The sequence below is a fragment of the Pontibacillus salipaludis genome (assembly GCF_014642405.1).
GTDB lineage: Bacteria > Bacillota > Bacilli > Bacillales > BH030062 > Pontibacillus > Pontibacillus salipaludis.
The window spans coordinates 1-105206 of record NZ_BMIN01000015.1; the positions used below are offsets into that span (position 1 = coordinate 1).

At 40.3% G+C, this 105206-nt stretch carries 100 protein-coding genes; 22 read left to right on the top strand and 78 right to left on the bottom strand.

The window, feature by feature from the left end; all coding sequences use genetic code 11:
- Nucleotides 1-253 precede the first annotated feature (253 nt).
- Entirely contained in the window at nucleotides 254-643 is a 390-nt protein-coding gene (locus IEW76_RS14930; RefSeq protein ID WP_188655204.1) for a hypothetical protein, read from the bottom strand.
- 234 nt (nucleotides 644-877) lie between these two features.
- Between IEW76_RS14930 and IEW76_RS14935 the strand changes: the two genes are divergently transcribed.
- Nucleotides 878-1111, top strand: a complete 234-nt coding sequence (locus IEW76_RS14935) for a hypothetical protein (RefSeq protein ID WP_188655206.1) — start codon at nucleotides 878-880, stop codon at nucleotides 1109-1111.
- A gap of 6 nt (nucleotides 1112-1117) precedes the next feature.
- On the opposite strand, the gene IEW76_RS14940 is transcribed toward IEW76_RS14935, so the two are convergent.
- A complete protein-coding gene (locus tag IEW76_RS14940; RefSeq protein ID WP_188655208.1) occupies nucleotides 1118-2083 on the bottom strand; it encodes a quinone oxidoreductase family protein in 966 nt (321 codons plus the stop codon).
- Nucleotides 2084-2193: 110 nt separating this feature from the next.
- Nucleotides 2194-2601: a VOC family protein gene (locus IEW76_RS14945; protein ID WP_188655317.1), complete on the bottom strand. Its 408-nt coding sequence runs from the start codon at nucleotides 2599-2601 to the stop codon at nucleotides 2194-2196.
- A gap of 178 nt (nucleotides 2602-2779) precedes the next feature.
- On the opposite strand from IEW76_RS14945, the gene IEW76_RS14950 reads away from it, so the two are divergent.
- Complete coding sequence (locus IEW76_RS14950; protein WP_188655210.1) at nucleotides 2780-2974, top strand: hypothetical protein; 195 nt, start codon at nucleotides 2780-2782, stop codon at nucleotides 2972-2974.
- 545 nt (nucleotides 2975-3519) lie between these two features.
- Entirely contained in the window at nucleotides 3520-6252 is a 2733-nt protein-coding gene (locus IEW76_RS14955) for a glycoside hydrolase family 31 protein (RefSeq protein WP_188655212.1), read from the top strand.
- A gap of 68 nt (nucleotides 6253-6320) precedes the next feature.
- On the opposite strand, the gene IEW76_RS14960 is transcribed toward IEW76_RS14955, so the two are convergent.
- From IEW76_RS14960 to IEW76_RS14985, 6 genes are all read right to left on the bottom strand, one after another.
- Nucleotides 6321-7856: a BCCT family transporter gene (locus tag IEW76_RS14960; protein ID WP_188655214.1), complete on the bottom strand. Its 1536-nt coding sequence runs from the start codon at nucleotides 7854-7856 to the stop codon at nucleotides 6321-6323.
- A 288-nt stretch (nucleotides 7857-8144) separates the two neighbouring features.
- Nucleotides 8145-9422 carry an Nramp family divalent metal transporter gene (locus tag IEW76_RS14965; protein ID WP_188655216.1) on the bottom strand — a complete coding sequence of 426 codons (1278 nt, stop codon included), beginning with the start codon at nucleotides 9420-9422 and terminating at the stop codon, nucleotides 8145-8147.
- Nucleotides 9423-9616: 194 nt separating this feature from the next.
- Nucleotides 9617-10549, bottom strand: a complete 933-nt coding sequence (gene argF / locus IEW76_RS14970) for an ornithine carbamoyltransferase (protein WP_373286009.1) — start codon at nucleotides 10547-10549, stop codon at nucleotides 9617-9619.
- A 13-nt stretch (nucleotides 10550-10562) separates the two neighbouring features.
- Complete coding sequence (carB, locus tag IEW76_RS14975) at nucleotides 10563-13766, bottom strand: carbamoyl-phosphate synthase (glutamine-hydrolyzing) large subunit (protein ID WP_188655220.1); 3204 nt, start codon at nucleotides 13764-13766, stop codon at nucleotides 10563-10565.
- Nucleotides 13753-14832 (bottom strand): carbamoyl phosphate synthase small subunit, encoded by a 1080-nt coding sequence (locus tag IEW76_RS14980; protein ID WP_188655222.1) that lies wholly within the window; start codon nucleotides 14830-14832, stop codon nucleotides 13753-13755. Before IEW76_RS14980 ends, carB begins: the two co-directional genes overlap by 14 nt.
- A gap of 298 nt (nucleotides 14833-15130) precedes the next feature.
- Complete coding sequence (locus IEW76_RS14985) at nucleotides 15131-15544, bottom strand: ATP synthase subunit C-like protein (RefSeq protein WP_188655224.1); 414 nt, start codon at nucleotides 15542-15544, stop codon at nucleotides 15131-15133.
- A 270-nt stretch (nucleotides 15545-15814) separates the two neighbouring features.
- Here IEW76_RS14985 and IEW76_RS14990 point away from each other — a divergent pair, with 270 nt between their 5' ends.
- Together IEW76_RS14990 and IEW76_RS14995 are read left to right on the top strand one after the other, a co-directional pair.
- Nucleotides 15815-16252: a VOC family protein gene (locus tag IEW76_RS14990; protein WP_188655226.1), complete on the top strand. Its 438-nt coding sequence runs from the start codon at nucleotides 15815-15817 to the stop codon at nucleotides 16250-16252.
- 208 nt (nucleotides 16253-16460) lie between these two features.
- Complete coding sequence (locus tag IEW76_RS14995; RefSeq protein ID WP_188655228.1) at nucleotides 16461-16991, top strand: DUF420 domain-containing protein; 531 nt, start codon at nucleotides 16461-16463, stop codon at nucleotides 16989-16991.
- A 580-nt stretch (nucleotides 16992-17571) separates the two neighbouring features.
- Here IEW76_RS14995 and rsgA read toward each other — a convergent pair.
- The 5 genes from rsgA to IEW76_RS15020 form a co-directional block, all read right to left on the bottom strand.
- Nucleotides 17572-18591, bottom strand: coding sequence for a ribosome small subunit-dependent GTPase A (gene rsgA, locus IEW76_RS15000; RefSeq protein WP_188655230.1), 1020 nt, complete (start codon nucleotides 18589-18591; stop codon nucleotides 17572-17574).
- A gap of 335 nt (nucleotides 18592-18926) precedes the next feature.
- Nucleotides 18927-20393 carry an S-layer homology domain-containing protein gene (locus tag IEW76_RS15005; RefSeq protein WP_188655232.1) on the bottom strand — a complete coding sequence of 489 codons (1467 nt, stop codon included), beginning with the start codon at nucleotides 20391-20393 and terminating at the stop codon, nucleotides 18927-18929.
- A gap of 298 nt (nucleotides 20394-20691) precedes the next feature.
- Nucleotides 20692-21123: an NUDIX hydrolase gene (locus IEW76_RS15010; RefSeq protein ID WP_188655234.1), complete on the bottom strand. Its 432-nt coding sequence runs from the start codon at nucleotides 21121-21123 to the stop codon at nucleotides 20692-20694.
- Between the two features lie 304 nt (nucleotides 21124-21427).
- On the bottom strand, nucleotides 21428-21982 hold the full coding sequence (locus tag IEW76_RS15015) for a P-loop NTPase family protein (protein ID WP_188655236.1): 555 nt from the start codon (nucleotides 21980-21982) through the stop codon (nucleotides 21428-21430).
- Nucleotides 21983-21996: 14 nt separating this feature from the next.
- Nucleotides 21997-22359 (bottom strand): DUF4181 domain-containing protein, encoded by a 363-nt coding sequence (locus IEW76_RS15020; protein ID WP_188655238.1) that lies wholly within the window; start codon nucleotides 22357-22359, stop codon nucleotides 21997-21999.
- A 268-nt stretch (nucleotides 22360-22627) separates the two neighbouring features.
- Between IEW76_RS15020 and pflB the strand changes: the two genes are divergently transcribed.
- The 3 genes from pflB to pflA are packed head-to-tail and all read left to right on the top strand — an operon-like array spanning nucleotide 22628 to nucleotide 26709.
- Nucleotides 22628-24883 carry a formate C-acetyltransferase gene (gene pflB, locus IEW76_RS15025; RefSeq protein ID WP_188655240.1) on the top strand — a complete coding sequence of 752 codons (2256 nt, stop codon included), beginning with the start codon at nucleotides 22628-22630 and terminating at the stop codon, nucleotides 24881-24883.
- Between the two features lie 52 nt (nucleotides 24884-24935).
- The gene (adhP, locus tag IEW76_RS15030; protein ID WP_188655318.1) at nucleotides 24936-25949 is read left to right on the top strand and encodes an alcohol dehydrogenase AdhP; all 1014 of its coding nucleotides are present in this window, start codon (nucleotides 24936-24938) and stop codon (nucleotides 25947-25949) included.
- A gap of 16 nt (nucleotides 25950-25965) precedes the next feature.
- Nucleotides 25966-26709 (top strand): pyruvate formate-lyase-activating protein, encoded by a 744-nt coding sequence (gene pflA, locus IEW76_RS15035; RefSeq protein WP_188655242.1) that lies wholly within the window; start codon nucleotides 25966-25968, stop codon nucleotides 26707-26709.
- A gap of 84 nt (nucleotides 26710-26793) precedes the next feature.
- Here the strand turns inward: pflA and IEW76_RS15040 are convergent, their stop codons facing one another.
- The 4 genes from IEW76_RS15040 to IEW76_RS15055 all read right to left on the bottom strand — a co-directional run bounded on the left by IEW76_RS15040 (nucleotide 26794) and on the right by IEW76_RS15055 (nucleotide 30852).
- Nucleotides 26794-27873, bottom strand: coding sequence for an ABC transporter permease (locus IEW76_RS15040; RefSeq protein ID WP_188655244.1), 1080 nt, complete (start codon nucleotides 27871-27873; stop codon nucleotides 26794-26796).
- On the bottom strand, nucleotides 27866-28687 hold the full coding sequence (locus IEW76_RS15045; RefSeq protein WP_188655246.1) for an ABC transporter permease subunit: 822 nt from the start codon (nucleotides 28685-28687) through the stop codon (nucleotides 27866-27868). The genes IEW76_RS15040 and IEW76_RS15045 overlap by 8 nt, the downstream gene beginning before the upstream one ends.
- Nucleotides 28688-28792: 105 nt before the next feature.
- Nucleotides 28793-30142, bottom strand: a complete 1350-nt coding sequence (locus tag IEW76_RS15050) for a sensor histidine kinase (RefSeq protein WP_188655248.1) — start codon at nucleotides 30140-30142, stop codon at nucleotides 28793-28795.
- A gap of 20 nt (nucleotides 30143-30162) precedes the next feature.
- On the bottom strand, nucleotides 30163-30852 hold the full coding sequence (locus IEW76_RS15055) for a response regulator (protein WP_188655250.1): 690 nt from the start codon (nucleotides 30850-30852) through the stop codon (nucleotides 30163-30165).
- A gap of 181 nt (nucleotides 30853-31033) precedes the next feature.
- Here IEW76_RS15055 and IEW76_RS15060 point away from each other — a divergent pair, with 181 nt between their 5' ends.
- Complete coding sequence (locus IEW76_RS15060) at nucleotides 31034-31402, top strand: PepSY domain-containing protein (protein WP_188655252.1); 369 nt, start codon at nucleotides 31034-31036, stop codon at nucleotides 31400-31402.
- A gap of 114 nt (nucleotides 31403-31516) precedes the next feature.
- Here IEW76_RS15060 and IEW76_RS15065 read toward each other — a convergent pair whose 3' ends face one another.
- Nucleotides 31517-32560 carry a zinc-binding dehydrogenase gene (locus IEW76_RS15065; protein WP_188655254.1) on the bottom strand — a complete coding sequence of 348 codons (1044 nt, stop codon included), beginning with the start codon at nucleotides 32558-32560 and terminating at the stop codon, nucleotides 31517-31519.
- Between the two features lie 122 nt (nucleotides 32561-32682).
- Nucleotides 32683-32880 (bottom strand): cold-shock protein, encoded by a 198-nt coding sequence (locus tag IEW76_RS15070; protein ID WP_036781972.1) that lies wholly within the window; start codon nucleotides 32878-32880, stop codon nucleotides 32683-32685.
- Nucleotides 32881-33270: 390 nt separating this feature from the next.
- Here IEW76_RS15070 and IEW76_RS15075 point away from each other — a divergent pair, with 390 nt between their 5' ends.
- A complete protein-coding gene (locus IEW76_RS15075; RefSeq protein WP_188655256.1) occupies nucleotides 33271-34395 on the top strand; it encodes a hypothetical protein in 1125 nt (374 codons plus the stop codon).
- Between the two features lie 11 nt (nucleotides 34396-34406).
- On the opposite strand, the gene IEW76_RS15080 is transcribed toward IEW76_RS15075, so the two are convergent.
- Together IEW76_RS15080 and IEW76_RS15085 are read right to left on the bottom strand one after the other, a co-directional pair.
- A complete protein-coding gene (locus tag IEW76_RS15080; RefSeq protein WP_188655258.1) occupies nucleotides 34407-35030 on the bottom strand; it encodes a DUF3267 domain-containing protein in 624 nt (207 codons plus the stop codon).
- Nucleotides 35031-35089: 59 nt separating this feature from the next.
- On the bottom strand, nucleotides 35090-36004 hold the full coding sequence (locus tag IEW76_RS15085) for a phosphatidate cytidylyltransferase (RefSeq protein WP_188655260.1): 915 nt from the start codon (nucleotides 36002-36004) through the stop codon (nucleotides 35090-35092).
- A gap of 121 nt (nucleotides 36005-36125) precedes the next feature.
- On the opposite strand from IEW76_RS15085, the gene IEW76_RS15090 reads away from it, so the two are divergent.
- Nucleotides 36126-36632 carry a hypothetical protein gene (locus IEW76_RS15090; RefSeq protein ID WP_188655319.1) on the top strand — a complete coding sequence of 169 codons (507 nt, stop codon included), beginning with the start codon at nucleotides 36126-36128 and terminating at the stop codon, nucleotides 36630-36632.
- 644 nt (nucleotides 36633-37276) lie between these two features.
- Here the strand turns inward: IEW76_RS15090 and paaX are convergent.
- The 14 genes from paaX to IEW76_RS15160 all read right to left on the bottom strand — a co-directional run bounded on the left by paaX (nucleotide 37277) and on the right by IEW76_RS15160 (nucleotide 48843).
- Entirely contained in the window at nucleotides 37277-38158 is an 882-nt protein-coding gene (gene paaX / locus IEW76_RS15095) for a phenylacetic acid degradation operon negative regulatory protein PaaX (RefSeq protein ID WP_188655262.1), read from the bottom strand.
- 115 nt (nucleotides 38159-38273) lie between these two features.
- The gene (locus tag IEW76_RS15100; protein WP_188655264.1) at nucleotides 38274-39050 is read right to left on the bottom strand and encodes an enoyl-CoA hydratase-related protein; all 777 of its coding nucleotides are present in this window, start codon (nucleotides 39048-39050) and stop codon (nucleotides 38274-38276) included.
- Nucleotides 39051-39062: 12 nt separating this feature from the next.
- Nucleotides 39063-40262, bottom strand: coding sequence for a thiolase family protein (locus tag IEW76_RS15105; RefSeq protein ID WP_188655266.1), 1200 nt, complete (start codon nucleotides 40260-40262; stop codon nucleotides 39063-39065).
- Entirely contained in the window at nucleotides 40259-41125 is an 867-nt protein-coding gene (locus IEW76_RS15110; RefSeq protein WP_188655267.1) for a 3-hydroxyacyl-CoA dehydrogenase, read from the bottom strand. The genes IEW76_RS15105 and IEW76_RS15110 overlap by 4 nt, the downstream gene beginning before the upstream one ends.
- Before the next feature lie 93 nt (nucleotides 41126-41218).
- Nucleotides 41219-42739, bottom strand: coding sequence for an aldehyde dehydrogenase family protein (locus IEW76_RS15115; protein ID WP_188655268.1), 1521 nt, complete (start codon nucleotides 42737-42739; stop codon nucleotides 41219-41221).
- 18 nt (nucleotides 42740-42757) lie between these two features.
- Nucleotides 42758-43531, bottom strand: coding sequence for an enoyl-CoA hydratase-related protein (locus IEW76_RS15120; protein ID WP_188655269.1), 774 nt, complete (start codon nucleotides 43529-43531; stop codon nucleotides 42758-42760).
- 10 nt (nucleotides 43532-43541) lie between these two features.
- A complete protein-coding gene (locus tag IEW76_RS15125; RefSeq protein ID WP_188655270.1) occupies nucleotides 43542-44318 on the bottom strand; it encodes an enoyl-CoA hydratase/isomerase family protein in 777 nt (258 codons plus the stop codon).
- Nucleotides 44311-44619, bottom strand: a complete 309-nt coding sequence (locus IEW76_RS15130; protein WP_188655271.1) for an EthD family reductase — start codon at nucleotides 44617-44619, stop codon at nucleotides 44311-44313. Before IEW76_RS15130 ends, IEW76_RS15125 begins: the two co-directional genes overlap by 8 nt.
- 64 nt (nucleotides 44620-44683) lie before the next feature.
- Nucleotides 44684-45169, bottom strand: coding sequence for a 1,2-phenylacetyl-CoA epoxidase subunit PaaD (gene paaD / locus IEW76_RS15135; RefSeq protein ID WP_188655272.1), 486 nt, complete (start codon nucleotides 45167-45169; stop codon nucleotides 44684-44686).
- 26 nt (nucleotides 45170-45195) lie between these two features.
- A complete protein-coding gene (gene paaC, locus IEW76_RS15140) occupies nucleotides 45196-46008 on the bottom strand; it encodes a 1,2-phenylacetyl-CoA epoxidase subunit PaaC (protein WP_188655320.1) in 813 nt (270 codons plus the stop codon).
- Complete coding sequence (gene paaB, locus IEW76_RS15145) at nucleotides 46008-46358, bottom strand: 1,2-phenylacetyl-CoA epoxidase subunit PaaB (RefSeq protein WP_188655273.1); 351 nt, start codon at nucleotides 46356-46358, stop codon at nucleotides 46008-46010. The genes paaC and paaB overlap by 1 nt, the downstream gene beginning before the upstream one ends.
- Before the next feature lie 15 nt (nucleotides 46359-46373).
- Nucleotides 46374-47333, bottom strand: coding sequence for a 1,2-phenylacetyl-CoA epoxidase subunit PaaA (paaA, locus tag IEW76_RS15150; RefSeq protein WP_373286010.1), 960 nt, complete (start codon nucleotides 47331-47333; stop codon nucleotides 46374-46376).
- A 439-nt stretch (nucleotides 47334-47772) separates the two neighbouring features.
- Nucleotides 47773-48384 (bottom strand): hypothetical protein, encoded by a 612-nt coding sequence (locus IEW76_RS15155; protein ID WP_188655275.1) that lies wholly within the window; start codon nucleotides 48382-48384, stop codon nucleotides 47773-47775.
- 42 nt (nucleotides 48385-48426) lie between these two features.
- Nucleotides 48427-48843: a hypothetical protein gene (locus IEW76_RS15160; RefSeq protein ID WP_188655276.1), complete on the bottom strand. Its 417-nt coding sequence runs from the start codon at nucleotides 48841-48843 to the stop codon at nucleotides 48427-48429.
- 123 nt (nucleotides 48844-48966) lie between these two features.
- On the opposite strand from IEW76_RS15160, the gene IEW76_RS15165 reads away from it, so the two are divergent.
- Together IEW76_RS15165 and IEW76_RS15170 are read left to right on the top strand one after the other, a co-directional pair.
- Complete coding sequence (locus IEW76_RS15165) at nucleotides 48967-50157, top strand: M14 family metallopeptidase (protein ID WP_188655277.1); 1191 nt, start codon at nucleotides 48967-48969, stop codon at nucleotides 50155-50157.
- 199 nt (nucleotides 50158-50356) lie between these two features.
- Nucleotides 50357-51772 (top strand): hypothetical protein, encoded by a 1416-nt coding sequence (locus tag IEW76_RS15170; RefSeq protein ID WP_188655278.1) that lies wholly within the window; start codon nucleotides 50357-50359, stop codon nucleotides 51770-51772.
- Between the two features lie 46 nt (nucleotides 51773-51818).
- On the opposite strand, the gene IEW76_RS15175 is transcribed toward IEW76_RS15170, so the two are convergent.
- The gene (locus IEW76_RS15175; protein WP_229721257.1) at nucleotides 51819-52541 is read right to left on the bottom strand and encodes a DUF421 domain-containing protein; all 723 of its coding nucleotides are present in this window, start codon (nucleotides 52539-52541) and stop codon (nucleotides 51819-51821) included.
- A gap of 214 nt (nucleotides 52542-52755) precedes the next feature.
- On the opposite strand from IEW76_RS15175, the gene IEW76_RS15180 reads away from it, so the two are divergent.
- The 3 genes from IEW76_RS15180 to IEW76_RS15190 are packed head-to-tail and all read left to right on the top strand — an operon-like array spanning nucleotide 52756 to nucleotide 56586.
- On the top strand, nucleotides 52756-54315 hold the full coding sequence (locus IEW76_RS15180; RefSeq protein ID WP_188655279.1) for a spore germination protein: 1560 nt from the start codon (nucleotides 52756-52758) through the stop codon (nucleotides 54313-54315).
- Between the two features lie 13 nt (nucleotides 54316-54328).
- Nucleotides 54329-55420 (top strand): GerAB/ArcD/ProY family transporter, encoded by a 1092-nt coding sequence (locus IEW76_RS15185; protein ID WP_188655280.1) that lies wholly within the window; start codon nucleotides 54329-54331, stop codon nucleotides 55418-55420.
- A complete protein-coding gene (locus tag IEW76_RS15190) occupies nucleotides 55417-56586 on the top strand; it encodes a Ger(x)C family spore germination protein (RefSeq protein ID WP_188655281.1) in 1170 nt (389 codons plus the stop codon). The genes IEW76_RS15185 and IEW76_RS15190 overlap by 4 nt, the downstream gene beginning before the upstream one ends.
- A 33-nt stretch (nucleotides 56587-56619) precedes the next feature.
- Here IEW76_RS15190 and IEW76_RS15195 read toward each other — a convergent pair whose 3' ends face one another.
- Complete coding sequence (locus tag IEW76_RS15195) at nucleotides 56620-57609, bottom strand: sodium:calcium antiporter (RefSeq protein ID WP_188655282.1); 990 nt, start codon at nucleotides 57607-57609, stop codon at nucleotides 56620-56622.
- Nucleotides 57610-57745: 136 nt separating this feature from the next.
- Between IEW76_RS15195 and IEW76_RS15200 the strand changes: the two genes are divergently transcribed.
- Nucleotides 57746-58939, top strand: a complete 1194-nt coding sequence (locus IEW76_RS15200; RefSeq protein ID WP_188655283.1) for a cation:proton antiporter — start codon at nucleotides 57746-57748, stop codon at nucleotides 58937-58939.
- Between the two features lie 752 nt (nucleotides 58940-59691).
- Here IEW76_RS15200 and IEW76_RS15205 read toward each other — a convergent pair.
- From IEW76_RS15205 to IEW76_RS15240, 8 genes are all read right to left on the bottom strand, one after another.
- On the bottom strand, nucleotides 59692-60996 hold the full coding sequence (locus tag IEW76_RS15205; RefSeq protein ID WP_188655284.1) for a dihydrolipoamide acetyltransferase family protein: 1305 nt from the start codon (nucleotides 60994-60996) through the stop codon (nucleotides 59692-59694).
- A 21-nt stretch (nucleotides 60997-61017) separates the two neighbouring features.
- The gene (locus IEW76_RS15210) at nucleotides 61018-62001 is read right to left on the bottom strand and encodes an alpha-ketoacid dehydrogenase subunit beta (protein ID WP_188655285.1); all 984 of its coding nucleotides are present in this window, start codon (nucleotides 61999-62001) and stop codon (nucleotides 61018-61020) included.
- 15 nt (nucleotides 62002-62016) lie between these two features.
- On the bottom strand, nucleotides 62017-62961 hold the full coding sequence (locus tag IEW76_RS15215; protein ID WP_188655322.1) for a thiamine pyrophosphate-dependent dehydrogenase E1 component subunit alpha: 945 nt from the start codon (nucleotides 62959-62961) through the stop codon (nucleotides 62017-62019).
- 69 nt (nucleotides 62962-63030) lie between these two features.
- Nucleotides 63031-64452: a dihydrolipoyl dehydrogenase gene (gene lpdA / locus IEW76_RS15220; protein WP_188655286.1), complete on the bottom strand. Its 1422-nt coding sequence runs from the start codon at nucleotides 64450-64452 to the stop codon at nucleotides 63031-63033.
- A 14-nt stretch (nucleotides 64453-64466) separates the two neighbouring features.
- Nucleotides 64467-65558 (bottom strand): butyrate kinase, encoded by a 1092-nt coding sequence (gene buk, locus IEW76_RS15225; RefSeq protein ID WP_188655323.1) that lies wholly within the window; start codon nucleotides 65556-65558, stop codon nucleotides 64467-64469.
- Nucleotides 65559-65586: 28 nt separating this feature from the next.
- On the bottom strand, nucleotides 65587-66681 hold the full coding sequence (gene bcd, locus IEW76_RS15230) for a branched-chain amino acid dehydrogenase (RefSeq protein ID WP_188655287.1): 1095 nt from the start codon (nucleotides 66679-66681) through the stop codon (nucleotides 65587-65589).
- Nucleotides 66682-66696: 15 nt separating this feature from the next.
- Nucleotides 66697-67602, bottom strand: a complete 906-nt coding sequence (gene yqiS, locus IEW76_RS15235; protein ID WP_188655288.1) for a phosphate butyryltransferase — start codon at nucleotides 67600-67602, stop codon at nucleotides 66697-66699.
- A gap of 109 nt (nucleotides 67603-67711) precedes the next feature.
- The gene (locus tag IEW76_RS15240; RefSeq protein ID WP_188655289.1) at nucleotides 67712-69790 is read right to left on the bottom strand and encodes a sigma-54 interaction domain-containing protein; all 2079 of its coding nucleotides are present in this window, start codon (nucleotides 69788-69790) and stop codon (nucleotides 67712-67714) included.
- A 139-nt stretch (nucleotides 69791-69929) separates the two neighbouring features.
- On the opposite strand from IEW76_RS15240, the gene IEW76_RS15245 reads away from it, so the two are divergent.
- The 3 genes from IEW76_RS15245 to IEW76_RS15255 all read left to right on the top strand — a co-directional run bounded on the left by IEW76_RS15245 (nucleotide 69930) and on the right by IEW76_RS15255 (nucleotide 73051).
- A complete protein-coding gene (locus tag IEW76_RS15245) occupies nucleotides 69930-70163 on the top strand; it encodes a DUF2627 family protein (RefSeq protein WP_188655290.1) in 234 nt (77 codons plus the stop codon).
- 250 nt (nucleotides 70164-70413) lie between these two features.
- On the top strand, nucleotides 70414-72327 hold the full coding sequence (locus IEW76_RS15250; RefSeq protein ID WP_229721258.1) for a DUF294 nucleotidyltransferase-like domain-containing protein: 1914 nt from the start codon (nucleotides 70414-70416) through the stop codon (nucleotides 72325-72327).
- Between the two features lies 1 nt (nucleotide 72328).
- Nucleotides 72329-73051: a 3'-5' exonuclease gene (locus tag IEW76_RS15255; protein WP_229721259.1), complete on the top strand. Its 723-nt coding sequence runs from the start codon at nucleotides 72329-72331 to the stop codon at nucleotides 73049-73051.
- 105 nt (nucleotides 73052-73156) lie between these two features.
- Here IEW76_RS15255 and IEW76_RS15260 read toward each other — a convergent pair whose 3' ends face one another.
- The 29 genes from IEW76_RS15260 to IEW76_RS15400 all read right to left on the bottom strand — a co-directional run bounded on the left by IEW76_RS15260 (nucleotide 73157) and on the right by IEW76_RS15400 (nucleotide 100502).
- Nucleotides 73157-74512, bottom strand: a complete 1356-nt coding sequence (locus IEW76_RS15260; RefSeq protein WP_188655291.1) for an aspartate kinase — start codon at nucleotides 74510-74512, stop codon at nucleotides 73157-73159.
- A gap of 393 nt (nucleotides 74513-74905) precedes the next feature.
- On the bottom strand, nucleotides 74906-75691 hold the full coding sequence (gene spo0A / locus IEW76_RS15265) for a sporulation transcription factor Spo0A (RefSeq protein WP_188655292.1): 786 nt from the start codon (nucleotides 75689-75691) through the stop codon (nucleotides 74906-74908).
- Between the two features lie 363 nt (nucleotides 75692-76054).
- Nucleotides 76055-77380, bottom strand: a complete 1326-nt coding sequence (gene spoIVB, locus IEW76_RS15270; RefSeq protein ID WP_188655293.1) for a SpoIVB peptidase — start codon at nucleotides 77378-77380, stop codon at nucleotides 76055-76057.
- 197 nt (nucleotides 77381-77577) lie between these two features.
- Nucleotides 77578-79311 carry a DNA repair protein RecN gene (recN, locus tag IEW76_RS15275; protein WP_188655294.1) on the bottom strand — a complete coding sequence of 578 codons (1734 nt, stop codon included), beginning with the start codon at nucleotides 79309-79311 and terminating at the stop codon, nucleotides 77578-77580.
- 29 nt (nucleotides 79312-79340) lie between these two features.
- Complete coding sequence (ahrC, locus tag IEW76_RS15280) at nucleotides 79341-79790, bottom strand: transcriptional regulator AhrC/ArgR (protein WP_188655295.1); 450 nt, start codon at nucleotides 79788-79790, stop codon at nucleotides 79341-79343.
- A 133-nt stretch (nucleotides 79791-79923) separates the two neighbouring features.
- Nucleotides 79924-80736 carry a TlyA family RNA methyltransferase gene (locus IEW76_RS15285; RefSeq protein WP_188655296.1) on the bottom strand — a complete coding sequence of 271 codons (813 nt, stop codon included), beginning with the start codon at nucleotides 80734-80736 and terminating at the stop codon, nucleotides 79924-79926.
- A 4-nt stretch (nucleotides 80737-80740) separates the two neighbouring features.
- On the bottom strand, nucleotides 80741-82633 hold the full coding sequence (gene dxs / locus IEW76_RS15290; RefSeq protein ID WP_188655297.1) for a 1-deoxy-D-xylulose-5-phosphate synthase: 1893 nt from the start codon (nucleotides 82631-82633) through the stop codon (nucleotides 80741-80743).
- A 19-nt stretch (nucleotides 82634-82652) separates the two neighbouring features.
- The gene (locus IEW76_RS15295) at nucleotides 82653-83249 is read right to left on the bottom strand and encodes a hypothetical protein (protein WP_036782046.1); all 597 of its coding nucleotides are present in this window, start codon (nucleotides 83247-83249) and stop codon (nucleotides 82653-82655) included.
- A gap of 703 nt (nucleotides 83250-83952) precedes the next feature.
- The gene (locus tag IEW76_RS15300; protein WP_229721261.1) at nucleotides 83953-84837 is read right to left on the bottom strand and encodes a polyprenyl synthetase family protein; all 885 of its coding nucleotides are present in this window, start codon (nucleotides 84835-84837) and stop codon (nucleotides 83953-83955) included.
- 1 nt (nucleotide 84838) lies between these two features.
- Nucleotides 84839-85087, bottom strand: a complete 249-nt coding sequence (locus IEW76_RS15305) for an exodeoxyribonuclease VII small subunit (RefSeq protein WP_188655299.1) — start codon at nucleotides 85085-85087, stop codon at nucleotides 84839-84841.
- Entirely contained in the window at nucleotides 85080-86432 is a 1353-nt protein-coding gene (gene xseA, locus IEW76_RS15310) for an exodeoxyribonuclease VII large subunit (RefSeq protein WP_188655300.1), read from the bottom strand. Before xseA ends, IEW76_RS15305 begins: the two co-directional genes overlap by 8 nt.
- A 2-nt stretch (nucleotides 86433-86434) precedes the next feature.
- Nucleotides 86435-87304 carry a bifunctional methylenetetrahydrofolate dehydrogenase/methenyltetrahydrofolate cyclohydrolase FolD gene (folD, locus tag IEW76_RS15315; RefSeq protein WP_188655301.1) on the bottom strand — a complete coding sequence of 290 codons (870 nt, stop codon included), beginning with the start codon at nucleotides 87302-87304 and terminating at the stop codon, nucleotides 86435-86437.
- A 19-nt stretch (nucleotides 87305-87323) separates the two neighbouring features.
- Complete coding sequence (gene nusB / locus IEW76_RS15320; protein ID WP_188655326.1) at nucleotides 87324-87713, bottom strand: transcription antitermination factor NusB; 390 nt, start codon at nucleotides 87711-87713, stop codon at nucleotides 87324-87326.
- A 170-nt stretch (nucleotides 87714-87883) separates the two neighbouring features.
- Nucleotides 87884-88840, bottom strand: a complete 957-nt coding sequence (locus tag IEW76_RS15325; RefSeq protein WP_188655302.1) for a nuclease-related domain-containing protein — start codon at nucleotides 88838-88840, stop codon at nucleotides 87884-87886.
- A 924-nt stretch (nucleotides 88841-89764) separates the two neighbouring features.
- The gene (locus tag IEW76_RS15330; protein WP_188655303.1) at nucleotides 89765-90184 is read right to left on the bottom strand and encodes an Asp23/Gls24 family envelope stress response protein; all 420 of its coding nucleotides are present in this window, start codon (nucleotides 90182-90184) and stop codon (nucleotides 89765-89767) included.
- A gap of 18 nt (nucleotides 90185-90202) precedes the next feature.
- On the bottom strand, nucleotides 90203-91558 hold the full coding sequence (gene accC, locus IEW76_RS15335; protein WP_188655304.1) for an acetyl-CoA carboxylase biotin carboxylase subunit: 1356 nt from the start codon (nucleotides 91556-91558) through the stop codon (nucleotides 90203-90205).
- Nucleotides 91559-91570: 12 nt separating this feature from the next.
- Nucleotides 91571-92062 carry an acetyl-CoA carboxylase biotin carboxyl carrier protein gene (gene accB / locus IEW76_RS15340; RefSeq protein ID WP_188655305.1) on the bottom strand — a complete coding sequence of 164 codons (492 nt, stop codon included), beginning with the start codon at nucleotides 92060-92062 and terminating at the stop codon, nucleotides 91571-91573.
- 217 nt (nucleotides 92063-92279) lie between these two features.
- Nucleotides 92280-92861 (bottom strand): SpoIIIAH-like family protein, encoded by a 582-nt coding sequence (locus IEW76_RS15345; protein ID WP_229721262.1) that lies wholly within the window; start codon nucleotides 92859-92861, stop codon nucleotides 92280-92282.
- 14 nt (nucleotides 92862-92875) lie between these two features.
- On the bottom strand, nucleotides 92876-93523 hold the full coding sequence (gene spoIIIAG, locus IEW76_RS15350) for a stage III sporulation protein AG (RefSeq protein WP_188655306.1): 648 nt from the start codon (nucleotides 93521-93523) through the stop codon (nucleotides 92876-92878).
- The gene (gene spoIIIAF, locus IEW76_RS15355) at nucleotides 93520-94140 is read right to left on the bottom strand and encodes a stage III sporulation protein AF (protein ID WP_188655307.1); all 621 of its coding nucleotides are present in this window, start codon (nucleotides 94138-94140) and stop codon (nucleotides 93520-93522) included. The genes spoIIIAG and spoIIIAF overlap by 4 nt, the downstream gene beginning before the upstream one ends.
- Before the next feature lie 11 nt (nucleotides 94141-94151).
- Nucleotides 94152-95321, bottom strand: a complete 1170-nt coding sequence (spoIIIAE, locus tag IEW76_RS15360) for a stage III sporulation protein AE (protein ID WP_425571827.1) — start codon at nucleotides 95319-95321, stop codon at nucleotides 94152-94154.
- 36 nt (nucleotides 95322-95357) lie between these two features.
- Entirely contained in the window at nucleotides 95358-95747 is a 390-nt protein-coding gene (gene spoIIIAD, locus IEW76_RS15365; RefSeq protein ID WP_036782067.1) for a stage III sporulation protein AD, read from the bottom strand.
- Between the two features lie 13 nt (nucleotides 95748-95760).
- The gene (gene spoIIIAC / locus IEW76_RS15370) at nucleotides 95761-95967 is read right to left on the bottom strand and encodes a stage III sporulation protein AC (RefSeq protein WP_036782069.1); all 207 of its coding nucleotides are present in this window, start codon (nucleotides 95965-95967) and stop codon (nucleotides 95761-95763) included.
- A 20-nt stretch (nucleotides 95968-95987) separates the two neighbouring features.
- Nucleotides 95988-96500, bottom strand: a complete 513-nt coding sequence (gene spoIIIAB / locus IEW76_RS15375; RefSeq protein WP_036782071.1) for a stage III sporulation protein SpoIIIAB — start codon at nucleotides 96498-96500, stop codon at nucleotides 95988-95990.
- Nucleotides 96445-97422 (bottom strand): stage III sporulation protein AA, encoded by a 978-nt coding sequence (gene spoIIIAA / locus IEW76_RS15380; protein WP_188655309.1) that lies wholly within the window; start codon nucleotides 97420-97422, stop codon nucleotides 96445-96447. Before spoIIIAA ends, spoIIIAB begins: the two co-directional genes overlap by 56 nt.
- Nucleotides 97423-97765: 343 nt before the next feature.
- Nucleotides 97766-98329, bottom strand: coding sequence for an elongation factor P (gene efp, locus IEW76_RS15385; RefSeq protein WP_188655310.1), 564 nt, complete (start codon nucleotides 98327-98329; stop codon nucleotides 97766-97768).
- A gap of 25 nt (nucleotides 98330-98354) precedes the next feature.
- The gene (locus tag IEW76_RS15390; protein ID WP_188655311.1) at nucleotides 98355-99419 is read right to left on the bottom strand and encodes a M24 family metallopeptidase; all 1065 of its coding nucleotides are present in this window, start codon (nucleotides 99417-99419) and stop codon (nucleotides 98355-98357) included.
- Nucleotides 99420-99431: 12 nt separating this feature from the next.
- Nucleotides 99432-99863: a type II 3-dehydroquinate dehydratase gene (gene aroQ / locus IEW76_RS15395; protein WP_188655328.1), complete on the bottom strand. Its 432-nt coding sequence runs from the start codon at nucleotides 99861-99863 to the stop codon at nucleotides 99432-99434.
- Nucleotides 99864-99947: 84 nt separating this feature from the next.
- On the bottom strand, nucleotides 99948-100502 hold the full coding sequence (locus IEW76_RS15400) for a YqhR family membrane protein (protein ID WP_188655312.1): 555 nt from the start codon (nucleotides 100500-100502) through the stop codon (nucleotides 99948-99950).
- Nucleotides 100503-100632: 130 nt separating this feature from the next.
- On the opposite strand from IEW76_RS15400, the gene IEW76_RS15405 reads away from it, so the two are divergent.
- Complete coding sequence (locus IEW76_RS15405) at nucleotides 100633-101592, top strand: DUF1385 domain-containing protein (RefSeq protein ID WP_188655313.1); 960 nt, start codon at nucleotides 100633-100635, stop codon at nucleotides 101590-101592.
- 33 nt (nucleotides 101593-101625) lie between these two features.
- Nucleotides 101626-102021 carry an SA1362 family protein gene (locus IEW76_RS15410; protein ID WP_229721263.1) on the top strand — a complete coding sequence of 132 codons (396 nt, stop codon included), beginning with the start codon at nucleotides 101626-101628 and terminating at the stop codon, nucleotides 102019-102021.
- A 20-nt stretch (nucleotides 102022-102041) separates the two neighbouring features.
- Here IEW76_RS15410 and IEW76_RS15415 read toward each other — a convergent pair whose 3' ends face one another.
- The 3 genes from IEW76_RS15415 to splB form a co-directional block, all read right to left on the bottom strand.
- Nucleotides 102042-102932 (bottom strand): patatin-like phospholipase family protein, encoded by an 891-nt coding sequence (locus IEW76_RS15415; RefSeq protein ID WP_188655314.1) that lies wholly within the window; start codon nucleotides 102930-102932, stop codon nucleotides 102042-102044.
- Between the two features lie 379 nt (nucleotides 102933-103311).
- Complete coding sequence (gene mntR, locus IEW76_RS15420; RefSeq protein WP_188655315.1) at nucleotides 103312-103746, bottom strand: transcriptional regulator MntR; 435 nt, start codon at nucleotides 103744-103746, stop codon at nucleotides 103312-103314.
- 73 nt (nucleotides 103747-103819) lie between these two features.
- Nucleotides 103820-104851 (bottom strand): spore photoproduct lyase, encoded by a 1032-nt coding sequence (gene splB / locus IEW76_RS15425; protein WP_188655316.1) that lies wholly within the window; start codon nucleotides 104849-104851, stop codon nucleotides 103820-103822.
- Between the last annotated feature and the right edge of the window lie 355 nt (nucleotides 104852-105206).

Here is a 105206-nt window from a genome sequence, read left to right on the forward strand (position 1 = left end):
GAAATTTGCCTCCGGCTTCCTTCAGATTCCGGGTCACCCCGGACACCCTTGCCCTTGGCTAACGGCTACAACGACCTTCACCGTTCGGGACTCTAACCCTAAAGCTTGCGCCCATGTCGGGCACACATCAAAAAAACTCATAAGTAGAATCACTTATGAGTGTCTTTCATATATTATTTATTTCCTCTCAATCTTGAATTCAAATACGATTTCTGTTGGATATATACTATAAATTCTGTCTTGCTGACTCTTTTTAATTACTCGCTTCTTCTTTAGCGCCGCTAAACCATTTGTTTACAATAGGAAACAAATTGGGTTCTGTATTATAGTAATGCTCATTCACCATATTCATAGAAAAACCAAATGTTTTTCCATTTCCTTTATATAAGTTTACAGAATAGCGAAACCCGCTCCGCTCTTCTTGATTTTCCTGAGGTATGAACTGGATATTTTTCACTTCATCAAGGAATAGACGGACCTTCTCTTTGTCTTGTATCGTTCTGATTTCTCCTGTTTCCCCACTCATGATCTCAACACGTGTTATGTGAGACAAATCTCCTTCATACAACTCTTCCAAAGGCTTTGTCTCCAAACCGCATCCCATTAACACTAGAATAAGCATAACTACTAATATCCTCTTCATAGAATCCCCCTTCTTTTACAACTGTCGCTTCAATTCTCTTAAAGTTACATATCATCTATAAATTCACCTATGGACGGTTATTGGGGGTACGTAACTCCTTTTTGCATTAGGGACCAGAAACATTACACTCAATCTACACTAGCTTAAGAATTTGCTCTGAATTTATCTTCCTCCCCCTCAAAAAATCTCCTAATATGGTATAATACATTTACTATAAATAAAGTGGGGTTGGCTATGAATACAGAGAGAAGTCCTTTAGATTATAGCGGTGAGCGGTTTCCTGTCTATTTTGAAGTGGCCGATTTAGAAACCGCCTATAGCACACTAGAATCACTCGATTTCATCGGACAAATTGAAACGAGAGAACACGGGTATATTGTATCCATTACGATGCAACAAATACCTGAAGTCGTTCGAACACTAGCTCGTGAAAGCATCGCCATTTACGCAATTATTCCTGATGCATAAAATGCTCTAAAGTATATTTAATAGCAACTTACCTGTGCTTTTCCTTGATTCTAACCACGCATGGGCGTCAGAAGCCTTCTCAAGGGGATATTCCTCGCTTATATGTAAACTTAGTTGGTTTGTGTCTAATAGAGTGAGCACTTCACTTGCCGCTTTCCGGATAGACTCAGGTCGATTTAGCCTTGTCGTTCCGAGACTAAACCCTAATACAGACCGACAACTCTTATGAAGATCACTCGTTTTAATGTTCCCTGGACGCCCTCCTGCGTTTCCAAATTGGACAAGACGTCCGTAGTTGGCAAGACATTCCATACTCTTTTCTGAAATATCTCCAGCTACTGAATCTAATATGACATCCACCCCTCCAAATTGAGCATTAATTTGTTCAGCAAAATCATTATAGAGTAAAACCTCATCAGCCCCTGCTTCTAACACTACATCAGCTTTGTCCTTGTGACTAACAACTCCAATTACGTCCTTGGCACCCATCCATTTGGCTAATTGAATCGAAGTTGTCCCTACTCCTCCCGCCGCGGCATGGATTAGCACACGTTCACCCGCACGAACGCGCGCAATATCAGCCAACAATATGTATGATAGAATTCCTACTGTCGGACAAGCGGCAGCTGTTCGATTATCAAGTCCATCCGGTATGCCATATGTCAAACTTTCCTTCGCCACAACATACTCCGCATAGGAACCTTCAACAGGAAAAGCAATCACCCTTTGCCCTTTTTCAATACTTGTAACCTTATGTCCTTTGTCCACCACAATTCCCATTGCATCGATTCCTGGTGTAAATGGTATTCCTCCGCCTACGCTATTTCCCATACGCTTCTTGACATCAGCATAATTCACACTTGCCTTCATAACTTTTATAAGTACTTCATCCCCTTCCACCTCCGGCATGTCACAGTCAACTATATGCATTACCTCTGGCCCACCAAACTCCTGCACCTCAATCTTTTTCATGTAAGCTCCCCCCTAAATTAAATTGAAAAGTTAGCTATTTCCAACTAGTGATTTGAACCTGGCAAACGTAGTTCATTCTAGCATTCCTTCATACACATAATTCCATTTCCCTAAATCCCGGTTGTATTCATAAGCACGATACGCCACCCATCAGGGTCTTCAATGGTTGTTCCTTTCTCTTCCCAATATGGATTTTCAGGCGGGACTTCCCTATATCCCATCTCATCAAGACGATTGACCACGATATTGATTTCATAGGAAGAAGGGATATAAAAGACTAATAGATTATCCTGAGTTGGGGCAGGACAGGGACTTCCATCATCATGCTTAGTAAATTCAAGATGATACGGTGCATCTGGTAATCCCAATATAACCCCGTGATAGCCCCTATGACTCGAAAACTCTGTTAACCGGCGTAACCCTAAGCCATTCTCGTAAAAGTTTATAACTTCTTCAAATTGATCTGTTGGTCGTGCGATTCTAATTTGCGCTACTGTAAAATCATTAAATTCCACTATAACTCCCCCATTCCTTTTATGATTACTATTGTACACAGAAATTCCAGAAACAGATAATACCCATTCATTATGACTTTTGATTATGAATGCTTATCAACATGACCACGCACACTTCTCCTCTGAATGGATAAAATATAACACTAACATAGAACTGATGTCCGATTAGGAGGAGGAGAAAATGAGCAAGCGACCTTTAATGGTTCTTATCGTACTTGTTCTCATTTCAATCGCCGCTTGGGTTGTGTGGTACTTCTATCCAACACCTGTTCAACAAGCACTCTGTGAAACACAATTTACGCAATTAGTTAAAGAAAGAACTGCGGAAGCCTATGTAGAACATATGGTAAATTCAAATGAACAAACAAATATATGAAACACTCTTTTCACAAGTACTAAAAATAGTCTACATTTTAGAAACAAGAAGGACCTTTAATGACAAAGAGGTCTTTTTTTATACTTTAATTTTTCAATTTCACACATTTGTATTAAATTCATTATATTTTGCGAATTCTATTTTGCTTTTGCTAAAACTGTTAAACCAATTTTAAAGTTTCTAGCTCATCCCTCAGAAATTCCCCCTCATTATCAACTACCTGCACCAATACACAAATACAATATTTCGCACTAAATAACAAGTTTGGATATGTATGCCTTTCATACTCATTTAATAGTGATTTCTATAATAATAAAGTAACCCTAATCAATATAAAATAAATAAAATTCATCATTCTTTTGTATTAATTTTTACAATACATATAAATAACCTAAATACTTGTATATACAAATGCAACGCTTTTAAATTAGTCTATTTTACCCATGAATGGAGACCTCCCCTCACGATTGACCAGCGATTCCTCTTAACTGTACAGTTGTTGTGAAATATATAGTTATTAAAATTTTTAGAAGAGGTGAAGGGTTATGCGTAATTCTAGAACTATTAAAACATTAGCGACAGCAAGTTTAGCAACAAGCTTACTTGTCCCTGTAGCTACTCCATCAAACGTATTAGCCGTAGCAGACGTTTATCCTGAGAAGGAATTAAACAAAGAAGCTGCCGAGAAACAGAAATTGCAAGTACAAGATGTACAAAAAGTAGAAAATGGTGTTCAACTCACCCTTTCAAACAATTATCAAGCCTTCATTCGTTTAAAAGCTGCTGACCTTGCAAAGGTCTCGATTCTAAAACAAGGGGAAAAAGACGAAGCAACAGCCGCTATTAACAAGACAGAGTGGGATACTCCTGAATTTAATGTTGAGGAAGATGAAACAACCGTTACCCTTTCAACTGATGAGATCACAGTAAGCATTCATAAAGAGCCCTTCGGTGTTAAATTTATGGATGACGAAGGTAACGTTATTAACCAGGACAGCATGAAATATGGTTCCGGTTATGAAGATGGAAAGCCTTACGTATTTAAGGACACTGGGAAAAATGAGGATTTCTACGGTTTTGGTGAACAAGCCGGGAAGTTAAATAAACGCGGTGAAAGTATCGGCATGTGGAACAACGATGCTTACGACTATAGCAAAGATACTAAGTACTTATATACGACTGTTCCATTCTTTATCGGTTTAAAAGATGATAAAGCCTACGGAATCTTCTTTGATAACAGTCATCGCTCTTATTATGAAATGGCAAGTGAAAGTGATGATTACTATTACTTTTACGCAAACGATGGCCAGTTAACTTATTACTTTGCTTACGGACCTGAAATTCAGGATGTTGTAAATCGATACACAGACCTCACAGGTTCCATGCAGCGCCCTCCAAAGTGGTCTCTTGGTTTACACCAGAGTAAATGGGGATATAAAACAGCTGATGAAATTAAGAATATCGTCGATACATATCGCGAAAAAGATATTCCATTAGATGCTGTTCACCTAGACATTGACCACATGAACGGTTTCCGTAACTTCACGTGGGGAGAAGATTTCACGAAGGATCCAAAGGCTTTCAATGACTATCTAGAAAGCAAAGGTGTTAGTTCTGTCGCTGTAAGTGATCCGGGTATTAAGAAGGATCCTGGATATTACATGTATGATGAAGGTACAGAAAATGGATACTGGGCAACGAATCCAGATGGCAGTCCTTATGTTGGAGAAGTGTGGCCTGGAGAATCTGTATTCCCTGACTTCGCTCGCGAAGAAGTACAAGACTGGTGGGCAGAGAGTCACGCCACGATTATGGACGCAGGTGTCGATGGAATTTGGAATGATATGAACGAACCAGCTGTATTCGATACAGCAACGAAGACGCAGCCACTTGATGTTCAGTACGGAGATATGGATCATTCTGAATTCCATAATATGTTCGCCCACTACGAAGCCGAGGCTACAGATCAAGCATTTGATGTGAACATGGATAATACACGCCCGTTCGTCTTAACACGAGATATGTATGCTGGTTCTCAGCGATATTCCACTTTATGGACAGGGGATAATGCAAGTACATGGGAATCGTTACAAATGTCTACTCCAATGAATAGTAACGTTGGTCTATCCGGTATTCCATTCGTGGGTAATGATATCGGCGGATTCGCTAAGCGTCCTTCTGGTGAACTATTCGCACGTTGGATCCAAATGGGCATGTTCAACCCATTCTCCCGTATTCATGCTGACAACGGAAGTACAGTTGCATTTGATACAGAAGCAAAAGATATCCCAGGCCAAGAACCTTGGCAATATGGACAACAAGTGGAAGATATCAGCAAGAAATATATCGAAAAACGCTATGAGCTAATGCCTTATCTTTATAACACGTTCATTAAAGCAAGCGAAGATGGTACTCCCGTACAGCAACCACTTGTTTATCAGTTCCAAGAAGATGAGAACACACACGACATTAGTCAACAGTTTATGTTTGGTGAATCACTAATGGTTGCTCCTATTGTCAAGAAGGGCTCTACCTCTAAGGAAGTTTATCTACCAAAAGGTGAAACGTGGATCGATTACTGGACTGGCGAACAGTTCGAAGGTGGACAAACCATCACCAAACAAGCTGATCTATCCACAATTCCACTTTACGTGAAGAATGATTCCATCATCCCAGAACGTAACGTCCAGCAACACACTGGTGAGACACCGCTAGAAAACCTCATTCTTGATACGTATGTGGCTGATGAAGCAAATTATACGTTCATTGAAGATGATGGTAGTACAGAAGATTATAAAGACGGTGAATTTAACAAGACCCACTTCAACATACAGAAGCATAATTCATCTCTTTATACGTTCAATCAAGATAAAGAAGTTGAAAAATATGAATCAGATCTGAAATCTTATACAGTTAAATTACATGATGTAGAAGCTCCTCACTTTGTACGTTCAAATGCTACATTATATAAAGAAGCGAATAGCGTTGACGAAGTGAAGAAAACACAAGAGTCCTATTATTATGACGAAGAGACTAGCACTCTTTATACAAACATCCCTGCAGATGAGCAAAACAAGGTAACCCTGTTCGTTGATCGTGCAGAGAAATCAAAACAAGTTGAAAAGAAACTTGAAAAGCTTCATTCAGAAGATGACAAGTTACAGCAAAAGCTAAGCAAAGGAAATAAGAAAGAAAAAGTTCAAGAAAAGCTCAAAGAAGTGTCGAACGAAAAGAAATTAAAAATCGCTCAACAAATCGAAAAAGCTTCAAAAAAATAGCACAAAAACCCCGTCTGACTCAGTAGTCAAACGGGGTTTTCTTTACTAAAATTAATATAAATAAGAAACTATTCTGATGAAGAAGAAGCGACTTCTCGCTTCCACTTCCGTTTTATTTCCTTATCGCTCTCCAAATCTTTACTAGCAGCTTTATAAAACGATCCACACATTAGCAGAAGAACTACCGAAAAAGGTAAAGCTGAAATGATAAGGATATTTTGCAACCCTTGCGTTCCTCCGAAGTACACAATGATCCCCGCTACGAACGACAACATAAGACCCCATACGATTTTCACTGTGCTCGTCGGCTCCAATGAACCTTTTGAGGTTAACATACCTAAAACAAACGTAGCTGAGTCCGCTGATGTAATGAAGAAAATGGCGATTACAAACACAGTAATGAAAGACATCAATGTACCTAATGGATAATGTTGCAACATCCCAAACGTGGCAGTTTCAAGAGCATATTGTGATATGTCTGCTACTCCACTCTGTTCTAATTCTAATGCCGAAACACCAAATACAGCAAAGAAAATAAAACACACAAGAGACGGAACAATTAATACACCAGCCATAAACTCTCTTAACGTTCTCCCCTTTGAAATACGTGCGATAAAGATCCCAACAAAGGGAGACCACGAGATCCACCAAGCCCAATAGAAAATCGTCCAAGAATTAATCCACCCTCTATTATCCTCATTTAATGGGGCGATTCGGAAACTCATATCCACGAAATTTGTAAGGTAGTTCCCCAGTGAGTTTGTGAACATGTTCAAAATGGTTAATGTCGGCCCGACCAGGAACAATAAGATTAAAAGAAAAAAGCCAAGACCCATATTAATATTACTTAAGTACTTTATTCCTCTATGTATACCTGAATAGGCAGAAATAATAAATAAGATCGTAGAAACGCCAAGAATAATCATCTGTACACGATATGTAGATGGAACACTAAATAAAAATGAAAGTCCTTCATTAATCTGAGCTGATCCAAACCCTAATGTTGCAGCAACCCCGACTACTGTGGCAAATACAGCTAATGTATCAATCAATTTCCCCAGTATCCCCTTCATCCTCTCTTCCCCTAGAAGTGGCACAAGCGTTGCACTTATCAGACCTGGATACCCTTTGTGGAACTTAAAGTAAGCCAACACAAGCGCTACAATTCCATAAATCGCCCAAGCAGAAACTCCCCAATGAAAATAAGAATACTGGAGTGATTCTTTAATAGCTAAGTCTGTACCTAATTCTGCGTTAGGCGAACTCTTAAATGCATGCGAAATAGGTTCAGACGTAGTCCAAAAAACCATCCCCATCCCCATTCCTGCACTAAATAGCATTGCGAACCACGTTGGCAAACTAAAACTAGGTTGATCAGATTCTTTACCTAATTTCAATTTCCCAAATCTTGAAAACGTTAAATAAACACAAAACACAAAAATAACTGCAAAGAGCAAAAGGTAGTACCAACCAAACCTTTTAGATATGAACCCTGTAACCTGACTTGAAACCGCCTCTAAATTACTCGGCGCAAATACCCCCCACAACACAAATAGACCACATACTGTAACGGCATACCAGAATACAGCTGTTACATTTTTCATTACTTCCCCTCCCGTAACACCATTTCTCCATAAATTTTGGAATACTTTCACTTACCTCTTCTTTAATCAGTTAAAACCTAAAATTTTATTTCTACATAATTTTATTTTTTTGTTACTCAGTCAAACAATACTTTAAACAAAGCCCATATGTGCTGAATATTATCCAGCGCACAACCAAAACATTTTATTGACATAATTAAAAACAAGCCTCTGTTTCCTAACACAAAAAAAGCAATGAATTGTTCACTCACAATTCATTGCCCACGATCACTTCACAGCCTTATTCATTTAGAAAAACTTCTCTATTATGGAATGAACAGCTAAAAAACCAAACAAAACTATACACAACGTTAACACGACATTTGATAAAGTCTTGCTACGAAATTCAGAATCAATACGAGAAGAGTTTAATAGCCACAATAAGGTCCCTGAAAGGAAAGGCATAAACAAAGCACCAAGTGCACCATATATAATTATTAGCTCGACTGGTTTGCCAAACAGTAATAAAAGCATAGGCGGAAAGGTCAGCCATATTAGATAAGCCCGGTACGCAGAATCTCGGTCAGACACTGGAGTATTTCGTTTTTCCTCAGATTTATAAAATGGACGTACGAAATCAGCAAACAAATAAGGTATTCCATTCCACACTCCTAATAACGAAGAAAATGCAGCGGACCAAAAACCAATTAAAAACAACCAACGTAATAACGGGTTGAATTCACTCCCCATACGATCTGCTAACGTTATTAACCCTTGATCTCCGTCAATTGATATTCCAGTTCCGAATAAAAATTGACTGCCGATAATCAATAGCGCTAAGGTGAATAATGTTGTAATAAAGTAAGCAACCTTTGAATCAAGTCTCATAATACTCATCCATGAACTTCCCTTCCAGCCCTTCTCTTTAAGCCAGTAGCCGTAAGAAGCCATCGTAATCGTTCCCCCAACTCCACCAACAAGGCCTAGCGCAAGCATAAGCGATCCATCTGGAATGCGAGGTGCAAATCCTTCAATCATTAACTCGAATTCAGGAAGGAACAAAAGCGCGGTCCCAATAACGGTTACAAACATCACACCTATTAAAACCATCATCATTTTCTCAAAGAATCCATAGTGCCCCATCCATATCAATGCAAATCCTAGAAGTCCATGAATGATAGCCCAAGCCCATATAGGCAGACCAGGTAACATGGCGTTCATTGCCATTGCTGTTGCAGATGTTGCTGCAGCCCCATAAACAAATCCCCATACGATTATATAAATCCCAAAATATCCTGTAGTCCACTTTCCTAAAGAACGCCATCCCTGTAAGATTGTCTGACCTGAGGCAAGATTCCACCTACCAACACCTTCATTCAAGAAGTACTTTAATATAGCTCCAACAACAATAGCCCATATAAACGTGAGTCCATAGCCTGTCCCAGCAACAAGTGCGGCAACCAAGTCTCCGGTACCTACTCCTGTTGCAGCAGCTACAAACCCTGGGCCTACTTTTTTAAACTTCCCTACAAAGGTAGCAGGAGCCGTTATAAATTCTTCACTTTTTTGATTCACCTCGGTTTGCAATAAAAACACCCCTTTTATGTATCCGCTTTCAACTTAACTTCCATTTTCTTATAATTTTGTAAAAAATTCAATAATATCAGAAAATTTAGTCAGATACTCCCCTTTTTATGGTTTAGAGGCTATACATATACCATAAAAATAAAGGCCATTCTCCCTAAGGAAAATAACCTTTATATTTTAATACTCTCATCTATTTAAATTTCTTTTAATAAGTAATGAAGGATAGCTTTATGAACATGTAATCGATTCTCTGCTTGGTCAAAGACTATGGAATGTGGACCATCCATTATTCCAGAAGACACTTCTTCTTCTCGATGAGCAGGCAAACAATGCATAAAGATAAAATCTTCTTTTGCAGCAGAACAAAGAGCCTCATTAACTTGATAAGAAGCAAACACTCCTTCTCGCTCCTCTTGGAGGTCTTCTTGCCCCATGCTGGCCCAAACATCCGTCATCACTACATCAGCATTCTGTACGGCGAGCAAAGGGTCATGGGTAACCGACACATAGTCATTCGACAAAGCATTCATGACCTCTTCATGAGGTTCATAACCTGGCGGTGTGGCCACGCACAACTCCATCCCCATAGTGCTTGCCGCTTCGATTAAAGAATGAGCCATATTATTCCCGTCTCCAATATAAGCTACTTTCACAGACTGCAGAGGACCTTTCTGCTCTTCAATTGTCATCAAATCTGCCATCACTTGAGTAGGATGGTGCAAATCAGTTAGACCATTTATAACAGGTACAGTAGCACTCCCGGCAAATGTTTCGATCATTTCATGAGAGAAAGTCCGAATCATGACCACGTCTACGTAACGAGAGATCACTTTTGCTGTATCCTCAACGGTTTCACCACGCCCTAGTTGAAGATCATCGGAATTTAAATACAACGCACTTCCTCCAAGTTGAAACATTCCCGCTTCAAAAGAAACCCTTGTACGTGTTGAAGCTTTCTCAAAAATCATTCCGAGCACTTTGCCTTCCAAATAAGGATGAGGAATTTGCTTTTGTTGCATGTCTTTTAAGTAGTGTGCTTGCTCAAGAACGGATTGAATCGTCTCATACGTCCACTCCCCAATCGTTAAGAAATCCTTTGTTTGACTAAGCTGATCTTTTACCTCCATAATCATCCTCCTCTTATTTGATTACCGCCTTCACATTAAACTGGTGATAGTGTTGCAATGAGTGAACCTCATAATCAGGAACTTCTGGTTCTAACTGAGTAAGAGCAAGTTGATCGATGTGTGTAAAGCACGGTAAGCCATATTTCGTAGCTAACGCCCGAACGTGATACCCTAATCTCATCTTGTCTCGACCTTTTGTAGGCGTACAATATACCATTTGTATGAAACCTTGCTCTATTAACGTTTCAACCTCACTAACGTTCCTTGTTACTCGCTGTATCGGCAACCCCAACCCTTCAATATAATCCGCTGTGCCAGGTGTGCCATATAACGTCACTCCTCTTTCCACAAATGCAGTCAGGGAATGTAAGCGATCTGTTCGATCAATAGAGCTGAATGAACAAAGGAGACCTCCTTCAGTTGGTAACAGCATAGAAACGGCCTTCCCCATTGCTTCCGCTTCTGTATAAGCTAAGCCTAAGTTTTCTCCGGTAGATTTCATTTCTGGACCTAAGAAATGGTCAACTCCACCTAACTTTCCATTGGAAAAGGCCGGGGCTTTAACTGAGAAGAAGTTAGGTTCCTCTAACAACCCTAATTCATGGTGTAGGTCACTTAGCGGAGTTCCAAGTTGTACCTGAACCGCCCACTCAATGACTGGCATGCCTGTAACTTTGCTTAAGATCGGCACTGTTCTGGATGCACGAGGGTTTACCTCAAGAGCATAGACAGTCCCATTCTGTATAACGAACTGAATATTTATGATTCCTACAATGCCTTGGTCCTTCGAGATCTTCTCTGTGATTTCAACCATTTGCCTTTTTTCTTCATGAGTCACAGATATTGGTGGAAAAATGGTGGTACTATCACCGGAATGAACACCTGCCCGTTCGATGTGTTCAAAAATCCCTGGAATAATGACGTTTTCACCATCACTAACCGCATCGAGTTCATACTCTTTACCGTCTTTATATTCATCTAAAATCATCGGCCAGACTCGATCAGAAGAAACCTGCAGCTGTTCAATATAAGAAGCCAGATCTTCTTCAGATCTTAAAATATGCATGGATTCCCCACCAATGACATAAGAAGGTCTTACAATCAACGGATAGGAGAGATTCGTAGTAATGCGCTTCATTTCTTCAATACTATAGGCAAATGCTCCTTCTATAGCCGGGAGCCCCAATTTCTTCAGCGTTTGATAAAATAAGTTTCGATCCTCCATGCTAGCGATAGTATTGACGCTTGTTCCAGCTATCTTCACTCCATATTCACTCAACTCATTTGCTAGATTAATAGCAGTCTGTCCCCCGAATTGAATAAACACCTGACTGACTTTCTCTTTCTCAATGACAGACAGAACATCCTCCACAGCAAGAGGCTCAAAGTATAAACGGTCTGCAATTGAATAATCCGTACTTACGGTTTCTGGGTTATTGTTCATTACAATAGTTTTTACACCATTTGCTCTTAAAGCTTGCGTAGCATGGACAGAGCAATAATCAAATTCAATTCCCTGTCCAATGCGAATCGGGCCTGATCCAAGTACAAGCGCTTTCTCCTCTTTTTCGTATGGAACTTCGTCGCTCCCTGTCCAAGTAGAATAATAATAAGGCGTAACCACTTCAAATTCCCCCGCACAGGTGTCCACTTGTTTATAACCTGGATACACACCAGTCATTTTCCTCATATTCCTAAATTCTTCAAGGGTCATATTCAAACTGGTAGAAATCCATTGATCACTAATGTTCGCACGCTTTAATTCCCAAAGTTGAGCTACAGACAAAACACCTGACCCTTTAACACTGTTCTCAAGCCTTACAATTGTTTCGATTTTCTGTAGAAACCAAGGATCAATATGGGTTATTTCATGTAAGAACTCTATCGAATACCCTCTGTTCATGGCTTCAGCTATTAAAAACAAGCGTTCGTCCGTGGGATGGGCGACTAGCTGTTGGAGTTGGTCATTCAAAAGATGATGATAATTTTCTGAAGTCAAGCTGAACTGGTTTAACTCAAGGGAACGAATCGCCTTGTTACATGCTCCTTCAAACGTTCGATCCATTGCCATCACTTCACCAGTTGCCTTCATCTGTGTATTCAACGAACGGTCTCCATTCGTGAACTTATCAAAGGGAAAGCGAGGCATTTTGACAACGATATAATCGAGAGCTGGTTCAAATGCAGCAAACGTTCTTTCTGTAATTGGATTCTCGATTTCATCTAAGTGATAGCCAATAGCACATTTTGTCGCAATTCGAGCAATCGGAAATCCAGTGGCTTTAGATGCTAGTGCAGACGACCGACTTACCCGAGGATTCACTTCGATTACTTTATATTCATCAGAATAAGGATCTAGCCCAAATTGAATGTTGCACCCTCCTACAATATTTAAAGAACGTATGACTTTAATGGAAGCATCTCTCAACTTCTGATATTGACGGTCTGACAACGTTTGAGAGGGAGCCACTACTATGGAATCTCCTGTATGAACCCCGACGGGATCAAGATTTTCCATATTACAGACAATCGTACATGTGTCATTCGCATCTCGTATGACTTCGTATTCTACCTCTTTCCATCCAAGAATGCTTTCTTCAAGCAGCACTTGACTGATCGGACTTGCGTTCAGTCCAGACCTTACAACGTCTGCTAGCTCTTCTTTGTTACGGGCAATCCCACCCCCTTCTCCTCCTAATGTATAAGCAGGTCGGATAATGAGCGGGAAACCGATAGCTTCTGCAAATTCAAAAGCTTCTTCAAACTTATGGATCCTAGTTGATTGAGGAATGGGTTCGTCAATTTCAATCATGAGATCTCGAAATAAATCCCTGTCTTCCCCTCGCTTGATGTTGGCTACAGAAGTCCCTAACACTTCAACGGAATAACGGTCTAATACTCCTGCTTCTTTTAAATTGATTAGTAAATTTAAAGCCGTTTGCCCACCGAGGGTCGGTAAGATTCCATCTGGTGCTTCTTTCTCTATAATCTTCGTAACAGTATGGACATCCATGGGTTCGATATAAACTTCATCCGCCATTATGGGATCCGTCATAATGGTTGCAGGGTTACTGTTTACTAATATGACCTTAATCCCCTCTTCTTTAAGTGCCAGACAAGCTTGTGTGCCTGAATAATCAAATTCAGCCGCCTGCCCAATCTTTATAGGGCCTGATCCAAGTACAAGTACTGTTTTTAAATCTTCACGAAGCGGCATGTGCATTCTCCTTTACCAACTGAATAAACTCTTTGAGGATGAAGCTCGTGTCAGAGGGGCCTGCATGAGCTTCTGGATGAAACTGAACCCCAAGGACCGGCAATCTTGTATGTACCATCCCTTCTACAGTGCGATCATTTACATTTAAATGAGTGGCTGTAAATGACGTATGAACTAAACTACTTTCCATCACTTCATATCCATGGTTTTGAGAAGTTATATAGACTTTATTTGTCTTTAAATTTTTTACCGGATGATTCCCACCTCTATGTCCGTAATGAAGTTTAGTTGTAGAAGCTCCGTGAGACAGTGCCAAAAGTTGATGCCCTAAACAAATACCAAGGCAAGGGTAACTCTCACTTAGTTTCTTGATCGTTGGATAATAGTAAGATAATTCTTCCGGATTACCGGGTCCATTGCTAAAAAGGACACCATCAGGATTTAATGAAGAAATCCATTCATAAGAGGAAGAATAAGGAACAACAGTAACCCTACACCCTTCAGCTTGGAGACTAGTTCGAATTGATTTCTTATATCCGTAGTCCACAATCACAATATGAGGAGACCCCCCTTCGAAATAGACTGAACTCTTAACAGAAACCTCTTCAACTAGAGTGTGTTGCTTATGTGTAAAGAATGGCTTAGCCACCTGCTCATGGATAGAAGAAACAATTTTCCCTCTCATTGTGCCTTCTTTTCGAATGATTTTAACAAGCGCACGTGTATCAATATTCACCAACCCACTTATGTTGTACTTATTCAAATAATCTACAAGAGAACTTTGAGATTCATAGTGACTCGGGATGTCGCACGCCTCTCCAAACACAGCCCCAGATAGTGCGTGGATTTCACTTTCACCATCCACGTCATTTATTCCATAGTTGCCTATAAGAGGATAGCAAAAGACAATAATTTGATCTGCATAAGAAGGATCAGTAAGAATTTCTTGATAACCTGTCATGCTCGTATTAAATACAACCTCACCCGTCATGTCTTGTGTACTTCCTACTCTAACTCCTTCAAAAAAAACCCCGTTCTCTAAGAGCAAATATCCTTTCTCTTTCATACGCCGCCTCCTCTTAAACCTTATTCCAATCCCCTTAATATACATTTTTTTGTATAAAAAACAATTAATAACTGCTTTATTACGAATTATTATACATAATAATAAATTAATATACAATTAGTTTTCAGATTTTTTAATAACTTTTTCACATCGATTTTTATGTTAGTCCCTGTTATCAAAAAAAAGATCTAATACGAAAAAACTTTCATTAGGGGGCATAAGAGAAGCATAAATGAGCTAGCAGTGAAGAAGTACAAAAAAAGAGCACGTTCTGGGTATCAGAATGTGCTCTTTTCATTTAGCTTCCTGTAGTTGTCATCGTTGCAACACCGGCGATAATCGGAAAAGCCATTAACAACGGAAGACAAACCATGAAGAGCATACGTAACTTTTCTTTTGCTTGTTTATCTGCGTCCCCCATAAGACTGAGGTAAGTTTTGAAGACATGGCCTCCATTAATCACTGTAATGATCGCCACTAGAATGAGCGGCGTTACTGGATTAATAGTCGATTGTTCAAGATTGATAAAACCAAAGACTACTAACACAATTGGAATCACTTCAACTAAGGCAACACCTATAAATAATTTCGTTTGAATCGATTGTAGGTTACCCGGCTTTTGAGCTACATCATGAAGAGCTTTTCTTGAAATAAAACTAATCCCCCCGGTAGCAATTAATACCGCAATAACAAAGAAATAAATCGGGTCCATCCTTATAACTCCTTTCCCCTGTAAAATGTATGTATATGCTCTTTCATTATACAAGATCATTCCCATGTTCTTAACTGGAAATTAGATTAAGTAAGACAGATGAACCGTCTTATGCCACCTTATTTTCTACTATTGAAAATAGTCACAATCAAACAAGAAGTGTCACCCCCACGCACACGCTTTTTGGTAGATTTTTTACAGTTTTCAAAGGAAATAAGACTTATATTGGAGAACGTTTTATAAAGAGGCAATTTTTAAGGAGGAACTACAATGTTTCAAATGAATGGTGTATTTATTCCCGTTACAGATATCGAACGATCCAAGAAATGGTACGAAACTATTCTCGGATTAATCAAGGTAGATGAATGGAAAAATGGTTCTGACCATGGAGTGGGGTATATTTTTTCGGAAGGAAACACGGGCCTTGCTTTAATTGAAGTAGAAGAACCTCAGTCTACTTCATTTACAAGAAAAGGGGCTCACCCAAACGTCTACTTCAATTTTTCCAGTGACGATATTAAGGGAGACTATCAAAGATTACTAGACAAAAACGTTATGACTACTCCGATTCAACACTCTGAAGAGGTTAGCATGTTTGATTTTAAAGACCCTGACGGAAATTCGTTTAGTGTGGTGCAGGAAGCCCCTCAATCTCCCTATCACGAGAATCATATAAAGGAGCTCCAAAGGCAACATTCCAAGTATTAGTAAGAGCCCATCCTCCCCCGAAAAGTGGTCACAATTTATCAATGACGAACAAAAGAACTTTTTTATTTGGTGATCTTTCTATGTGTAACTCTTCTCAACCATTAAAGTTAACAAATTTGTCACTGTTCTAGACAGTTCCTTAGTGAATCTTTCGTTCATTTTCGCTATACTCGAAAATGAACGATTTATCTAAGAGAGGTTGAGAGTCTTGCAAATTGAGAAAAATTTCAACTATGTACCGTGGGTTGTAGGCCTATCCATTGCCATTAACGCCATTGTCGTAGCCCTTTTATTTATACCAAAAATCGATAGCAGCTCAAGCTTTGATATTACCATACTGCCTCTTGTAAATGCTGTCTTAAACTCGTTTACAACGGTCTTCTTGTTCGCTGCTTTATTTATGATTATCCGCAAAAATGTAAAATGGCATAAACGCTTTATACTTGCTGCCTTTACGTCAACGGCTCTGTTCCTAGTTTCGTACCTCACCTATCACTCTATGGCGAGCTCTACATCTTTTGGCGGAGATGGAATCATTCAGTACGTTTACTACTTTATCCTAATTACTCATATTGTTTTGGCAGCTGCCATCGTGCCACTGGCCTTGCTTACACTTTTCCGTGGACTTGCCATGAAAGTTGACAAGCACCGTAAAATTGCACGTTGGACGATGCCTTTGTGGCTATATGTTAGTATTACCGGCGTAGTTGTGTACTTAATGATATCTCCTTATTATTAGGCAATGTCATATAATCCTCCTTATTCACAACAAACGAAGTAGAGATATTTTAGCTGAAAGGGGCCGTTACGTTTATAAGTGCTTGGGATTGCTCGGGGACAACTCGCTTTCCTGCGGGGAACTGGGAAGCCTCCTCATTCGCTACGCTCACTGCGGGGTCTTCCCTAAGCTCCTTTTCCCGCGGGAGTCTCGCAGTCCCCGAGCAATCCCTGGCTATGAAGAGGTGAACGGGCCCGCAGATCGTACCAGGAGGTCTAAAATCACCCTATATGGCATGTTTTCGTTCACCCTTATATGGCAAAGATGGGCCTGGAAACTGCGAGACTCCCGTGGGCAGAAGAGCCTAGGTGAGACCCCGGAAGACGGCTTGCCGGCTGAGGAGACTCACCAGCTCCCCACAGGAAAGCGAGTGGTTTCCAGGCCCGCCTTACGCTGAACTAACGCGAACGAAAACATTCTCTCAGCTTCGAGTCTTCAACGATGCTGGCACAAATATTGTTTAGACAATAACAACATTAAATGTTACTAGATATTATTATAAAAAAGTCAGCTTCCTAAAAGGAAGCTGACTTTTTTATGATTATTTTTTCTGTGACTTCGGCCCGTGAAGCATTCGGTTCACTCGATGGGCGCTGTATTGTTCTTTCAGCGCCAAACGATGAAGTTCTCTTTTTAATTTTTCATAGTTCTTTAGACGTCCTTTATCAAGCTCTCCTGTTTCAATGGCTTGTTTGACAGCGCAGCCGGGTTCGCTGTGGTGTTTACAATCGCGAAACTTACACTCAGAACTGAGCTGTTCAACGTCAGAGAATGTCTTCCCTACAGTATCTTCATTCCCCCATAGTTGCAATTCCCGCATGCCGGGTGTGTCTATAACAGTCGTCCCATTTGGTAGAAGAAATAGTTCTCGGTGTGTTGTCGTATGACGTCCTCGGTCATCATCAAAACGAACTTCTTGGGTGAGCTGTTTTTCCTCGCCCATTAAACTGTTTATTAGCGTCGATTTCCCTACACCTGATGAACCAATTAGAGAAATGGTCTCATCCTTCTTCAACTCATTTTTCAACTCTTGAATACCTTCTCGTGTAAGGTTACTTACCGCATAAACCTGAACGCCGGGTGCAGCAAGTCGAAGTTCTTCCAATCGAAGGTCTACATCTTCACACAAATCTTGTTTCGTACAAATGATTGCAGGTACGGCTCCACTCTCATACACTTGTAGCACATATCGTTCAATTCGGTTGATATTAAATTCGTTCGTCAAAGCTGTCACGATAAAAACTTTATCAATGTTTGCTGCAATGATCTGTTCTCCATGTGTTTCTCCAGCTTTTTTTCGCGATAACAAAGTGCGTCTTGTTAGCACACGTTGAATAAGACCTTTCTCACCATTATCGTATGGAACAAACACGATCCAGTCTCCAACTGCCGGGAGTTCTCTTGGACCTTGCGCCATATGATAAAGGCCTCCTGAAAGGCGCCCCTCATACGTTTTCTTTTCAGTGAAAATCGTATAGTGCCCGTGCGTCGCTTTCGCTACACGTCCCACTCTTTCATCTTGCTTCAACTCGCATGAAGCTTCATTCATAAATCCGTTCATTTCATTCCTCCATTGGTTTAGAGGACGCGATCAGAGTTGATGTGCCCTCCATTGATGATTTTTTAATGATTGGTTAGATTTAAGTCGTACATTTGCCATAACACATCAACTCCTCGCATTTTAGTTCCTTTCATTATATCAGAACATTTAAATAAATCTATAACAACTTCCAAAATCTGTTGCTTGATTACATCCATATTTCACTCAACGTTCTCCTTTATACCTCGAAAAAAAGACTACTCTCAACTTCATAAGAAGCTAAGAATAGTCTTTTCACACGACAGTTTAGTTAGTAAGCATAGAATCTAATACCCCAATCACCACTTCAAAGGAGCTTATTCGTTCGCTATTTTCCAATATTCATAAGCATGAACAGCATTACCGTGATAGCTTGGGTTATCTTTAAAATGACTCTTCGTTTCGTCTAACTCTTCTTCCATAACCTGTTTCCCCTCTTCGTAGAAGGAAATGTGTTTATGTTCATCCATCTGTTGCATTTCAACAGATACAAGGAGTTCCTTGCCTAGCTCTTTTGCAAACTCCATTTCAGTTTGCGATACATCGATAATTCCATTTGATCCTTCAGCTGAATCCCTGAAAGCCATAAGAGTTGTGTGATCTAATTTACTGATGACCCACTTACTGAAGGAAATGTCATCTTCGCCTGGTGTTTTGTGATTGTCTAGCCATATCGCTAAATCTGCACTTGTTTCTAAATCAGATTCTCTCTTCACTTCGTCATTAAAGGTTTGTATGTTCTTTTTCCAAGTTGTTAGGACATCCTCAGTATTCCCGTCCCAATGCTTTAAGACATATGGTTCAATATCAAGGTGAATTCCGTCAAATTGTTGTCTAGGAGGAACGACTTTTTGATAGCTGGTAACATAATCAATAAACATGTTAAGACGCTCTTCCCCTTCTTTAAGAGCCCAATTTGGGTGGCCTCCCATAGCGTGAACCTCTATACCAGCTTCATGAGCTTTCTCTAAGAATTCCTTGTAAACTGTGAAATCTTGTGTGCGGTCTAAACGGGTGTAGAGCAAGTTAATATCATGTTCTTTTGCGAACTCTAGGATTTCATTCGGTTCCTGTATCACATTTTCAGCATGCCATATGTATGTTCCGCGAATGTTCTCATTATCAATGGGTTCAAAATTAGGATCTTCTTTGGCGTTAGACAAATACTGTTTAAATTGATTATCCATTGTACGTGCTAAAAAGATTGAGAATTGTGCACGAGTCGTTGGATCGTTAGGACGAAACGTATTGTCAGGAAAGCCTACCGATATTCGATTGGACACCACCTCACTAACATACTTACGGTTTCCACTCACGTCATCAAACTCTTTAGAAATCGGTTCATTCTCTAAGTTATAGGCTCTTGTTAACACAGCAGCCATTTCAATTCGTTTTATATTGCGATCCGGTTGAAATTCATTTGAATCGGTACCTTCAATGATACCTTCATCCACTAATGCAGCTACATACTTATAATGAGGATGTTCTGTAGAAATGTCATCAAAATTAGGATTTGGTCGATTCTCAGTCGATAACCCCAATTCTCTCGTCAACATGATTGCTGCTTCCATACGAGAGACGTTGTCCCCTGGACGGAACGTTCCATCCTGATACCCTTTAATAATTCCTTGATCCTCTAAATACTGAATCTCCTCATTCCCTGTAACTTCTTCATTAACATCCGGAAATTTTGTTTCACCATGAGCAATCGGTGCACTCCAAGCTGATACGGCAAATAAGCTTGTTAAAAGACTTGCTGTCACTTTCTTCGTAAATCCACTCACTTGTGTTCCTCCTCTTAGATCTTTAAGAGCGGCCTTTCATCGATATTGCACAATGACTCCACCCATTTTAGAATCTTCGAATAATTCATCTATTATAATGGGGGTGAAAAGGGATACATCTTCACTTAAGATGGAAAGCATAAAAAAGCCCCCCTTAAATGGAAGAACTTAGAACAAGGAGGGAGACAATTATCTTAAACAATGTCGCCTATAAAACAAAAGACCCTCCTCAACTTCACGATAAGCGAGAGAATAGCCCTTCTTTAGTACCGATCATCACTACTTTACTTATTCAACTTTAAACAAATCCTTTAGCACAGACAAGTAACACCGCATAACACAACTCTGCATCCTTATATAGATTCGTTTGTATACCCTTAATACAATCATTAACCGGTACACTCAAGACCTCAATCGATTCATGCGACTCTAATGCCTGTCCAATATGCTCAGTAACCTCATTCGTGAAAAATACATGAGTGACTTCATATGCCATCCAAGGTGCTGGCCACAATTCTCCTACATACCGCAACTCTCTACACCGATACCCGGTTTCTTCAACAAACTCTCTTTTAGCGGCCTCTTCCAAACTTTCTCCTTCTTCGACTCCCCCACCAGGAAGCTGCGTTACTTTCATTTGAACAGGTGCTCTAAATTGATTAATAAGAATAAAGGAATGTCCTGAATGAGCGAGTACGACGACTGATTCTTTACGATTTTGTTCTTTCATTAATTGCTCACACCAATCTATTTGAGACTAAAAGGTAGTCAACCTCCTGATCATACAAGAAGAGCCGCTTCCCTACTATAGATGCGGCTCTTCTTGTCGTTCATTATTTGTTATGTGGCTCTTCTGTACCCCAATCATATCCAGACTTCTTCCAATTAACAAGGAATAAAGCTGGTGCAACTATCATCAATATCGCAATCAAAAACTGCATTATTAGCCCCTTTCAATATGAAACCTCATATTATTTTCTGATTATTAGTATTATTTCAGAAGGATCTCTCTTAATCAACCATTTTATCCCATACTAACGTAAACCATTACATCTTTTCTTAGCGTCTCTTAAGTTATGTAGTAGCTTTGTCAAATCTTTTCCATTTTTGACAAATACAACTTTATCCAAATCCACTCCCGATTCATATAAAAACGTGAATCTCTGACCACTATCAAACGTTTTATTCCACTTAAACATATTACGTAAAATTTGCAGAGTGGGTTTATAATGAACCTTTTCTAGTTTTAGCTTCTGTTTAAAAAAGCGTAATAGAAGCCTGCTTCTTCTCTGATGATAGGGTAGATCAAGAAATAGGATCACATCTGCTTTTCTAAAGCTATTTCTCATCCATGGTCCTACATGCACCCCCTCCATAATCCAAGTATCAGACCCTATAACCTCTTGAACAATCACCTCCCGCTCTATCTCAGAACGCCTAACATCTCCAGAGGGCTTCCGATTCCAAACCATATTATCTAGTTCATAATAAGGGATCTCTAAGGAGTCAGATAGTTTCTTAGCAAGCGTTGTTTTCCCACTGGCTACTGACCCAAAAATATGAATTTTTCTACAGCATTGCAAACTCATGACATGCCCCCTCCCTACAACAAATTTCTAAAAAGAATGTCCATATTATAAATGGTAAATACACCAAGAGCGAGGTAGACGATCGTAATCACATATTCTTTTGACCCTTTCAAGAACATCCATTGTATGATGGCTTGAAAACCGAATTGAGCCACATAAACCCCCATCAGGTACCACTTCATTCCTGGCGCATCAGAAAAAATGGCATAACTTAATACACTAATTGCGATTAAAACAAGCATCCCTCTTCCCCATCGGTCGATGTGCTTTCCTTTTGTGTCTGTTACGTATCTACGTTCAATATTAAACTGTTTTCTAATGACAATTTCTAAGCTTAGCAACAGGATGAATAAGATAACTAATGCTCCATATTCCAATATTCTCACCCCTTACCACTTTATTATAAAGAATATTCACACTACTCGGTAGTATGTCCATTAGTCTTTTCTCGTTAGTCGCTTCGTTTTCACTCTTATTGCAGAACACTCGTTTCGTTAAAATAATAAATTTGAACATTGTAAGAACATTCCTGAAAAAGACTGTTTTTTCAAATACCCCGGAGTATAATAAAAGTGTAGAAAGATTGTGAAACAATGAGCATGATTTAAAAAATCCCATTACTTCCCCTTAGAGGAGGAAAAGAAGATGAAAACACTCGATATGACGACAAGCAGTCCACCTTGGAACGGTTTTAAAGAAGGAAAATGGCAAATCACTATTGATGTCAGAGATTTTATCTTACAAAATTACTCGCTTTATGAAGGAGATGAGGCCTTCCTAGAAGGACCTACCTCAAATACGCAAGCGCTATGGGAACAAGTGATGAAACTGACGAAAGAGGAACGAGATTCGGGTGGTGTCCTTGATTTAGACACACGCACCGTCTCAACGATTACTTCACATGGTCCGGGTTATTTAAATGAAGAACTCGAAAAGGTCGTTGGCTTCCAAACTGATAAACCTTTTAAGCGCTCTCTCCAACCTTTTGGTGGAATTCGTATGGCAGCTGCTTCTGCTGAATCATATGGGTATAAATTAGACGAAGAGGTAGAGAAGATCTTCTCTGAATACCGAAAGACACATAATCAGGGTGTATTTGATGCCTATACTCCCGAAATGAAACTAGCTCGAAAAGCCGGCATTATCACTGGCTTACCTGATGCGTATGGGCGCGGTCGCATCATTGGAGATTATCGCAGAGTCGCTCTCTACGGAGTAGATCGTCTCATTGAAGAGAAACAGAAGGATAAAGTCTTCTTTAGCAAGGTTGCTATGACTGAAGAGATCATACGAGAAAGAGAAGAAATTTCAGAACAACTAAGAGCTCTCCAAGAGCTGAAAGAATTAGGGAAAATTTATGGGTATGATATCTCTAAACCAGCTAATACGGCTCAGGAAGCATTCCAGTGGCTCTACCTTGGTTACCTTGCTGCCATTAAAGAACAAAACGGTGCGGCTATGAGCCTTGGGCGTGTCTCTACTTTCCTTGATATTTATATCGATCGAGATATTAAGTCAGGAAGACTTACAGAAAAGGCTGCTCAAGAGCTTGTCGATCATTTCGTTATGAAGCTTCGTCTCGTTAAATTTGCTCGTACCCCGGAATACAATAGTCTCTTTAGTGGAGATCCAACTTGGGTTACTGAGTCCATTGGGGGTATGACTGAAGACGGTCGCCCTTTAGTAACAAAGAGTTCGTATCGGTTCTTGCACACGCTCGATAACCTCGGCCCTGCACCGGAACCAAACTTAACGATCCTTTGGTCAGTAAACCTTCCTTCTGCATTTAAGAGATACTGTTCAAAGATGTCTATTAAAACTAGTTCGATACAATATGAGAATGATGACACCATGCGTGAGTATTACGGAGACGACTACGGCATTGCTTGTTGTGTTTCAGCTATGGCAATTGGAAAACAGATGCAGTTCTTCGGAGCCCGGGCTAACCTTGCAAAAGCTCTTCTCTACACGATTAACGGGGGAATAGACGAAATTTTAAAAGTTCAGGTAGGCCCAGCACATACTCCAGTGACTTCGGAATATCTAGACTATACAGAAGTAATGGAGAAATACGATCACACTCTTGAATGGCTTGCAGAACTTTACGTCAATACACTGAATATCATTCATTACATGCATGACAAGTATAGTTACGAGCGTATTGAAATGGCTCTACACGATAAGGATATATTACGCACGATGGCTTGCGGCATTGCCGGATTATCAGTTGTAGCTGATTCTCTTAGTGCCATCCGCTATGCCAAAGTAAAAACAATAAGAGATACAAATGGTTTAGTCATAGATTATGAGGTTGAGGGAGATTATCCGAAATACGGCAATAACGATGAACGAGTCGATCAGATCGCGGTGGATCTTGTGAAACGGTTTATGAACAAGATTAGAAAACATGAAACGTACAGAGCTTCCACGCCGACTCAATCAATCTTAACGATTACATCTAATGTCGTATACGGCAAGTTAACAGGTAATACACCAGATGGACGAAGAGCTGGAGAACCTTTTGCTCCAGGAGCTAATCCGCTTCACGGCAGAGACACAAAAGGCTCACTCGCCTCTTTAAGCTCCGTTGCCAAACTACCATACGACGAAGCCCTTGATGGCATTTCAAATACCTTTTCGATTGTTCCGCGAGCACTTGGTAAAGAGGAAGAAACCCGTTACGCCAATCTCGTTGGACTTCTTGATGGTTATATGATTAAGAAAGGTCACCACCTTAACGTAAATGTGTTTGATAGAGAGACACTACTAGATGCTATGAATCATCCAGAGCAGTACCCTCAGCTAACCGTAAGAGTGTCTGGCTATGCCGTTAACTTCATTAAACTTACACGCGAGCAACAAATAGATATCATAAACCGCACGTTCCATGAAAGTTTGTAAATCCATTGTTTGAAAAGGGGAGAAACAAAAGATGTGTACAAACCACGATACAATGAAAGCAGCTGTTGTTCATCAATTTAAAGAGAACCTTGAAGTCCAATCCGTCCCTAAACCGCATGCAGGAGACGGCCAGGTCCTTGTTCACATTAAAGCAAGTGGTGTTTGTCATACCGACCTCCATGCAGCTCACGGTGATTGGCCAGTAAAACCTAAATTGCCATTAATCCCAGGTCATGAAGGCGTAGGGGAAGTTGTTGAGGTCGGTCCTGATGTCACTCACTTGAAAGTTGGAGATCGGGTTGGAATTCCGTGGCTCTACTCTGCATGCGGTCACTGTGAATATTGCTTAACCGGACGTGAAACGCTTTGTAAAGATCAACAAAACGCTGGTTATTCCATAGACGGAAGCTATGCAGAATATTGCCTAGCAAACGCAAACTATGTTGTGACCATCCCTGACAATTTGGACTATGTTGAAGCTGCTCCCCTCTTCTGTGCTGGAGTAACAACGTACAAAGCTCTGAAAGTTGGTGAAGCGAAACCTGGTGATTGGGTAGCGATTTATGGTATTGGAGGCCTTGGACACGTTGCTGTCCAATATGCTAAGGCAATGGGATTCAACGTCGTTGCAGTGGATACGTTTGATGAAAAACTTGACCTAGCTAAAGAGCTTGGTGCAGATAAAGTCTTTAATCCAATGAATGGGGACTCTGCTGAGCTCATTCAATGGGAAATCGGCGGTGTTCAAGCTTCGATTTGTACGGCTGTTTCTAAGAAAGCTTTTGGAGAAGCTTATCGCGCTGTGAAGCGTGGCGGTAAATGTGTAGCTGTCGGCTTACCACCAGAAACAATGGAAGTCCCGATCTTTGATACTGTGTTAAACGGCGTGAGCATTGTAGGGTCCATTGTAGGAACACGAAAAGACCTGCAAGAAACCCTTCAATTAGCATCAGAAGGTAAAGTTAAGACTATTGTAGAAACCAGACACTTAGAAGATATTAATGAGATCTTCCGAGATTTAGAAGCTGGTAAAGTAAACGGAAGAATTGTATTAGTAAACAATTAATTAGGAGGTGACCTTCATGAAAGGACGTATCCATTCTATAGAAACGTGCGGTGCAGTTGATGGTCCAGGTATTCGTTATGTGCTATTCATGCAAGGTTGCCTGCTTCGTTGTCAATTCTGCCACAATGCTGATACGTGGACATTGAACGGTGGGATACAAAAATCCGTAGAAGAGATTGTGGCAGAGGTGAAAGACTTTCTCCCCTTTTTTCAAGCATCAAACGGAGGAGTTACGGTTAGCGGCGGTGAACCACTCCTCCAGATCGATTTCTTAATCCAGCTATTTAAAGCATTAAAATCGATTGGTGTCCACACCACCCTTGATACATCAGGAGGTTGCTTTAATCGCTCTCCTTACTTTCTGAAAAAACTAGATAAGTTATTAGAGATGACGGACCTTGTCCTACTTGACTTAAAACAAATCAAACCTGACAAGCACAAAGAACTAACAGGAATGACGAACACACATATATTACGCTTTGCTACTTACCTTTCTGATAGGAATGTTCCAGTATGGGTGCGCCATGTCCTAGTCCCAACAAGGAATGATAATCAAGAGGATTTAAATGAGTTATCTCGCTTTATTGGTACCCTTTCTAACGTTCAGAAAATCGAAGTTCTTCCCTATCACAAACTCGGTGTATATAAATGGGAGAACTTAGGTATTCCTTATCCACTTGAAGGTGTAGAGCCACCTTCTAAAGAACAAGTAAAGGAGGCAACACGTATTCTTCACAATCCAACAAATATACAAGTTTAGTTAAAGAACACCGAATACGTTAGAGTTCGGTGTTCTTTAGTGTGTACTTCCCCTATCCATTTATCTTTTTAGTCCACTGATTAATCAGACCACTTCTCCCAACACTAACACCATACTTACTGCAAATAATAAAAGAAATACTCCCATAATAACTAAGCCTGGTGTAACCTTTAAACGGTCACCCATTCTCATCTTCATTTTTGGAAGCGGTTGATGGGATGTGCGCCCTGTCGGAATCCATGGTGCTTTCTGATAGTCCGTTTGGAAATGATTTTGTAATCCTCTCGCTAATAAGACAAATGAACTTGTTGCTAAGACAAGTGCTACTAGTGGAACCATCAATATAAAGTGGTTTCCAAAAATATGGCCTCGTGATTGTCCAATTAACCCTGCCCACTCGTTTGTCATAGATAAATAGATGGTTGGCATTGTTTGCTTAATGGTACCCCCCATAAATAAGTGGAAAATTCCAAGCTGACCCATGACCGTCATTACGAATACAATTTCCATAACAAACATTATCAGAAGCCCTTCTTTCAACTGAGGAAAGATATGCTTCCATATAAGCCTGTTACGACGAGCACCGAGAGTTCTGGCTACTTCAACGTATTCTTTCTTCACAATTTCTCTTGTTTGTTTACGTACCGATGCGATTGCACTTGGCAAACTTAACACTGTCATCACAAAGATAAACACGAAAATAAGCTCAATAGACTTGAGACTTGGATTGATTGTAATAGGTTGAAGTACAAAATATAAAATTAAAAACACCGGAATGTAACTAACCGAGTTTTCGACCGCTTTCCAAAAGGACCATTCTGACTTAAAAGACCCAGCATAAAGGCCAATCACACCACCAAGCACCATCTTAAGTAATGCAGTAGCGACCGCAATTCCTATTGTATATTTTGCTCCATATAAAAGCTTTGTTAAGAGGTCGTATCCATACTTATCCGTTCCAAGTGGATAATCAGGAACGGTAAATGCCTGAACAGGCGGAGCCACCACAACCCCTTTTCCGTCTATCCTTTGATATTCTACTTCTACTTTATGATCTAAGGGATGTATTGCTAGGTTTGGACCTGCTACAGCAATAAAGATAAACCCTAACACCAGGAAGAAGCCTATATACAATGGTAAATTCATTTGACGAATTCTATTCATAGATTAAACCCTTTCTGAATAAGAAAAGAATAAATTTAATAATAAGAAACACGAATAAAGCAATAATGAGTAAGGCACATAACCCAAGTAACGTCGCTGGAAAATCTTTCACAGCAAATATGTAATGTGTTAATCCAATCACATTTAATAAATATTCTACGATAAACAGATTTCCAATCGTAAGCGATAGTCCCTTAGTCAATTCAGCATGTATAAATGGTTGCATATTTCGATACACATACTGCAAGTTAATCGTAGTGATATCCAACCCTTTCGAAACCGCTGTTCGAACATAATCTTCTCCACTTATTTGCAGAAAGCGAACATGTATAAGCTTTAAGAAATAAAGGGCTGGAGCAATCGATAACACCATTACAGGGAACCAAAAATGAGCCGTATTCTTATCTGGCATAAAACTCATTACACGGATACCTGTCCATTGATAGATTTGGACACCAAGGACAACTGAAAAGATAATAATGATGAAATCAGGTATAATCGCAATCACTTCAATGAGCCCACGAAATAGACGAAATACTTTAAAACGAGCAACAAATAATCCTAGCACTAGTGCAAACGTCAACCCTAATAGCACAGCTACTAGTAAGAGGATAAACGTTCTGACCATGCGTTCTATAAATGCAGCGTCTATACGATTTAGCCAATCTATAGAAGGGATACTTTGCACCAGTTCAATCATCATTCCATACTCAATCTTTACACCTTCGAATGAATTTATAATGACAAACGGTGCAGAAGAAACAAACAACAAAATAATTATCATTACCACACCTTGTATGATCGAGTTTTTCATACTCCACCTCCAATACATATATTGCCATAATATTGTCGCAATTGTAATAGTTTTCAGTAAAAAAAGAGAAGAACACATCTGCCCTTCTCTCATAATTTCTATTTATTAATCTTTTACAGGTAACACCACTATAAAAGTACTTCCTTCTCCAGATTTGCTCTCAATCCGAATCATTCCTCTATGCTTTTCCACAATGGCTTTAGCAATTGATAATCCAAGTCCTGTGCCACCTGTTTCTCTTGAACGATTCCTGTCTACCCGGTAGAAACGGTTAAAAATTTCTCCTTGTTCACCTTCGGGAATGCCTACACCAGTATCAGATATAGAAATAGTTAGATCATTGTCTTTTTGGTAAGCCTTAACGGATACCCTTCCTTCTTTTGTATAGCGAAGGGCGTTATCCAATAATATTACGAACACCTGACGCAGTTGCTCTTCATCACCCATAAGTTCGAGATCCTCATCTTTTTCTAGATTGATCTGCAAAGAGGTGCCTTCTTTATACTTTTCTACTAACAAATGAAGGATCTTTGTAATATTTACTCTTTCTGCTTTCAAGACATTGTTTTCATGTTGAGCAAGGGTGAGCATTTGATGTGTTATTCTTTCCATTCTGTCACTTTCCTCACCTAACGCTTGTAATGATTGTTCTAAAACATACTCATCTTTCTTCCCCCACCTTTTAAGCAAATTTATGTGGCCTCTGAATGCAGTCAGAGGTGTTCTTAGTTCATGTGATGCATTTGCAATAAACCCCTTCTCACGTTCTACATGTTCTTCTAGTTGATGAAGGAGTTGATTGAATGCCCCTGATAACTCTCTTAACTCCAGAGGCTCTTTTGGTTCATTAATTCTACTAATTCCATCTTTATGTTTCTCCATCTCCTTTATCTCTTCTGTTATGGACAATAAAGGACTGAGTCTTTTCTTTGTTAAACCATAAAGGATATAAGCCCCAATAAGAAGTGAGGCCAAACCAATAAAGAAGAAAACTTGAAGGATAATACCTAAGAATTCTGTTTCATCTTCTAACTGCACCCAAATATTTAAACTTCGCTCTCCTTTAGGCCCACCCATGTATAGATCCCTTTTATAATAAATACCTTCCTCAATACGAAACCCAAAAGGTCCAAACCATGTTGGGTAACCTTCTGATTCCTCTTCAAAATCCTGCCATTCTTCAGAGGTTGCTAGCACGTTCTCATTACGAGAGATACGAATGGCATAGTCCGAATAATTAGGATAAAGGAGTTCATTCAATTTGGCTTGTATACCTGATTCTTCAAGGTTTTGAAGCTTCTCTTCCAACACATTTAATTCTCTATTCGTCTCATGAAGCAAAAAATAAGTAATGGATCCACTCACGATAACTGCCATGACCAGCAAGATAGCGGTGTAACCCCAGATATATGTCATTGTAAATTGATAAAGGAGCGTTCTCTTTGAATTCTTCATAACAAATCACCTTCTGGCGCCTAATAATAGAGCATATAGCCGATCCCTCTCACGGTCGTTATTAACTTTGGCTCAAAGTCACGATCTATCTTATTCCGCAAATACCGAATATAAACATCAACAACATTCGTTTCCCCAGCAAAGTCATATCCCCATACAGCAGAAAGAAGCCATTCCCGACTAAGGGCTTCATTCTTATGCTTAATCAAGAAAGTAAGCAAGTCAAATTCTCGCTGTGTTAATTCAATATCATACCCTGCACGCGTGGCTCGCCTGCTTTTCAGCATTACGGTCATATCATGAATGTGCAAACGATCCTCTGATTCTTGTTCTGATGATGGAATACTTCTTCTCATAATCGCACGAATTCTTGCCAATAATTCTTCAATTTCAAACGGCTTTGTTAGATAATCGTCTGCCCCACGATCGAGACCTGCTATTTTATCCCCAACTTGTTCACGAGCGGTTAGCATAATAATGGGCACCGAACTTTTCTTTCGAATTCGCCTACAAACTTCAAGCCCATCTAATTTAGGGAGCATCCAATCTAGCAGAATACAACTATAGTCTTCATTCTCTTCAAACCTAGTGATTGCATTTTCCCCGTCGGTCGCCACGTCTACCTGATATCCTTCGTGCTCAAGTTCTAATTTTACGAATGTAGCCACACTTTTCTCATCTTCTACCACTAAAATTCGATCTTGCTCCAAGTCATCACCTCAATTGTTTATTCTAATATGGACGACCGTTACAATCAGCCTTTTACCACATTAGAATTTGATGAGAATATTCTTATCTAGTTCTAACCATTCTCTTCTTACGTTTTCATCTTGAAACGATACCATTAATGGTGAAATGTTAAACACAAACTCAGTTATGGAGGTATATCAAATGAAATTTATTAACAAACAGACTTTAATTATCAGCGGAATTACCCTTGGAATTGTTGGCGGAGGAATCTTATTCGAGAGTACAGATATGGTAGAAAACACCTTCGCTTCTTCTAAAGACAAAGATCAACTAATAAAAGAAGCAAATCTTACTGAAGAGGAAGCAGAGAAGATTGCTCTAGATGAAGTAAATGGAGAAATAACAGAAAAAGAAGCAGAAGATGAAGACGGCACAATCGTATTCGAATTTAATATTCAAACAGAAGATGGAATGCAAGAAGTTGAAGTAGACGGCATGTCTGGTGAAATTATTGAGATTGAGAGTGAAAATGAGGAAGAAGACCAAGAAAGCAGTGAGACTAAGTCATGAACACAAAAATCCCCTCTTTAATAAAGAAGAGGGGATTTATAATATTTTATAGTCACATTCATCAGGATTTGGGCCACTGCAAAGATATTGATTTTCCTATTATGTCAAGTCGTACTACTCACCTTCAGGTACCAATACAATTTTTCCAACTTTCCCGGATTGTTTAAAGTATGTTTGAGCTTCTTTCGCTTCACTAAGCGAGAACGTTCGATCAAGCACTGGCTTAATTTTTCCTTCAGAGATTGCTTGGAGCATTCGCTTAAATTCTTCGCGCGTTCCTAATACGGATCCATAAAATGTAAGGTGCTTTAAGTATAATGTTCTAAGATCTAGCTCAGTCTTCTGTCCCCCTGCGGAACCTGAGGTACAAAACTTCCCGCCTTTTTTTAATACATGAAGAGAAGTATTAAATAATGGATCCCCAACTACATCAAGAACGGAGTCGATAGGACCACCATTTGCCTCTACTATTTCCTCAGCTAAATTGTCTGACTTATACGAAACGACATGTGTTGCGCCAAGTTCTTTCATCTTACCTTCTAGAGCCAAGTCTCCAACAACAGCAATTACCTTTGCTCCAAATACGTGAGCAGCAATTTGCACATTTAGTGAGCCAACTCCACCGTTTGCCCCTGTCACCAAAACGGTCTCTGATGCGTTAGGCTGAATTTGCTCGACCATATGCCAAGCTGTCATTCCACTTACAGAAAAGACGGCACTCTCTATGTAATCTGTTAGTGGCATGTCGTAACACAAATCTGCTGGCCAAACGACATACTCAGCGTAACCACCATCATATTCTGATCCGATAAACGACATATCTTCTGAAATATGTTCAGACCCTTCTTCTCCACTTGAGGTGAACGGGAAAAGAACAACAGATTTCCCCATCATTGTATCACTTACGTCTTCTCCAACTTCCACAATCTTTCCAGTTATATCTGAACCTGGCGTCCTTGGAAATTGCACACCTTCCGGACGCCAACCGGACTTCGATCCAGTGCCATATGCTCCTTCTCTCATCCATATTTCTGTATTGTTGATTCCGCAAGCCATAACTTTAACGAGCACCTCATGAGATTTAGGTGTAGGTCTCTCAACTTCTCTAACCTCTAGTTTGTCTACATCTCCGTATCCTGTTACTTGAACCGCTTTCATTATAGATCCTCCTATTGATGCTCATTCTGTATTTTTAAAATGCTATGATTTGAGCTTAATTATTCATTATACCATAAAAAAAGAAGCTCCCCAATTGGAGAGCTTCTTTCTATTTCGTTCAATTACTTTTGAACGTTAGCAGCCTGTGGGCCACGGTCGCCTTCAACAACTTCGAAAGAAACTGCTTGGCCTTCTTCTAGAGTTTTGAAACCTTCTTCTTGGATAGCAGAGAAGTGAACGAATACATCGTCTTGACCTTCTACTTCAATAAATCCGAAACCTTTTTCTGCGTTGAACCATTTTACTGTACCTTGTAACATGTTTGTTGCCTCCTGCGTGGATCTAGTCCACATTGTATTACTATTATTGCTCTCTAAATTCATTCCAGACTAAAGTACTTTCTTTCGAGTAACTTTTTCTTTCATTATAAATCCGAACAAGAATAAGTAATTACTACTGTAACAGTGAGGGGCACAATTCGTCAATAGATGCTAAAAAAAATTTATTTTTCTACTCCTATCTCTAAGTCAAAATAGTATTTAAAGCTTGAAAAACCTCCTCGTTTTGTTAAAACGATCCAATTTGATCAACTTATATTCCTTTTTCATTTTTCTAACATAATATATTTATATAAAACTAGTTTTAAATGAAAGAGTGAGTGGAAGATAAATATTGTTATCTTATAAATAAGGGAAGGAGGTGAATCTGAAGTGGGTGACATTGCAGTAGGTCTAGTACCTGCCCCAGAACTGCCTGAAAAGATGGCTAAGCGATTAGCTGAGATCTTACCTGAATTGCTGGTAGATCAGATTGACGCTTCTTTAGAGTGGGAAATTGATGTGATCATTGATCCTCTAACCGGAGCAGCCGAAACAGCTGATGAAATTATTGAAGAAACCGAAATCCGTAAACAAAAGAACAAATGGGATTATGCAATTTGCCTTACAGACTTACCGATTTACGAGAACGGTAATATTGTGCTTGCAGACATTAATAAGAGTCGAGGCGTTTCTCAAATTTCTTTACCTGCTTTCGGCTCTGTCCCTATGAAAAAACGGCTTCAGGAAGTGGTGCTTGAAACCATTAGTGAACTTCATTATTATCATTATAATACGTCTCAAGAACACCAGAGAAAAAAGAAGCTTCCAAAGCTTTTCTCTCCTATTCGCAAAATAGTTCCTGAAGATGAAGAAGACAGCCTACGCTACATTGTCATTCCTAAAATAAACGGAAGACTTCGTGTATTAATGGGAATGGTATACGCGAATCGTCCATGGACGATTTTCCCTTCATTTAAGAGCGTTGTAGCTGTTGCCTTTGCAACAGGTACATACGGCTTAATTTTCCCAACTCTATGGCAACTTAGTGCAGCTTTTCAATCGATTCGTTTTATTGGTTTAATGCTGACAGCTTTATCAAGTATGATTATATGGATCATTTTAGCTCATAATTTATGGGAAAAACCTTCTCATCGCAGCAAATACAATTTAAGAAGAGTTTATAATCTCGTCACTGTTATTACGTTAAGTTTAGCTGTCTTATTGTATTACACCATGCTTCTTATATTATTCTTCCTAGCTGTTCGAGTCTTCGTCCCAGCCGAATTATTTGCGGCAGAAGCTGGTTTAGAAGGTAAAGCAGGAATGATTGATTATATTAAACTTTCTTGGCTTGCTACTTCTGTAGCAACTCTAGCTGGAGCAATTGGAGCAGGCCTTGAGAATGATGAGCTCGTTCGTAACATTACCTATGGGTACAGACAAAAACGTAGGTATAAAGAAATCCAAAATGATTCTAGTGACCACGAGGAAGCAAGAGAAACACAAGATGCGTAAGGCAGAAGCGTTTAAGCTTCTGCCTTTTGTTTCCAATATGTGAAAGAACCATTACTCTTTAGCCGAGCACCATTAGGTACTTGTGTTGAGATGAGTAAAAAATTAAAGAGGTCTACTGAAGATGCCACTCCATTTAAAAAGATAAAACCCGCTACAATCGCTGGCATCCATCCAACTATCCCTAGTACTACAGGACCTATTATTGATAAAAGAAGATATGGTGCTAAGGTGATTAGAATATACCTCCCTTTTGATATCTCTTCTTCCGTTGTCACAAAGCCTCCATAAAACGTCAGGCCAATACAAGTGGTAGTTGAAGTAATAAAGCGGGGGATAAAAATTAAATGTAGCAGTTCATGAAGGAGCAACATAAATAGAAAACCGAAAATGGTTAACAGATTAATAGTGAATGAAATTGCACCAGTCTGAGAATCAATTCCGAACTGTTCAATAGTAACGTCCCATGATATCGATAAGCTTAGAACGGCGCCCCCACCTCCCACAATCATAAAAGGGATAGAATAAAGAATGGCCTCCTTTAAACTCTTTGGCTCCTTAAGGGGAATCCAACCTTTTTCTATCAAAGATTCATGGATATCAGGGCACCATTCAGGTACTTTCTTTGCGTATCTCATTCTCTTCCTCCTAACCCCACCTTATCCCTCGTCAAAGACAACATCAGTCTCTACCATTTTTACATAAAGTCAAAGAAATACCTCGTAACGTGGAAAAATACAGGGGCTGTATAAGTTAAACTATCAATCCTGCTTAAATACTTACCTTGTAGGGTTTCAAACTTCTCCTTATCTCCTATAAGCAAATCTCGCTTCAGCACAGATACTGTCAAACTACCAAAGTATCCTGTTACGCTTATTAACACCCCAGACAACACACCGTATTGGATACCAAAGGGGGTAAAATAGGGATAGAGTACATAAGAGACAATAGTTGTTGTGAGGAAGGCACCAATAAAACCTTCCCACGATATATTAGGATTAGACGTGGGCACAACTTTATGACGTCCAAAGTAAAGTGAAATAATGGAATGAACGACATCGTTCACCTGCGTTAGAACAATAAGATAAAGTACAAGATTCGGACCATACTCTGGCGATGCCGATGAATAAAATGCCAAGTGGCTTAAACCAAAAACCATGAGCATCATGCCCCATTGAGTAAAACTCACAGAACGCAAGAAACCTAATGTTCCTTTCCCTATAATTCTGGGAACAGGTAAGAATAAGAATACATAGATGGGAATGAACACGATAAACATTCCATACCATCCTACATAAATCCAAAGAAATTGAAGCGGGATCATAAGATAAGACCATAAAAATAGTCGCCTATCTGATTTCCTCGTTTTCATCATGGAAAAGTATTCTTTCAAAGAGTAAAAGCAAAGGATCATTATGGAAAACAAAGAGACAATCGGGTTAAATAGAGTTGCAAAGCAGAAGATTACAAACATCCCCCACCATGTTTTCACACGAAACCAAATACCCGTGAAGTCTTTATCAGGCTGCTTCTTCTTAAAGCCATAAAGAGCTATGGTTGCTGAGCATAAACCAATAAAAACAACAGATAAGGTCAAAATCTTTTCTATCATAGAATCCTCCCTTCTTAACACACAAACTACATCTATTTTAAACAATTTCCTATATAATGAAAATAAAGGAAATGTAAGAAAGGGGAATCGTATAGTGGATCAACTAAACTATGTATATATTATGTTGTCTGATACAGGTACCGTCTTCACTTCGCTTATAAAAAAGTATACGAAAGCCCCCTACAATCATGCTTCTCTTTCTTTTGATCCGCACTTAAAGGATATGTACAGTTTCGGTCGTAAGTCCCCAAACAATCCCCTTAACGGCGGCTTTGTGAAAGAGGATATTAAGAACGGAACATTCAGCAAGTACCGTAACACCATGTGTGTGATTTATCGTCTACATGTGACTGAACGTGAAAAAGAGAAAATGAGGAGAATTCTTGAGGTTTTTCAAAGGAATAATCATAAATTCTTGTATAATATCCTCGGCCTTATCGGGGTATCTATGAAAGAACCTGTAGAATTCAGCAACTCTTACTTTTGTTCTCAGTTCGTAGCAGAAGTACTGAACCGCTCTGGTATTAAGCTGTGGGATAAGCTCCCTGCTCTTGTTACACCTGATGACTTCAGAGAGAACGATCAACTAGAACTCGTTTATGAAGGGCGATTGATTGATTACATATAACATTCATTACGGACTTCTATAAAATAGGCTCTGTTAAAGTTTAATGTTATTATTCTTTATAATAAGCTAGTTCAAGAATAGGGCAGGATTGTTGAAGACTCGAAGTTGAGACACTTTATTGTGAGTGGGGACGTTACGTTTATTGAGTGGTAGGGGGGCTTGGGAACGACTCGCTTTCCGCGGGCGAGCTGTCAAGCCTCCTCGGGAAACCCACCCTGCGGGGTCTCGTCGACCTCTTTCTCCCGCAGGAGTCTCCCCGTTCCCCAGCCCCCCCTATCAGAAGTCGTATAACGTCCCCTTAGCCAGAGCATGGCGGGACTTCAACAATATGCCTTCTCATATGTGGCATGCTTCCGTTCCCTCATATATGGCAGAGGTGGTTCGGGAAATTGCGAGACTCCTGCGGCAGTAAGAGCCTAGGGGAGACCCCACAGAGAGCGTAGCGAACGAGGAGGCTTCCCAGCTCGCCGCGGAAAGCGAGTGATTTCCCGAACCACCTCATTCTCAATTTGGGAAAACGGAGGCAATCTCTCAACTTCGAGTCGTATAAGGGGGCTTATATGTAGCAAAATCAACACTAAACATTAACAGAGCCATAAAATTAAAAGACACACCTTGAAACAAAGGTGCGTCTTACAGGTCTATTACTCTTTATCAAGCATTAGTGGATGGGATAGAACGTCGTACCCTTTATCTTTTAAGGTCATTTCATTTCCATCGCTAAAGACTTGTTCGAAGAAACGGTTTGCGGGTTCTGCAAGTTCCTTGTAGTAGTCACTAAAAAGGGAACCTGCGTAACTTCCATACCATTTCTCAGGTAAGAGCTCTTCTGGTAAGCCTGGGTCAATGAATAAGAATTTCCTGTATTCGTGTACAAGTTTAGTTCGTTCTACAAAGCATTCTGCATCACTCATGGCTCCACTTTTTATCTTGTTCTTATCAATGATGAATTTCTGACTGTAATGGGCAATAAATTCATTGTACTTCTCATTAATCTCACCAATATCCCAACTATTCTCTACAAGCCTCTGATTCTCATGAGGGCCATCGTAAGAAGCTATGAAAAAGTCAACATATTCTTCAATCTCATACTTCTCTATTAGGGAATAGACTTTTTCCTCTAGCTGGTTTGGTGATATCCACAGGCTGTTGGTCATCGTACCAAATCCGCTCCATACTAGTTCTTTCCGAAGTTCATCACGTAAGTTACGCTTTTCTTCTGGAATCGTGTAAAAAAGCATGCGCCATTTTCCATCCCACGTTTCAGGATTCAATTTAAAAATACGATTCCCCGCTTCTTCCATACGCTTTAAGCCTATGTCAGTTAGTGAATAGTAGCTTTTATTCCCTTGCTTCTCCGCCTTAAGCCACCCTTGCTTGCTCATACGAGAAATCGCTGCACGCACAGCCTGCTCATTATGACCAAACTCTTTCAGCAACCGAATCAAGCTCCCAATCCAGATTTTATTGCCGTAATGCCGTATATAATCCCCATAAAGGGTAAAAATCATTGATCTAGTATTCATCCCCAACATCCTTTGTCTCTTTTTTCATCGTATTCAGAAAACTATTACGATTATATCATGAATATGGAAAAAGGCACATGAGTTGAGGACGATCGACTCTTAAGATCTTTCACACTTAGTTACCTGTAAACTGAGGAGCACGTTTTTCTCCGAAAGCTTCTAAAGCTTCCACACGGTCTCTAGTCGGAATGGTAATCTCATAGGCCTTTGATTCGATCGCTAGCCCTGTACCTAGATCAATCTCAGTTCCTTTACTTATAGCATGTTTGGCTTGTTGTACAGCTACTGGTCCGTTGGCAAGCATGGACGATGCTAATTCCTTACATCGGTCTAACAAATTTCCACGCTCTACTACTTCCATAAGCAGTCCATACTTATACGCTTCCTCTGATGTGATCTTCTTAGCTGTTAAGATTAATTCTTTCGCTCTCATATCTCCAATCAAACGCGGAAGACGCTGCGTACCCCCGGCCCCTGGGATAATGCCCCAACTCGTTTCAGTAAGACCCATTTTCGTATCCGCAACAGCATAACGGAAGTCGCAAGCGAGCATAAGCTCAAAACCTCCGCCAAATGCATATCCATTCACAGCAGCAATAGTCGGTTGAGGTAGCTCAGCTACAGCTTGAAATACATCGCCTATCTTTTTTACATTCCTCCGCACTTCTGCATCTGTTAACGTCTTCCTCTCTTTCAAATCAGCTCCAGCACTGAACGCTTTCTCACCTGCTCCTGTAAAGATCACACAGCGCACATTAGGGTGTACATGTAATCGTTCAATGACATCCCCAAGTTCTTGCAACATGGCGAAGTTAAAACAATTTAAAGCTTCCGGTCTTGATAACGTTACATAAGCAATGTGATCTTTTATCTCCCAATGAATTCCTTCCATTGTAAGTCCTCCTTAAATGTTCTCAACAATCGTAGCAATTCCTTGACCTACCCCAACACACATAGTAGCAAGCCCAAGTTCTACATCTTGCTTTTTCATCTCATGGATAAGCGTTGTTAAGATCCTCGCACCACTTGCCCCAAGAGGATGACCGAATGCGATTGCTCCACCGTTTACATTTACTCGTTCAGGTGATAACTCGAGCTGCTTCATGCATTCAAGCGATTGGGAAGCAAACGCTTCATTTACTTCCACTAATCCAAAATCAGATGAAGTAACTCCAGCACGAGCCATAGCTTTTCTAGTTGCAAAGATTGGGCCAAGCCCCATAATTCTCGGTTCTAGTCCTGCTGTTGCTGACACGCGGTATTTAACGAGAGGGGTAAGTCCTAATGAATTGGCTTTTTCAGCGCTCATCATTAATAAGGCGGATGCTCCGTCATTGATTCCTGAAGCATTACCTGCAGTAATCGTACCGTTTGAGAAAAGCGGCTTAAGGGTGTTTAACTTCTCAAGTGTTGTCGTTGGACGAGGATGCTCATCTGTTTCGATAACAATTTCGTTCCCTTTTCGATCGAAGTACGTCACAGGAACGATTTCTTCGCTAAACCTTCCTGAATCCATAGCAATTTTCGCTTTTTGTTGACTATGGAAAGCAAACTCATCCTGAGCCTCACGTGTTATACCAAATTCTTTAGCAACGTTTTCAGCGGTCTCTGGCATGCTGTCTGTCCCGTATGCTTCAGCCAAGCGGTCATTAACAAAACGCCAACCTATTGTTGTATCAAACATTTCACGATTCCCACGGGAGTATGACGTTTCAGGTTTACCCATCACATAAGGGGCTCGAGTCATACTTTCAGTTCCACCAGCTATAAAAATGTCTCCTTCACCGACCATAATTGCCCTTGCAGCATAATTCACAGCATCAAGACCAGACCCACACAAACGATTTAGAGTTGTGCCTCCTACTTCTACAGGCATTCCAGCTAATAAAGCAGACATTCTTGCTACATTCCGATTCTCCTCTCCCGCCCCATTTGCATTACCAAATACGACCTCCTCCACTTCGAGAGCGTTAAGATCAGGATTTCGTTCAAGAAGAGCTTTTATGACTAAGGCTCCAAGGTCATCAGGACGAATATCCTTCAAAGCTCCTTTATACCGTCCAATCGGAGTACGAACGGCATCTACAATGACAACTTCTTTCATACAAGCTCACCATCCTTTGAGTAGTCATACACTCCGCGTCCAGTTTTTCGACCGAGACGTCCAGCACTGACATATTGTTCAAGGAGAGGAGCCGGGCGATATTTCTCACCTAATTTCTCATGTAAATACTTTAGGTTATTCAAGCGAGCATCAAGACCCACTAAGTCTCCAAGTTCAAAAGGACCCATAGGATAATTTAGCCCCAGTTTAATGGCTTTGTCGATTTCCTCAGGGCTCCCAACCCCTTCTTGCAACATATAAAATGCTTCGTTTCCAACGAGCGCGCTTATCCGACTTGTTACGAACCCAGGGAACTCGTTGACTACAACCGTCTCTTTCCCCATCTGATGAGCAACATTTTGAATCACTTCTGCTGTTTCATCAGAGGTTTCTAATCCTCTCACGATTTCAACAAGAGGCATTTTATGAACAGGATTAAAGAAATGCATTGCAATAACTTGTGATGGCCTCTTTGTAAATGAGGCAATTTCAGTCGGACTCATCGTGCTTGTATTCGTAGCGAAATAACAACTTTTAGGAGAATACGCTTCTGCCATTTCAAAAACACTCTTTTTAATATCTGCTTTCTCAGGCACAGCTTCGATTAAAAGGTCCGCCCCCGAAGCTGCTTCTTTTAGAGATGTAGAAAAATGAAGATGCGCTTGAGCTTCGTTACATGCTTCTACCGACAATTTACCTCGCTTTACCCCTTTATCAAATATGGAATCTAACTCGGACTTTGCAGCTGTTAATTGTTCCTCTTGTATATCAACGAGTGTTGTTTCAAAACCTCCACAAGCGCTCACATACGCAATTCCACGCCCCATTACACCTGATCCGACAACGACTATTGATTTAACCATTATGTAAACCTCCTCTTATTGGTTTGTACTTACATTTTTGATGAAAAGAAAAGAATGCGAGGCGCTTGTTTTTAGCGCTCGCATTCTTTAGCCTTATTCTACACCGAGTGGATTTAAAGGACGGTTGCCGTAGTAGGAAAGAATGCTCTTCGTTTCCGTATAAAGATCAAGCGTCTCGGTGCTCAATTCTCGGCCAAATCCTGACTGCTTATAGCCGCCAAACGGGGTTCCTGGGAAGGCTGAGAATGGGCAATTCACCATTACAATACCAGCTTTAATGCCATTCGCAACGCGTGTTGCTTTGCCATGATCCTTTGTCCAGATGGCAGAACCTAATCCATATTCGCTGTCATTTGCTAATTTAAGAACTTCTTTTTCATCGCTAAATTTCATTACGACAACAACAGGTCCGAAGATTTCTTCTTGAACCACTTTCATATCGTGGGTAACATCAGCAATTACGGTTGGCTCATACCAGTGGCCATTTTCAAATCCGTCTACTTTCGCTTCCTGACCACCAGCTAGGATCGTCGCTCCATCTTCTTTAGCTGACTGAACATATCCATCGATTATTTCCACCTGTTCACGGTTAATGATCGAACCAATATGCGTCCCTTTATCCATCGGATCACCTAGTGCAAGGCGCTTTGTTTTAGCGACGAATTTTTCCATAAACTCGTCGTATACATCTTCATGTACGTACATACGAGAACGGGCTTCACATGATTGACCTGTGTTATAGAAAATTCCAAATAAAGATCCGTCAACAGCAGCATCTAGGTCTGCATCGTTAAAGACAATGTTAGGTGACTTCCCACCAAGTTCTAGTGTGACACGTTTTAGCGTTTCAGACGCTTTACCCATAATGTTCTTTCCGATTGGTGTTGAACCTGTGAAAGCGACTTTATCGACACCTTTATGTTCAACAAGATAATTTCCTATCTCCGATCCGGAACCAGGAACGACGTTAACAACGCCTTCTGGTACTCCTGCTTCTGTACAGATCTCAGCCATCACCAGTGCTGTTAGAGGGGTAAGAGAGGCAGGTTTCACAATAACACTACATCCTGCTGCAATAGCTGGAGCGATTTTCCACGCAGCCATCATCATTGGATAGTTCCACGGAATAATCTGAGCACAGACACCTACCGGCTCTTTCTCTGTGTAATTATGGAATTGACCTGGTACAGGATTCACTTCTCCTTTATGACCTACAATCGCACCTGCATAAAATTCAAAGTCTTCGATAGCTTGCATAACCTGACCTTGAGCAGCGGCAAGAGTTTTCCCACTGTTTAAAACTTCAAGCTCAACAAGTTCGTTAAATCGTGAACGCATGATGCCTGCAATTTTGTTCAAAGTGCGAGAACGCTTACCAACCGGGAACTTCTTCCACTTTCCATAATCAAAAGCATTTCGAGCTGCTTCAACTGCGCGCTCCGCATCTTCTGGTGTGGCTTTTGCTACTGTTGCAAGTGGTTCGCCTGTAGCTGGGTTGTATGTAGTAAATGTTTCCCCTGAAGTTGCTTCAACCCGCGCTCCGTTAATAATCATTGAGTAGTGATCACGCTTCATTGCCATTTGTTCCATTTTCGTTTCTTGTGCAGTTGCCATTCCATCCACTCCTTCTTATTATTGTCCTTGAAATTCAGGCTTTCTCTTATTCAAAAATGCTTGAACACCTTCCTGATGGTCTTTTGTTAATCCAGCAATTCGTTGTCCATAAGCTTCTTTCTCAAGATAGTCATGGAGATCCATCTGCCAGCCGGCTTTCATATTCCGTTTGATAAGACCAATTGCTTTTGTAGGCATAGAGGCAAGTCGTTCAGCAAACGCCCTTACTTGTTGATCCCACTCTGCTGCAGGAATAACCTTAGTTACAAGGTTGAGCTCTTTAGCCTCGTCAGCTGAGATTTTTTCACCTAATATCGCAAGCTCTAGCGCTTTCGCATGACCTACAATTTTAGGCAGGTTGTATAGGTTCGCTGCATCAGGTATAAGCCCTACATGAATGAATGCTTCTAGAAAACTTGCTTTCTCAGAAGCCAAGCGGAAATCACATGCTATTGCTAGACTGAATCCAGCTCCAGCGGCTACACCATTTACAGCCGCGATAATTGGCTTCTCACAACGATCAATCTCTTTGACCATTGGGCCGTAGCTGTTCCTGAGGACTTCACCATGGTCTATGGATTCATCCACCCCGCTTAGATCTTGCCCAGAACAGAAGGCACGACCGGCTCCCGTAATGACAATGGCTCGAACACCTTCGTCTGTTGAAGCCTCTTTCACCGCTTTACGAACATCATGATTCAGCTTATGAGTAAACGCATTTAGTTTATCTGGTCGATTCAAGGTGATTGTTGCTACGCCATTTAACACTTCATACAAAATGGTATCGCTCATATTGCCACCTCTACTTCCCTTTAAATTGTGGGCTTCGTTTTTCCATAAAAGCACTCATGCCCTCTTTTTGGTCTTCTGATGAGAATAACAAGTAGAAGTTTTTCCTTTCGAACTTCATCCCTTCATCAAGAGGGTAGTCTACAGCTTTATCGACTGCTTCTTTAATGAGCCTGACTGCTAATGGAGGCTGTTTGGCAACCTTTTTCGCATACTTCATCGTTTCTTCTAGGAGGAGTTCTGGTGCGATCAGACGATTGACAACTCCAAAATGGAATGCTTCATGAGCAGACATCTTCTCTCCTGTTAGAAGCCATTCAAGAGCCTTTCGTTTCCCCATAATTTTCGTTAATTGCTGTGTCCCACCTGCACCTGGCATAACGCCAAGGTTCACTTCCGGGAAACCAAATTGAGCCGTTTCAGTCGTAAATAAAAGATCACATGCAAGCGCTAATTCAAAACCGCCTCCAAGGGCAAACCCATTTACAGCACCTATAATCGGTTTCTTAATAGATAGAATACGATCCCAATCAGCAAACTGATCAAGTAGTTCAAGGTCTATAGGAGAATCCCCGGCCATTTCATGAATGTCAGCACCAGCTGCGAAAGCCCTTCCCTTTCCTGTAATAACCATCACACCGACCTCTGGATCTCGATCGAAAGCAGTCATTAGTTCCACCAATTCGGTTACCATTGGACGATTGATCGCGTTCAGAACTTCAGGGCGGTTTAATTCAATAAGTCCTACCCCATCCACCACCGTCGCTTCAACGAATTGCAGATTATGCATCAACTTCCTCACCAATCATCATCGTGACAAGCTCTCCCGCAAATCCCATAACATCTTTACCAGAAGCTTTTGCTTCATCTGTCTTCATCGCTGTCTTTAAAGCCTCATGGCTATCGTAGTACATTTCACACATAAGATAATACTTACCTTCCCCACCCATTGGACTTCCGACGATTTTCGTCACTTTCATATCACGAAGTCCAGGGATTTTGGCCGTAATCGGGCTATGTGTATTCCAGTAATGCTCATCGAACGCTTCCTTGTCTTCCGGGTGTTTGTACAACGCGATCATTTTCACCATTTGTTCCATCTCCTTTAAGTTTTAATAGATTGGTTTCAAAGAATACTAGAATCTCGAGTTAGCCTTACATCGTTGAGACTGGCTTCATCGCTTCAAATGGATTTTTACAGGATTTGCAGTACAATATGCTTCTACAAGCTGTTGGACCAAAGATATTATCCATAGTTGTATAAGTTGAGCCACAATATGGACAATCTACATGCCATTCCCCTGTCGATTCCATTTTTGTAGGAGGAGGAGCAATACCGAAATCTTTCAAACGCTCTCTACCTTGAGCTGTAATTCGATCAGATGTCCAAGGAGGGCTGTAAATGAACTTCACCTTTACCGATTGCACCCCTTCGATTGTGAGAAGCTCATTCTTGACGTTTTTCTCGATAATCTCAAGGGCAGGACATCCCATAAAGGTTGGTAATAAAGCTACATACGCCTCGCCTTCTTCTACCTCCACGTGCTCCACCATTCCCAAATCGATTATACTGACAGAATCGATCTCTGGATCTTTCACATTTTCTAACGCCTCTTCTACGGAATTCAACACAAGTGTCATAGACTTCCCCCTCCTAATGATGCGTTTTACCAGATTGCTGCAGGGTCTTGTCGGTAAACTGCACTAAGCGTTTTGATCGCATCCGTTAGATCTTCAGTATGTTCTAACGCTCGCCCATTTCCTCGTTTCATCATTGGTTCTAATGTTACTTGGACTCCACAATCATCACACATGGCTTCAACCTCATGTAGCCAACGTTTTTTTAGAAACTCTTCTCCTTCAATTAACCCTGCTTCCGTCATCTTTTTCTCGTGAGGTCCCAGTGCAAGAATTCCACCGGCATCTTCCATTGAGCGTGAAACTGCACTAAGCATTCGCTCCCTGGCCTCTCCAGGAATCGTCATGAGCTGTTTAAACCACGTTTTCCAGTGCATCAAATGGTAATAAAGTTCCGTGTTGACTTTAATTGCAACATGGGAAAGCGGTTCGTAGGATGACGCTTGCAATGAATCAATTCGAATCTTTTTAGCTTGTGTGTAAAAGTAGTGACGTACCACAGCAAATGCCCAGTCATATCGAGGTTCTTCCAAGTAGTGTCCTGGACCATTCACCTCTTCAAGTAAAATGGCATTTCTTCGTTCCTCAGGCTTTCTAGCGTGAGCAAGATCGTTCGCAACACCTAGACCTAGGTCTTCTAGAAGTTGATAATACATCGTTGCGTGCCCCATCGTATCCTGACTAATAGAAGAAAAAGCAACATCTTCTTCAATATGAGGGGCCAGACCAAGCCATTCTGATCCTCTGTAAGCCACGATAAAATCATCATCAGCCAACTGGAGCAAAAGCTCTTTCAAAGCCTTTTCATGTCCTTGTGCTCTTACGTCCTCCGGTGTCTTCATCACTTGTCGTCCCCTCCCCATGACAATATCTCTTTTTCATCTAACATCCCTTGCTCTTTATCACGCCATTTTTTCTTTAAGTAACCATACCCTTTGGTGTTTCGATATTCCTTGTTATCCAAACGCTGCAAGGCTTCACGTTCTTCTTGATTAAACATACGAATATCAGATCGCTTCACAACCCAAATATCCACTACTGGTTCCCTGCGCATAAAGTTTTCTTGCGCCATTACTACTGCTAGCTCATGGTTCGGTGCGAGTAAACTAAATTGATGTTGAAACGGTGATTTAAAAGTACGTTTACTGAACACTTCAAATTCCTGATAAAATTCTCTTCCTTTATCCCCCACTACTCTTCCTCCTTCTTAAATAGCTTCGTTTGATGGGCTTAACGCCTCTCGTACCCATGCGTTATTCTCATAAGAAAGTTGACGTAAGCGGAGGCGTTCTTTCGATTTAGGTCCATTGTTTCGGACGATTTCTTTAAACTCATTCCAATCTGGCTGCTTGTAAATCCAAAGCCCTTTTTCTTCGTCGTATCGCATAGTCGGATCTGGCAACTCTAGCCCAAGTGATAGAACCCTCGGGATATATTTTGTAAAAAAGTCTTGTCTTAACTGTTCATTTGTTTTCGTACGAATCTTGTATTTAATCGTAGTGTCTTGCTTAGAGGAGCCTGTCGTATCAGCTGCTGCCGGCCCGAAGAACATGAGTAATGACTCCCACCAGCGGTTTAAGGAATCTTGAACGAGCGCTTTTTGTTCATCCGTTCCTTCAGCTAGTGCCATAATAATGGCTTCTCCGTGTTGAGCATGAAAGACTTCTTCTGCACAAATACGTTGTAAAGCCCTCGCATATGGTCCGTATGAGGCTTTCAACATATTGGTTTGAGTAATAATCGCTGCACCATCTACTAGCCAACCGATTAACCCTGCATCTCCCCAGGTTGGAGCTGGCATATGGAAGACGTTATGAAATTTAAGACGACCTGTGAAGAGGTCCTGCATAATGTCTTCACGATTTCTCCCATAGGGTTTCATCAAGTCTTCGGCTACACGCAAAAGAAGCTGTCCGTGCCCCATTTCGTCTTGTACCTTTGCCATAATTCCAAGTTTCCTTCTTAAAGTAGGAGCTTTAGGTACCCACTCTTTCTCCGGTAACGCTCCCATAATTTCACTAATGCCATGCATCGAAATTAATTTAATTAACGTCATTCGATATTCTTCAGGCATCCAGTCTTCTGCTTCAATCTTCTCGCCCGCTTCAATCCTTTGCATAAAGTGATTATGCTTTTCTTCATCAGATAGGCGTTCAAAAGCTGTCATCGTTGTCATTCAAGATCCTCCTTTTTCATTACGCTAGCTAAAAAACTTCCTCCATTTGTTCCTCAAAACCTCTTAACCACCCATTGCATAAATGGAAGACGAAACAAATAAAGCGCTTACAATTTACCTTTAATAAAAAATCAAATTTTACATTTGATTATATGACGAATTTTTATCGTTTACAAAAACTTCTGTAATACTATTTACAACAAACATACAGTTAAAATAGATAACTGTCAACATATTTGTCTGAAAATTTTAATTAATTAAAATGAGTCCATGGTCTTCTAGAGCCTTCTCTTGCAGGACCATCCATCCCCCGCTTTGTTTAGAGCATGGTCTATGTAAACTGTATGAAAAGTACTCGTTTAAAAAACAAAAAATGCGCCAAGCATCATGGCTTGGCGCTCTTGTTTGGGCGTGATCTGATTGTAATCACTTAATTTCCGATTCTATTCGTAATATATAGTGCTCCTTTATGAGTTCCCATCATAAATATGGCTGAGCCAATGAGATCTGCCCTTGGATGGATCAAGACTGAGTCAAGAGAGTTAAGAGGGGTCCCTTCTGGTAAACAGTAGGCAGTCGTTAAAGATGTCTCCACTCCAAACCATGCTCCCGCAATCAGAAGTAAACATGCTGGGGTTATCGCTAAGAAACTCCATTTTGCATAGAGAGGCGTTGTAGTGGACGGATGAATAAAGAAAGGGCGACAAGCATCAACAGATAGTACTAAAAGAATCCACGTAATCCAAGAGAATGATAGAATGTCTACTCCAATGAAAGGCGCAGCGTGTTGAAGAGTGAGAATGATGGAGAAAAGGGATAACGAGATTGGGGAGGTATATGCCATGTTTCTTGGGACAAATGAAGACATGCTATAAAGGATCATGGGAGGAATGACAAAATAAAGAAGACTTACCAAAGCCATATGGAGCGGGATTGATTGTACCGTGTTGTGCCCAAATATGCATCCACTCAGTATGAATAATGCCATTAACATGACGAATCCTTTAGTAGAATATAAGAAGGAAAGTTTCATAACGTTCACCCACTTTTCCTCTAATCCTACGTCTTTGAGCTTGACTCTATGCTATTCTTTTTCAAGCAATGGATTGGGCTGATCTGCTTCTATGTACTCACGCACAATCTTCCATTCTTCTTCCTCTTTCTCAAAAGTTGTGCAATACAAGTGGGCAGTTGTCGTTCTTTTTCCTTCAATAATAAGAGAAATCCAATATACGGCAACAAACTTATCTTCTGCGGTTGGTATAACGCTCTCTTCTGTGTACACCCACTCCATATCTTGACCTCTAAAGTGTTCAAACGCTTGACTCCAGCCTTCAACTGCTCCAGCGTACCCAAACGTCTCAACCTCTGTTTCTCGAACTTCCCATGCCTGCAACTTCTCTGAAAGGATCCGCTTCATGTAATCAAGATTCATGCTTTCAGCTTGTTCCTTAAACTCTACAAAGACATCTCTGCAGGATTCGGTTAAAGATGTATTCATCATATCCCTCCTCACTTTTCTACTTCAACACCAATTTCCATAATCCTTCCAAATAAATGTGGCTTCTTACAGCATCTAGACCTTCATATACTATAAAGATGCTCGCCTAAGGAGGTTTTCAGAATGAATGTAACTGTACGTCAAGGTGATTCACTTTGGTATTACAGTCAATTGTTTGGTCTTCCGTTTCAGCTGATCGTGGATTCTAACCGGGACAGTAACCCCAATCAGCTTTTTATAGGTCAGTCTGTTCAAATCCCCGGATTTGTCACCACTAATGTACGTGTCACTGCAGGTGATTCGTTATGGTCAATCGCAAAGCAACGAGGTATCCCTGTTGATGCAATCTTAGTAACAAATCCAAATATCAACCCAAACACACTACAAATCGGGCAACTTATTCAGGTACCCGTTCGAGTTACATGGCGAGTTGTAAACGGAAAGGAGAATTACACCTATGAGTTGATGATGGATGATATAAGACAGCTTGTTGCCATTTATCCTTTTATTATAAATGAATCAATTGGAAATTCTGTTATGGGGAAAACACTACCGGAACTTAGAATCGGAAGGGGTTCTAAACGCCTTCATATGAATGGATCTTTTCATGCGAACGAATGGATTACAACACCTATTATTATGAGGTTCCTTAATGAATTCTTAGTAGCTTTAACAAATCAAGGTCAAATTAGAGGAATTAGCATGCTTCCATTTTATGACCTCGTTCTATTGTCTACCGTTCCAATGGTTGATCCTGATGGGGTGGATTTAGTGATTGAAGGATTACCTGATGAGGAGCCTTACCGAACTAACGTATTAGATATTAATGAGGGAAGTACAGACTTTTCGTCCTGGAAGGCCAATATTAAAGGTGTAGATTTAAATAACAACTACCCTGCAAAATGGGAGATTGAAGCAGAACGAAAAGAACAACAACCCGCTCCCTTTAACTATCCAGGACCTTTCCCTCTATCAGAACCAGAATCGATTGCGATGGCAGAATTAACTTACGCGAGAGACTTTGCTCGAATCCTCACCTTCCACACACAAGGCGAGGTGATCTTTTGGGGATTTGAAAACTTGGAGCCTCCTGAAGCAGAGGTTATCGTAAACGAGTTTGCACGTGTCAGTGGCTATCGCCCAATTCGAGAAGTAGACAGTTTCGCAGGTTATCGAGACTGGTATATCCAAGAATACCAAAGACCAGGCTATACAATCGAACTAGGAAAAGGTATCAGCCCCCTGCCCCTTGCCCAATTTGATGAAATCTACCAAGAAGCACTAGGTATCTTCCTCGCCAATCTATACATGTAAACCCTTTATCCCTTTACAGAATCACAGCGTGCCAGGCACCGTTTAATGCACTAAAGGATTGCAGGGTGTCTGGCACGCTGCTTCTCTTTAACGTACTAAATTGCACGAAAGCCTTTACAATGCACTTCAGGGGATAATTTGTGTACCTTGTGTTACGATATGAAAGCTAGAACTTCAGAGTCAGATTGGAGCTTTCATAATGATACGTTTTGCTAAAAGAGGCTATACACTCTTTATTAGCTTATATGCTATTATGCACTTTTTTGTTTATTTTGCAGGAAACGATTCTGCTTCGACCTTGTTATCTATATTTGGACTGGTCGCATTTTTGTTAGGATATTTCTTCTTGCCTGTTAAGCAGGCATCAATTTCACTACTCCTAATTGTTATCGCACTAATCATTCACTTTACAGCTGGGACCTCTCTCATAGACGGGATTGTATCAGGGTTTGGTGTCATGAGTGGCCTTATCGCACTATTGCTCATTGTACCTCTGATTAGTTGGGTTTTAGAAGAAAAGCCTTATATTGAATCGGTCATTAACTTCGCCCAGAATCTCCTTAACACGAGTCGGAAATTTTACTTCGGGATGATGGTCATCACTCAAATCATTTCTTATTTCCTTCTATTTGGGTCTATCCCAATGGTGTACGGTATGGTGAATGACTTTCTAAGCAACCAAAAAGGAGAGGCTTGGGAAAATTATAAAGGGACTGCCATGTTACGAGCTTTCTCCCTTACAACAATGTGGGTAGTTAGCATTCCGAGCTTCATCTTTGCTGTTGATGCTCTAGGAGCGTCCTTATCCTTATCTATATTACAAGGGTTTGTCATTTCGCTTGCGGGCATTATGTTATCTGTTCTCTTCTCTTATTACCAAGAACGCCATTATGGCGTAGACCTAACAGAGGGAATTCAAGAAGAATTGAGGAAGATAGCAGAAGAGAAGAAAGATGAAACAAAAGGGAATCGAGATGTCTATGAATTTGCATTATTATTTATATCTCTTTTCGGGACGATTTTCCTTTTAAATGCGTTATGGTCTGCGGAACTACTGCTTATTATCCCTATTGTGATCGTATTTTGGGTCCTTCTGTATTTCCTTATTCGCACTAAACTGTCTGCTATCATCACAAATGCGAAGACATATATACGTAAGGATATTCCTAATAAAGGTCAGCAGTTCTCCATTCTTCTCGCAGCAGGATTTCTCATTAACTCTGTTAATCAATCTGGGTATGGGAAATACATTGTCGATGGGATCTTTTATCTAACAGATGCCGTACCTTTCCTTAACTTCTTATGGGTACTGCCGTTTGTAGTCATTACCCTTGGATTTATTGGACTCGGTCCTCTAACTGTTATTGTTCTTGTATCAGGAATTTTACAAGGAGTCGACTTACCGTATCCTCCGGAAATTGTGGTGCTTGGAATAACATCCGGAAGTGTCATATCCATTATGCTCTCGCCACTTATTCTGCCGTCGATTATATTAAGTTCCGTCAATCGATTGAGTATTATTAAGAATGGTCTGCTATTCAATTACAAATATGCCATTGCATTTTATTTTATGGTACAAATCTATTTACAACTATTTATTGTGCTATTCTTGTGAAAAAAGGTGAACCCATGTGGGGTTCACCTTTTTTAAGTTTCAAACGTTAATGTTCAATCGGAGGAAGATCATCTATCGTTGCTTCTTTTAAGGAAAACGTACAGACTCCTGTTGAGGTAAGTGCGCCATAGAAAACTCGACGTTCATCAGGGATATCTTGATGATTCATCTGTTCTCTTACCCAGCTTTCTTCCTTCCCCATTCTCCTCAATACATCCTTTTGAATGATCCCATCTAAAATGATGGGAATCTCATAGTTATTTCCTGGTTTGTGAATATGTAAATCTGCACGTACCACAGGTTCAACATAAGGCTTTCGTTTTACTGACAAGCGTCCATTAGCTTCCACTACCGCCATTTCAACATCCGTGGTATGAAAAATACCTTGTTCCCTGAGCATTTGTAATACATTATCAACTGAATATTGAATACGCTTCAAATTTGAGCGTTTCCATTCACCGTTATAGATCACAATCGTTGGCTCAAACGTCAACCATTTCCCAATCGTTTGCTTCTTTAGCTTTAACAGGACGATCGCTTTTTGAAGTATTGCGATGACAATTATAGCAACCACCGTATGTATATGATGAATGTTTGGGTCAGCAATATCTGCCCCTACAACAGAACCAAGTACAAGTACAGTTAGAAAATCAATAACAGGGAGTTCTCCAATAGACCGTTTCCCCATAAATAGCCCAATAGCAAGCATTAAAGGCAAGATGGTAACGATCCTTCCAATTACCTTCGCGGAATCCATAACAATATCCATCTGTTTCTCTCCTTTTTAAACGCTGATTTTATAAATGAATGCATAATCTATCACCAAAATATCTCATAATAAACAAAAGGTGATAAAGATGAAAATCATTGTTGATCATTTACCAAGTATCCCCGTTTTAATAGGAGCTTTATTCGCCTGGGCCGTTCCATTTGGGATCAGGCAATTTGTCATTTGGCTACAAAAAGAGTAAAAGGAGTCTTCTATGAAAAAGTTTCTTAATCGATTACTCTTTCAACATGTACAAAAGAAATCAGAATATACATCCGAACCCTTTGAGACCTCTCCCCTTCACCATGAAAGACTTACTGGGGAGTTACAGAATGACATTCAAACTCTAAAAGCTCTGCTTGGGAACAGTTTCGACCTCAAAATTGTAAGATTCACATCCGATCCATATGCGTATGACGGAGCTTTTTTATTCATTGAGGAATTAACAGATACGGCTGTTGTACATGAACAACTTAGAGCCATCAGAAGTTTGAGTGAAACCACGTATCTATCCGACATGAGTCCTGAAACTATGCGGCAAGAGGTATTGACGATTAGTGAATCTTCGATTGTCGACACTCTGCACCAGTGTAGTTCACACTTATTACAAGGAAACACTCTCATCCTTTCTGACAAATATAAAGATGGGATTATTTTAAATTCAAGAAAGATGCCCCAACGTAGCATACAAGCACCTTCATCAGAATCTGTTGTTCGCGGACCAAGAGATGGTTTTGTAGAAACCCTCCTCTTAAACATAGGTCTAGTCCGAAAGCGTTTAAAAGATCCTGATTTACAGCTAGACTACTTTAAAGTTGGAGAGCGTTCTAAGACAGATGTTGTCGTCATGTCTATAAATGGATTAACGAACCCAAAGATCGTCCAGGAAGTAAAAAACAGACTAAATAAAATCGACATCGATAGCGTGCAAGAGTCTGGTGTTATTGAACAATTAATTGAAGAAAATTCACTATCTCCCTTTCCTCAGGTTCAAGTAACAGAAAGGCCCGACACTGTTGCAGGATCTCTAGCAGAGGGGAGAGTTGCTATTATAGTGGATCATACACCCTTTGTGTTGATTGCACCACTTACCATTAATTCTTTTTACCAAAGTGCTGAAGACTACTATGAGCGTTGGGTCTACTCCTCCCTCATTCGTATATTACGAGTCGCAGCTGCCTTAATTGCGCTATGTCTACCATCTATATATGTAGCTTTGATCTCATACCACCAAGGTCTCATCCCTACTGACCTGGTTATTTCCTTAGCAGGAAGTCGAGAGGGCGTACCCTTTCCATCAATTGTTGAAGCACTCTTAATGGAAGTCACTATTGAAATACTAAGAGAAGCAGGAATTCGTTTGCCTAATCCCGTAGGTCAAGCCGTTGGAATTGTTGGAGGTCTCGTTATTGGAGAGTCCGCTGTCTCAGCAGGCCTCGTCAGTCCAATGATGGTTATTGTAGTAGCCCTAACAGCCATCTCTTCCTTTGCTTTACCTCAGTATTATGTAGGGGTTTCTTTACGCATTTTACGATTCCCAATTATGATATCTGCTGCTCTTCTAGGGTTGTATGGGATTGTAATTGCTCTTATCTTGTTATCCATCCATCTAATCCGCTTAAAAAGTTTTGGCGTCTATTATCTAGAACCACTTGTACCATACAGCCCTAAAGGGTGGAAAGATATGTTTATACGCACGCAAACAAAAAGCCTTAAATCAAGACCGGATATGCTTCATCCACAGGATAAAAAACGAATGAGCTCAAAAAACTAAGGGAGGACTACAAATGAAATCAGCTTTGAATACAAGTGAGCTCACTCAAAATCAAGTTACCATTGGCATTAGCCTTACTGTTCTAGGGGTTGGTATGATTACTCTCCCCCGGGAAGTATTCACAGCTGCAGGTGTGGCCTCCGGATGGGTAAGCGTTCTTCTAACAGGAATCATAGCAGCCGGAGTTATGCTCTTAATGATTGTATTAAATAACCGGTATCCAGGAATGTCTTATTATCAATATAATCGCATCATTGTGGGGTCGTGGATCGGGGGATTTATAACGCTCATTACATCCATTTACTATGTTACATTTGCTGCGTTTGAGACTAGGGCTATGGCTGAACTTATTCAAATGTTCATTCTAGACCGTACCCCAGTATCCTTTACTATGTTGATCTTTATAGGAACAGCTGTCTACTTAGTCCTAGGTGGATATTCAGCTATTTTCCGATTATTTGAGCTATATTTTCCGGCTATTATTTTCTTCACTTTATTAATTATGATTTTAAGTGCCAACCAATTTGAAATGAATCACATCCGCCCATTTTTTGAAGGGTTTCCGCCTATTATGAAAGGGATGAGTGCTACAGTCTTATCCTTTGTCGGGATGGAAATCATTTTATTTATTCAAGCTTTTATGAGAAAACCTGAGCGTGCGAAGAAAGCAGCTGTATATGGAATAGCTATTCCAACCGTGTTATATGCCATTATCGTTATTATGGTCGGAGGCATTATGGGCGTTGGAGAAACCATGACTCTTGTTTATCCACTAATGGAACTTGCCAAGTCAATCGAAATACGGAACTTCTTTTTTGAGCGGTTCGAAACGTTCTTTATCCCACTTTGGATTTTGTCTATTTTCACAACGTTAGCCATTGTCTTATATTTGGCTGCTCTCGGGATTAAGACTGTCTTTAACGTAAAAAAAGAGACAGCCGTGTTCTCCATCATTCCGATTATTTATATCCTAGCCATGACTCCAAAGAATATAAACGAAATGTTTACGATGGGAGTTTGGATTGGTTATAGCATGTTAGCAATTGGAGTCGGTATTCCACTTATCCTTTTACTAGTCTCTATACTGAGGAGGCAGAAGCAATGAGGACCATTTGTATTTTAATTCTCGCTGCATTTGTACTCACTGGTTGCTGGGATCACCGCGAGATTGAGGAGCTTGGCATTATTACCGGCGTTGCTATTGATCAACCTGAAGATTCTACACAGTCCCATATGCTTACTGTGACAAATCAATACGTCTTGCCACAGTCCATATCTTCACAAGTAAAAAGCGGGACCTCAGGTAATAAACCCTATGTTAACGAGACAGTTACGGCGCCATCCGTCCTGCAAACCATTCGAGATCAATCTAAGTTTGTAAGCCGCCCCCCTTACTATTACCATTTGAAGACTATTGTTATAAGTAAGGAACTTGCCGAAAGCACAGACCTTTTAAAGTTAACCTATTTCTTTAACAGAGACCATGAAATTAGAAGGAGTGTTCAAGTATTCATTTCAGACGAAAAGGCCAAGGGTTTGTTCACGATTACTCCAGAAGAAGATAAAGTCCCTTCTATATACTTAGACAAGATCACTCATAATTACGCAACAAAGACTGCTGAAATGGCTCCTACTATTTCACTTGGCGATATGTCTAAATACTTCTCACATCAAAAAAGTTTTGTTATACCATTCGCTTCACTCAAAGAAAACGCAGTTTATATAGACGGCGGAATTATTGTGAATGCCGATTCAAAGAAGGCGGTTGGCGTTCTTACAAAAGATGAAACAAGAACGTTTAATTGGATTCAAGAACGATCTCAAGGAGGAGTGATTGAGGTATTTGGTTTGAAAGAAGATCAAGAACACCCTTTCACTTTTGAAATAAAAAAAATGACCAGTAAGGTAAAACCATTTTATGAAAATGATGAATTGACCTATGACATTCACTTATCCTTCCAAGGGAAACTTGGCGAAGATTGGAGCTATGAATCAAACCAATTTAATCAAGAATATGTAGAGAAACTAGAAAAAGCAATTGAAGAAACCATACGCTCAATGGTCGTCAACTCTATAGAGAAAGCACAGAAAGAGCACAAAGTTGACTATTTTGAACTAATGGAACCTTTTCGTATAAACTATACAAAAGAATGGTACAAGGTTAAAGACGAATGGAACCAGTTTTTTACGAAGGCGAACTTCAATATTGATGTAACCGTTGTGGTAGAACATTATCAGGACGTGGGAAGAAAATTACCATTTACTCCATAAAAAAAGGTCTACTCGTCATGAGTAGACCTTTTGCTATTTCATCTGATATACAGCTAGAGTTGCAACAACATATAAACACACAATTAACAAAGGTGGTGTGATATAGAGTAGAGTTGAGCGCTCTTTCTTTCGTGTAATGCTATACAAAATAACAAAGACAACGATAATGGACGAAACACTTGTCACAATATTCGAAGGGCTCGCATGTGCTAAAAGGTTATTTTTGAAGTAGATTGCATCCGTAAATGACAGCAACATAATATTAAATGCGTTACTGCCAAGCAACGAAGTAACCCCCATACTATAGTTCCTCAATTTTAAGGCTGTGATTACACTTACAGCATCAGGCAAGGAAGTGCTTGCGCCAACTAAAAAGGACCCGACGAAAGAAGAGCCTAAACCTGTAATAGAAGCGATCTTGTCAGCCGTTATCGTTAATACGGACCCAACAATCATGATTGCTACTGCACACAATGTGAAGCGTATTACAACTTGCTTATACGTATAATCAGCATACTTCTCATTTTTTCGACTTCTTCGTTTTACTTTTTCTTCTGTTTTCCTATTAACCCAACGCACCCCTATTATATACACGAGTACAAGGATTATGGAGAAAAGACCAATATGGTAAATCTGAGCTGGTACATCAATCATTAACCCTGCTACTACAATTAATGTCATAAGGATCACAAGGTAACTATAGAGTTTACTACCTATATCCGCTTTGCCCATTATTTGTGTTTTGCGATAAATGATATCTAATATGGCTAACGCTAATAAATTAAATAGATTACTCCCTAACAAATTCCCGATTGCTAAATCAGGACTGTCTATTGAAATCGCTGTGACACTTGCTGTTAATTCAGGTAGGGAAATGGCTGCTCCAATTAGAATTCCCATAAATGATGAGGAGGTTTTATTCTTTTCACTTAATCCATCCCCAAACATTGCTAACCTACTGGCTACAAAATAAGCTAAAATAGCTGATACAATAAATAATCCAAAAATTAAAAACTGACTCATTATTCACTTCTCCTAAGTAAAGGATTCGACTTTTATCAATTCCCCTGTAGAACTCGCGTAAACTAGAAGATTTTACCCATTTTAAAGGATTTAAAATTTCAAGATATGGGAAATGGGTAAATCAGGAGGTGCACTCATGAATCCAACCCAATTAATTCTTTTACTGTTTATTGGTTATCTCGTTTTTAGCCTTGATAAAAGACAAGAAAATATCCCTGTTCCACCGGTTTTGGTGAGCATTGGAATTGGGCTCTCCTTTATCCCCTTTTTTAATTCCATAACCCTTACAGAAACAACTCTTTATGATGTATTCCTACCTGCCTTGCTCTTTACTTCTGCATATCGCTACCCGCCAAAAGCCCTTAAAGAACACGCAGGTCTGATTGCTGCATTAAGCACAATCGGCTTACTTTTTACTGCCATTCTATTTGGCGCGATTACCTTTTTTATTGGTGGGATCATTGTACCTATTACCTTGATTGGCGCTATGGTGGTGGCTTCTATTCTTACACCTACGGATCCAGTTTCTGTTGTATCCATTTTGAAGCAATCTGCTGACAACCCAAAAATCGCCGATGTTGTTGAAGGAGAATCTATGATCAATGATGGTACGAGTATTGTCTTATTCACATTCTTATCTGGAATGTTTATTCATAATGAGAATCTTTCACTAACTTCCTTTATAAATGAATTTCTTCTAGTTTCGATCGGTGGTGTCGTTCTTGGAGTCTTTTGTGGCTGGGCTGTTAGTAAAGCAGTACACTTCACTCATCACAAAGAATACCAGGTAATGCTTAGTATTATATTAGCTTACGGCATTTTTCTTACAGCTGAGCACATTGGTGTTTCAGGTGTTTTAGCTACAGTAAGCGCAGGAATTATGTTGAGCTGGGAGTTTGATCACACAAATAAAGGAGACCATTACCGAGAATCTTTAGATGGCTTCTGGGACATTGTAGAACCTACCATTCTATCAATCGTCTTCTTGCTGATTGGGATTGAGGCTTCTAGTTATTTGATCTTTGACTATTGGCATTTATCTTTACTAATCTTTTTAGCCTCTCTTCTCATCCGTTATTTCGTGATGATCGGAACCATTAAACTATTTCCTGCCTGGAGGCGAGAGCTTAACGGTAGAGAAATTGCTCTTATAAGTTGGTCAGGTATTAAAGGAACCATGTCTGTTGTCCTAATTCTTACGTTACAAGCAGAAAGCAGCGCTGAAGGAACCGACATCCTCTTGTCTCTTTCCTTTTCAGTCGTTCTGATCTCTCTCATTGTCCAGAGTCTTGGAATCTTCCCCTTGAGCCGGGCTTTGTTGAAAAAGTAGAGTTCACTTAATATTTCCTTATCGTTTAGGCTTTATTGATTTTATTTGTCTAATATAAGCCTCCTTATGCGGAAGACTTGAAGCTGAGAGAATGCTTCCGTTTGCTTTAGTTGAGTCTAAGGCGGGCCTGGAAACCACTCGCTTTCCTGTGGGGATCTGGTGAGCCTCCTCACCCGGCAAAGACGGGCTCCGGGGTCTCACCTAGATTGAAAAGTGCAGGCGTGGTGCCTAGGACCGTACGGATAAGACAGCTTTTTGGAAAAGGCGACTAGTCTTTGTAAAAAAGATGACTTATCACGCTAGGTCCTCCACGCCGGAACTAGACTGGCTCTTCTGCCCAAGGGAGTCTCGCAGTTTCCAGACCCACCTTTCCATATTAGGGGAAACGGAAACAGGCCAAAGGTAGATTCTAGCGGGCGCTACCACTCTCAAGTAGAGGTGCCGTAAGCAAAAATACAGGCTAGGGTGTCTGGGGAACGAGGAGACTCCTGCGGGAGAAAGAGATCGACGAGACCCCGCAGGGTGGGTTTCCCCGAGGAGGCTTGACAGCTCGCCCGCGGAAAGCGAGTCGTTCCCCAGACACCCCTACCTCTTAACATCATAACGGCACCATCCGTACTAACATGTCTCAGCTTCAAGTCTTTAAGATTAATACCGTCTTGAACAATCCTTTTAAAACCAATAACAACACTAAACATTAACATAGCCAAATTAAAAAACCCTCTGAGTTTAGCTCTCAGAGGGTTTACTATTTAGTACACAGAAGTGTTTTCTTTTGTCATTGTTTCTAGGATCTCTTTTACGCGAGCTAGGAAATTACCAGCTACTAGACCATCTAGAACACGGTGGTCAAGAGATAAGCATAGGTTGACCATATCTCGGGCTGCGAACATGCCGTTCATATAGACCGGCTTTTTCACAATTGATTCAACTTGAAGAATGGCTGCTTGTGGGTGATTGATCACACCCATTGACTGCACGGATCCAAATGAACCTGTGTTATTCACTGTGAAGGTGCCACCTTGCATATCATCATTGGTTAATTTGCCATTACGAGCTTTTGTAGCAAGGTCTGTAATGTCTTTTGCAAGACCTTTTATGCTCTTATCATCTGCATCTTTGATTACAGGTACAAACAGTTCATTTTCTTTCGCTACGGCGATATTTAAGTTAATCGCTTTACGTTGGATGATCTTATCGCCTGCCCATGTGCTGTTTAGCTGTGGGTATTCCTTCAATGCCTGAGCTACTGCCTTTACGAAGAATGAGAAGAAAGTAAGGCTAAACCCTTCTTTTTGCTTGAAATCTTCTTTGACAGAGTTTCGATACTCTACAAGGTTCGTTACATCCACTTCTACCATCATCCATGCATGTGGGATTTCGGTTTTTGATTTGACCATATTTTGAGCAATCGCCTTACGCACACCAGTAACTGGAATCTCAATATCCCCTTCATTAGCTGTTGGTTGAGGACCACTAGATTGTTTAGCAGGTTGTGGTGCCGGAGCTTCTTTTGTTTCTTTTGCAGGTTGTGATTCTTGAACTTGCTCTTTTTGCTTAGGCGCATCCCCTGCTTTAGGAAGATCACCAGAAGCAATGATTTTCTCAATATCTTTTCGAGTAATGCGTCCGCCACGACCTGAGCCTTGAACTTGATTCAGATCTATATCATTTTCTTGCGCCATTCTCATGACGGCCGGAGAATAACGCTTTTTCATCGGCTGATCTTCATCATCAGATGATCCTACGCCATCTTTTTCAACTGGTGTCTCTGGTTTATCGGAAGCACTTGATTCCTCCGAAGCCTCTCCAGAACCCTCTGTTTCGATATAGCAGATTAAGTTCCCTACCTCAATCGTTTCTCCTTCTTCAGCAACGAGATCGACAATTTTGCCACTAAAAGAAGATGGTACCTCTGCATTTACTTTATCCGTCATGACTTCAGCTATTGGGTCATACTTCTCTACTGTGTCCCCAACGGAAACGAGCCATGAACTAATTGTTCCCTCTGTGACACTCTCCCCGAGCTGAGGCATGTTAATCTTTTCTTTAGCCAACTGCTAGCCCCTCCTTCATTCCTAGAATTCAGCAAGATCACGCATTGCTTTTTCAACTTTATCAGGATTCATCATGAAATACTTTTCCATAGGCGGTGAGTATGGCATGGACGGAACATCCGGACCAGCCAATCGTTTAACAGGCGCATCAAGGTCAAATAAGCAATTTTCTGAGACAATTGCAGATACTTCACCGATAATACTGCCTTCTTTATTATCTTCTGTAATAAGAAGAACTTTTCCAGTCTTCTTCGCTGCTTCAATAATGGCTTCTTGATCTAATGGGTAAACCGTACGAAGATCTAAAATGTGAGCGTCAATACCTTCTTCAGCCAGTTTTTCTGCAGCTTGAAGGGCAAAGTGAACACAAAGACCATAAGTAATTACCGTGATATCTGATCCTTCACGTTTAACATCCGCTTTCCCTATAGGAAGGGTATAATCATCTTCTGGAACTTCGCCTTTAATTAAGCGATACGCTCGTTTATGTTCAAAAAATAAGACAGGGTCATCATCACGGATGGCAGCTTTCAATAATCCTTTCACATCATATGGTGTAGAAGGCATCACAATTTTCAAGCCTGGTTGGTTTGCAAATACAGATTCAACTGATTGAGAGTGATAAAGAGCACCATGAACACCGCCACCATATGGAGCACGAATGGTCATCGGTACATTCCAATCATTATTTGAGCGATACCTCGTCTTCGCTGCCTCTGAAATAATTTGGTTAACGGCAGGCATAATGAAATCAGCAAACTGCATTTCAGCCACAGGACGCATTCCATACATCGCTGCACCAATCCCAACACCTGCGATTGCAGACTCTGCAAGAGGTGTATCGATTACGCGCGCTTCTCCAAACTTATCATAAAGACCGTCCGTAGCACGGAATACGCCTCCGCGCTTCCCTACATCTTCTCCTAACACAAATACTTTCTCATCGCGCTCCATTTCTTCATGCAACGCTTGTGTAACTGCTTGAATATAAGACATTACTGGCATATTCGTTCCCCCTCCTTACTCGTCCTCAGCGTATACGTATTTCAATGCGCTCTCTGCTTCTGCATATGGTGCTTGCTCTGCGTAATCAGTAGCTTCATTGATGAGAGATTTCATTTCGTCTTCTAACTCTTTGTCTTTGTCTTCTGTTAATACACCTACTTCTTGTAAGTATGCTTTAAATGTAACAAGAGCGTCTTTCTTCTTCGCTTCTTCTACTTCTTCTCGCTCACGGTACGTACGATCATCATCATCACTTGAGTGTGGAGTCAGACGATAAGATACCGTTTCAATAAGTGTCGGCCCCTCGCCATTACGAGCGCGATCGGCAGCGCCTTTCACTGCTTCATAAACAGCAAGTGGATCATTGCCGTCAACAGTGTATCCCGGCATACCGTATCCAATGGCACGATCAGAAACTTTCTCACAGGCTAACTGCTTCTCTAGCGGAACTGAAATCGCATATTTATTGTTCTCTACCATTACAATTACCGGCAGTTTATGAACACCTGCAAAGTTAAGACCTTCGTGGAAGTCACCTTGGTTGGATGACCCTTCTCCTAACGTTACTAAGGAAACGAAGTTTTTCTTTTCCATCTTTGCTGCAAGAGCAAACCCTACAGCATGGGGAACCTGTGTTGTTACCGGAGAGGATCCAGTTATAATACGATTACTCTTCTGTCCGAAGTGGCCAGGCATTTGACGACCACCGGAGTTTGGATCTTCTGCTTTTGCGAATCCAGATAACATCAAGTCTTTGGCTGTCATACCGAAAGATAAAACAACACCCATATCGCGATAATATGGAGCAACATAGTCTTGTTCACGATCTAACGCATAAGACGCCCCTACTTGCGCGGCTTCTTGTCCCTGACAAGAAATAACAAACGGGATCTTCCCTGAACGATTTAATAACCACATTCTTTCATCAATGCGACGAGCGAGTAGCATTGTACGATACATATCTAATACTTCTTCATCTGAAAGGCCTAGTTTTTGGTGACGATTCTCAGTCACAAAAATCCCTCCTTATTATCCGTGAATTTGTTTTCCGTCAACGGCTAAAGCCGCTTCCCCCATCACTTCAGAAAGTGTTGGATGAGGATGAATGCTATGTGCAACTTCCCAAGGAGTTGCATCTAATACTTTGGCGAGTCCGGCTTCTGAAATCATATCGGTTACATGAGGACCAATCATATGAACACCCAGAAGGTCATCTGTATCCTGATCGGCGACGATTTTTACAAACCCATCAGATTTTCCGTATACAAGTGCTTTCCCAACGGCTTTAAAAGGAAACTTGCCAACTTTTACGTTGTAGCCTTGTTCCTTCGCTTGGTCCTCAGTTAAACCTACACTTGCAGCTTCCGGATTGGAATAAATACAGGATGGAACTTGCTCCATATTCATAGGCATAGGATCTTGGTCTGTCATATGTTCAACCGCTGTAATGCCTTCATGGGAAGCTACATGCGCTAACTGCATACCACCAATAACATCCCCGATTGCATAAATGTGTGATTCCTTTGTCTGATAGTATTTGTTCGTTTTGATGGCTCCGTTTTCAACAACAATGTCGGTATTTTCAAGTCCAATATTATTTACATTCGGGGAGCGTCCAACAGATACAAGCATACGATCAGCAGAATACGTCTTTGTTTCACCCTTATGTTCTGCCTGGACTTCTACACCTGCTTCTTTCTTTAAGGTTTCACCAAGAACTTTAGCTTCTGTCACAATCTTGACGCCCTTTTTCTTCATAAGACGTGTCATTTCTTTCGAGATGTCTTTATCTTCAGTAGGAAGAATACGTTCAGTATACTCGAGTACCGTCACCTCAACACCAAAATCAGTTAGCATCGAAGCCCATTCAATCCCAATGACGCCTCCTCCAACAATAACAATAGATTCTGGAAGTTCTTTCATACTTAAAGCTTCATCAGATGTCATTACATAATCTTCATCTACTTCAAGTCCCGGAAGTGTTCTTGGGCTAGAGCCGGTTGCTATTAGGACGTTTTTCGGTATGAGCATTTGGTTTTCATCCCCATTATTCATTTCAACAGAGATAGTTCCTGCAGAAGGAGAAAAGATACTTGGCCCTAAAATGCGACCGAATCCCTCGTAGACGTCAATCTTTCCCTTTTTCATCAATCCTTGTACACCAGTATGTAACGTATCAATGATGGATTGTTTACGTTCTTGTACTTTAAAGAAATTAAGAGTAGGCTGTTCTGTCTCAACTCCAAATGTATCCGCTCTCTTCGTTTGTTCGAATACTTCTGCACTTCGTAGCAATGCTTTAGAAGGGATACAACCTTTATGAAGACAAGTCCCTCCTAATTTCCCACTTTCAACAATTGCTGTTTTTAACCCAAGTTGTGAGGCCCGAACGGCAGCTACATAACCGCCTGTCCCTCCTCCAAGTACAACTAAATCATATTCATTAGCCAATGAAATTTCCCCTTTCATCCGATTGGGTTCGGATAGTGTTTCGGTTGCTCTTCTTGGCGTAACACACGAAGTGTCCCTTCATTGAGAGCTTGCAATTCATTTTCCCCAGGATAGATTAAGCAGTCAGCAATCCAGTTTACACGTTCAGTAATCATAGAAACAAATGATTTCCCATAGGCTAGGCCTCCGGTAAGCGCAATTGCATCAACTTTCCCGCCTAATACGGCACTCATTGAACCAATCTCTTTTGCTACCTGATAAGCCATTGCATCAAAGATTTGACGAGCTTCTTCATCTCCTTCTTCAATACGCTTCTCTACTTCTCGAGCATCGTTTGTTTCCAGATATGCCATGATGCCACCTTGTCCTACTAGCTTTTTCATCACTTCTTCACGATAATATTCGCCAGAGAAACACATGGATACAAGATCACCAGCCGGAACGGTTCCCGCTCGTTCAGGTGAAAAAGGCCCGTCTCCATGGAGACCATTGTTCACATCAATAACCCTACCATGATGGTGGGCACCCACTGTAATTCCTCCACCCATGTGAGTCACAATGACATTAAGCTCCTCATAGGGCTGACCAAGTTCAGCTGCTACTCGACGTGCCACAGCTTTTTGGTTTAAAGCATGAAAAATACTCTTTCTAGGAATTTCAGGCACTCCTGAAATTCGTGCAACTTCTTCCATTTCATCTACTACGACTGGGTCTACAATAAAGCTAGGAATATTTAAACTTTCAGCGATCTCGTTAGCAATAATCCCACCAAGATTTGAAGCATGCTCTCCGTTATATCCCATTTTCAAATCATCTAACATTTCTTCATTAACTGCATACGTCCCCCCTTCGATGGGACGAAGCAGGCCTCCTCTTCCACATACAGCATCTAACTTTGAACTACTGATGCCCTCATGGTGAAGGGCATCGAGTATGGTTTTTTTCCGAAATTCAAATTGATCGATGATGCGTGGGAATTGAGAGGTTTCTTCAGATGTATGGCGAATCGTTTCCTCGAAAATGCATTGGTCATCGTTAAATACTCCGATTTTAGTTGATGTTGATCCTGGATTGATGACTAAAACGCGATACGATTGTTGCAAGATGTTTCCCCTCCACTCCTACTTCGTTTCATTAACGACGGCTTAAGATATTGTGACCGTTCTGTAAGAATTTGCTTTGTGTTCTACGGCGTTTTTCAATACGCTCTTCAGCCATTCGGTCAGCTGCTTTGTATGTTGGAATGTTATCACGACGTGCAATATCGAAAACTTCCATGACATTGTCGTAAAGACCTGCTACTTTCTTCATAGCACGCTCTTGGTTATATCCGTACAGCTCATCTGCTACGTTAATCACACCACCAGCGTTAATCACATAGTCCGGTGCATAGACAATGCCCATTTCGTGAATTTGATCTCCGTGACGCTCTTCTTTCAACTGGTTATTGGCTGCACCTGCAATCACTTTTGCTTTCAGTTGAGGAATCGTATCGTCATTGATTGTTGCTCCAAGCGCACAAGGAGAGTAAATGTCACAATCAACACTGTAGATTTCATCCGGCTCTACAGCTTTTGCTCCGAAATCTTCAACTGCGCGAGCAACAGATTCTTTGTTGATATCCGTTACGATTAACTGCGCACCTGCTTCGTGTAGGTGCTTACAAAGGTTATACGATACGTTCCCAACACCTTGAACAGCAATGACTTTTCCTTCAAGAGATGGAGATCCGTAAGCTTCCATTGCAGCTGCTTGCATACCACGATAAATTCCGTATGCTGTTACAGGAGATGGGTCACCGGAAGAACCGAATGCAGGAGAGATTCCTGTAACATAGTCTGTTTCCTCGTGGATTGTATCCATATCATGTACAGTTGTGCCGACATCTTCTGCTGTAATATAACGGCCATTTAACCCTTGAATATAACGACCAAAGGCACGGAACATTTCTTCATTTTTATCTTTTTTAGCGTCTCCAATAATAACCGCTTTACCGCCACCAAGGCCTAAGCCTGCTGCAGCGCTCTTGTACGTCATTCCTTTCGCTAAGCGAAGGGCATCTTCAATCGCTTCTTCTTCCGTATCATATGACCACATACGTGTACCACCAAGAGCTGGTCCAAGTGTTGTATCGTGAATAGCTATAATCGCCTTTAGTCCTGAAGCTTCATCTTGGCAAAATACTAGTTGCTCGTAATCGTATTCTTTCATATATTTAAAAATTTCCATGGTTCATTTCCCCCTCTATTTTTCTTCAGAAGTTAATAGCGCAAGCGCTAATGAATATAATTTACTTTCAGCTGTATCAGAACGCGACGTGAGAACAATAGGTGCTTTAGCACCGCTAATGACTCCAGCCACTTTTGCTCCAGCGAAGTAGACAAACGATTTATACAAAGCATTCGCAACCTCAATAGCAGGAACGAGTAAAATGTCTGCTTGACCCGCTACATCTGATTGAATCCCTTTTTGACTGGCTGCTTCAAATGATACGGCATTATCAAAAGCCAGAGGTCCATCAACTATACAATCTTTAATTTGCCCTCTTTTTTGCATTTGAGTTAAGGATGCAGCATCAATTGTGGCAGGCATAGTTGGATTTACAACTTCCACAGCCGCAAGTGGTGCTACTTTAGGCATGTTAATACCAAGTCCTTCAGCCACTTTCACAGAATTTGATATAATTTGAGCTTTCTCTTCTAGTGTTGGCGTTATATTCATCCCTGAGTCAGTTAGAAGAATGAATTTGTCACGATTTGGCACTTCAAAAACCGCTACGTGAGATAACACCTTCCCATCTCTTAAGCCATACTCTTTGTTAAGGACAGCTTTCAATACTATTTTTGTATCGATTTGGCCCTTCATAACAACATCAGAGTAGCCCTCTGACACTGATTTAACTGCTTCAGTTGCGGTTAAGGATTGTTCTGGAACGTGCTTCAATTCTATTCTTCCATCAGAAAGGTCTACCCCAACAATTTCTGCTACTTGTTGAATTTCGTTTTCGTCACCCACAAGAAGAAAATTGGCAAGATCATATTCTAGAGCATGTTTGACTGCTGTTAATACTTCCTTGTCAGCCGCTTGGGCAACAGCTACTCTTTTCTTTGATTTTCGATCGACTTTTTTGAGTATGTCTTGCAATTTCACAAAATCACCTTCCCATTACTCTCACATTACTACTTATGCAAAAACCATGCCAACTTAATTGCTTTGAAAACGCTTTTTTATACACGTCGCCAATGCAGTGTTTTGCATACTATGAAAAATCATGCATGCTAGTTTTGTCAATTCCATACTTCTCAAGCTTATAATACAAGTTACGTATCGAGACCCCTAAGGCTTTTGCTGTCTTGGTTTTATTTCCTTCACAAGACCGAAATGCCTCTTTTATAACTTTTCTCTCGAAATCTTCAAGTGACTGCTGCAAAGTTTGCCCTCCCCATTCTTTTGAAGGTTCTTCTTTCAGCACAGGGTTTTTAGGGTGCTCAAAAAGCTCAGGCAAGTGAGATAGCTTGACTTCCTCTTCGTTCATATTCATATAAATCATAGCTCTACCGATAATGTTCTCAAGTTCCCGGACATTCCCAGGCCAATTATACTGTTCTAAATAACGCAAGGCCTCTTCCGAAATGTCACTAACATTACGGCCGTAATCTTGGTTAATCTTATGAATTAAATGGTAAACCAAAGAGGAGATATCAACATTCCTTTCTCTAAGCGGCGGAATGAATATCGGTAATCGGTTGAGTCGGTAGTATAAATCTTCCCTAAAGCTCTTATCCATAATTGCTTTTTCCATCTTTACGTTAGTAGCAGCAATTACTCGCACATCAATAGAGATCGGTTTCGTCCCACCTACACGGACAATCTCATTCTCCTGGAGAACCCTCAATAACTTGGCCTGCATAGGCAAGGACAACTCGCCTATTTCATCCAAGAATATACTTCCGTGATTAGCTTCTTCGAAATAACCCCGTTTACCACCACGTTTAGCACCTGAAAAAGCACCCTCTTCGTAGCCAAACAATTCACTTTCCAATATCGATTCTGCAATCGCAGCGCAATTCACACGAATAAATTTATTATGCCGACGATCACTTTCATTATGAATGGCATGAGCGAACAACTCTTTACCCGTACCAGATTCCCCTCTCAATAAGACCGTGGCAGGAGTTTTAGCCCCCACCTTCGCTTGCTCAAGTGCAAGAGTCATTTCTGGCGAATCTCCAATAATATCATCAAAGGTATATTTAGCTTCAAGACTTCGTATAATTTGCCGGGCTTTTCTAAGTTCACTTGTTAATGAACGTATTTCTGAAACGTCATGAAGAACACCTACACTACCTTTTAACTTTCCGTCCACAATAACCGGAGCAACATTTACGAGAACTTCTTTATTCGAAGGTCCAACACTCATCCGTACCCCACGAACGGCACGCCTCGTCTGAAGGACACGCATGTGCATACTTTCACCCTCAGATATATCAGCCGTCGCAGGCTTACCTACAATATCTTTCTCTGAAAGCCCCGTGATTCGCGTGTAAGCCGGGTTAATCATAATCCCCATTCCATTTTCATCTACCACAGAAATCGCTTCTTCAGAAGAATGTATAATAGCTTCTAACATCGTCTTAACTTCTTTTAGATCTGTAACTTCTTCAGCCAAATCCACAACTTCTGTAATATCATTAAATACCGCGAAAGCACCCAGAACTTCTTGATGAGATCCGATAATCGGTATTCTTGTTGTGATAATCTTACGCCCATTTTCGAGCTCAAGCTTTTGATTCACTTCTTTACGACGAACACGTAAGACATGAGACAATCTTGACGTTGGAATTATTTCGTGAATAGGCTTGTCCATCGCTTCTTTTCTAGTTGTTCCTAGAATGCGCTCTGCACTCCTATTCATAAATGTCACAGCTTCCGAACGATCAATCACAATCATGCCGTCATGAATGGCACTTAGAATGAGTTCTTGCTTATGAGTCTGCCTCTTAAGCTCTGACAATAATTCGTTTTTCTCTTCTAGCAGTTCTGATGTTATGTAAGCAACAGAACCAGGGATTACGACCGTTTTCTTCGACCTCGCCTGAAGCAACTCTTCAAAAACCCCTTCATCACCCGTTGCTTCAATGACAATATCAACATCCTGATTCAAATACCTTTTCCAATCTGTACCCGTTGGTATACCCTCACGCCTCGCTAATTGCATCCCAGGAGCCTGCTCTTTTGTATCTACAACAGCAACAATTTCCATCATTTCCGTGCCACCTAAGAGGGTCAAAAGAGCAGTCCCCCCTTTTCCAGCACCTACAACTAAAACTCTCTTCATCCGCATCCACACCTTGCAATTATTTGCATACTTTTATCTTAGGTGAATATGCACTTTTTAGCAAGCGTGAGGAGGCTAGGAAGACCTCAACTTCTCTGATATACTACAATTGGAAAGAGCAAAAAGGGGAGACAAACTAATGGCTCGATTTATGGCAATGGTGATTTTATTCCTTCCTGGAGCACTAGCTGTTTTGGGATTCAAACTCATGCGTGATAGCTTATTTGGAATCGTACAACCTCTTTTATTCCAGGTGTGGATTCAATTCGCATTTGGACTCCTCTTATTCTTAGGAGGACTAGCCTTTATCGGAGGATTCATTCTTTATCGCGACAAAAAATCCGGAAAGACTAAAGGACGCTTTAAAGTTTAAACATCAATAGCAACACCCATTAAGAAGACCACCCAATTTTTGGGGGTCTTTTTTTAGACGAACTTCACTTACTTCAGCTTAAGCCAGAAGTGATCAGTGCAACTAAAAGAGATGAATCTATTCTACACGCTGAAAACCTTTGATGCAACGAAGTTATGTTAGGTTTCCTCACATACCCTGTTATATTCTACAAGTTGTTTACAATTTGGTATACTCTAATGAGGGAAACTATTATTAAGGAGGGAATAGATTGGAGAAATATGTTGAAGTATTTAAACAACAATATCCATTTACAATGCTCACAGAATCACAATATGACCGTGTGTTTACTGATGCTACTGTAAATTCATATAAGAAGAATCAATTTATTTTTCACGAAGATGAAAAAGAGGAAGAAAGTGATATCTACTTTGTTCTTAACGGCCTAGCGAAAAACATCCTGCACCGTTCGAACGGTAAACAGCTTTCGATCCGCTATTACTACCCGGGAGATCTTGTGGGGATTATGATGATGCTAACGAGTGGAGAGATGAAATTTTCTGTACAAGCCCTCGAAGAAACGAAAGCCATTCGATTTAAACGGGAGCGCTTTGTTGAAATTATGTCTGAGAACCAGGCTTTCTCTAATATCGTCCTAGAAGGCATCAGCAATTTAATGAAAAGTTTATACCATGAAGTGAAATATAAAACGAGCGAGTTGGATGACTCAAGCTACGATCGTGATTTATTCAAGCAACGAGTTGTGTCCTATTCTGAAACCCCTACTATCATCCATCACAACGCATCTGTCACAGAAGCTGTTAAAATGATGAAAGATGAGAAAGCCGGGGGTCTCATCGTTTGTGGGGATGACCAAGAATTGATCGGAGTCTTCAATTATCAAGACTTAATCCTCGCCTATTTACAGGAGGATTTCAATGGACGAATTGAAGAGTACTTAAATGAAGAACCATACGCTGTTAACGACCAAGACTTTATTTATGACGCGTTATCTTACTTAAAACATAATCCCGCTGCAATTATACCTGTCCTACACAAACAAAAAGTCGTTGGACTGTTACGGCAAACATCATTTCTAAAGATGCAAAACTCTATATATTTTGACTTACGGTATCAGATCGGTAAAGCAAATTCGTTAGAAGAATTAACTAGCTTATCACCTCGATATAATAGAGCCTTTCAGCAGTTCGTAGCTCAATTGTTAGATGACAACATGTTTGCTTATGATATATGCGAATTAATCTCGAGTTATAATGACGAATTGCATAAACAAATCTTACACTTAGCTGAAGAAGACATGGTTGAGGAAGGGTATGGCACACCTCCCATTAATTATTGTTTTATCGTTATGGGAAGCGAAGGAAGGAAAGAGCAAGCTTTCAGCACCGACCAGGACAATGGAATGATTTTAGATGATTACGAACACCTTGAAAATAAGGGCGAAATTGATACCTTCTTTAAGATCTTCACGGAAAAAGTGAACTACATGCTAGAAACGTGTGGATTTCCTTTATGCAGTGGCGGCATTATGGCCAAAGAAAAAAAATGGCGTAAATCATTACAGCAATGGCACACTTCCATACAAGAATGGTTGGAAAAAATGGACGCTGAAGAGATTAGGGACTTCACCATATTTATGGATTTCAGACCTATAGTTGGTGATTTCTCTTTGGCTTATGACCTAAGGGAATTTGTTACTCAAAAAATCCAACGTTCTCTAACGTTACAGCAACTCCTTATGAAAGATACTTTACGTTTCCGTGTGCCTGTCCAGCCGTTCGGTCGCATTCATGGAACAGGACGGTCTAAAGTATTGAATTTAAAAAAGGGTGCTATTATGCAGATTGTAAATGCCGTCCGGATTTATACAATAAAATATGGAATTGATGACGTTAATACGATCAAACGCTTGGAAACCCTTCGTAAACATGAACGATTCCACCCAAGAGACACAGAGAATGCAAAGCTTGCTTTGCATCGATTACTGAGTTTCCGCTTAAAGCGAAATTTACAACAAATACAGCTCCAAGAAACACTCAACAACGATATTAGTGTTATGTCTCTTTCTAAAGAAGAAAGGAAAGTATTGCGAGAATCTCTTCTAATCGCCAAACGTCTTCAGCAAGTACTTGAACTAAGCTACAACCGAAATCGGGTGGTTTAACGTGCTACCGATTGATTTAGAGATTTTAAAATACATCTTTTTTGAGAAGCATATGTATGCGTTCAAACTCAGACCTTACTTAAATACAAATCAATATCACGAGTTATACAAAAAACTTTCTATTCAAGAACATAACGAAGATTTACTAAAGATGCCGATACAAGCAGCTCCATTTACCATATTTGACTTGGAAACCACTGGATTACTTCCTGAGTTAGGACATGAAATCATTTCTATAGGAGCGATTCGTATACAAGGGACTAGCCACGTTTCCTACAAACGATTTCATCAGTACGTTCGGCCTATACGACCCGTCCACCAACGCACCCTTAACCTTACTGGCATGACTCGCAAGGACCTTCAGGGAGGGCATACGTTTCTCGAAGCTTATGATGATTTTATGGAATTTAGTAAAGACACAATTCTCGTGGCCTATCCAGCGGCTTTCGATATGAAATTCTTGCAAACGTTACTCAAAAGGTGGAAGCTACCGATCGACACACCACCCTCTATTGATGCTCAAAAATTGGTGAAAAAAATGTATCCAAACCATAAATACCAACTTGATTCAATGATTGCATCTTTCGGTATCACCCAGCTTGAACGACATCACGCCTTAAACGATGCTATTATGACGGCTGAACTCTTCCAACATATTCTTAATGATATTGACTCTTACGGTATTAAGACTGTTGAAGATGCCATCGGTTGGATACAAAGCTAAGAGTACATGTATTCTAATACCGCAACCTACTGCATAATAAAAAAGAGCTTGGATCCCCAAGCTCTTTTTATATTTATATCCTATTAAAGACTGCCCCAACTTTTATTAATCCTCTACAAAGAAAGCCTGATATAAGGATCGAACCGCATCTTCAAGACGATCAGCCTTAATACCGAACATCATTGAAACCTCTGAGGATCCCTGGTTAATCATTTCTATGTTTACAGAAGCTGAAGCGAAAGCGCGTGCGGCCTTACTTGAAACACCAATCGTACTATCCATGCCTTCCCCTACAATCATGATCATCGCAAGATTCCGTTCTATTGTAACTGTATCTACACTCAGTTCTTCTTCAATACGCTTGACGATAACCGCTTCTTTCTCAGGAGTTAACTGGTCACTACGCATGATGACAGACATATCATCTATTCCAGAAGGTGCGTGTTCAAAGGAAATGTCCTCTTCTTCCAAAATTTGAAGCAAATGACGACCGAACCCTTTTTCACGGTTCATTAAATACTTGCTTACATATAAGCTTAAGAACCCTTCATCACTTGCAATTCCAACCACCGGTTGCCCTTTGGCGGTCGAGCGTTCAGCAGATATCATCGTCCCTTTGCGATCAGGATAATTGGTGTTCTTAATGCTCACCGGTATGCGTGCTTTAAATGCTGGAATCAAAGCTTCATCGTGAAACACAGAAAATCCAGCATACGAAAGTTCACGCATTTCTTTATATGTTAATTCCACAATTTCTTTTGGATTCGGAACAATGGTTGGATTTACACAATAAACTGAATCCACATCCGTAAAGTTTTCATATAGAGAAGCCTTCACTCCTGCAGCAACAATAGAACCCGTTATATCTGATCCTCCACGCGGAAAGGCCATTAGTTGGTCATCCTTTGTATATCCAAAGAAACCTGGTATTACTAAAATTTCATCACGTTTCCTTAATTCATACAACCGCTCATAACTTTCATCTAATACCTGGGCACGACCTGGTTCATTACTAACAATAATACCAGCTTCTTTCGGATGAACATAAGAAGAGTCATACCCTAAAGACGTTAAATATTGACTAAGTACTTTCGCTAGAGTGTCCTCACCCATTGCTTTTAAAGCATCCATACGATGAGTAAATACTGTTTCCCCTGATACGATTGAGCGTAGTTGGTCTTCTACCTCAGTTAACAATTCCTTAGACAAATCAAGGTTTGATAAAATATCCCCGAAACGCTCCAAGACTAGAGAAAGAACAGTTTCATATTCATCACCGTAATAACTTCTCTCACCTAACTGAATTAGAAGGTCAGTGACTTTTGTGTCTTCTGAATGGCGCTTCCCTGGAGCTGAAACAACAATACATTTTCGTTGTGGATCTGATGTAATAATTGATGCTACTTTTTTTAACTGTTCTGCACTTGAAACAGAACTACCTCCAAATTTTGCTACTTTCATTTCGCTTCACCACTTCTTTTTCTTTTTGGCTCTAGTGAACACTTCTATGCATTGAACCACCATTTAGGAATAGTTAAAGGTATTTTCCATTCTTACCCTACAAAAAAACATATTTGTGAACAGAGCTTAATTTTTTATATAATTTTTAATCTTATCACGAATACCAGGAAGACGTAAGATTATTTTCATATTTTTTTAATTTATTATCGCAATAATGCAGTAAAGGGTTAAAGCGAACATCAAGAAAGTATATTTTTCCCTCCACACCGTCATTTCTAACCCCAACGTCAAAAAAATCCAGTAATATAAAAATACAACAAATAAAAACGCTCTTCTCGAAAGGAGAAGAGACGCTTAATTTATACCATATATAATTATAATAAAGACTGAAACTTACACTGCCATATGCTCTAAACGTAATTTATCAGCGACCATCGCAATAAACTCACTGTTCGTTGGTTTTGCTTTTGTCATGGAAACCGTGTAGCCAAATAAGGAGGAAATGGAATCGATGTTGCCACGGCTCCACGCAACTTCAATGGCGTGACGAATGGCGCGCTCTACACGAGATGCTGTCGTATTGTACTTTTTTGCAATGTCCGGGTAGAGTACTTTCGTAATGGACCCAAGCAATTCGATATCGTTATATACCATAGAAATAGCCTCGCGTAGATACATATATCCCTTAATGTGGGCAGGTACACCAATCTCATGAATAATGTTCGTAATACTAGCGTCAAGATTTAACTTCTTCTCTGGCTTTCTTTCACGCATAGAACGGCCAGAACTTTCAAAATTAGGTGCAAGACCATACACTTGACGTATGTGATCCCGAAGATTGTCTAGATCAAATGGTTTCAAGATAAAGTAAGAAGCACCTAAATCCACGGCTTTCTTGGTTGTCTCTTCTTGACCAAATGCTGTTAGCATAATTACATTAGGGAGTTTCTGTTTACCCAATTCTTTCATGCGGCGAAGAACAGCTAAACCATCAACATGAGGCATAATAATATCTAAAATGAGAACATCTGGATCCATATCCTCTAGCATCTCTAAGCATTCCTGGCCATTATAAGCTGTACCAATGACCTCAATATCAGACTGTTCATCAAAATAGTCTTCGAGCATATTCAATAGTTCCCTGTTGTCATCAGCTAAGCAAACTTTAATTTTTTCCACGAAATTTCCTCCTTAATTTCTATTGCCCCCGCTTTTCCTACAGTAAAATTTCGACACTTGCTGGAAATATCCTCTTTTTCTCTTAAGAAATATAATCTTTTTTTCGATTTTCTTTAATTTCCTTTAATATACTCCCCTATTCGATATAATCCCACATTATTAGCAGAGATGGTTTTCATTTGTCGAATTATCTTTATATTTATTATAACACCATCCCTTAAAATGGCAATGCTTACTGATATATGAAATAAGTATACAAAATTCTATTTAGCACATAGTAAAAAGCTACTCCTTATAAAATTGTCGTATAAAAAACTCTTTTTATTTCACAAAAAAAAGACAGGATATAGTCGTTCCCTGTCTTTAACTCGCTTTTTCTTTTGGTTTCGATTTATAAATATCAATTCCGGCTTCGTGGAGCATCCATTCGATATGCACCCCGTAACCTGATGTCGGATCGTTCACAAATACATGGGTTACAGCTCCAACCACTTTTCCATCTTGAATGATAGGGCTGCCACTCATCCCTTGTACAATGCCTCCTGTAACCTTAAGCAACTTAGGATCCGTAATTTTAACAATCATTCCTTTCGTTGCAGGAAACTTTTGAGGTACAGTACTTACAATTTCTACATCAAATTCTTCTACTTTTTCTCCTTCTAAAACCGTTAAGATCTTAGCTGGACCTTCTTTTACCTGATGTGATAAAGCTATTGGCATCGGCTTGTCACGCAAACCATTGTCGACTTGCTTGTCTAATTCACCAAATATCCCAAAGGGACTATTTCTCGTAATTGACCCAATTCGGTTTTCTTTAGCAGAAAATCGTGCATGCTTTTCTCCTGGTACCCCATTACTTCCTTTATCTATAGAGGTAACATTGGAACGTACAATAGTTCCTTCATGAATTTCGATTGGCTTTCTTGTATCCATATCTGAAATCACATGACCTAAAGCGCCATACTTTTTCGAATCTGGATGGTAAAACGTCATCGTCCCTATTCCTGCAGCTGAATCCCTTATATACAAACCTATACGGTATTTAGAATCTTTATGATCATATTTAGGTGTCAAATTGGTTTCGAATGTCTCATCGTTTCGTTTCATCGTTAGTTTTAACGCTTCTTTGTCTTCTCCGGCTTTTTTAACAAATGGAGCAACATCGCTCATCTGCTTAATGTCATTACCATTTATTTTAAGTAAGATATCTCCTACTTTTATATTGGCATCTTCCCCGGGAGAAACTTTACCTGATGAAGTCTCCACTAAATGATGACCTACAATTAAAACTCCAAGTGTATGCAATTTCACACCAATTGACTGACCACCTGGGATCACTTTAAAATCATCCAGAACATTCACATTTACTTTCTTAATTGGTAGTCCCGACACTTCATAAAGGACAGAACTCTCACCAACTTCATTTCCAATTAGCGCGTTACCATCTTGACTGACGATCGTATCGCCTGCTTTTATTTTTGTTTCGGCTGATGCAAGTGTTGGAATAGTTCCTGGATGTTGATCCTTAAAGATAGTCACCTGATCGGGGATCGAAAAATACGTTTGAACAGGTTTGAAAAACGGTACGCTAACAATAGCGACAAGGAGCAGGATACCAAGTGTCTTGCGAAAAATTTCAGTTACTTTCAAATAGTTCACTCTCCTTGCTCCCAACCCATTGCTTATCATTTTATTTCTGTACTTATAATGTGGCCTTCAAGCCTCCGTTTTAAACCCTGCAAACATGAGAAAAACAAGGCATTGTTTCCTGCATTTCATTACAGTTATAGGTATAGAATTCGACAAATCGACTTAAGTTATACGTATAAAGCTTTTGTTTATTATTCACGAAAAATGCAAAAAAGAAAACTGCCGAATCGACAGTTTTATGCATGTTGCTTTTTAAATTTGTCAGCAAGATCGAGCAACTCGGTAGCATGATCTTTTGTAGTTTCCGTCATTTCTGCTCCACTAATCATGCGGCTTAGTTCTTCTACTTTATTTGGCGTATCTAATTCTTCCACTACAGTGGTTGTCCTGTCATTTTCAACCTCTTTGCGTATATACAGATGCGTATCAGCCATTGCTGCGACTTGAGGCAAATGAGAAATACATAACACTTGTGATGCAGCTGAAATGCCATGTATCTTTTCAGCTATCGACTGCGCGACTCGACCGCTCACTCCAGTATCAACCTCATCAAAAATCACACTCGTAACGCCCTGGTGCTTTGAGAATATTCGCTTTAAAGCAAGCATAATTCGAGATAACTCCCCGCCACTAGCTACCTTATGAATATCTTTCAATGGCTCGCCTGGGTTAGTCGTGATCATAAACTTGATAAGATCATATCCATTTGGTCCAATTTTAACTGATTTCCCATCTATAACTGGGTCCTGAGCTGATCCTTCAGAGCTCGAAAAATCCACTCCAAAAGCCGCTTTTTCTAGGTATAGATCTTTCAACTCTTCGTGAATTGCATTCGTTAACTGGATGGAAGCTTCTTTACGTACTTCATGCAGTTGTTTTGCTTCTAAAGCAACGTCTTCAGCCTTTTCATGGATAGATTGTTCCAATTTTGAAACGTGGGTATCTTTATTTTTAATTTGATCTATTTCCTCTTCTACTGAAGCAGCGTATTCTAAAATGTCATTTACACTTTGTCCATACTTTTTCTTAAGGCGGTTAATTTCGTTTAATCTTGATTCAATTGAATCAAGCTCTTCTTCACTAAATTCTAAACCATCAAGCTGATTGCGCACTCCATGCGCTAACTCTTCCACCATGTAATAGTGATTCGCTAATTCTTCAGCCTTTTTCGCAATTTCATCATCATAATCTCGGGCATTCTCAAGAGAGGATAAAGCAAGAGACAACCAATCCATTGCTTTTTGTTCGCCATATAAAGCATTGTATCCATCATGAAGTCCCTTATATATCTTCTCATGGTTCATTAATTTATTACGCTGTTCCTCAAGTTCATCGTCTTCTCCTGGTTTTAAATTAGCCTGATCCAATTCATTGTATTGAAACTCTAGGAGATCAAGACGTTGCGCCATTTCTTGTTCGTTTTCACTTAATTCCTTATACCGTTTTTTTAAAGCGTCAAATTCTTTGTATAAGTCTAAGTAGTCGGATTTTGCTTGACCTATTTGGTTACGATCAAATAAATCCAGTAATTCTATATGTCGATCCACATCCATGAGGGATTGGGTCTCGTGCTGTGTATGTATATCAATTAGGGTTTGGCCAAATTCACGCAAAATAGCCAGCGTTACAAGCTTCCCGTTCACACGACAGATGCTCTTCCCGTTGGCACTGATGGTCCGATTTAATACAAGCATTCCATCGTCTGCTATATCTACACCAAATATTTCTGCCTTATGGTAAGCTTGGTGGCGATCATGGTCAACATAAAACAGACCTTCAATCTCCGCCTTCTTCGTTCCATAACGAACAAATTCTGCTGATCCACGTCCACCAGTGAGCAACTGGATAGCATCAATAATGATGGACTTCCCTGCTCCCGTCTCTCCGGTCAAAACAGTTAAACCCTCTTTAAATTGAACGGAAACTTCATCAATTATAGCAAAATCTTTAATGGATAATTCAGCTAACACAAGCTAGCACCTCAACTTTTCCAAAATGATTAAAGCATATCAAGAAAACGATCTCGAATTTGTTTAGAGTCTTCTTCCGAGCGGCAAATAATTAAACATGTATCATCTCCACAGATCGTTCCTAAAATCTCGTCCCAATCCAAGTTGTCCACGAGTGCTCCTACCGCATTCGCATTACCTGGCAGGGTCTTCATCACTATAAAGTGACCTGCCGTATCAATACGCACAAATGCATCAATCATTAACCTCTTTAATTTCTCCAACGGATTAAAGCGCTGATCAGCAGGCAAGCTATACTTATAACGTCCATCAACCATAGGCACTTTTACTAAATGCAATTCTTTGATATCTCTTGATACGGTTGCCTGAGTCACGTTATACCCTAGGCTCTTCAAACGATCAACGAGATCATCTTGTGTTTCAATATCATTCTCAGCGATTAGTTCCCTGATCTTAATATGTCGTTGCCCCTTATTCATTCTATCTCCCTCTCTTCTTTCCCTGTTTCAGGAAGGATCAATCTTGAGTTCATAAGCGTCATTAACGCACCGTTAAAACCTTTAAAAAATGGGACCACAAAACGTAGCCCCATTCGTTTAATCTATTCACAAATTAATGGGCATCGTGGGCTTCACGTACAATCTGTTCTACATCAACATTTGGTTGAATCATACCCTCATTATTACCCTTCCATCGTAAATGAGCTAAAAACTCAATATTACCATCCCCTCCTGTAATCGGAGAATAGGTAACTTCTTCTACAATGTAACCTGTTTCAGCTGAAAACTGTAACATGTCTGAGAGTACCATTTTATGAACCTTCGGATCACGTACGATGCCCTTTTTACCAACTTGCTCCCTACCTGCCTCGAACTGAGGTTTAATGAGAGCTACTACATCTCCATCACTCTCAATTAAAGTCCCAAGAACAGGTAAAATTAATTTAAGTGAGATAAAAGATACATCAATTGAGGCAAAGTTTGGAATCCCCTTTGTTAAATCCTCCTGTGTAACGTAGCGAAAGTTTGTGCGTTCCATTACCGTAACCCGCTCATCGTTGCGTAAAGACCAGGCTAACTGATTATACCCTACATCAATAGCATAACTTTGTGTAGCTCCATTCTGTAAAGCACAATCCGTAAAGCCGCCTGTAGAGGAACCAATATCAATAAGGATTTTATTTTTTACAGTAAGGTTAAAACTTCGCAAAGCCTTTTCTAGCTTAAGCCCTCCCCTACTAACATAAGGAATGGCTTTCCCTTTTACCTGAATCGATATGGACTCATCCACTTTCACTCCGGGTTTATCCAACTTTATCGTTTCAGAAAACACTAAACCTGCCATAATTGTTCGTTTTGCTTTCTCTCTTGTTTCAACTAAACCTCGTTCCACAAGAAGTGTATCAAGTCTAACTTTTTTGCTCATTGCTTCAAGCCCTTTGCTTTTGTTCTGGTAGTATTTTTTTAATAGTGGATACAATATTTTCAGATGTAAGTCCGATTTCTTTGTAGAGTTCTTTCACACTACCGTGTTCAATGAAACGATCCGGTACACCCATACGGTGAATCACCTGATTATAATATTGTTCTTCCTCTGCAAACTCTAAAACACCACTGCCAAAGCCACCTTTTAAAACAGCTTCTTCAATAGTTAGAAGTGGCATCGATTGTTTCATCAAATCATGCAGCATAGCTTCATCCATTGGTTTAATAAAACGAGCGTTTACAACCTTAACAGAAACACCTTGTTTCTTTAGTTCTTCACTTGCTTTTAAAGCCATCGGAATGGTTGTTCCAAATGTAAGAATGGCTGCATCCGTACCTTCTTGCAAAACTTCCCATGATCCAATAGGGATTGTCTTGAGCTGCTCGTCCATTTCCACTCCAAGTCCATTTCCTCTAGGGTAACGGAGAGCGATAGGTCCATCATCATATTCAAAAGCTGTGTTAACCATATGTTGCCCTTCATTTTCATCTTTTGGCATCATAATCGTCATATTTGGAAGGTGACGTAAAAAGGCAATGTCAAACACGCCCTGGTGTGTCTCACCATCTGCCCCAACTAACCCTGCACGGTCTATGCCAAACGTTACATTTAAGTTCTGACGACAAACATCATGTACTAATTGATCATAACCACGCTGCATAAACGTAGAGTATATGGCAAGGAATGGCTTCATCCCTTGTGTAGCTAATCCAGCTGAAACGGTGGTAGCGTGTTGTTCTGCAATTCCAACATCAAATAAACGATCAGGAAACTCTTCCCCAAATTTCTCTAATTTAGAACCAAGAATCATCGCTGGGGTGATCGCTGCAATACGGTTATCTGTACGAGCTTTCTTGCGAAGAGTCTCACTAATGACTTCACTCCATGCTGGAGGAGCATCTGTGGGCTTAATCTTTTCACCTGATTCGATTTTATATGGCCCAACACCATGCCACTTGTCCTTCTGGTCATTCTCAGCAGGATGATACCCTTTACCTTTCTGGGTCATCACATGGACAATTACAGGCCCCTCTGTCTTCTTAGCATACTGTAAATTCTCCATCAGATCCTCGAAGTTATGACCATCAACTGGTCCATAATAAGTAAATCCAAGTTCTTCAAAGAACATTCCAGGTAGCATAAAGTATTTCATACTATCTTTTAAGCGCTCCGCTGCGTTAGCAAGCCTACCGCCCACTGCTGGAATTCGTTTCAATACCCATTCCAATTCATCTTTCACCCAGTGATATTTACTCGCACTTCTCATACGGCCAAGCACATTGTGAAGCGCACCTACATTTTGAGCAATAGACATTTCATTATCATTTAGAATGACTGTAACATTTTTCTTCTCATCACCGATGTGGTTTAAAGCTTCAAGAGCCATACCACCAGTGAGTGCACCGTCTCCGATAATCGGGAGAATAGAGTGGTCTTCACCTTTTAAATCACGAGCAATAGCCATCCCCATTGCCGCTGAAAGAGAAGTAGAGCTATGCCCTGTTTCCCAAACATCATGCTCACTTTCACATCGTTTTGGAAAACCGCATAACCCTTGATATTGACGTAATGTATCAAATTGGTCTGTGCGACCTGTGAGAATTTTATGAATATAGGACTGATGACCAACGTCAAATAGGATTTTATCTTTAGGACTGTCATACAGTTTATGTAGGGCAAGGGTCAGCTCTACAACACCTAAATTCGCCCCTAAATGGCCACCGGTAACAGATAGTTTTTCAATAAGAAAATTGCGGACTGAGGCCGCTAATTTTTCCAAGTCTTCATTAGAATATTCTTTTAAGAAGGATGGGTCCTTGATAGTATTAAGATCCATTCGGGATCACTCGCCTTCATCATGATTTTCTAGAGGATTTTTTACCTCTTGGTAAAATGGTAATGTTTAATTTTCTTTCCACAAGTGAAATGACCCGCGCCGCAAAGAAAATTATATCGGTTGAAGCATGGATTGCAAAGTATTTACCAAGCGCCTTGCCTCCAACTGTCACTGCCGCCACAATGCTTGTGAAAATCACCGAGATAACCAAATTGGTAGTTGAGTCTTCGGAATGCCCAAGAATAAACGTTAGACGCAAAACAACCATTGTTGCAGCTGTACCACTTATAACGCCAGCAATATCTCCGATTACATCATTACAAAAGCTGGCAAAACGATCAGCGTTTCGAACAATAATAATCGCCTCTTTGGAACCGTTTACTTTTTCAGCTGCCATTGCATGAAAAGGGACTTCGTCTGCAGCTGTTGCCGCTATGCCTAGCATATCAAAGAATACTCCGATTGATACAATAACGAAAACGATAATGATCCCTAACAGATAGTAAACGTCATCTAATATATAATTAGAGATAACTGTAAAAATAGCCGCTAACACAAAAGTGATAACGGCGATCCCCAAGCTAAATTTTAAAGAATTTTTTAGTTGTGTCTTCATGGATTAACCTCTATATTTTAAATTCATTCATTAAATATGTATGAAAATCAGGATGGTCACCTAAAAGATAAAAACTGCGGCTTAGGTCCAGTAGGTTTTCCCAAGCGAGTACCATGTGTTGCCACATCGGCGGTTCCCCTTTAAACTCACCTTAGCACCGTCACCGATTACTAGACTGGATTGCCACTTAGTCCGCACTATAATCCCTTTTAGGTGTCATGGAACAGTCTAGGAGATTTCCTCGGCAGCCTTTAGCCGCTCCTTAGCCTCTTTTGCAGCGCTGATTTCATATGGTCGGGTAAGCGATCGAATAGTGGCCATCTATCTCTCACTCAAAAGCCATAATCCCCTCAGAGCCACTCAAGGCAGGCTACGCTGTGGACCGTTCTTCCCAAAACAATCTCACAGGTTCATACCCCATTTCATAGCAGACGTTTGAGAACAGCCTCCTACAAATATGGGCCTCCGCGGAAGCAGGGTCAACGCCCACATGCCATTGTGGATCGCCCCGCAACCTTAACTCCCAGCATCGACCCAAGGCTGGGCGCCTCAAGCCAACACAAGGAACTTCATCGATGTGCCCTTTGGCGGATTTTTAGGCCCGCCTTCAGGAACGGAGGGCCGACTAGAATACTGCACCATCCTGTTTGTAATACTAATATATCACAATCATTAAAATCCCTCAATCCACATGCGCTGACAATTAATTCTTTCTATCACTGATAAAGTCAATTAGATCTTCCAACAGTGTGCTTTCGACGCCTGCCTCTTTCAAGGCCATTCTTGCTTTTTCAGCATATTGGTTCTTATGCTCAATGGCACCTTCTAAGCCTAACAACTGGGGATATGTACTTTTATTGTTTGTCACATCACTACCGACAGGCTTCCCAATTTCACCTTCTTCTCCAACCACATCTAAAATATCGTCTTGAACTTGGAAAAGTAACCCGATATATTTCGCATAGGATTCAATGTGATGTAACTGAGAAGAATCAGCACCACCAATAAACGCACCAGCTACTGCTGAAAAACGAATTAATTCACCAGTTTTATGTCTGTGAATGGCTTCAAGACCTTCAAGGGTAAGAGTCTGGCCCTCAGCCTCCATATCAAGCATTTGACCTGCGACCATCCCCTCAGCACCACTTGCTTTTGAGAGTTCTCGGGTTAGAAATACTTTCTCACGATCCGTAAGATGGTCGTTAGATGTCACAACATGAAAAGCTGCTGTTAGTAAACCATCACCAGCTAAAATAGCTGTTGCTTCGTCAAATTGAACATGATTCGTAGGCTTCCCTCTTCTTACATCGTCATCATCCATGGCAGGTAAATCATCATGAATCAATGAATAGGTATGGATCATTTCCACCGCACAAGCAGGAGCAATGGCTCGATTTTCGTCTCCACCAAATGCTTCATTTGCAGCTAACAATAAAACAGGTCGGATCCTCTTCCCACCCGCTTCAATGGAGTACATTATGGAATTTCTTAACGTCTCAGGGATTTGCATAGAGTAGATCTGTTGTTCCATTTGCTGGTTCAACAGCGAACGTTTTTCTTCTAAGAAGGATCCTAGTGTTTGATTCACCTTATTCTTCCTCCTCAACTGAGAAAGACTCAAATTCACCCTGATCATTCATAATTTGTTGCATCTGCTTTTCGACATTATTAAGTTTGTCATTACAAACCTTAGAAAGTTTCATACCATCCTGATAATAAGTAATGGCTTTCTCTAAAGGGACATCTCCCTCTTCTAACTTCTCAACGATTTGCTCAAGCTGCTTCATAGCTTCTTCAAAACTCATTTCTTCTTGGTTCACTTGGTCTTTTTCACTCATGTTCTTCCTCCTTTTCCATACCCCATACTTGGCAATCTAAAACGCCATCTTGTACTTTAACTTGTATAGGATCTCCTGGTTGGACGTCTGAAATTGTTTTCACCACACTACCATCTTGATCAAAAGGAATAGCATAGCCTCTTTTCATGATTTCAAGTGGGTTTAGCAAGGATAGTTTGTTTAACACCTGCGTATAGCTATTAACTTTGGATCGTTTTTCTTGATCCATCGCTCGATTCATTCGTTTTGTCAGTTGAACAAAAGTTTGTTTAGCTCCATCTAAAGATCGTTCTGGGTGTTGCTGCCGCAATCGGTTTATCATTACATCAAAATCTTGCTTCTTTCGTTCACGTGTTAAGGATGATGACTTCTTCAACCGCTCAGAGAGACGATCTAAATCTTGTTCCTTTTGTCTCATGAGTTGTTCTGGATAACGAAATGCATAAGACTTCTGTAAACGATTTAGACGTTCAATTCCTTGACGGTGTTGTACATGCAAGGCTCTTGTTAGTCTATTTTGCATTGAATGAATGCGCTCTAATACTTCTGTCTGAGAAGGAACAGCTATCTCCGCAGCTCCTGTGGGTGTAGGAGCTCTGTAATCCGCTACAAAGTCACTGATTGTATAATCCGTTTCATGTCCGACTGCTGAAATTACAGGTACAGTTGAATCGGCAATGGCTCTCGCTACTATTTCTTCATTAAAAGCCCACAATTCTTCAATTGAACCTCCACCTCGCCCAGCAATGATGACGTCAAAACTACCGAGTTCATTTACTTTTTTAATTGCCTGGGAAATAGAGTTAGCAGCGTTTTTCCCCTGAACGAGCACAGGAAATACCGCTACTTTCACAAGAGGATAGCGTCTTTTAATAGTGGTTAAAATGTCACGAACTGCAGCACCTGTTGGGGATGTAATGACTGCTATGGACTCAGGATAAGGCGGGAGAGGTAGCTTTCTGGAATCTTCGAAAAGACCTTCTGTAGACAACTTTTTCTTTAACTCTTCATATGCAAGGTAAAGAGCACCTAAACCATCAGGCTCCATATGTTGAATATATAGCTGATACTGCCCATGGGGTTCGTATACACCGATTTCCCCTTTGATCAAGACATTCATCCCATCTTCAGGTTTAAACTTCAAGCGCCGATTATTGCCAGCAAACATCACTGCATTCACCCGAGATTTATTATCCTTAATGGTTAAATACATGTGTCCACGGCTGTGGTGCTTAAAGTTAGAAATCTCCCCCTTTAACCAGATATCGGTTAAATGGGGGTCCGTTTCAAACTTACGCTTAATGTATTTAGTTAAGGCGGACACCGTCAAATAATTGTCTTGCACGGTTAAGAACTCCTTTGAGGAATCTGATTAAGCTGTTTTGCCGCCTGTATTGTATTCTTTAGCAACATTGTAATCGTCATAGGCCCTACACCACGTGGTACAGGTGTAATGTAAGATGCTTTTTCAAGCGCTGATTCAAAATCAACGTCACCAGTAAGACTTCCATCTTCGATACGGTTTACACCTACATCAATTACTACAGCGCCATCTTTAATGTCTTCTCCTGATATAAATCCGGGCTTACCGACAGCCACAATAAGAATATCTGCTTTCTGAGTAAATTCTTTGATGTTTTTCGTACGAGAGTGACAATATGTAACCGTCGCATTTTCATTAAGGAGCATCTGCCCAATAGGCTTGCCCACAATACGGCTGCGACCAAGTACTACTACATGTTTTCCTTCTAGGCTAATTTCTTTCTCTTTGAACATCGTTAAAATGCCAAGTGGAGTACAAGGTAAGAAAGTGTCTTTGCCTGCCATCATACGACCAATGCTTATAGGATGGAATCCATCAACGTCTTTACTTGGAGAAATGGCTTCAATGATCTCATCTTCATTGATATGATCTGGTAATGGTAGCTGCACAAGAATCCCATGAACTTCAGAGTCGTGATTAAGGCGATCCACTAAATCTAACAATTCTTGTTGCGTAACCTCTTCAGGAAGCTCAATAAGATTTGACTCGAGGCCAACTTTCTTTGAAGCTTTGTCCTTACCTCTTACGTAGGATAAAGATGCGGGATCGTTTCCAACAATGACGACCGCTAACCCCGGAACTACCCCTAGTTCGCGGAGATCGGCTACCTCCTTCGTCATTCGCTCTCTGATATCCTCTGCTAATTCTCGTCCATAAATAATTTCTGCTGACATGGAATCCACCCTCTCACATTTAGTCAATCATTTTCTTTAATACACCGTTCACAAAACTACCTGACTTGTCATCGCCAAATGTTTTAGCTAGCTCAATTGCTTCATTAATGGAGACCTTTTCAGGAATATCTTCTTGATATTTCATTTCGTAAACGGCAATACGAATAATTGTTTTCTCAACAGATGCAATACGATTAAACGACCATTTTTCAAGATGACTTGAGATCTGCTCATCGATCACTGCTTGGTTTTCTTTAACACCAAAAACGAGTTGATCCAGGAAGGCGTCATGAACCTGTCCATCTTCTTCCTCTAAAATGTTTTCAATCGCTTCGTTCGCATCCATTTCATTTATGTCCATTTGAAAAAGCGCCTGAAATGCCTTTTCTCTTGCTGTATGACGATTCATCATTCATTCTCCTTTATGTTTCTTTCCGTTAAGAATGATAACACGTAATAATCATAAATGCTATAAATAATAGAACGGCAGCGATTAAAAGCACTATCATAATCTTTTCGGCGTTCGGGGGATTTTATAGGAACAGCATACCCAAAACTATAGAGAGGTAACCGTGGGTGTTATAGGGTGTGCGGGGAGTGATAAAGGAGAGATCTTTTGTGTCCGGAAGTTTGGAGGTTCATTTTGCTGAGGAAGTATTTAGATACTGCTTGGTCATTATGTTGGATGAGTTCTCTGAATGTAGCGTTATTAATTGTCTTATAACCGAGTAGGAAATAGTCTGATATGGTTCTTAAATGAGCATCTGAGGAGAAAAAGTAACATCCAGAACACCTCCACCTTCTTCTCGTCCACTTCATCGGAGACATGAAGCACCTTGGACATTCTACTCCTTTATTTAAATCATCATAATGAATCCCATACTTCTTTAAAACATCTATAGGGCCTAAAGGGGTGTTAGAGTTCAATATAATCTTGTTGATATTCGAAGGTAACGTATTTTCAGAAATATTTTCTGCTTTTAAATTAATGATCTTCTGTTGGAGATTTTCTACATGAGTGATTGTGTGTTGATGAGGGTTTATTTCAGAAGCTTTTAGTACACAAGAGGGGTGGGTCATGACAACGAAGCATTTAATAGGCATAAGAAAATTATTTGAAGAAAACCAATTAGCTAATTGCCTTCGTTGCCTTCCTAATTGAGCTAGAGGGTTAGGTAAACGCTCTTCCCGCCCTTTTAACTTTCTTATGAGCTGATCAAAAGTTGAATCAAATTCGATTATACCTGATATATTCTTCACTTCTAATATGATCGCCTGGTGGTCTGTCAAAATCAAAGTATCGATTTGAAAGGCTTTATTCGTCTCAATCAACCTCACATCATGGAAAACACGATATTGATCTTGAGGTAAGAAGCTTAATGGGTAATCTAACTCCTGCTCCCCCCAAAATCCAGCCTTTCTCATTTTCAGACTTTTTATAATGGTTGGCCGTTTGGGATGACTCTTGGGCAATCTTCTTTCTAACACTTCCTCTTGTCTAATTATAAGAGGAATGCTTCTTTGCTTAACGATCATTTCTCACTCTCCCTTACATGAATATTAAATTACAAGTTCTTTGTCTACATAATTCGACTGAATGACCTGATTTCCTTTTATTGAGTGTTTTCTTTCTAAAAATTTTTTGTTCATCTGATGAGATGTTATGTGGAGAATTCCACTACACAGTTTGGTAAGTTCGGTTGGTTTTTTAAGAACTTCATTCTTACTTTAGTTACTTCTACGCCTTTTTTGGTAACTTCTCTGGCTTTTTTGGTAACTCCTCTTTACCCTTTGGTAACTTCGCTAGCCAGTTTGGTAAATCCTCTGACTTTTCAGGAAATTCATTCTCTCTTTAGTTACTTCTATCCCTTCTTTGGTAACTGCTGTCCCCTTTTTAGTAACTACTCCTCACCCTTTCGTAACTTCGCTCCCCAGTTTGGTAAATCCATTGACTTTTTAAGAACTTCAACCTCTCTTTAGTTACTTCTATTCCTTCTTTGGTAACTGCTGTCCCCTTTTTAGTAACTACTCCTCACCCTTTCGTAACTTCACTCACCTGTTTAGTAAATCCACTGACTTTTTAGGAAATTCATTCTCTCTTTAGTTATTTCTATTCCTTCTTTAGTAACTGCTCTCCCCTTTTTAATAACTACTCCTCACCCTTTCGTAACTTCGCTCACCTGTTTGGTAAATCCACTGGCTTTTTAGGAAATTCATTCTCTCTTTAGTTACTTCTATTCCTTCTTTAGTAACTGCTCTCCCCTTTTTAATAACTACTCCTCACCCTTTCGTAACTTCGCTCACCTGTTTGGTAAATCCACTGACTTTTTAAGAACTTCAACCTCTCTTTAGTTACTTCTATTCCTTCATTAGTAACTGCTCCTCTCTTTCCAGAACTTGCTCTCATACAAAAAAACCACAAAGAAGACTCTGTCTCCTTTGTGGTTCATGGAATCCCTTTTATACGCCTGGGATCTCTTCTTCTTCTTCCTCTAATTCTTCTTTCGTTGGTTCCATTTGGATGCCAACGATGTGAACGTTAATTTCTTTGATTTCAAGGGCTGTCATATTTTTAAGAGCCTGACGTGTGCTGTCTTGAATCTTTTGGGCGGTTTGCGGAATGGAGATTCCAAAGTCCATCACAACATAAATATCAATTACGATACCTTCGTCGGATAGTTCAACTTTAATCCCTTTTCCGTGATTTTTCTTGCCGCCAAGTCGTTCCGCTACACCACTTGCGAAGTTGCCTCGCATGGATGCAACGCCTTCTACTTCTGATGCTGCAATACCGGCAATGACTTCAATAACCTCTGGAGCAATTTCCACTTTACCTAAGCTGGAGTCATCTCCAACGTTTAATAAATGATTTTCACTCATTTTGGTCACTCCTTTGTGTTATTCCTCTTCCATTATAGTATAAGTTTCAAGGAATTTCGTATTAAAATCTCCTCCGCGGAAGACTTCGTGTTCCATCATGCGACGATGGAATGGAATCGTTGTATGAACGCCTTCAATCACAAACTCATCAAGAGCACGCTTCATACGGTCCATCGCCTCTTCGCGCGTGTTACCGTAAGTGATCAACTTCGCAATCATTGAATCATAATAAGGAGGAATCATCCAACCAGGATAGGCTGCGGAGTCAACACGGACACCGAAACCGCCCGGAGGAAGATACATCTCAATTCGACCTGGCGATGGCATGAAGTTTTTGAACGGGTTCTCAGCATTAATACGACATTCAATGGAATGACCCTCGAATTCAATTTGGTCTTGAGAGAATTGGAGCGATTCATTGTTCCCTATGCGAATCATTTCCTTAATCAAGTCAACACCTGTAACCATTTCAGTAACAGGGTGTTCTACCTGTATGCGAGTATTCATCTCCATAAAGTAGAAGCTATTGTTCTTTTGGTCGAAGATGAATTCTACTGTACCCGCTCCAGAATAATTAACGGCTAAAGCTGCCTTAATGGCTGCGTCTCCCATTTCAGCACGAAGGTCTGGTCCTAGTGCCGGAGAAGGTGTTTCTTCGATTAATTTTTGCAAGCGACGTTGCACAGAACAATCGCGTTCACCAAGGTGAATAGCGTTACCATGGTTGTCGGCAATAATTTGAATTTCTACGTGACGGAAATCTTCAATGAATTTCTCTAAATAGACACCAGGATTCCCGAAGGCTTTTTCCGCTTCGTTTTGTGTAACGCGGATTCCCTTTTTCAGTTCTTCTTCATTTCGTGCGACACGGATTCCTTTTCCGCCACCACCAGCTGTTGCTTTAATGATAACTGGATAACCGATTTGCTCAGCTACCTGAAGGCCATGTTCTTCGTCACGAATTAAGCCTTCAGAGCCAGGAACAACTGGCACTCCAGCTTCTTTCATCGTTTCACGGGCAACATCCTTGGTACCCATTTTACGAATGGCTTGAGCGCTTGGTCCGATAAATGTAATATTGCATTCATCGCAGATCTCAGCGAAATCAGGATTCTCAGATAAAAATCCGTAACCCGGGTGAATCGCATCTGATTCTGTTAAAGTCGCTACGCTCATAATATTTGTGAAGTTCAAGTAGCTTTCACTACTCAAGGTTGGTCCAATACAATATGCTTCATCTGCTAATTGAACGTGTAGAGATTCTTTGTCCGCTTCAGAATAGACGGCCACTGTTTCAATGTCCATCTCCTTACAAGCTCGTATAATCCGAACGGCGATCTCTCCACGGTTCGCGATTAAGATTTTCTTGATCACAGTTCCATCCCCTTATTCGGATTTCACTCGGAATAATGGTTGGCCATATTCAACAAGCTGACCATTTTCAACGAGTACTTCTACTATTTTACCATTTACTTCAGCTTCAATCTCGTTAAAGAGCTTCATCGCTTCTACGATACACACAACAGAGTCCTTCGTTACAACGTCTCCGTTTTTAACGAAAGCTTCAGCGTCTGGTGAAGAAGCTTCATAGAATGTTCCTACCATAGGAGAAACAATCTCATGATCGTAATCTACTTTTGTTTCTTGTTGAGGTTCAGGTTTTGGCTCCTCAGCTGCTGGAGTTTGCTGTGCCTGCGGCGCAGGCTGTGCTGGCTGCTCTGTCACAACGGGTTGAGCTGGTGCTGCTGGGCGCTCGATTACCTCTCCTGTATTTTTCTTCATTGATACGGTTGTTCCATTGCTCTCATATGTAAACTCATCGATTGATGATTCATCGATTAATTTAATGAGTTCACGAATTTCTTGTACTTTTAACATATTTTGCGCACCCCTTCTATATTTGAAATGCATATTATTAACTGGTACTAATAACACCTCTTAACATTTTACGACAAAGAGTAGTAAAACTTCAACCTACTAGAAAGCGCTTACTACATCTTTTCTCTATTAGAAAGGGGTTTTCCTCTCCTTTAAATAAAAAATTAGATAGAAAAAAATCAGCTTTCGCACGCATTGGAGTGCGAAAGCTGACTACTTACTTCTCGTTAGGGATGTATTCGACCACAACTGGTACTGGTCCAAATTCATCATATACAATTTGGTGAATTTGACTGACGTCTTGTTTAGACATTTCATCTGCTTTAACCTTTACTAACACTTTTTCATCTTCTGCTCTCACAAACACATCTGGATAGTCTGCCTTTGCTGCAATCGATTGTTGAGCAACCGATTCTTTTGTGCTTAGCTCACGAATCTTATCAATTTCGTTTTTTGCATCGTTAACTTCTTCAGCGGAAACTTCACTAGAAGCCATGATGTTCTCTAACTCTTCGATTTTCTTTGAACGGCTATCCATAATGTCTAATTGCATGGAAGAGAAATATTGATCAGAAGAAAGACTTGATGTAGCAGTTCCTTCCCCTTCTGTTGCAGCCTCTCCTTCTTGAGCTGTTGCATCCCCTTCAGTTGGTGTTCCAGCTGTTTGTTGATCAGCACTTTCTTCATCACCCATGTAAGCGAGTTCCCCTTCTGGTGGAGAAGTCATGTAATACACGCTTAATACAATCATCAAACTCAACATCGTTAGTAACCATACCGTTTGCTTTTTTAACATCATTCTTTCATTCCTCCTTATTTTTTCGGCATTACCGAAATGCGATGTGTAGGAACATCTAATGTTCGTGAAACTGTTTCAACAATCCACTCTTTCACTTTCATGTGATCAGCGCCTTTTGCTACAACCCCGACTCCTCTAACTGATGGTTTATCGGTCCTGATTAGCAAAGGAGCTTCTTGGTCGCCTTGTCTTGTAACCACAATTTGTTCATCTTCAGTAAAGTCTTCAATCTTTCGTTCTCCACCACTCTTATCATTTTCTGTGGTGTGTTGCTTGCTAACGGTTGTATTCTTTTCATAAACTTTTGCTTCAGTAGAATCTAAGTTCACCATAACTTCAACTTCAGAAACGCCTTGAATTTTCTCGAGGAGCTCCTTTAGCTCCTTCTCGTAATACGTTTCCACCTCTGACATCAACATGTCTGCCTCGTCCTTTTTTTGCCCAAACGTTTCTTGTTCATTAGGTTGAACACTCTCTGTTTGGACAGGAGGCGAGACCCCTTCACTACCAGCTTCATCACTTGTGAAGAAGTCTCCAACTAACAGAATAAGTAACCCTAGCAAACCAACCAGAACAACATAAGCTAGTTTAGTAGGCTTTTCTCCATCTGGTGTCTTAAGCTTAAGCAATGAAAAGATGTTATTGAATGGATTTTTCTTCATTGAACCCCTCCTTCCCATTGTAAGATTAGCTGGTCTTCAGGAATGTCCCATGCCGATGATAGATAAGATTTAACAGCATTTAGTGATTTTTTATCTTCCTGATTCTTTGGCTGCTGATTAAGGTCAATGACAATTTCCTCAACCTCATCAGTACCTGCTTCCTGATCACCACTCTCTTTCATAGTGACCGTAAGCGACTTCAACCCCTCTAGATTCATTTCTGCATCTTTTTTAAATTGGAAGGAAAAGTTTTGAATCTCTACGTTATGGTCATTCATCAGCTCCTCCTTCACTTCGTTTTCTAGCTGGACAGCCATCTGTTCTAAAATATATGCACGTTGTGAGGCTTGTATTTCTTTTTTCTTCTCTTCAATTGAATTTTTCATAGATTCGACCTCTGCTTGGTCATTCCACCGGTTCATTTCTTGTGTGAAAAACTGATCCATATTAACATCGAAAAGCTTAAAAACAGGCTGCAAAAATACAAGGATAAGAAGTAACCCTACAACAAGCTTGATGTATTTTCGAAAGGAAGATGCAGGGAGTAAAAGGTCGGTTACAAGAGCCAGCAGTAAAAAGAGAATAATTTGTGTAACCCATTCGGTAATAAAAGCCACCGATTCACCTCCTATCGAACCATCATCGTTAAGTTACTGGCAGCGACCAAAATGACAATTGCTAGGAAGAACATAAACGTTACAACTAGTAGAGCTGCAAAAACAAAGAGGATATGTTTACTAATTGTTTCCATCGATGCTATAACTGGACCACCACCAATCGGTTGCAGTATTGCAGCAGCGAGCTTATAGATAAGCGCAACCGCTAAAACCTTTACAGCTGGAAATAACGCAAGTGCTAATATAATGAGGACACCCACAATCCCGACCGTATTCTTTAGTAAGAGTGAAGCGCTTAATACGGTATCCGTTGCATCTGTAAACATACGTCCTACAACAGGAACGAAATTTCCGGTAACAAATTTTGCTGTTTTCATTGCAACCCCGTCTTGTATAGCTGAAGTCGCTCCTTGGACGGAGATGACACCTAAGAAAATGGTTAGAAATGCTCCAAGTAAACCTAAGCTTGTATTACGTAATAGTTGTGCGAGCTGGGTAACCTTGTACTGCTCATTAATAGTGCTTACAATCATTAATAAAGCTGATAAAAATAATAGTGGTAGCACAACGTTTGAAACGAGTAACCCGCTCGTATGAATAAGAAAAACAATAACAGGATGAAAAAACGATACGGATAACAAGTTACCAAATGTCGCCATTAAGCCAAGCATTAATGGTAAGAGAGCGATCATAAAACTACTCATCATTTCAACAGCATCTTTGGCATAAGAAACCGCTAAATGAAAACTGTTCAGCGCTAGCACTATGAGCACAAGATAAACGACTGCGTAGGCTACTTTACTAACTGTTTGGTTTTCAAATGCGTTTTGTAAAGACTGAAGAATCATGCAAAAGAGGGTTAGGAAGATCAGTGTCCCCAAAAGCTTTCCATTGATCAGGAACTCATAGAATAGATATTTTAAAAGACCTAATACCCAATCTTTAATGGAAAGGGAATCGCGATTTTCCATAAATTCGACGAAGCTTCCTTTCCGAATACCAGGCAAATACCCTCCATATTCATCTACCACCTGGTTCCAGTACGATTGAATCTCTGTAAAAGTAATGGGATCAATTGTTGGGCTTGTCTCCTCAGCCGGGGAGGTTTGAGCTTGTACGGGCTCTGACAGAAACAAGACAACACTACAAGCGAGTATAACGACAACAACTATTTGTTGAATGAGCTTCATTGATGTACAAGCCACCTCCTTAAAAGGTTAAGCTGGAAGAAAGCCTAAAATCGTCTCAATAACAGCGGTCAAAATCGGTATAGCTAACACTAAAATAAAGACTTTCCCAGCCAATTCAATCTTAGAAGCTACTGATCCAAGCCCAGCATCTCTTGTAATCTGAGCACCAAACTCCGCAACGTATGCAATTCCAATAATCTTTAAGATCGTCTCTACGTACATGCCGTTCACATTAGCCTTTTGAGCAATGTATTCAAGCAAAGTAAATACCTCTGCAATTTCACGAATTAGAATGAGAAATATAATAATCCCTGTAAATAAAATGAGAAAAAAAGCAATAGATGACTTCTGTTCTTTTACAATGATCGTTAGCACACTTGCTACAAGGGCAAAGGAAACGATCTGGATAATTTCCATGTCTTCACCTGCCTTATCCTTGGAATAAAAAGACAGACTTAATTTGCTGGAACAATTCTTGCAAGCCATCCATAACGATAAATAACACGATGATAAAGCCAACTAAAGTTGCCCAGTGGGCAATGTCCTCTTTTCCCATTTGTTTTAAAACGGTATGGATCATCGCCACTACGATTCCCACCCCGGCAATCTGGAATAATATATAGGCCTCTCCAATCATGTCTTTAACTCCCTTCACCTTTACATGAAAAGCAATATAATCAATAAACCTGTCAAAAAGCCAAGGCTTTTTACCATTTTGCTATATTTGTACTGCTGTTCTTCAGCTTCTTTTAATTCTCGTTCTAAGTGGGAGATAGCTAGACGGATATGTTTCTGCTGGCCCGTGAAATCATGTTGTCCTAGCGTTTGACCAAACTGCTTCATGATTTCTTTCTCCCCCTCACCAAGGGCACTCAGGGGCCAGAACGATTGTATTCGTTGTTCCCATACGTCGTAGAGAGAAGCGCTGCTTTCTTTTAGTTGCTCGCTAAACTCATAGAAAAACCATGCCATCGGCTCAGGAATCTGTCGTGCCACTTTCTCACACGCTTCAATAACAGGTGAGTGTCCATAAAGAATCTCAGCTTCTAATACTTGTAACGCATTCTTTAGTTGACGAATTTGCTTAGGCCTTTCTGTGAGCCTTCGTGCAAATTCAAATCCTCCCCACGTTGTAGCGCACAGCAGGATTAGTGCTCCGATCCACTTCATATGACACACCCCTCTTTTTTAATGAGAGTAACTGACCATGTTGATCGAGAAGCGTCCTAACAAATCCCGGTTGCCGCTTCTTTTCAAGAATCACAAATCTCTCAAAAACCTCTTGCTCAAACAACGGAGTAAGGGATGGCCTCTTTTGCACAGAATCAAACCGATCCCCGTGGACTGTAGAGATGACTGTAACGCCTGCATATAATGCTTCTAAAAGCGCCTTTACATCTGCTTCACTTCCTATTTCATCTACAATTAGAATCTCCGGGGACATAGAACGGATCATCATCATCATGCCTTCTGCTTTTGGACAGGCATCCATAACGTCTGTTCGTAGCCCCAGATGATGTTGAGGCACTCCGTGAATACTCCCTGCAATTTCAGAACGCTCGTCAATGATCCCAACCTTCTTGGAAGGTATGGAACCTGTTCCCTGGCTCATGATCCGAGCCATATCTCTTAGGAGCGTCGTTTTGCCTGTTTGAGGAGGACCGATTAAAAGAGTATTCGTATACTCACCGTCATAGAGATCTTCTACCAGTGATTGAGCTACCCCTATTTTTTCTTTAGCGATTCGAATATTAAACGAAGCAATATGTCGAATGGCCTTGACAATCCCTTTTTCGGTATTGACTTTCCCCGCTAAACCCACCCGATGGCCCCCAGGGATCGTAATATATCCCTCACGAAGCTCGTCCTCTAATCGATAAATCGAATATTCCCCGAGTTGGTTTAATAAGTAGTTCCCATCTTGCTCACTTGGAATAATAGCTGGGACCAATATACTCTTATCATCATAGATGAGTTCTAATGGCTTAGTGATTCGAAATCGAATCTCCTGAAGACGGGCCCAATCTTCCTCATTAATTTTCTGTAGCTCTGATTGAATATAGGTCGGGAAAAGCCGCAAAATCTCTTTCATAGATCTCCCTCACAATCTTTGCACTTGTTTACTGTAAATTTATGCGTGTCCACCTAATTTATGACCAGAGATAGAAAAATGAGAGAGAGCTCTATCAACTCTGTTTTACTACTTTAAAATAATAGAACATCTCCCTTTTATACCTAGCAAGCGTGGTTAATTCTCCAATATAAAAACGCCTAAGGTATGGAGCCTTAGGCGTTTCATCTAAAACATATCTTTTTTCCATATTCGATTCGTTATATGGAGAAATCGAAGTGGAGTGAATGCTATCGTTATCAGACCCTGAGCATAATCGAATAAAAAAAGCTCTCCGACTGAGTCGGAGAGCCTTGAGTCATTCTTAGTTATTTGAACGGGAAACGTATTTACCATCATCTGTGCTGATTGTAAGAACGTCACCTTCATTAATGAAGAATGGAACTTGTACAGTTAGGCCTGTTTCAAGCGTTGCTGGCTTCGTACCACCGCTTGCTGTATCACCTTTAATGCCTGGTTCTGTTTCTGTAACCTGAAGGTCAACGTTTTTCGGTAATTCAACACCGATTGTTTCCCCTTGATAGAAACGAACTTGAATTTCCATGTTTTCTTTCAGGTAGTTTAACTCGTTTTCGATTTGTTTCGTTTGAAGTTCAACTTGGTCGTACGTGTCTGTGTCCATAAATGTGTGAACGTTATCAGCAGAATAAAGATATTGCATTTTACGGTTTTCAATGTGTGCTTTTTGGACTTTCTCTCCTGCGCGGAACGTTTTCTCTTGGATCGCTCCAGTACGTAAGTTACGAAGTTTAGAGCGCACGAATGCTGCTCCTTTACCTGGCTTAACGTGTTGGAAGTCGATCACTTGCCAGATCCCATTATCTACTTCAACTGTAAGACCTGTCTTAAAATCGTTAACTGAAATCATAATTGAATTTCCTCCCTAAATAAGCTTAAAGCGTAATTAACTCTTTTGAAGAGTGAGATAAACGCTCATTACCTGTCTCGGTTACAACTGTATCATCTTCAATTCTACAGCCACCTACATTTGGAACGTAAATGCCCGGCTCAACTGTTACAACCATTCCAGGTTCAAGCTTTTGCTTGTCGTTTCGGAATGACAAACTAGGTCCTTCATGAACATCTAGTCCAACTCCGTGACCAGTAGAATGACCGAAGTATTGTCCATACCCTTGTTCTTTAATATAATCACGAGTCAAATCGTCGGCTTCTTTACCAGTAATGCCGGCTTTTATTCCATCCATTCCACGCAGCTGTGCTTGTAAAACTGTATCATAGATCTTTTTAAGCTCGTCACTAATCTCACCAACAGCAACTGTTCGTGTAATATCAGAACAATATCCTTTATATAAAGCACCAAAATCTAACGTGACTAATTCTCCAGATTGAATCTCTTTCTCAGAAGCCACACCGTGTGGTAAAGCAGATCGATAACCTGAGGCTACAATAATATCGAATGAAGAAGAAGTTGCACCTTGTTTGCGCATAAAGAATTCTAATTCATTGGATACGTCGATTTCTTTAACTCCTGGCTTTATGTAGGACAGGATATGCTCAAATGCATCATCTGCTATCTTAGTTGCTTCCTTTAATATCTTAATCTCATCATCAGTCTTAATCAAGCGTAATTTTTCTACGATACTTGATGTCGGAACAAATTCCGCTTCTAATACAGATTGATATTGTTCAAACACACTGTAAGTCACATGCTGTTTTTCAAAGCCAAGCTTTTTCAGACCAAGCTCTTTCGCTTGATTTGCTACTTCTTCATGCATAGGTGTTTTATGTTCTACGATTGCGAAGCCTGTAGTTTCATTAGCTGCTTGCTCTGTATAACGGAAGTCCGTAATGAATAGCGCTTTATTCGCTGTGACTAGTACTACTCCAGCTGTTCCTGTAAACCCAGTTACATAACGACGATTACGATCACTTGTAATAAGTAAGCCGTCTAACCCTTGTTCTTCTATACTACTTCTTAATCGTTTCAATGTATCCATATAATCCTCCCCCTAAAATTGTTCTATAAATGTTTGTGCTGCTAGCTTGTACCCGAATGAACCAAGACCTACAATCTGGCCATAGCATACTGGGGCAAGCAGAGATGTGTGACGAAATTCCTCCCGTTTATGAACATTTGATATATGTACTTCAATTACAGGGAGGTCAACTCCTGCAATAGCATCCCTAAGTGCTATGCTCGTGTGCGTATAAGCTCCAGGGTTAAATATGATTCCCACATCTTGCCCTATAAACCCATGAATCTTATCAATCAGTTCCCCTTCATGATTGGATTGGAAAGCTTCAAACTCCCATCCATTTGCCTCTACCATATTTTGAATGGAGGCTTCGATGTCTTGCAAGGTGCCTTTTCCATACACTCCAGGCTCCCGTTTTCCTAATAGGTTTAAATTGGGGCCATTTAATAATAGGATTTTTTTCACCATAAGATCTCCCTTCCTGATTGATTAAGGGAAATATTCCGACTCTTTTTAGGATAACATAGACGATGCAACATTTGGAGTGATTTAGCTAGGCTGGTTGTTTTGCTGATAATCATAAGAAATGGAATACCCGATAAACGTTCCATATAAAATAAATAAACATAAGCTAGTTACAATCGTATCACTATCTAGTTCACCTAACTGCGGCACTGCTGAAAATACAGGTTGGAACAAGAAAAACACTATAAACCAAAGCACTACACCAAAAGCCATTGATGGCCAGAGTCCTTTTGTATTTTTTAATAGGCCGAAATACAGAATAGCGATTAAAAGCGATACGAGACCTACAGCTAATATAGCAATCAGTTCCCCTAGCCAGTTGCTGCTCCATTCATTTTGTACAAAAGAGCGAATGACAAAGCTTCCTGCTGAAACCGAAGAGAAATTAAAGAAATATGCAATTGTACCAACAAAACTCCATAAGACTCCACCCACGAAACCTGTGACTAGTGATTTGCTGATCACAGACATTGGGGGTTCTTTTTGGTTTTGCTCTAATTCAGGATTTTGTTTTTGTTCTTCATTTTGTTTTTCTTCTTGATTCTGTTGTTCTTGATCTTTTTGTTCTTGTTCAGACATCTCCATCACCTCACAGTTTAGCATGACCAAAATCGAATAATTCCATGCTTTTATTTAAGAGGACTAGAGGTGAGCGCATTTTTCTAGTAAAATGAAGGAAATAGATAATCATCAAGAGGATGGTGTGGCAATGAGCGAAAAAACTAAACCAGCTTACGGAGGGCAAGCCGTTATGGAAGGCGTTATGTTTGCTGGCCAAACGAGTTATGTCACGGCTGTTCGTCGAAAAGACGAATCAATTGAATATTTTGAGCTAGAACGGAAAGAATCTAAAATAGAGAAGCGTTTAAAGAAAATTCCATTCATTCGAGGTCTTGTCGCTTTAGTGCAAGCAAGTGCAAATGGAACGAAACACTTAAACTTCTCTAGTGAACGTTACGATGTAGATCCAAAAGACGATGAGACCATTAAGAAGGAAGCAGAGTCTTCTAAACTGGCAATGGCAATTGGAGTCGGAGCTGTAGGTGTCTTATCATTCTTATTTGGAAAATTGATATTTACCTTAACTCCTGCTCTTGTAGCTGAGTTATTCCGTTTTGCTATCCCAGGTAAAACTGGACAGGTTCTATTAGAAGGGTTAATCAAATTTATCTTTCTACTCGCATATATTTACCTTATATCCCTCACTCCTATGATTAAGCGAGTCTTTGAATATCATGGAGCTGAGCATAAGGTGATTAATGCTTATGAAAACGGGAAAGAGTTAACTATTGAAAACGTACAAAATCAATCCCGTCTTCACTATCGATGTGGCTCTAGTTTTATATTGTTCACGGTATTTGTTGGGATTCTGTTTTATTTACTGCCGTTCGTAGCCACGGAACCGATGTGGTGGCGCATGGTAAATCGTATTCTTTTATTACCATTTGTCATCGGCGTCTCATTTGAAGTGTTGCAGCTAACAAACAAAGTGCGAAACGTACCTGGACTTAAAGCACTTGGATACCCTGGTTTATGGTTACAGCTATTAACAACGAAAGAACCTAAAGATGATCAGGTTGACGTTGCGATTCATTCTTTTAAAAAAGTTCTAGAGAATGATAAAAACGCTTCTAAAAGTGGTATACAAGGTAGTAAGGTCATCTCATAATTAAGGATGGAATGCTGAAGGGAGGAAAAAAAGTTGGCTCACAAAATTATTAAACCTCTTACTTATTTTATTATGGCGTTAGCTTTAATTGGTATAGTTGTTCGATTATTTACAGATACGACTAGCTTTTTAATGGATATTCTCGTCACAGTCTTATTTGCAGCAGTCATCATCGGAATTGTTTACTTTATTTTCTCAAGGCGTAATGGTGGGACTTCGAATGAAATGAAGCAATACCGAAAGGCAGCCCGACAATCGAAACAAAAATACAAACAACCGACGACCTCTTCTAGCATAGCGAAAAAAATGAAGCCTTCTACCATTAAATCTAAAGTGAGTAGTAAGAAGCAAAAACAAAGAAAAGAAGCCCCTCACCTTCGTGTGATTGAGGGGAATAAAAGTAAAAAGAAAAATCGAGCTTCCTTCTAGTAGAAGCTCGATTTTTTTCTTTATCCACTCCAATTTCTCAAGAAAGTAGCTGCATGTTTCTCTCCTAGAGAAATTAGTTTATTAATGGAAGCCTCACTTAAATCAAAATCTGTCGTCTCCACATCTTCAACAGGAATGAAAATAATATCTACTGCATCCGCTTTATGAATATACCTCGCATCATGAGCTTGTTTCATGGTTACAAATAAAGCTTGAAACATCTCAATAGCGTTTTTAATCTTACGAGCTGGCAGCTGATCATTTCCATTACTCAGCTTCATACCAAGGATCGGCCTCGTTCGTCGCTCTAAATTTGAGGTGAATACCCAGAGCGGAAAATTACTTAAGAGCCCGCCATCCACAATAAGACTTTTCTTATGATCTTTACTGATCATCGGTTCAGGTATAAAGAAATAAGGAAGCCCTGCACTCATTCTTACGGCTTTCGCTACAGTAAACTCATTTGGAGAAATCCCGTAAACCCTTTCCAAATCATCCGGAATAACTACAATCCTTCCTAAGGTTAAGTCCGAGGCAATCACTTTCAAAGATCCTTCAGGAAGATCTCTAAAGGTATACACCCCTTTTTTCCCCAACATTTCATACACCCATTCCTCAAGTTTCTTACCTTTATATAAACCCATTCGAAAATATAAAAAAAGCCAATTGGAAAAAGGAAACCAAGTTCCTACCTTAGGAGGATCTAATAATTTCTTGAGGTGCAGCTCACGGAATAGATGATGAATTTGCTTACTTTTATAACCAGCAGCAAGAAACGAAGCTATAATAGCACCAGCAGAAGTCCCTGCTACTCGCTCAAATTGATATCCTTTCTGTTCGACAACTTCAATCGCACCTATAAAAGCAATAGCTTTCACACCCCCACCTGAGAAAACGCCGTCAATCTTCATAAGACGTCCCTCCTTCCCCCTTTATGACTATCTATAATCACGAATGACATGTCCTAGACCAGAAACAGTAGCATAAACGCCCTCATTTGTAAGATTGATATCGTCATTCCCCCATGTTTTTAGACGTAGCATGATCCTTTTTGGTCATTGTGAACCGGCTTTCAACATACAGATGCCCTTTTACGTCACTGCTCGTTCAATTTTGGTCATACCTAAGCTCTTATTAGTCATTCCTTCTTACCTTTATGAACAGTTCTTTTTAGCTTTGAGCACTTCGTGAACGCTTTACGACATTGCGACTTATGCTTGAACAGTCTTGTGCTCAAATCTAAGAAACAGACTAATAATTCATAAAAAAAACACCTGAATATTCAGGTGTTTAATCTTCTTTCGCTTGTTCTTCATTTTGTTGTTGAACGAGTCGTAATTGTTCGATGCATTGAGGGTTTTCTTCGAAGAATTGAACTAGATCACCAATGCGATCAATGGAATTCCAGCTCATATGGTGTTCAATTCCCTCTACATCTTCATATATATTCTCTTTATTAACGCCGATAATTTGTAAGAATTGCTCTAATAGCTCGTGACGGTACACTAGCCGTTTGCCAACTTTTTTCCCTTTAGAGGTTAACACAAGTCCCCTATATTTTTCGTAATTCAGATACTGATCTCGGTCTAGCTTTTGTACCATTTTCGTAACAGATGATGGATGGACTTGAAGATTTTCAGCGATATCTGAAACTCGTGCATAGCCTTTATCCTCTATTAGCATATATATTTGTTCAATATAATCTTCCATACTTGGTGTTGGCATAAAAATCCTCCAATTCTGCCTCAGCCTACTGTTAAAAATGATACACTAGATTCCTTTCGATGACAAGATTGTCTTACGTGAAATAACTGATCTTACTATTCGGAAAATATTCGTTAATGTAGGCTTCCATCGTCTTTTTAATATCCTCTTGAGTTTCAGTTGGATAGACGTATTTGCCAATGCCATAACGACCCCATTTATATTTTCGCTCTTCTTCATCCATTTCAAGCTTTGACTTAGGATAACGCTGGAGGATCACGCGCTTAGCTGGCTTTGTGAAGCGATGCTGAATGAGTTCAAATGTTAAATCTTCCTCATCTACAGAAGATCCTTTCAGCTGCTCATGGAGATGCGCAAACATTTTGTGGTACCCTTCTTTCCACGTATCATCATATAAATAGATTGGGGCCACAATAAAACCTAACGGATACCCTGCATCAGCTACTTTTCTGGCTGCTTCTAGTCGCTTATCTAATGAAGAAGTGCCTGGTTCAAAGTTTTTTATGACATAATCAGCATTTATGCTAAAGCGAAAACGTGTGTGACCATTGTGCTCTGCATCTAATAAATGATCTACATGATGGTATTTCGTAACAAAACGAAGGCGTCCCTTTTTCTGATCCCCCATAAATTCAATGGTCTTCTTTAATGAGTGAGTTAGGTGATCAATTCCCACGATATCTGACGTACACGCGGCTTCAAAACGGGTTGGTTCATCACGTTCTAAGATGTATTGATGAGCCTGATCAAAGATCTCTTCTAAATTAACGTATGTTCTGATATATGGCTTTTTGCCAAGAGTGGTTTGTAAATAACAGTAATGACAGTGACCCATACAGCCTGTCGCTAAGGGAATTGCATATTCTGCTGAAGGCTTAGAGGTATCAAATTTAAGTGTCTTCCTAACTCCTAGGACGAACGTATTCTTAGCGTTAGCATACTGTCGTAATTCATTATCTCCTGGAATTCCTCGCACTTGGTTATGGGAAGTTGTCTCTCTTATCTCAATCCCTTGGTCCTTGAACTTCTGATAGAGATCTTGTGCTAACTTATACTCCATCGCTCGTGGTTCCACGTATACAAGTTTAGGCATAAATGGTTTCATACAGTTCACTCCTTTATGCCTTAGTATCACCAACTCTTGTGAGGTATTGCTGGTAATGAATGTATCTTAAATGACTTTTTTAATGTTGTTATTACAACTATTTGTTCAAGAACAAGGCAGGTTCAAACAGAGACACTTTGTTGAGTGTGGGCCCGTTACGTTTATTGAGTGATAGGGATGTCTTGGGAATGGCTCGCTTTCCGCAGGCGAGCTGTCGAGCCTCCTCACTCACTATGAAGTGGACCCTTGTTTTTGGTCATAATCAAAAACAGGAGGTGCGATGGTGAATACTATTACATCAGCTATGAAACAAGACATCGCGGTACGCTATTTGAGTGAAATGACGACTTATAAA

Bases quoted from the DNA above. Each gene is read 5' to 3' on its own strand.
- IEW76_RS15190 (WP_188655281.1), top strand. From the start codon at position 55,417: ATGAGGACCATTTGTATTTTAATTCTCGCTGCATTTGTACTCACTGGT.
- IEW76_RS15080 (WP_188655258.1), bottom strand. From the start codon at position 35,030: ATGAGATACGCAAAGAAAGTACCTGAATGGTGCCCTGATATCCATGAA.
- IEW76_RS15345 (WP_229721262.1), bottom strand. From the start codon at position 92,861: ATGATGTTAAAAAAGCAAACGGTATGGTTACTAACGATGTTGAGTTTG.
- accB (WP_188655305.1), bottom strand. From the start codon at position 92,062: ATGTTAAAAGTACAAGAAATTCGTGAACTCATTAAATTAATCGATGAA.
- pflA (WP_188655242.1), top strand. From the start codon at position 25,966: ATGAAAGGACGTATCCATTCTATAGAAACGTGCGGTGCAGTTGATGGT.
- splB (WP_188655316.1), bottom strand. From the start codon at position 104,851: ATGAAACCATTTATGCCTAAACTTGTATACGTGGAACCACGAGCGATG.
- IEW76_RS15285 (WP_188655296.1), bottom strand. From the start codon at position 80,736: ATGAGCAAAAAAGTTAGACTTGATACACTTCTTGTGGAACGAGGTTTA.
- spoIIIAA (WP_188655309.1), bottom strand. From the start codon at position 97,422: ATGAAAGAGATTTTGCGGCTTTTCCCGACCTATATTCAATCAGAGCTA.
- paaX (WP_188655262.1), bottom strand. From the start codon at position 38,158: ATGAATACTAGATCAATGATTTTTACCCTTTATGGGGATTATATACGG.
- spoIIIAG (WP_188655306.1), bottom strand. From the start codon at position 93,523: ATGAAGAAAAATCCATTCAATAACATCTTTTCATTGCTTAAGCTTAAG.
- carB (WP_188655220.1), bottom strand. From the start codon at position 13,766: ATGCCGCTTCGTGAAGATTTAAAAACAGTACTTGTACTTGGATCAGGC.
- IEW76_RS15170 (WP_188655278.1), top strand. From the start codon at position 50,357: ATGATACGTTTTGCTAAAAGAGGCTATACACTCTTTATTAGCTTATAT.
- paaD (WP_188655272.1), bottom strand. From the start codon at position 45,169: ATGACACTTGTGTTGAATTCCGTAGAAGAGGCGTTAGAAAATGTGAAA.
- IEW76_RS15065 (WP_188655254.1), bottom strand. From the start codon at position 32,560: ATGAAAGCGGTTCAAGTAACAGGATACGGAGATGTAGACAAACTAGAG.
- IEW76_RS15040 (WP_188655244.1), bottom strand. From the start codon at position 27,873: ATGAATAGAATTCGTCAAATGAATTTACCATTGTATATAGGCTTCTTC.
- spoIVB (WP_188655293.1), bottom strand. From the start codon at position 77,380: ATGATAAGCAATGGGTTGGGAGCAAGGAGAGTGAACTATTTGAAAGTA.
- pflB (WP_188655240.1), top strand. From the start codon at position 22,628: ATGAAAACACTCGATATGACGACAAGCAGTCCACCTTGGAACGGTTTT.
- IEW76_RS15105 (WP_188655266.1), bottom strand. From the start codon at position 40,262: ATGAAAGAAGTTGTCATTGTAGATGCCGTTCGTACTCCGATTGGACGG.
- IEW76_RS14955 (WP_188655212.1), top strand. From the start codon at position 3,520: ATGCGTAATTCTAGAACTATTAAAACATTAGCGACAGCAAGTTTAGCA.
- rsgA (WP_188655230.1), bottom strand. From the start codon at position 18,591: ATGAACGGATTTATGAATGAAGCTTCATGCGAGTTGAAGCAAGATGAA.
- ahrC (WP_188655295.1), bottom strand. From the start codon at position 79,790: ATGAATAAGGGGCAACGACATATTAAGATCAGGGAACTAATCGCTGAG.
- IEW76_RS15210 (WP_188655285.1), bottom strand. From the start codon at position 62,001: ATGCCAGTAATGTCTTATATTCAAGCAGTTACACAAGCGTTGCATGAA.
- IEW76_RS15085 (WP_188655260.1), bottom strand. From the start codon at position 36,004: ATGATAGAAAAGATTTTGACCTTATCTGTTGTTTTTATTGGTTTATGC.
- IEW76_RS15070 (WP_036781972.1), bottom strand. From the start codon at position 32,880: ATGTTACAAGGTACAGTAAAATGGTTCAACGCAGAAAAAGGTTTCGGA.
- IEW76_RS15115 (WP_188655268.1), bottom strand. From the start codon at position 42,739: ATGGCAACTGCACAAGAAACGAAAATGGAACAAATGGCAATGAAGCGT.
- IEW76_RS15215 (WP_188655322.1), bottom strand. From the start codon at position 62,961: ATGTATCGTACAATGCTACTCGCTCGTCGCATTGATGAAAGAATGTGG.
- IEW76_RS15130 (WP_188655271.1), bottom strand. From the start codon at position 44,619: ATGGTGAAAATGATCGCGTTGTACAAACACCCGGAAGACAAGGAAGCG.
- IEW76_RS15050 (WP_188655248.1), bottom strand. From the start codon at position 30,142: ATGAAGAATTCAAAGAGAACGCTCCTTTATCAATTTACAATGACATAT.
- IEW76_RS15100 (WP_188655264.1), bottom strand. From the start codon at position 39,050: ATGGAAGGAATTCATTGGGAGATAAAAGATCACATTGCTTATGTAACG.
- IEW76_RS14935 (WP_188655206.1), top strand. From the start codon at position 878: ATGAATACAGAGAGAAGTCCTTTAGATTATAGCGGTGAGCGGTTTCCT.
- spoIIIAB (WP_036782071.1), bottom strand. From the start codon at position 96,500: ATGAAGTGGATCGGAGCACTAATCCTGCTGTGCGCTACAACGTGGGGA.
- IEW76_RS14940 (WP_188655208.1), bottom strand. From the start codon at position 2,083: ATGAAAAAGATTGAGGTGCAGGAGTTTGGTGGGCCAGAGGTAATGCAT.
- IEW76_RS15325 (WP_188655302.1), bottom strand. From the start codon at position 88,840: ATGATCGTTAAGCAAAGAAGCATTCCTCTTATAATTAGACAAGAGGAA.
- IEW76_RS15330 (WP_188655303.1), bottom strand. From the start codon at position 90,184: ATGAGTGAAAATCATTTATTAAACGTTGGAGATGACTCCAGCTTAGGT.
- IEW76_RS14985 (WP_188655224.1), bottom strand. From the start codon at position 15,544: ATGGACCCGATTTATTTCTTTGTTATTGCGGTATTAATTGCTACCGGG.
- IEW76_RS15045 (WP_188655246.1), bottom strand. From the start codon at position 28,687: ATGAAAAACTCGATCATACAAGGTGTGGTAATGATAATTATTTTGTTG.
- IEW76_RS15415 (WP_188655314.1), bottom strand. From the start codon at position 102,932: ATGAAGATTGACGGCGTTTTCTCAGGTGGGGGTGTGAAAGCTATTGCT.
- IEW76_RS15180 (WP_188655279.1), top strand. From the start codon at position 52,756: ATGAAAAAGTTTCTTAATCGATTACTCTTTCAACATGTACAAAAGAAA.
- mntR (WP_188655315.1), bottom strand. From the start codon at position 103,746: ATGCCAACACCAAGTATGGAAGATTATATTGAACAAATATATATGCTA.
- IEW76_RS15125 (WP_188655270.1), bottom strand. From the start codon at position 44,318: ATGCATAATCTGCAATTCGTTGAAGCGACGGTGGTGGATGGGGTAGGA.
- paaA (WP_373286010.1), bottom strand. From the start codon at position 47,333: ATGACAGCTTTTGAACGCCTATCTGATGAAGAAAAGCATAATCACTTT.
- IEW76_RS15015 (WP_188655236.1), bottom strand. From the start codon at position 21,982: ATGAGTTTGCAATGCTGTAGAAAAATTCATATTTTTGGGTCAGTAGCC.
- IEW76_RS15295 (WP_036782046.1), bottom strand. From the start codon at position 83,249: ATGAAGACACAACTAAAAAATTCTTTAAAATTTAGCTTGGGGATCGCC.
- IEW76_RS14930 (WP_188655204.1), bottom strand. From the start codon at position 643: ATGAAGAGGATATTAGTAGTTATGCTTATTCTAGTGTTAATGGGATGC.
- paaC (WP_188655320.1), bottom strand. From the start codon at position 46,008: ATGAAGACACCGGAGGACGTAAGAGCACAAGGACATGAAAAGGCTTTG.
- IEW76_RS15305 (WP_188655299.1), bottom strand. From the start codon at position 85,087: ATGAGTGAAAAAGACCAAGTGAACCAAGAAGAAATGAGTTTTGAAGAA.
- IEW76_RS15160 (WP_188655276.1), bottom strand. From the start codon at position 48,843: ATGAATACATCTTTAACCGAATCCTGCAGAGATGTCTTTGTAGAGTTT.
- spoIIIAD (WP_036782067.1), bottom strand. From the start codon at position 95,747: ATGGAAATTATCCAGATCGTTTCCTTTGCCCTTGTAGCAAGTGTGCTA.
- IEW76_RS15110 (WP_188655267.1), bottom strand. From the start codon at position 41,125: ATGGTTAAATCAATAGTCGTTGTCGGATCAGGTGTAATGGGGCGTGGA.
- folD (WP_188655301.1), bottom strand. From the start codon at position 87,304: ATGTCAGCAGAAATTATTTATGGACGAGAATTAGCAGAGGATATCAGA.
- IEW76_RS15400 (WP_188655312.1), bottom strand. From the start codon at position 100,502: ATGTCTGAACAAGAACAAAAAGATCAAGAACAACAGAATCAAGAAGAA.
- IEW76_RS14950 (WP_188655210.1), top strand. From the start codon at position 2,780: ATGAGCAAGCGACCTTTAATGGTTCTTATCGTACTTGTTCTCATTTCA.
- IEW76_RS15010 (WP_188655234.1), bottom strand. From the start codon at position 21,123: ATGAAAGAACAAAATCGTAAAGAATCAGTCGTCGTACTCGCTCATTCA.
- IEW76_RS15390 (WP_188655311.1), bottom strand. From the start codon at position 99,419: ATGGATACATTGAAACGATTAAGAAGTAGTATAGAAGAACAAGGGTTA.
- IEW76_RS15165 (WP_188655277.1), top strand. From the start codon at position 48,967: ATGAATGTAACTGTACGTCAAGGTGATTCACTTTGGTATTACAGTCAA.
- bcd (WP_188655287.1), bottom strand. From the start codon at position 66,681: ATGGAAATTTTTAAATATATGAAAGAATACGATTACGAGCAACTAGTA.
- IEW76_RS15260 (WP_188655291.1), bottom strand. From the start codon at position 74,512: ATGAAAGTAGCAAAATTTGGAGGTAGTTCTGTTTCAAGTGCAGAACAG.
- IEW76_RS15245 (WP_188655290.1), top strand. From the start codon at position 69,930: ATGGCTCGATTTATGGCAATGGTGATTTTATTCCTTCCTGGAGCACTA.
- IEW76_RS15120 (WP_188655269.1), bottom strand. From the start codon at position 43,531: ATGAGCGATACCATTTTGTATGAAGTGTTAAATGGCGTAGCAACAATC.
- adhP (WP_188655318.1), top strand. From the start codon at position 24,936: ATGAAAGCAGCTGTTGTTCATCAATTTAAAGAGAACCTTGAAGTCCAA.
- argF (WP_373286009.1), bottom strand. From the start codon at position 10,549: ATGGAGGTAAAAGATCAGCTTAGTCAAACAAAGGATTTCTTAACGATT.
- IEW76_RS14960 (WP_188655214.1), bottom strand. From the start codon at position 7,856: ATGAAAAATGTAACAGCTGTATTCTGGTATGCCGTTACAGTATGTGGT.
- efp (WP_188655310.1), bottom strand. From the start codon at position 98,329: ATGATTTCAGTTAACGATTTTAAGACAGGTCTTACAGTTGAAGTAGAT.
- IEW76_RS15060 (WP_188655252.1), top strand. From the start codon at position 31,034: ATGAAATTTATTAACAAACAGACTTTAATTATCAGCGGAATTACCCTT.
- spoIIIAC (WP_036782069.1), bottom strand. From the start codon at position 95,967: ATGATTGGAGAGGCCTATATATTATTCCAGATTGCCGGGGTGGGAATC.
- IEW76_RS15090 (WP_188655319.1), top strand. From the start codon at position 36,126: ATGTTGTCTGATACAGGTACCGTCTTCACTTCGCTTATAAAAAAGTAT.
- IEW76_RS14980 (WP_188655222.1), bottom strand. From the start codon at position 14,832: ATGAAAGAGAAAGGATATTTGCTCTTAGAGAACGGGGTTTTTTTTGAA.
- IEW76_RS15240 (WP_188655289.1), bottom strand. From the start codon at position 69,790: ATGAAGAGAGTTTTAGTTGTAGGTGCTGGAAAAGGGGGGACTGCTCTT.
- IEW76_RS15175 (WP_229721257.1), bottom strand. From the start codon at position 52,541: ATGGATATTGTTATGGATTCCGCGAAGGTAATTGGAAGGATCGTTACC.
- IEW76_RS14990 (WP_188655226.1), top strand. From the start codon at position 15,815: ATGTTTCAAATGAATGGTGTATTTATTCCCGTTACAGATATCGAACGA.
- IEW76_RS15200 (WP_188655283.1), top strand. From the start codon at position 57,746: ATGAATCCAACCCAATTAATTCTTTTACTGTTTATTGGTTATCTCGTT.
- dxs (WP_188655297.1), bottom strand. From the start codon at position 82,633: ATGGATCTTAATACTATCAAGGACCCATCCTTCTTAAAAGAATATTCT.
- nusB (WP_188655326.1), bottom strand. From the start codon at position 87,713: ATGAATCGTCATACAGCAAGAGAAAAGGCATTTCAGGCGCTTTTTCAA.
- IEW76_RS15195 (WP_188655282.1), bottom strand. From the start codon at position 57,609: ATGAGTCAGTTTTTAATTTTTGGATTATTTATTGTATCAGCTATTTTA.
- IEW76_RS15185 (WP_188655280.1), top strand. From the start codon at position 54,329: ATGAAATCAGCTTTGAATACAAGTGAGCTCACTCAAAATCAAGTTACC.
- IEW76_RS15405 (WP_188655313.1), top strand. From the start codon at position 100,633: ATGAGCGAAAAAACTAAACCAGCTTACGGAGGGCAAGCCGTTATGGAA.